This is a genomic window from Streptomyces sp. NPDC047981, assembly GCF_040653315.1.
Taxonomy (GTDB): Bacteria; Actinomycetota; Actinomycetes; order Streptomycetales; family Streptomycetaceae; genus Streptomyces.
In genome coordinates, this window is record NZ_JBEZNQ010000027.1 from 1 (window position 1) to 99,065 (window position 99,065).

Genomic DNA, 99,065 nt, shown 5'->3' on the forward strand with positions numbered 1-99,065 from the left:
CCCCGCGTCCCGCGCCCGCAGCCCCGCCGCGAGGAGCGAGCCCGCGAGGCCGGAGAGCACGTCGCCGCTCCCGGCCGTGGCCAGCCACGACGTGCCCGTCGGGTTCACCCGTACGGGCCCGGAGTCCTCCGCCACCAGCGTCGTCGAGCCCTTCAGGAGGACCGTCGCGCCGAAGCGCCCCGCCAACTCCCGTACCGCCGCGAGCCGCTCCGCCTCCACCTCCTCGCGTGCGACGCCCAGGAGCGCCGCCGCCTCGCCCGCGTGCGGGGTGAGCAGGGTCGGCGCCGTGCGCTCCCGTACCGCCGTCGCGTCGAGGCCCGCGAGCCCGTCCGCGTCCACCAGGACCGGTACGTCGGAGGCGAGGACCTCCGCGACCGCCGACCGCTCGTCGCCGAGGCCAGGGCCGACGACCCACGCCTGGACCCGGCCGGCCTTCCCGGGCGCCCCGGCGTGGACCAGGGTCTCCGGGTGGCGCGCGATCACCGCGTCCCCGGCGGGCCCCACGTACCGCACGGCGCCCGCACCGCCCCGCAGCGCGCCGGTCACCGCGAGCACCGCCGCGCCCGGGTAGCGCGCGGAGCCGGCCACGACCCCGACCACACCGCGCCGGTACTTGTCGCTCTCCACGCCCGGCACGGGCAACAGCCGTGCCACGTCCTCGTGCTGCAGCGCCTCGAAGTCCGGCACGGACGGCAGGGTCGCGCCGAGGCCGATGTCCACGAGCCGCAGCGCCCCCGCGTACTCGCGCGCCGGGTCGATGAGCAGCCCCGGCTTGTACGCGCCGAAGGTGACCGTCGCGTCCGCCCGCAACGCCTCCCCCGCGACCTGCCCCGTGTCGGCGTCCACGCCGCTCGGCAGGTCGACGGCGACCACGGCCGCGTCCGAGCCGCGCGCGGCCCGCGCGACCGGGACCGCGTCCGGCCGCAGGCCTCCCTGGCCGCCGATGCCGGTGATCCCGTCGACGACGAGATCGGCGACGGCGAGGGCCTCGAAGGGGTCCTCCGCCACCCGCCCCCCGGCGGCGAGCAGCGCGGCGAGCCCGCGCTCGTGGGCCCGCGCGCCGAGCAGGACGGCGGTGACGCCGGCCCCGCGGCGCGCGAGCCGGACGCCCGCGTAGAGGGCGTCGCCGCCGTTGTCCCCGCCGCCGACGAGCAGGACGACCCTCGCCCCGTACACATGGCCCCGGCCGAGCAGGGACAGGCACGCGGCGGCGAGCCCGGCCGCGGCCCGTTGCATCAGCGCGCCCTCGGGCAGCGCTGCCATCAGCTCGGCCTCGGCGGCCCGTACGGTCTCCACGCGGTAAGCGGTACGCATGCCCGCAGTCTGCCGCACGGGCCAAGCCCCGTCCCGGAGGCCGGGGTTGACGCTCCCTCAAAGTCAACTTAGGTTTGCCTTACCTAACCAGCACCGCACCTCGCTCAGGGAAGGCCTCCTCCGTCATGCGTACCGCCCTTCGCACCGCGCTCACCCTCGCCTCCGCCGCCGCGCTCACCGTCGGCCTCGCCTCCACCGCCTCCGCCGCGACCGCCGGCCGGACCGTCACCGACGGCTCCCGCACCTACGCCCTCTCCCTCACCGCGCCCTCCACGGCCCCGGCGGCCGGAGCCAACGTCACCGTCAGCGGCTCCGGATACAACCCGGACCAGGGCGTCTACGTGGGCCTGTGCGCGATACCCGCGGGGGTGAACGCGGCCGATCCCGCGACCTGGAACAGCAAGCCCACGCCCTGCCTCGGCGGCCAGGACCAGTCGGGCACGACCGGGGCGTCGCACTGGGTGAACAGCGACTGGTACTGGCTCTCGCCCTCCAACTCCTCCCCGTACACGGAGTCGGCCGGCCTGGGCTCGTTCTCCGTCCAGATCCACGTCAAGGCGAAGATCTCCGACACCGTCACCTGCGGCCAGTCCGGCGTGAACTGCGCGATCGTCACCCGCGCCGACCACTACGACAGCGCGGACCGGAAGTACGACGTCTACATCCCGGTGACCTTCCAGTGAGGAGGACCCTGACCGTGGCCGCCGTCGCCGTCGCCCTCACGGGCACGGCGGCGGCGCCCGCCCCGTCGGCCCCTTCGGCCACCGCCGACCCCACGCACGAGAACGTGCGCACGATCCGCCCGCCGCTCGGCGACGCCCTGGACGCCGAGGTCGACCCGGCCGCCGACCGCCTCTACGTGAGCAGCAGCGACGGCGCGGCCCACCGCCTCAGCACCTACGACACCACCACCGGCGCCCTCGTCGGCGAGCCCGTCGCCCTCCCGGCCCCCGCCACCGTGCTCGCCCTCGGCGGGACCGGCCGGCTGTACCTGGGCCTGTCCACCCGCGTCGCCTCGTACGACACGGCCGACCGCACGCTGGCGGACGGCGTCCTGCCGGTCACGGGCAGCGTCACGCTGCTCGCGGCGGACCCCGCACAGGGGCGGCTCTACGTCGGCGACCAGGCGGCCAAGTCGGTGACCGTCTACGACACCGCGACCGCCCGGGCGGTCGGCGACCCCGTGGTCCTGCCCTTCCACCCCGCGGGCCTGGCCGTCGACCCGGTCCACCACATGGGGTACGCGACCTACGTGGGCGGCGCGGTGGAGAACGGCGCCGTCGTCTACAGGAACGTGCTCAACGCCGTCGACGGGACGACCGGGCGCCTCACGGGCACGGTGAGCCTCGGCTCGACCGCTCTCGGCAGCATGGGCGTCGCGGTCGACCCGACGACCCGCACGGGGTACGTCGCCAACCTGGCGGCCGGTACGGTCTCGGCGGTCGACCTGGCGGCGCGGAAGGTGACCGGCACGATCCCGGTCGAGGGCCATCCCAAGGCCCTCGCGTACGACCCGGGCACCAAGACCCTGTACGCGGCACAGACCGGCGCCGCCACGGTCGCGGTCGTGGACCCGGAGCGGGCGACGGTGACGGAGACGATCACCACCGGCGAACGCCCCGCGGCCCTGGCCCTCGACACCGAGGCCCACACGCTCTACACGGTCGCGGCGGGCGCGGTGACCCAGACGCGACGCCGCACCCCGCCACCGGAACCGACCCCGACCCCGACCCCGACGGGGTCCACGCCCACCCCCACACCCACCTCGACGTCCACCACCGCACCGACCCCGGCCCCCACGGAGCCCACCGGGCCCACCGCCCCGGCGACGCCCGCGTCGCCCGTGCCGTCCGCACCACCACCGCCCGCCGCCGCAGGCACGGTGGGCGGCGGCGATGGCATCCACACCAGCACTCACACCGGCACCGACTCCACCGGCGGCCTCGCCGCGACCGGTGGCGGCGCCGTCCTCCCCGCGGCCCTCGCCGCCGGCTCTCTCGCCGTGCTCGGCGGAGCCACCGTCCTGCTCACCCGCCGCCGCGCCCGGCGCGGCACGCCCTAGAGCGGGCCACAGACGCGCGCGCCCACTCCCTTGGCCCCGGTCCGCGCGCGACACCGGGAGCCCGGCCCGGCACCGTCACGGCCGGGCCGGGCCCCCGGACCCGTCCACGTACCCCGCCTGAGGCCACCCGTCCACGTGCCCCTGCCCAGGCGGCTACCCCTCCGCGATCACCACCGCCGAGGCGACGCCCGCGTCATGGCTGAGCGAGACGTGCCAGTGCCGTACGCCCAGCTCCGCCGCGCGCGCCGCCACCGTGCCCCGGACGCGCAGCCGGGGCTGGCCGGTGGCCTCGACGTAGACCTCCGCGTCCGTCCAGTGCAGGCCCGCCGGCGCGCCGAGCGCCTTGGCCACCGCCTCCTTGGCGGCGAAGCGGACCGCGAGGGACGCGGTACCGCGCCGCTCGCCGCTCGGCAGCAACAGCTCGCGCTCGACGAAGAGACGGCGGAGCAGCCCCGGCGTCCGTTCGATCGACGCCGCGAAGCGGTCGATCTCCGCCACGTCGATCCCCACCCCGATGATCATTCGCTCACTCCACGGTCACAGATTTCGCCAGGTTCCGCGGCTGGTCCACCTCGTTGCCCCGCGCGGTCGCGAGTTCGCAGGCGAAGACCTGCAGCGGCACGGTGGAGACCAGCGGCTGAAGCAGCGTAGGCGTTGCCGGGATGCGGATCAGATGATCGGCGTACGGGACGACCGTCTCGTCGCCCTCCTCCGCGATCACGATGGTCCGCGCGCCCCGCGCCCTGATCTCCTGGATGTTGGAGACGATCTTGTCGTGCAGGACGGACCGCCCGCGCGGCGACGGCACGACGACCACCACCGGCAGGTCCTGCTCGATGAGCGCGATCGGCCCGTGCTTCAGCTCGCCCGCCGCGAACCCCTCGGCGTGCATGTACGCGAGTTCCTTCAGCTTCAGCGCGCCTTCGAGGGCCACGGGGTAGCCGACGTGCCGGCCGAGGAAGAGCACCGTGTCCTTGTGGGCGAGCGAGCGGGCGAGGGCCCGTACCGGCTCCATCGTCTCCAGGACCCGCTCGACCTCGTCGGCGATCCGGGCGAGTTCGCGGATGACGGCGTGGATCTCGTCGCCCCACTTGGTCCCGCGCACCTGCCCGAGGTACAGGGCGAGCAGATAGCAGGCGACCAGTTGGGTGAGGAAGGCCTTCGTGGACGCGACGGCGACCTCGGGCCCGGCGTGCGTGTAGAGCACGGCGTCGGACTCGCGCGGGATGGTCGAGCCGTTGGTGTTGCAGACGGCCAGCACCTTCGCGCCCTGCTCGCGCGCGTGCCGCAGCGCCATCAGGGTGTCCATGGTCTCGCCGGACTGCGAGATGGCGATGACCAGCGTGCGCTGGCCGAGGATCGGGTCGCGGTAGCGGAACTCGCTGGCCAGCTCCACCTCGCAGGGGATCCTGGTCCAGTGCTCGATGGCGTACTTCGCGATCATCCCCGCGTGGAACGCCGTACCGCACGCGATGATCACGATCTTGTCGGCCTCGCGCAGCACCGCGTCGGGGATGCGCACCTCGTCGAGCCGGAGCCGGCCCTCCGCGTCGATGCGGCCGAGCAGCGTGTCGGCGACGGCCTTGGGCTGCTCGGCGATCTCCTTGAGCATGAAGTAGTCGTAGCCGCCCTTCTCGGCGGCCGAGGCGTCCCAGTCCACGTGGTACGCCCGCACGTCCGCGGGGGCGCCGCCGAAGTCGGTGACCTCGACGCCCTCCCGGGACAGCTTCACGACCTGGTCCTGGCCCAGCTCGATGGCCGAACGGGTGTGCGCGATGAACGCGGCCACGTCCGAGGCGAGGAAGAACTCGCCCTCGCCGACCCCCACGACCAGGGGCGAGTTGCGGCGGGCCCCGACGACCACGTCCGGCTCGTCGGCGTGCACGGAGACCAGGGTGAACGCCCCGTCGAGCCGCCGGCACACCAGCCGCATGGCCTCCGCCAGGTCACCGCAGGAGGAGAACTCCTCGGCGAGCAGATGGGCCACGACCTCGGTGTCCGTCTCGGACGCCAGGTCGTGGCCGCGCTCCTCCAACTCCGCGCGCAGGGCGGCGAAGTTCTCGATGATGCCGTTGTGGACGACGGCCACGCGCCCCGCGTTGTCGAGATGCGGGTGCGCGTTGGTGTCGGTCGGCCCGCCGTGGGTGGCCCAGCGGGTGTGTCCGATGCCGGTGGAGCCGCTCGACAGCGGCCGGTCCACCAGCTCCTTCTCCAGGTTGACGAGCTTGCCCGCCTTCTTCGCCGCGGCGAGTCCTCCGTCGGAGAGCACCGCGACACCGGCCGAGTCGTAGCCCCGGTACTCGAGCCGCTTGAGGCCCGCGATCACCACATCAAGCGCCGACTGCCCGCCGACGTACCCCACGATTCCGCACATGACGGAAGCGTACGACCGAAACCGGGCGGAGGAACGGACTCAGCCGAGCTTGGCCGCCTGCGCGTCGATGACGGTCTTCGGCAGCGCGTCGACCTTGCCCACGAGGCTGTACACGAAGAAGGACGCCAGCGTGTTGCCCTGGCGGAAGGCCACGACCTTGCTGGTCCACGGGGCGCCCTCCATGTCGGTGGTGACGGTGAAGGCGATCGCCTCCTCACCGACGGACACGGTCTCCGGAGCGACCTTGGTGATCTTCGTCTTCTCGCTGCCCACGGTGGCCGTGAAGCCGCCCGCGCACTCCGTGCCGGCCGTCTTCAGCGAGGCCAGCGCCGTCTGCGCGCCGCCACCGTCGTGCGAACCGAGCGTGACGGCCGTGGCCGGCGCGCCGAGCGCGTCGAGGACTCCGTCGGGCGCGCCCGTCGCGCCCTTCTCCGTCTTCGGCGTCTCCACGGCGACGCGTCGCGCGCTCGCCGGCGCGTTCCCGATCGCGATGGACGACATGGCCTCGGCGAGCGGCAGGCAGGCGGCCTTGTCCGTCACGATGTCCCCCGGCTTCGCCAGGTCGGCGGCCTTGGCCTGCTCCACCTGGTAGCCCTTCAGGTCGGCCTGCCCGACGATCAGCTTCTCCAGCTCGGCCGCCGACAGCGCCTTCGCGTCGGGCGCGGCGGAGGTGGCGGAGGCGGAGGCCTTCGGGGCGTCCTTCCCCTTGTCCCCGCCCTTCTCGCCCCCGCCGCAGGCGGTGAGCAGCAGTCCCAGCGAGGCGGCCGTGACGGTGGCGGTGGCGATTCTGATGGACGTACGCATACGGATGTGACCCTCTTGTCCCTGTGTGCCGCCGACGGGCGGCGTCCCCCCGCGTGAAACCCACCCCACGCGGCCATGTGCATGATCACCATAGAGCGACGGTCCGACAACGGGATTTCCGCGTGACCGAGCCCACGGCCCACAATCCCCCCGCACGCACGACAATGGCGGGGTGATCACTTCGCCGCCACGAAGCCAGCGCCGGCCTCCCGAGGCCACGCCCTACGTCGACCTCACCCGGGACGAGTGGAGCGCGCTGCGGGACAAGACGCCGCTGCCGCTCTCCGCCGAGGAGGTCGAGCGGCTGCGCGGGCTCGGCGACGTCATCGACCTGGACGAGGTCCGGGACGTCTATCTGCCGCTGTCCCGGCTGCTCAATCTGTACGTCCAGGCCACCAGCGGGCTGCGCGGCGCGCTGAACACCTTCCTCGGGGAGCGGGCCGAGCAGCGCGGTACGCCCTTCGTCATAGGGGTCGCCGGCTCCGTCGCCGTCGGCAAGTCCACCGTCGCCCGGCTGCTCCAGGCGCTGCTCGCCCGCTGGCCGGAGCACCCGCGCGTGGAGCTGGTCACCACCGACGGCTTCCTCTACCCGATGGAGGAGCTGAAGGCGCGCGGCCTGATGTCCCGCAAGGGCTTCCCCGAGTCGTACGACCGGCGGGCCCTGACCCGGTTCGTCGCCGACATCAAGGCCGGCAAGGACGAGGTCACCGCCCCGGTCTACTCCCACCTCATCTACGACATCGTGCCGGGCGAGCGGCTCGTGGTCCGCCGTCCCGACATCCTCATCGTGGAGGGGCTCAACGTGCTCCAGCCGGCGCTGCCCGGCAAGGACGGCCGGACCCGGGTGGGGCTCGCCGACTACTTCGACTTCTCCGTCTATGTGGACGCCCGGCCCGAGGACATCGAGGCCTGGTACCTCAACAGGTTCCGGCGGCTGCGCGAGACCGCGTTCCAGAACCCGTTCTCGTACTTCCAGAAGTACACCCAGGTCTCCGAGGAGGAGGCCCTGGAGTACGCCCGCACGATGTGGCGGACCATCAACAAGGTCAATCTGCTGGAGAACGTGGCCCCGACGCGGGGCCGGGCGACCCTCGTCGTCCGCAAGGGGCCGGACCACAAGGTGCAGCGGCTGTCCCTGCGCAAACTCTGAGTCCCGTCACCGAACCCCGTTAAGGTGCGGCCATGCTGCACTTGCGGATCATCACCCCGGCCGTCCGCACGGACGCCGTGCTCGACCTGATCGACACCACCGTGGGCACGACGCATCTCGCGGTGCTCAAGGGCGTCGCCCGCGAGCCCGAGGGCGACATCGTCCTGGTCGACGTGGCCCGCGAGGCAGGCGACGAACTCCTGCAGGGACTGCGGCAGTTGGACATCGACAAGGTCGGTTCGATCGCCGTCGAGAACGTGGACCTGTCCCTCTCCGACCGCGCCGAGAAGGCGGAGGAGGAGGCGCCGGGCGAAGCGGCGGACGCGGTGATCTGGGAGCAGATCTCGGAGACCACGCAGGAGGAGTCCACCCTCACCATCGCCTACGCGGCCCTGATGATCGTGGCGACGATGATCGCGGCCTGCGGTGTCGTCCTGGACAACGCGATCCTCATCGTGGGCGCCATGGCGGTCGGCCCCGAGTTCGGCCCTCTCGCCGGGATCAGCACCAGCCTGGTGCGGCGCGACCGCAGGGGTGTCTTCCGCTCGTCGGTCGCGCTGGTGGTCGGCTTCGCCGCGGCCATCGTGGCGACGACCCTGTTCAGCCTGGTGATGGACGCCCTCGGCCAGTTCGAGCGGGGCATGCTCGAAGCGGACCGCCCGAACACCGGATTCATCTTCCAGCCCGACCCGTTCTCGTTCATCGTGGCGCTCCTCGCGGGCGTGGCCGGCGTGGTCTCGATGACGTCGTCGAAGGCGGGCGTGCTCGTCGGCGTGGCGATCTCGGTGACGACCGTCCCGGCCGCGGCGAACGCGGCCGTCGCCCTCAGCTACGGCGATCTCGGCCAGATGTGGGGCTCCGCCGAGCAGTTGCTGCTCAACCTGACCGGCATCATCGTCGCCGGCGTGCTGACCCTCGTCGCCTGGAAACTGCTGTGGCGCACCCAGCAGGGCCGGATGACCCGCCCGCCGGGTGCGCCACGCAAGTTCTGAACGCGCTTATCCCAGCGCGGACTTCACCACATCGGCGAGCCGCCCGGCCACGGACCGGGCCTGCTCGATGTCGGCGGCCTCGACCATGACCCGCACCAGCGGCTCGGTGCCCGAGGGGCGGAGCAGGACGCGGCCGGTGGAGCCCAGCTCGCGCTCGGCGTCCCCGACGGCGGTCGCCAGCTCGGCGGAGGTCTTCACCCGGGACTTGTCGACGTCCGGGACGTTGATGAGGACCTGCGGCAGCCGCTCCATCACACCGGCCAGCTCCGCGAGGGACTTGCCGGTGGCCGCGACCCGGGCCGCCAGCATCAGACCGGTCAGCGTGCCGTCGCCGGTGGTGGCGTGGTCGAGCACGATGACGTGGCCCGACTGCTCGCCGCCGAGCGCGTAGCCGTGCTCCTTCATGGACTCCAGGACGTACCGGTCGCCGACCGCCGTCTGCACCAGCTGCAGGCCCTCGCGCTCCATGGCCAGCTTGAAGCCGAGGTTGGACATCACGGTCGCGACGACGGTGTCGCCGCGCAGCGTGCCGGCCTCGCGCATGGCGAGCGCCAGGACCGCGAGGATCTGGTCGCCGTCGATCTCCTCGCCGGACGCGTCCACGGCGAGGCAGCGGTCGGCGTCGCCGTCGTGCGCGATGCCGAAGTGGGCGCCGTGCTCGACGACGGCGGCCTTCAGCAGCCCCAGGTGGGTGGAGCCGCAGCCGTCGTTGATGTTGAGGCCGTCGGGGGCCGCACCGATCGTGACGACCTCGGCACCGGCCCGGGAGAACGCCTCGGGCGACACGTGGGAGGCCGCGCCGTGCGCCTCGTCGAGGACGACCTTGAGCCCGTCGAGCCGGTTCGGCAGGACGGCGATGAGGTGGGCGACGTACTTGTCGAAGCCCTCGTCGTAGTCACGGACCCGGCCGACGCCGGAGCCGGTCGGCCGCTCCCACGGGGCGCCGGTGCGGTGCTCCTCGTAGACGGACTCGATCCGGTCCTCCAGCTCGTCGGCGAGCTTGTGGCCGCCGCGGGCGAAGAACTTGATGCCGTTGTCGGGCATCGCGTTGTGGCTGGCGGAGAGCATCACGCCGAGGTCGGCGCCGAGCGCTCCGGTGAGGTACGCCACCGCGGGGGTGGGCAGGACGCCGACACGCAGGACGTCGACGCCCGCGCTCGCGAGGCCCGCCACGACGGCGGCCTCCAGGAACTCTCCCGACGCACGGGGGTCACGCCCGACCACCGCGGTCGGCCGATGGCCCTCGAAGGTCCCCGCCTCGGCGAGCACGTGCGCCGCCGCGACCGACAGGCCGAGCGCCAGCTCCGCCGTCAGATCCGCGTTCGCCACACCGCGTACACCGTCCGTGCCGAAGAGTCGTCCCACAGCTGTCCTCCGAAACTGCTCCGAAAAGTGCGATCCCCTGAGCGCCTGATGCCCGTTTTCATGTCGGAACCGCCATCAAAGCTGTCCGAAAGAGCTCAGGGGGAGGAAAAGACGTACGCCCCGGCAGCACGGGCAGTGCCGCCGGGGCGTACGTGCAAAGCAGACCGAGCAGGCGATTAACGCTTGCTGTACTGCGGGGCCTTGCGGGCCTTCTTGAGACCGGCCTTCTTGCGCTCGACCGCACGGTCGTCGCGGGAGAGGAAGCCGGCCTTCTTCAGCGGACCGCGGTTGTTCTCCACGTCCGCCTCGTTCAGGGCGCGGGCCACGCCGAGGCGCAGGGCGCCGGCCTGACCGGAGACGCCGCCACCCGAGATGCGGGCGATGACGTCGTAGCGGTTGTCGAGCTCGAGCACCTTGAAGGGCTCGTTGACTTCCTGCTGGTGGACCTTGTTCGGGAAGTAGTCCTCGAGCGTACGCCCGTTGATCTTCCACTTGCCGGTGCCCGGGACGATCCGGACGCGGGCGATGGCGTTCTTGCGACGACCCAGGCCGGCGGCCGGCTGCGGGTCACCGAAGCGCGACGCCAGGGACTCCGAGGTGTACTCGCCCTCGACGGGGACCTCGGACTCGAAGGTGGTGACCTCGGCGTAGGTCTCCTCGCCCTCGATGGGGTTCTCAACAGTGGTCTCGGCCACGATGCTCCTCAGATTTCTTTCGTTCTTAGGGGGTGTGGCCGGAACTACTGCGCGACCTGGGTGATCTCGAACGGGACCGGCTGCTGGGCAGCGTGCGGGTGGTTCTCGCCCGCGTAGACCTTCAGCTTCGAGAGCATCTGACGGCCCAGGGAGTTCTTGGGGATCATGCCCTTGATGGCCTTCTCGACGGCCTTCTCGGGGTTCTTGTCGAGCAGCTCGTCGTAACGGACGGAGCGCAGACCACCCGGGAAACCGGAGTGGCGGTACGCCAGCTTCTGCTCGCGCTTGTTGCCGGACAGGTGGACCTTGTCGGCGTTGATGATGATGACGAAGTCGCCCATGTCCATGTGGGGGGCGTAGACCGGCTTGTGCTTACCCCGCAGGAGGTTCGCAGCCGTCGTCGCCAGACGACCGAGGACAACGTCCTGGGCGTCGATGATGTGCCACTGGCGAGTGACATCGCCGGGCTTGGGGCTGTACGTACGCACTTCGTAGCCTTCGCTTCTTCAGTGGATGGAGTCCAGACACACCTGAAGCGATCATGCAGCTGGGGCCTGCACTGCCGGGAACACCGCCCGTATGCGAGCCACTGGTAACTGCTCCAGGGAACTTGCGCACCGGCCCTTCGCGTGAAAACGACGAAGCCAATACGCATAACAAACCGCAACAGTACCCGCGCCGCCCCCGGCGGGTCAAAACGCCGAGGGCGCCAGGGTCTTTCGTTCGGATCAGGCCGGAGCCCGGCATGATCCGAACGACAGGCCCTACCGCGCCCGCTCGACCCGTCGCTCGTCCCACACCGGCTCGCTCGTCTCCCGTACGACCCCGTCCGAGCCGAAGACCAGGTACCGGTCGAAGGTCTTCGCGAACCACCGGTCGTGCGTGACCGCCAGCACCGTGCCCTCGTACGACTCCAGACCGTCCTGGAGGGCCTCCGCCGACTCCAGGTCCAGGTTGTCCGTCGGCTCGTCCAGGAGCAGCGCCGTGGTGCCCGAGAGCTCCAGGAGCAGGATCTGGAACCGCGCCTGCTGCCCGCCCGACAGCTTCTCGAAGGGCTGGTCCCCCTGCGCCTCCAGCTCGTACCGCCGCAGCACGGACATCGCCCCGCCCCGGTCCTTGGCATGCTCCGACCAGAGGATGTCCACCAGGGAACGCCCCTGCAGCTCCGGGTGCGCGTGGGTCTGCGCGAAGTGGCCGGCGACGACCCGGGCGCCCAGCTTCCACTCCCCGGTGTGCGCCACCGACGGGTCCCCTGCCAGCAGCCGCAGGAAGTGCGACTTGCCCGAGCCGTTCGACCCGAGGACGGCGACCCGCTCCCCGTAGAAGATCTCCAGCGAGAACGGCTTCATCAGACCGGTCAGCTCGAGGTTCTCGCAGGTCACGGCCCGTACACCGGTACGTCCGCCGCGCAGCCGCATCCGGATGTCCTGCTCGCGGGGCGGCTCCGGCGGCGGGCCCGCCTCCTCGAACTTCTTCAGCCGGGTCTGCGCCGCCGCGTACCGGGACGCCATCTCGTGGGAGACCGCGGCCGCCTGCCGCAGGTTGATCACCAGCTTCTTCAGCTGCGCGTGCTTCTCCTCCCAGCGCCGCTTCAGCTCCTCGAAGCGGGCGAACCGCTCCCGTCGCGCCTCGTGGAAGGTCTCGAAGCCACCGCCGTGCACCCAGACGTCCGATCCGGCCGGACCGGGCTCGACCGCGATGATCTTCTGCGCGGCCCGGGCGAGCAGCTCCCGGTCGTGGGAGATGAACAGCACGGTCTTACGGGTCTCCCGCAGCCGCTCCTCCAGCCACCGCTTGCCCGGGACGTCGAGGTAGTTGTCCGGCTCGTCCAGGAGCAGCACCTCGTCCGTGCCGCGCAGCAGCGACTCCAGGACCAGACGCTTCTGCTCGCCGCCGCTGAGCGTGCGCACCTCGCGGAACTGCGCCTTGTCGTACGGGACGCCGAGCGCGGCCATGGTGCACATGTCCCAGACGGTCTCGGCCTCGTACCCCTGCACCTCGGCCCAGTCGCTCAGCGCCTGCGCGTACGCCATCTGCGCGGCCTCGTCGTCGACGGTCATGATCAGGTGCTCGGCCGCGTCGACGGCCCTCGCGGCCTCCCTGATACGCGGCTGGGCGACCGAGACCAGCAGGTCACGGACCGTACGGTCGTCCCGCACCGAGCCCACGAACTGCGGCATCACACCGAGCCCGCCGCTGACGGTGACGGATCCGCCGTGCGGCTGGAGCTCACCGGCGATCATCCGCAGCAGCGTGGTCTTCCCGGCGCCGTTGGCCCCGACCAGGGCGACGACGGCGCCCTCCCCGACCCGGAAGGAGGCGTCCGCGAGCAGGACCCTCCCGTCGGGAAGGTAGTACTCCAGATGCGCGGCCTCGACGTGTCCCATGCGGGCCATTGTCACCGCACGCATGGCTCGGCCCCAACCGGTTTAGGATGCGCGGCATGAGCTTTGGGGGACCGCAGTGGCCGCAGGAGCCGCAGCAGCCGGGTCAGCAGCCGTACGGACAGCAGCCGGGACAGCAGCAGTACGGACAGCAGGGATACGGCCAGGGGTACGGGCAGCAGCCCGCACACCAGTACGGCGGGCAGGCCGACCCCTTCCCGGGCGCGACGCAGGACGGGACGCCCGACTGGGGAGCCCTCGCCGACGCCTCGGCGGCGGGCCGGCGACGTAAGCGCCTGCTCCTGATCGGCGGCGGCGCGCTTGCGGCCCTCGCCGTCGCGGCGATCGTCGCCACGGCGGTCGTGAAGAGCAACGACACGACCACCACCGGCAAGAACGGCACGGTCACCCCCACCGGCTCCGCCGCGCCCACCGACGCCCCCACGCCCGGCCCGTCGTTCTCCTCCGTCGCCCCGCCGCCCCCGCCGAACCCCAAGGACTTCATCTCGGACGAGAAGAAGGACAAGGCCCCGCTCAGCGCCGAGGGGCTCTTCCCGGGCAAGAAGCTGACGATGAACGGCCGCGCGTACCAGAAGGGCGCCACGTCCTCCACGACCGACTGCGCGAGCGTCGGTGAGGGCGGCCTCGGCGCGGTCCTGAAGAAGAACGGCTGCGACCGGGTGATCCGCGCCACGTACGTGCAGGACGGGGTCGTCCTCACCGTCGGCGTGGCCGTCTTCCCGAACGAGGCGGCGGCGCTGAAGGCGAAGGACCAGGCCACCGGCGGCATCGCCCCGCTGGCCGGGGCGGGCGTGAAGGAGTTCTGCCGCGCGACGGTGTGCCTGCGCCGGGCGAACTCGATCGGCCGCTACGCGTACTTCACCCAGGCCGGCTTCTCGAACGGCTCCAAGGTGACGACTTCCTCCAAGGCCGTCTTCCAGGCCAGCGACGACCTGGGCACCTTCGCCTTCAACCAGATCTACGCCCGCGGCAAGTCCCAGGCCGCCGCGGCGGCGGCAGGCGCCCCCGGCCAGTAGGCGGGGGCGCGCGGGCGCCGGATCAGCAGCAGCCGGCGCCCGGCAGCGTGCGCTTGTTCCTGGCCTCCAGGTTCCGGGCGGCCAGCAGCTCGTCGGCCGGGTAGCCGACCTCTTCGAGCGTCAGGCCGTGCGGCCGTACGACGTGCACGGCGGAGTCCCGCACCCCCGCGGCGAGCACCTTCCCCGGCCAGTCCACCGGCCGGTGCCCGTCGCCCACGAAGAGCAGCGCGCCGACGAGCGAGCGGACCATGTTGTGGCAGAAGGCGTCGGCCTTCACGGTCGCCTCGAGGATGCCCCCGGGCCGCCGCTCCCAGCGCAGCTCCTGGAGCGTACGGATGGTCGTGGCGCCCTCGCGCTTCTTGCAGTACGCGGCGAAGTCGTGCTCGCCGACGAGCCGCTCAGCGGCGGCGTTCATGGCGTCCATGTCGAGCGTCCAGTCGTGCCACAGGACGTGACCGCGCAGCAGCGGGTCGACCCCGCCGGGGTTGTCGGTGACGCGGTAGGCGTAGCGCCGCCAGATCGCCGAGAAACGCGCGTTGAAGCCGCTGGGGGCCTCGGTGAGCCGCCACACCCGCACATCGTGCGAGAGCCGCCCCGCGAGCCTGCGCAGCAGCTTGTCCTGGTGCTCGGCCCACAGCTCCACGGGCAGGTCGACGTGCGCGACCTGGCCGCGGGCGTGCACACCGGCGTCCGTGCGTCCCGCGACGGTCAGCTCGTACGTCTCCTTGGAGCGGGTGACCGTCTTCAGGGCGTCCTCGATGTCGCCCTGCACGGTCCGCTGCCCGCGGGCCTGCTTGGCCCAGCCGGAGAAGTCCTTGCCGTCGTAGGACAGGTCAAGCCGTACCCGTACGAACCCGGGCTGCACGTCGTCACTCACGCGAGAAATCCTTTCAGGCCTCTCAAGCCTCTCAAGACACGGGAACGGGCCCGCACCCTGAGGGTGCGGGCCCGCCCACGTGATCGTCGGAACGCTTACGCGTCCTTCGACTCCTCGGCCGGCGCCTCGGCGGCGTCCTCGACCTTGGTGTCCTCGACCTTGGCGGCCTCGTCGGCCTCCTTGACGGCGCGCTTGGTGGCGGCCTCGGCCTCGGCGACGGTCGCCTTCTTGGCGATCTCGCCCTCGACCAGCTCGATCACAGCCATCGGGGCGTTGTCGCCACGACGGTTGCCGATCTTGGTGATACGGGTGTAGCCACCCGGGCGCTCGGAGTAGCGCGGGGCGATCTCGGTGAAGAGCGTGTGGACGATGCCCTTGTCCGTGATCGTCTGCAGCACCAGGCGACGGTTGTGGATGTCGCCCTTCTTCGCCTTGGTGATCAGGCGCTCGGCGACCGGACGCAGGCGGCGGGCCTTGGCCTCGGTCGTGGTGATGCGGCCGTGCTCGAAGAGGGACTTCGCCAGGTTGGCGAGCAGCAGACGCTCGTGAGCGGCACTGCCACCGAGGCGGGCACCCTTGGCGGGACGCGGCATGGTGTTTCTCCTTGTGATCTGCACCGGCCGTATGAGGTACCGGTGTCAGTGTCCGAGCGGGCGGTCGCCCGTCGGAGATCCGAGGTCGCCCCCGGAAGGGGCGCGGGGAACTGCGCGATCAAGCACAGCGCACCCGCACCCGAGTACGGACCGGATCGGCCCGAGCTCTTAGTACTGCTCGGTCTCGACGAACCCGGCGTCCGCGTCGTCGTCGGCGCCGAAGGCGTCGGCGGCGGCGGTCGGGTCGAATCCGGGCGGGCTGTCCTTGAGGGCCAGGCCCATGCCGGCCAGCTTCGCCTTGACCTCGTCGATCGACTTCGCACCGAAGTTGCGGATGTCGAGCAGGTCGGCCTCGGAGCGCGCCACGAGCTCACCCACGGAGTGGATGCCCTCACGCTTGAGGCAGTTGTACGAACGAACGGTGAGCTCGAGCTCCTCGATCGGCAGCGCCAGGTCGGCGGCAAGGGCGGCGTCCGTGGGGGACGGGCCCATGTCGATGCCCTCGGCGTCGATGTTGAGCTCGCGCGCCAGACCGAACAGCTCGACCAGCGTCTTACCGGCGGACGCCATGGCGTCACGCGGCCGCATGGCCTGCTTGGTCTCGACGTCGACGATCAGCTTGTCGAAGTCGGTGCGCTGCTCGACACGGGTCGCCTCGACCTTGTACGTGACCTTGAGCACCGGCGAGTAGATGGAGTCGACCGGGATACGGCCGATCTCCTGGCCCACCTGCTTGTTCTGCACGGCGGAGACGTAGCCGCGACCGCGCTCGACGGTCAGCTCCATCTCCAGCTTGCCCTTGCCGTTGAGCGTGGCGAGCACCAGGTCGGGGTTGTGCACCTCGACGCCGGCCGGCGGGGCGATGTCAGCAGCGGTGACCAGGCCGGGACCCTGCTTGCGCAGGTACATCACGACCGGCTCGTCGTGCTCCGAGGAGACGACCAGCTGCTTGATGTTCAGGATGAGGTCGGTGACGTCCTCCTTGACGCCCGGCACGGTGGTGAACTCGTGCAGGACACCGTCGATCCGGATGGACGTCACAGCGGCGCCCGGGATCGAGGAGAGGAGCGTACGGCGGAGGCTGTTGCCGAGCGTGTAGCCGAAGCCCGGCTCCAGGGGCTCGATGACGAACCGCGAGCGGAACTCGTCGACGACCTCTTCGGTCAGCGAGGGACGCTGAGCGATCAGCATGGTGTGTGTTCCTTCAGTCGTGGACGCCCACTATTTGACGCCCGACGGGTACTGCGTACTGCAAGGGTACGGGCGGTACGGCCCCAGAAGGGGTCGTACCGCCCGGACACTCAGACCGTCACCGGTCGTGCGTCAGACGCGACGACGCTTCGGCGGACGGCAGCCGTTGTGCGGCGTGGGGGTGACGTCCTGGATCGAGCCGACCTCGAGGCCGGTGGCCTGGAGGGAGCGGATCGCGGTCTCACGGCCGGAGCCGGGACCCTTGACGAAGACGTCGACCTTGCGCATGCCGTGCTCCTGCGCGCGGCGAGCGGCCGACTCGGCGGCCATCTGCGCGGCGAACGGGGTGGACTTGCGCGAGCCCTTGAAGCCGACGTGGCCGGCGGAGGCCCAGGAGATCACGTTGCCCGAGGGGTCCGTGATCGAGACGATCGTGTTGTTGAACGTGCTCTTGATGTGCGCGTGGCCGTGAGCGACGTTCTTCTTTTCCTTGCGGCGCACCTTCTTGGCAGCGCCCTGACGACCCTTGGGGGGCATCTATAACTCCTACGGGAGGTGGTCGGTCCTACAGCGAAGACCGCTTGGTCAAGCGTCCGCTGAGGACTACTTCTTGCCCGGCTTCTTCTTACCGGCGATGGCGCGACGCGGGCCCTTGCGGGTACGGGCGTTCGTGCTGGTGCGCTGTCCGTGCACGGGCAGGCCACGACGGTGGCGGATGCCCTGGTAGCACTGGATCTCGATCTTGCGGCGGATGTCGCCCTGGATCTCGCGGCGGAGGTCACCCTCGGTCTGGAGGTTGGCGTCCACGTACTCGCGGATCTTGACCAGGTCCTCTTCGGCCAGGTCACGAACGCGGGTGTTCGGGTTCACGCCGGTCGAGGCGAGGATCTCCTTGGACCGGGTACGCCCGATACCGAAGACGTAGGTGAGTGCGATCTCCACACGCTTTTCGCGCGGGATGTCAACACCGGAAACGCGTGCCATTCAATGGCTCCTGTGTGTTCGGGGGTCTTCCGCAGAGCCGCTCCCGATTCGCCGTATGAGGTACGACCCGGGTCTCCGGCCCCCGCCGGAGGTGCCGCCGACCCTTGCGGGCTGGGCGGGCTCTGCGTATGTACGTATTGCTTGCGTCGCGCGAAGAACTGCGGGGTGCAGGTCGGTCGGCGTGCGTCAGCCCTGGCGCTGCTTGTGGCGCAGGTTGTCGCAGATGACCATGACCCGGCCGTGACGGCGGATCACCTTGCACTTGTCGCAGATCTTCTTGACGCTCGGCTTGACCTTCATGGGATGTGAGGTTCTCCGGGTCAGTGCCACCACCCTCGGCGGAGCCGGGGTGCGGGCAAGATCTACTTGTACCGGTAGACGATCCGGCCACGCGTCAGGTCGTAGGGAGAGAGCTCCACCACGACCCGGTCGTCCGGAAGGATTCGGATGTAGTGCATCCGCATCTTGCCGGAGATGTGCGCGAGGACCTTGTGACCGTTCTGGAGCTCCACCTTGAACATGGCGTTCGGCAGGGACTCGATCACGGTGCCCTCGATTTCGATGGCACCTTGCTTCTTGGCCACGCTTCGCCCTTCGAATCGGCTACCTTGATCGACTCTCGATCCGCGTGCGGACACACGGGTACACGAGAGCCGACGCATCAGTCTACGTCAGGCCCCTGGAAAAGACGAATCCGGAGAGTTTGCCCACCGGTGGAGATCCTTACGCAAGGAGCCACGCCGCAGTACGCGGCCCTTACGCCAGGGGATCCGGCGCCGCCACGACGCCCAGCTCGGCCAGCTTCGCCTTGCCGCCGTCGGGGGCGGTCAGGACCAGGGGGCCTTCCTCCGTGAGCGCGACCGAGTGCTCCCAGTGGGAGGACCAGGTGCCGTCCGTGGAGACGACCGTCCAGTCGTCCGCCAGGACCTCCGTGCGCGGGGTGCCGAGCGCCACCATCGGCTCGATCGCCAGGCAGAAGCCCGGGACCAGCTTCGGACCCTTGCCGCGCTTGCGGGCGACGTAGTTCAGCAGGTGCGGGTCCATGTGCATCTCGGTGCCGATGCCGTGGCCGCCGTAGTCCTCGACGATGCCGTACTTGCCGCCGCCCGGCTTGGGCTGGCGACGGATGTACGTCTCGATCGCCCGCGAGATGTCCACCAGCCGGTTGCCGGCCTTCATCGCCGCGATGCCGGCCCACATCGACTCCTCGGTCACCCGGGAGAGCTCGATCAGCTCCGGGGCGTGACCACTGCCGACGAAGGCCGTGTACGCGGCGTCGCCGTGCCAGCCGTCGACGATCGCGCCGGCGTCGACGGAGATGATGTCGCCGTCCTTGAGGACGGTCTTCTCGTCCGGGATGCCATGCACGACGACCTCGTTCACCGAGGTGCAGATCGTCGCGGGGAAGCCGCCGTACCCCAGGAAGTTCGACTTCGCCCCGTGGTCCGCGATGACCTTGCGGGCGACCTCGTCCAGATCTTTCGTCGTGGCGCCCGGCACGGCCGCCTCACGCGTGGCCGCGTGGATGGCGGCGACGACCAGCCCCGCCTCGCGCATCTTCGCGATCTGCTCGGGGGTCTTGATCTGCACCATCGTGGCGGGGCCTTTCCTTACGCGTACCAGGGACAGAACAACGATACGGCCGCGGCGCCCCCCAGGGGCACCGCGGCCGTGTCGAACGAACCAGGGTTACTTCTTGAGCGCGGCCATCGCCTTCGCGGTGACCTCGTCCACCTTGCCGAGCGCGGAGATCGTCACGACCAGGTTCTGCGCCCGGTAGTAGTCGATGATCGGCTCGGTCTGCGTGTGGTAGACCTCCAGGCGCCGGCGGACCGTCTCCTCGGAGTCGTCCGGACGCTGGAAGAGCTCGCCGCCGCAGACGTCGCAGACGCCCTCGGTCTTCGGAGCGTTGTACGTCAGGTGGAACACGTGCGCGCTGTCGTTGCGGCAGATGCGGCGACCCGCGATCCGCTTCACGACCTCGTCCTCGGGGACCTCCAGGTCCAGGACCGCGTCCAGCTGCATGTCCTCGGCCTTCAGGACCACGTCCAGCGCCTCGGCCTGAGCCACGTTGCGCGGGAAGCCGTCGAGCAGGAAGCCGTTGACGGCGTCGGCCTGCTCCATGCGGTCCTTGGCCATCCCGATGGTCACCTCGTCGGGCACCAGGTCGCCGGCGTCCATGAACGCCTTGGCCTTCACGCCCAGCTCCGTGCCCTGCGAGATGTTGGCACGGAACAGGTCACCGGTGGAGATGTGCGGAATGTCCAGGTTCTTGGCAAGGAACGCGGCCTGCGTACCCTTCCCGGCCCCGGGCGGTCCGACGAGGACGATTCGCATCAGCGGAGGAACCCTTCGTAATTGCGCTGCTGGAGCTGGCTCTCGATCTGCTTCACGGTCTCCAGCCCCACACCCACGATGATGAGGATGCTCGTCCCACCGAAGGGGAAGTTGGCATTGGCACCGCCGAAGCCCGCCAACGCCATCGTCGGCACAAGAGCGATCAGACCCAGATACAGCGAGCCCGGCCAAGTGATCCTGTTGAGCACGTAGCTCAGGTACTCGGCAGTAGGTCGACCAGCCCGGATACCCGGGATGAAGCCACCATACTTCTTCATGTTGTCCGCGACTTCCTCGGGGTTGAACGAGATCGCCACGTAGAAGAAGGCGAAGAACACGATCAGGAGGAAGTACGTAGCGATGTAGTAGGGGTGGTCACCCTTGACGAAGTGGGCTTCGATCCAGGTCTTCCACCCCGCGGTGGAACTCGAGAACTGAGCGATCAAGGCCGGGATGTAGAGCAGCGACGAGGCGAAGATGACAGGAATCACACCCGCCTGGTTCACCTTGAGAGGGATATAAGTGGACGTTCCGCCGTAGGACCTGCGGCCGATCATCCGCTTCGCGTACTGCACCGGGATGCGGCGCTGGGCCTGCTCGACGAAGACGACGAGGCCGACCATCGCGAAGCCGACGAGGATCACGGTGCCGAACTCGATCCAGCCGTCGGCCAGGTCACCCTCGACCTTGATCTTCCACAGCGCGCCCGGGAAGCCGGCGGCGATCGAGATGAACATCAGGATCGACATGCCGTTGCCGATGCCGCGGTCGGTGATGAGCTCACCGAGCCACATGACGACGGCCGTACCGGCGGTCATCGTGATGACCATGGTGGCGATGGTGAAGATCGACGGGTCCGGAACGACCTGGTTGGCCACCGTGCAGCCGCTGAACAGCGCACCGCTCTTGGCGGTGGCGACGAGGCCCGTGCCCTGGAGGACGGCGAGCGCGATCGTCAGATAACGCGTGTACTGCGTGATCTTGGCGGTGCCCGACTGCCCCTCCTTCTTGAGGGCCTCCAGGCGAGGGATCACCACGGTCAGCAGCTGCAGGATGATGCTCGCCGTGATGTACGGCATGATGCCGAGCGCGAAGATGGTGATCTGCAGCAGTGCCCCGCCGGAGAACATGTTCACCAGGCCGAACAGGGAGTTGTTGCCCTGGCTCGCCTGGTCCACACACTGCTGCACGGCCTGGTAGCTGACACCGGGTACGGGGATGTGCGCCCCGAGGCGGTACAGCACGATGATGCCGAGCGTGAAGAGCAGCTTCTTGCGCAGGTCGGGCGTCTTGAACGCCCGGGCGAACGCGGTGAGCACGGTGCCTCCTGCGACCCCCGCGTTACGCGCGTGAGGGTGACGGTTTGAATGTGAGCGGTTACAGAACACGGCAGCCGCACGCAACAAGCGCAGACTGCCGGGGAAGCTAACAGCCGCTACCATACCCGGCCGTACAGCCAGCGGGAAACGTCTCCTGGGCACGTCAACCCGGTATCGGCCACCGTTCGAGCCGTTCGTGCCCCCACGGCCCCGCACGGGAGTCCCCTACGCCCCCGTACGCCCACGTACGGGCCCGTACGAGCCCTCGACGCCCCTTCACGCGCTCTCAGGTGCCGGAGGGCCGTTCGGCCGGGGTCGTCACGACCGGCCGCACCCGGACGAGTGGCCTCGCGCGGCCCTTTCGCCCACCCGCAGGGCCCCCGACGCACAAAAAGCCCGGCCGGCTCCCCCGAGGGGGAACCGGCCGGGCTCAGTGCTGTCAGGCCGAGACTCAGACGAGCTCGGTGACGGTGCCACCGGCGGCGGCGATCTTCTCCTTGGCGGAGCCGGAGACGGCGTCAACCGAAACCTGCAGCGCCACGGTGATCTCGCCGGTGCCGAGCACCTTGACGAGCTGGTTCTTGCGAACCGCACCCTTGGCGACCAGATCGGCCACCGTGACCTCGCCACCCTGCGGGTAGAGCGCGGCCAGCTTGTCCAGGTTCACGACCTGGAACTCGGTGCGGAACGGGTTCTTGAAGCCCTTGAGCTTCGGGAGACGCATGTGGAGGGGCATCTGCCCACCCTCGAAGCGCTCCGGAACCTGGTAACGGGCCTTGGTGCCCTTCGTACCACGACCGGCCGTCTTACCCTTCGACGCCTCACCACGACCCACACGGGTCTTGGCGGTCTTGGCGCCCGGGGCGGGACGGAGGTTGTGGACCTTCAGCGGGTTGTTCTCCGCCATGTCAGTCGACCTCCTCGACCGTCACGAGGTGGCGGACGGTGTGCACCATTCCGCGGAACTCGGGGCGGTCCTCCTTGACGACCACGTCGTTCAGGCGCTTGAGCCCGAGCGAACGCAGGGTGTCGCGGTGGTTCTGCTTGCTGCCGATGTACGACTTCGTCTGCGTGATCTTGAGACGGGCCATTACGCACCCGCTCCCGCACGCGCACGAAGGAGAGCCGCGGGGGCGACGTCCTCGAGCGGCAGACCACGGCGAGCCGCGATCTCCTCGGGACGCTGCAGGCCCTTCAGGGCCTCCACGGTCGCGTGCACGATGTTGATCGCGTTGTCGGAGCCGAGCGACTTCGACAGGATGTCGTGAACGCCGGCGCACTCGAGCACGGCACGCACCGGGCCACCGGCGATAACACCGGTACCGGGGGAAGCCGGCTTGAGCAGGACGACGCCCGCGGCCTTCTCGCCCTGGATCGGGTGCGGGATGGTGCCCTGGATACGGGGGACCTTGAAGAAGTGCTTCTTGGCCTCCTCAACACCCTTGGCGATGGCGGCCGGCACCTCCTTGGCCTTGCCGTAACCGACACCCACGGTGCCGTCACCGTCGCCCACCACGACCAGCGCGGTGAAGCTGAAGCGACGACCACCCTTGACAACCTTGGCGACGCGGTTGATCGCGACTACGCGCTCGACGTACGCGGTCTTCTCGGCGGCAGCGGCGCCACCGTCGCGACCCTTCCGGTCCCGCCGCTCGCCGCCACCGGCACCGCTTCCGCGGCGCTGGGGTCCAGCCATTGGATTACCTCTCTCTGTTACGTCCGTTAGTCCCGGAACCGGGGCTTAGAACTTCAGCCCGGCTTCGCGGGCGGCGTCAGCCAGAGCGGCAATGCGCCCGGCGTACCTGTTGCCACCACGGTCGAACACGACAGCCTCGACACCGGCGGCCTTGGCGCGCTCAGCGACGAGAGCACCGACCTGCTTGGCCTGCGCGGACTTGTCACCCTCGCCGCCACGGATCGACGCGTCCAGGTTCGACGCGGACGCAAGGGTGTGGCCCTTGAGGTCGTCGATGACCTGAGCGGTGATACCGCGGTTGGAACGCGTCACGACGAGGCGCGGACGCTCCGCCGTACCCGACACGTTCTTGCGGATGCGGATGTGACGGCGGGCCTTGGCGGCACGCTTGTAAGCGTCGCCCTTGGCGATCTTCACACCGTATGCCATGGCTTACTTACCAGCCTTTCCGACCTTGCGGCGGATGACCTCGCCGGCGTACTTGACGCCCTTGGCCTTGTACGGGTCGGGCTTCCGCAGCTTGCGGATGTTCGCCGCGACCTCGCCGACCTTCTGCTTGTCGATGCCCTCGACCGAGAACTTGGTCGGCGACTCGACCTTGAACGAGATGCCCTCGGGCGCCTCGACCAGGATCGGGTGGCTGTAGCCGAGCTGGAACTCCAGGTTGGAGCCCTTCGCGGCGACGCGGTAACCGACACCGCTGATCTCGAGCGCCTTCACGTAACCCTGGGTCACACCGGTGATCATGTTGGCCACCAGCGTGCGGGACAGGCCGTGAAGGGCCTTGTTCTGACGCTCGTCGTTCGGACGGGTGACGTTGAGAACGCCGTCCTCGCCCTTAACGATCTCGATCGGAGCGGCGACGGTGTGGGTCAGGGTGCCCTTGGAACCCTTCACCGTGACCGAGCGGCCCTCGATGGTGACGTCCACGCCGGCGGGAACCTGGATAGGCAGCTTGCCAATACGCGACATTAGCTATTCCTCCGTTCCCGACTACCAGACGTAGGCGAGGACTTCCCCACCTACGCCCTTCTTGCCTGCCTGCTGGCCGGTCAGGAGACCGTGGGACGTGGAGATGATCGCCACGCCCAGGCCGCCGAGAACCTTCGGCAGGTTGGTGGACTTCGCGTAAACCCGGAGGCCGGGCTTCGAGATCCGCTTGATGCCCGCGATGGAGCGCTCACGGTTCGGACCGAACTTGAGCTCGAGAACGAGGTTCTTGCCGACCTCGGCGTCCTCGACCTTCCAGCCCGTGATGAAGCCCTCCTGCTGGAGGATTTCCGCGATGTGAGACTTGATCTTGCTGTGCGGCATCGTCACGGTGTCGTGGTACGCCGAGTTCGCGTTACGCAGACGCGTGAGCATGTCTGCGATCGGATCAGTCATGGTCATGAATTGGCCTTCGGCCTCTCTCGCCGGGGTTTCCTGTATGCGCCATCCCTCTCCCCACACAGGGGCGGGACGGGTGCGGCGCGGGGACCTACGGCGTAGTAAGTCGTACGGGCGGCGGACGCCCAACCCTCCTAGCCTAAGCCATGGAGGGGTGGGCCTCCGCCAACCCTTTGCTTACCGAGAGACTCCGGTTATCCCGTTATTACGGGGATTACCAGGAGCTCTTGGTCACGCCCGGCAGCTCGCCACGGTGAGCCATCTCACGAAGGCACACGCGGCACAGGCCGAACTTGCGGTACACGGAGTGGGGACGACCGCAGCGCTGGCAGCGGGTGTACGCACGCACGCCGAACTTGGGCTTGCGGGCAGCCTTCGCGATGAGAGCCTTCTTCGCCATCTCGCTTACGCCTCCTTGAACGGGAAGCCGAGGTGACGGAGAAGGGCGCGGCCCTCAGCGTCGTTGGTCGCCGTGGTGACCACGGTGATGTCCATACCCCGGACACGGTCGATCTTGTCCTGGTCGATCTCGTGGAACATGACCTGCTCCGTGAGACCGAAGGTGTAGTTGCCACGCCCGTCGAACTGCTTGGGGGACAGACCACGGAAGTCGCGGATGCGCGGAAGCGCGAGCGACAGGGTGCGGTCCAGGAACTCCCACATGCGGTCGCCACGGAGGGTGACGTGCGCACCGATCGGCTGACCCTCACGCAGCTTGAACTGCGCGATGGACTTGCGGGCCTTGGTGACGGCCGGCTTCTGACCGGTGATCGTGGTGAGGTCGCGGATGGCGCCCTCGATCAGCTTGGAGTCGCGGGCGGCGTCGCCCACACCCATGTTGACCACGATCTTGACGAGGCCGGGGATCTGCATGACGTTCTCGTAGGAGAACTCCTCACGCAGCTTGCCCGCGATCTCCTCGCGGTACTTCGTCTTGAGACGCGGAGTGGTGGTGGTAGCCATCAGATGTCCTCACCCGTCCGCTTGGCAACGCGGATCTTGTTGCCCTCGTCGTCGAAGCGGTAACCGACGCGCGTGACGACCTTCTTGCCGTCCTTCTCCACGACCAGCTGGACGTTGGAGACGTGGACCGGAGCCTCGGTCGTGACGATGCCACCAGCCTGCGAGGGGCCGGCCTTGGTGTGCTTCTTGACCCGGTTGACACCCTCGACCAGGACGCGGTTCTCGGCGGGGAAGGCCGTGATGACCTTGCCCTGCTTGCCCTTGTCCTTACCGGTGATGACCTGGACCAGGTCGCCCTTCTTGATCTTCATGCTTACAGCACCTCCGGCGCGAGCGAGATGATCTTCATGAACTTCTTCTCGCGCAGCTCACGGCCGACGGGGCCGAAGATACGGGTGCCGCGAGGGTCGCCGTCGTTCTTGAGAATGACAGCGGCGTTCTCGTCGAAGCGGATGTACGAGCCGTCCTGGCGGCGGCGCTCCTTGACGGTGCGAACGATGACCGCCTTGACGACGTCACCCTTCTTCACGTTGCCACCGGGGATCGCGTCCTTGACGGTGGCGACGATGACGTCACCGATGCCCGCGTAGCGGCGACCGGAACCACCGAGAACACGGATGCAAAGGATCTCCTTGGCACCAGTGTTGTCGGCGACACGCAGTCGCGACTCCTGCTGGATCACGTCTATCTCCTGATTGTCTGCCGGTTCCCGGCAGGGGCACCGGAATGCCCCTGCCGAGCCTGGCGGAACGAACTCGAAGGGTTACCCCTTCAAGTGCTTACTTGGCCTTCTCGAGGATCTCGACGACGCGCCAGTGCTTCGTGGCGGACAGCTTCCGGGTCTCCATCAGGAGGACGCGGTCGCCGATGCCGGCAGCGTTGGTCTCGTCGTGAGCCTTGAGCTTGTTCGTACGGCGGATGACCTTGCCGTACAGCGCGTGCTTGACGCGGTCCTCGACAGCGACGACGACGGTCTTGTCCATCTTGTCGCTGACGACGAGGCCCTCGCGGACCTTGCGGGCGTTGCGCTCGCTGTTCTCAGTCACGTTGCTCTCGCTCATCAGGCGTTCTCCACCGTCTCGATGCCCAGCTCGCGCTCACGCATCAGGGTGTAGATCCGGGCGATGTCCTTACGGACGGACTTGAGCCGACCGTGGTTCTCGAGCTGGCCCGTCGCCGCCTGGAAGCGGAGGTTGAACAGCTCTTCCTTGGCCTCGCGGAGCTTGGCGACAAGCTCCTCGTTGCCCAGCTCGCGCAGCTCGGACGCCTTGGTACCGGCGGTCATCACAGCTCACCTGCTTCGCGCTTAACGATCTTGCACTTCATCGGCAGCTTGTGGGCCGCACGGGTCAGGGCCTCGCGCGCGATCTTCTCGTTCGGGTAGGACAGCTCGAACATCACCCGACCGGGCTTGACGTTCGCGATCCACCACTCCGGCGAACCCTTACCGGAACCCATGCGGGTCTCGGCAGGCTTCTTGGTCAGCGGACGGTCCGGGTAGATGTTGATCCAGACCTTGCCGCCACGCTTGATGTGGCGGGTCATCGCGATACGAGCCGCCTCGATCTGGCGGTTGGTCACGTACGCCGGAGTGAGGGCCTGAATGCCGTACTCGCCGAACGCAACCTGCGTACCACCCTTGGACATACCGCTGCGCTTCGGGTGGTGCTGCTTGCGGTGCTTGACCCTACGGGGGATCAGCATTTCGGTCAGGCCTCCGTTCCGGTGCTCTCAGCCGGAGCAGCGGCAGCAGCCTCGGCCTTGGGGGCCTCGGCGGCGGGAGCCGACTGCTGCGGCTTGCGGCCGCGACCGCCACGCTCGCCACCACGGCCACCGCGGCCGGCCGGGCGGTCAGCGCCGCCACGAGCCGGACGGTTGCCGGCGCGGGCTGCGGCGTTCTCGGCGCGAACCTCGGCGATGTTCTTGACGTCGCCCTTGTAGATCCAGACCTTCACGCCGATGCGGCCGAAGGTGGTCTTGGCCTCGAAGAAGCCGTACTCGACGTTCGCACGGAGCGTGTGCAGCGGCACACGACCCTCGCGGTAGAACTCCGAGCGGGACATCTCGGCGCCGCCGAGACGGCCACCACACTGGATCTTGATGCCCTTGGCGCCGGCCTTCATGGCGGACTGCATGCTCTTGCGCATGGCCCGACGGAAGGAGACGCGGGAGGACAGCTGCTCGGCCACGGCCTGGGCCACGAGCTGAGCGTCGACCTCGGGGTTCTTGACCTCGAGGATGTTCAGCTGGACCTGCTTGCCCGTGAGCTTCTCGAGGTCGCCGCGGATGCGGTCGGCCTCGGCGCCACGGCGGCCGATGACGATGCCGGGACGCGCGGTGTGGATGTCCACCCGCACGCGGTCACGGGTGCGCTCGATCTCAACCTTCGAGATGCCGGCGCGCTCCATGCCGGACGTCATCATCCGACGGATGGCGACGTCTTCCTTGACGTAGTCCTTGTACAGCTTGTCGGCGTACCAGCGGGACTTGAAGTCCGTGGTGATGCCGAGCCGGAACCCATGCGGGTTAACCTTCTGGCCCATTACCGGGTTCCTTCCTTGCTGCTGACGACCACGGTGATGTGGCTGGTCCGCTTACGGATCCGGTAGGCACGGCCCTGGGCACGCGGACGGAACCGCTTCAGGGTCGGGCCCTCATCCACGAACGCCTCGCTGATGTACAGCGAAGAGGCGTCACTGTGGTCGTAGTTGTGCGCGGCGTTGGCGATGGCGCTGTCCAGCACCTTGCCGACCGGCACGCTCGCGGCCTGCGGGGCGAAACGCAGGACCGCCTGAGCCTCCGTGGCATCCATGCCACGGATAAGGTCCACCACGCGGCGGGCCTTCATGGGCGTAACGCGGATGTACCGCGCCTGGGCCCTGGCTTCCATGGTTGTCCTTCCAGTGTCTGTCATGGTCATTCCACCCCGCTACTAGCGGCGCTTCGACTTCCGGTCGTCCTTGACGTGACCCCGGAAGGTGCGCGTCGGCGAGAACTCGCCGAGCTTGTGGCCGACCATCGACTCGGTGACAAACACCGGAATGTGGGTCTTGCCGTTGTGCACCGCGATCGTGTGGCCGAGCATGGCCGGGATGATCATCGAGCGACGGGACCAGGTCTTGATGACGTTCTTGGTGCCGGCTTCGTTCTGGGCGTCCACCTTCTTTACGAGGTGGTCGTCGACGAAGGGCCCCTTCTTGAGACTGCGCGGCATCTAAACCCGCTCCTAGCGCTTCTTGTTCGTCTTGCGGCGGCGGACGATGTACTTGTTCGAAGCCTTCTTCGGCGAACGAGTACGACCCTCCTTCTGACCCCACGGGGAGACCGGGTGGCGACCACCGGAGGTCTTGCCCTCACCACCACCGTGCGGGTGGTCAACCGGGTTCATCGCGACACCGCGGACGGTCGGGCGAACGCCCTTCCACCGCATACGGCCGGCCTTGCCCCAGTTGATGTTCGACTGCTCGGCGTTGCCGACCTCACCGACGGTCGCGCGGCAGCGCGCGTCGACCAGACGGATCTCACCGGAGGGCATACGAAGGTGGGCCATCGTGCCCTCCTTCGCGAGCAGCTGCACCGAGGCACCCGCGGAACGGGCGAACTTGGCGCCACCGCCGGGACGGAGCTCGATCGCGTGGATCGTGGTACCGACCGGGATGTTGCGGAGCGCGAGGTTGTTGCCCGGCTTGATGTCGGCGCCAGGGCCGTTCTCGATCCGGTCGCCCTGCTGCAGACCGCGCGGCGCGATGATGTAGCGCTTCTCGCCGTCGGCGTAGTGCAGCAGCGCGATGCGCGCGGTGCGGTTGGGGTCGTACTCGATGTGCGCGACCTTGGCCGGCACGCCGTCCTTGTCGTGACGACGGAAGTCGATCACGCGGTAGGCGCGCTTGTGTCCGCCACCCTGGTGGCGAACGGTCACACGACCGGCGTTGTTACGGCCGCCCTTGCTGTGCAGGGGGCGGACCAGCGACTTCTCCGGCGTGGACCGCGTGATCTCGACGAAGTCGGCTACGGAGGAGCCACGACGGCCCGGCGTAGTCGGCTTGTACTTGCGGATTCCCATTTCTCAGTCCTCGTCCGATTCCGGACGACTCGACCGCCGTCAGGCGGTCGGGCCGCCGAAGATGTCGATACGGTTGCCCTCGGCAAGGGTCACGATGGCGCGCTTGGTGTTGGCGCGCTTGCCGAAACCGGTGCGGGTGCGCTTGCGCTTGCCCTGACGGTTGATCGTGTTGACCCCGGTGACCTTGACCGAGAAGACCGCCTCGACGGCCTGCTTGATCTGGGTCTTGTTGGCGCCGGGCGCAACGATGAACGTGTACTTGTTCTCGTCGAGCAGCGCGTAGCTCTTCTCGGAAACAACCGGCTTGACGAGGATGTCACGCGGGTCCGTGAAGGTCTTGCTGGTGATCGTGGCCTCGGACATCAGGCCTCGCTCCCTTCGTTGTCAGCGGCCTTGGGGCCAGACACGAAGGACTCGAGGGCGGCCTGGGTGAAGACCACGTCGTCGGATCGCATCACGTCGTACGTGTTCAGCTGGCCCGGCTCCAGGATGTGGACCTGGGGCAGGTTGCGGGCGGACAGCCACGCGGCCTCGTCGGAGCGCTCGACGACCAGGAGCAGGTTCTTGCGCTCCGAGATCTTGCCGAACAGCGTCTTGGCGGCCTTGGTGGAGATGCCACCCTCGACCACGCCGGAGACGACGTGGATGCGGGAGTGGGTCGCCCGGTCGGAGAGGGCACCGCGGAGGGCGGCGGCCTTCATCTTCTTGGGGGTGCGCTGCGAGTAGTCACGCGGCACGGGACCGTGCACGACGCCACCACCGGCGAACTGCGGGGCGCGGGTCGAACCCTGACGGGCGCGGCCGGTGCCCTTCTGGCGGTAAGGCTTCTTGCCACCACCGCGGACCTCGCCACGCGTCTTGACCTTGTGCGTGCCCTGGCGGGCGGCAGCAAGCTGCGCGACGACGACCTGGTGGATCAGCGGGATGCTGACCTTGGCCTCGAAGATCTCGGCCGGGAGCTCGACGGTCCCGGTCTTGTCGCCGGAGGGCGACAGAATGTCAATGGTGCTCATATCCTCAGGCCCCCTTGGCCGCGGTGCGGACCAGGACGAGGCCGCCGTTCGGACCAGGAACCGCACCCTTGATCAGGAGCAGGCCCTTCTCCGCGTCAACGGCGTGAACGGTCAGGTTCTGGGTGGTCACGCGCTCGTTGCCCATGCGGCCGGCCATGCGCATGCCCTTGAAGACACGGCCCGGGGTGGCGCAGCCACCGATCGAACCGGGCTTGCGGTGCACGCGGTGGGCACCGTGCGAAGCCTTGCCACCACGGAAGTTGTGGCGCTTCATGACACCGGCGAAGCCCTTGCCCTTGCTCTTACCGGTGACGTCGACCTTCACGCCGGCCTCGAAGACCTCGGCGGTGATCTCCTGGCCGAGCGTGTACTCGGAGGCGTCAGCGGTGCGGAGCTCCACCAGGTGGCGGCGCGGGGTGACGTCGGCCTTGGCGAAGTGACCCTTGAGGGGCTTGTTCACCTTGCGCGGGTCGATCTCGCCGAAGGCGATCTGGACCGACTCGTAGCCGTCGATGTCGTTCGTACGCACCTGGGTCACGACATTGGGGCCGGCCTTGACGACGGTCACCGGGACGACCCGGTTGTTCTCGTCCCAGACCTGCGTCATGCCGAGCTTCTCGCCCAGGATGCCCTTGATGTTCTTAGCCATCTCGCGCGTCACCTCAGAGCTTGATCTCGATGTCGACGCCCGCCGGCAGGTCGAGACGCATGAGCGAGTCAACCGTCTTCGGCGTGGGGTCGAGGATGTCGATGAGGCGCTTGTGCGTGCGCATCTCGAAGTGCTCGCGCGAGTCCTTGTACTTGTGCGGCGACTTGATGACGCAGTACACGTTCTTCTCAGTGGGCAGCGGCACCGGGCCCGCGACCGACGCACCAGTGCGGGTCACCGTCTCGACGATCTTCTTCGCCGAGGAGTCGATGACCTCGTGGTCGTAGGCCTTGAGCCGGATGCGGATCTTCTGTCCCGCCATGGCTACTCAGTAGTCCTTTGTCTAGTAACGCTCTGGTACTCGGGGGATCTCACGACTCCGCCTCCGACCCACGCGGTCGGGCGTGTCGCACTCCCTCTACGCAGAAATCCCTAGGGATCTCCCAACCAAGGGGGTGCGGTTCCCAGAACCGCGAAGCCGGGGGGCAGAACACCACCCGAGTGCCTGGCCGGCACCCCGCTGACGCTTCCCGGAAGATTCCCGTACGTCCGACCCGAGGGGTCGACGAGTACTGTGGGACTCGCTTCCGGTCCTCCCGACGGGAGGCGCGCAGCATCGGCACTCAACCGAGCAACCCCGACAGTCTGCCATACGGGACGCTGGGCTGGCCAATCGAGCCGGAGAGAATACCCCGGACGTGACGCAAGTCAAACGCCGACCCTCCGAGGGAGTCGGATCGGCGCTGATCGGGGGCCTGCGCGGGCCGTGGCCCCCTCCCGGACGGCTCACCCGGGCTCGGACGTACGCCGCGCGGGCACGGCCCAGGAGGCGGCTCCGAGCAGCAGCACCAGCAGGCACGGAACGGTCAGGACGGCGGCCGGCCGGACACCCTCGTGCAGCATCCAGGCGTCCAGCACCCCTCCCGCGAACATCGCTCCGATCGAGGCGAACCGCCGCCCCTCGTGGCGGGCGCCGGAACCGATGCGCGGGTCCGCGACATGCGGGAGACCGCCGAGGAACGCGGTCAGGGCCCGGGTGGAGAGCGTCGTCGGCACGTCGGGGACGCGGACCCGCAGGGTGGTGATGTTGCGGACCCCCATGGCGGCCGCGACGAAGGCGATCACCCCGAAGTGGTGCCCGCCCGCGGGCGCCGCCGGAGGCCCGTCGACCCCGGTACGCCAGGCGACGAGCGCCCCACCGCCCAGCAGCAGCCCCTCGGCGAGCAGCGCGGGAGCGAACCACCTGCGCTCACGGGCGTCCACACTCGACTCGAACAGCGACCCGAGCACCGCGCCGGCCACGAACCCGGCACAGGACACCCCGGCGGCGGCCGGCGAGAGCCCCGCGGCACCGGTGAGCGCGAACGCCAGCAGGAGCAGGTTCCCGGTCTGCATGGCGGTGAAGACCGGCCCGAGCGCGAGGAAGCTGACGGCCTCGATCATGCCGGTGGTCAGGGTGAGCACGACCATGATCGACGTGAGCGCCCGCCCGGGCCTGGGCTTCATACCCGGACCATAAGACGCGCCCGCTCACCCCGCCCGCCGACGGTCGCCTCCCCCTGTGCCAGGGTGGCGCCGGCCCGGGCAGGGCGCCGTCGCGGAGGAACTGAGGAAGGCGGACCACCGATGAATCCCGAGGGGGAACCGCTTCGCTTCGTCAAGCGGAGAACCGGCGGACACTTCCTGGACCACGGCCCCGTCGTCATGTCAGGGCCACCGGAGTACACACGTCGGACCCGCAAGCCCGTCCAGTACGTCACTGTGGCCGATGCCGACGGCACGGTGGTCGGCTACCTGTGGATCAACAACGAGGACGGTGCCGCGGGCTGGGTCCCCCGGTGGGGCGGCTCGTCCGACCGCCCGCAGTGGACGGCCGGTCTGCGCGAGGCCAAGGCTCTCGGCCTCACCCCGCTGGAGGCACTGACCCGGATGATCCAGGACCCACCCGGCTCCGGCAGCCAGGTGGTACCGGGTTCTCTCGCCGAGGCCCCGAACTCGGACTCGATCCGCCGCCTCGCCGGACATCCCCCCGCGGAACGCCCTCGGCGCGCGGCGACCGGGGCGATGCTCGGCCTGGCGCTCGGTGATGCCATGGGTCACCCCACCGAGTTCCTGACCATGGAGCGCATCACCTCCGCTTTCGGGCCCTGGCACACGATGGAGATGCCGCTGTCCGCGGGAGACGTCGTGCGGGTGACCGACGACACCCAGATGGCGCTGGCCGTCGGGGAAGCCCTGGCGGAAGTCACCACCAGCCCTCGCGAATCGGGCAGGGCCTGGGGAACACCGCAGACCGTCCCACCGGCTCAGGTCGAAGCGGCGCTACGAAGGCACTTCGTGACCTGGCTCCACGATCCCAACAACGACCGGGCCCCCGGCCAGACCTGCCTGGACGCCTGCGCCGCCCTCGAACGCGGCGTCCCGTGGCAGGACGCCACCGTCGTCCGGTCCAAGGGCTGCGGCGCGAACATGCGCGTGGCCCCCGTGGCCCTGGTACCCGGGCTGACGGCCGAACAGTGCTCGGGCATCGCCCAGCTGCAGGCGGCGATGACGCACGGCCACCCCACCGCGCTCGCCGCGAGCGACCTCACGGCCCATGCGATCCGGCTCCTCGCCCATGGCTGCGCCCTCGACGAGCTCCTCCCCCAACTGCGTCTCCACGCAGTGCAGTCGAGGCGGAAGTACCACGGCGACTGGCTCGGGGACCTGGCGAAGAAGGCAGGGGCACCCGACCCCGTCACGTTCATCGCGTTCGGCTGGGACGAATGCCTGCGCGCCCTCGACAAGGTGACCGACGCGCTGCGCGACCCGGACGTGGACAGGGACCCCTGCGAAGCCGTCGGCCCCGGCTGGATCGCCGAAGAGGCCCTCGCGACCGCTCTGTACTGCTTCCTTCTCGTCGGCGGCCACGCGCGTGAGGCGATCCGGCGCGGAGCGCACTCGTCCGGAGACTCCGATTCGATCGCGGCCCTCGCCGGCGCCTTCGCCGGAGCGAAGCACGGTCCCGGGCAGTGGCTGCCCGAATGGACCGAGGTGCTGGAGTACGACGACCGCATCCGCGCTCTCGGGCGGCTCTGGGACTGACGACCGACGTCCGAGTGAGCCGTCCGTACCGCGGGCACTCGCCCCACGTGCACACCAGCGACGAGATCTATCACCGGGTGCTGTGGGACGACCGCTTCGACCCCGACCGGTTCGTGATGGGGATCCACGAGCGGGGGACGGAGGTGCCGGCGCGGGTCGCGCTCGGTGACTTCGTGCCCGGTGGGGAGGTTCCCTGGCATCGGGTGGTGTTCTTCGAGGTCGACGGGCAGGTCGTCTGGGACCGGGCCACCGGGGTCGACCGGCTCGATGCCGTGCTGCCGCCCCGGGTCGAGGGGCCCGTTCCGCCCGGGGAGGTGCTCGCCGTGCCGCCGACCGGGCGGACCGCCGTCGCGTGGATACCGCCCCGCCCGCTGTGGCCCGCCATCCAGCACGTGCGGCGCGAGCACGACCGGCAGATCCACCGGTGGCCGCCGCACGTGAACGTGCTCTTCGGCTTCGTACCGGAGGCGGACTTCGAGCGGGCGGCACCGCTCGTCGCTGCGGCGGCGCGGGAGGTGCCGCCGTTCCGGGCGCGCCTGGAGGGCGTCCACTGGTTCGGGCACCGTGAGGACGCGACCGTATGGCTCGACCCGTGCGCGGACGGCGAGGAGCCGTGGGCGCGGCTGCGGGCCGGCCTGGAGGCCCGGTTCCCGTTGTGCGGGGACCGGGCCAGAGGGTTCACCCCGCACCTCTCCCTCGGCCGCAGCCGCGACCCGCACGCTCTCGCCACGACCGCCGAGGCTCTCATCGGCGGGGTGACGGCGCGGGTCAGGGACGTCGTACTGCTGTCCCGGAGGGAGGACGGGCCCATGCGGGTCCGGGTGACCGTCGCGCTCGGGAGCGGTCGGACCGTGGCCGGCGCGGATACGTAGCCGGGCTCGACCCGCTCAGCTGCGCGTGAGTCTTCCGCACTCCTGCGGGAGGTCGCCGAGGTCCTTGCTCCGGTCGTACGGGTCCGAGGCCGGGCCCGAGCCCGGGCCCGGCGACGCCTTGAGGTCCTCGCCGAACAGCGGGTGGAAGAACCCGTCCGTCGGACCCTCGCAGTCGCTGTTGCCGACGCTCGAACGCATGCTGCTCACCGACAACTTGCCCTTGGTCACCCGGTACACGGCCGGGTCGGGCAGGGCGAAGGTGATCTCGCGGCGGGCGATCGTACGCGCGACCTCGTCGGCGCCCGGCCGCGCCTTCACCACGGGGTAGACGAAGGTGTAGTCCGTCTGGATCAGGACGTGGTTCGCGTACGCGCCCTTGCCGACGGACAGGGTCATCCGGCCCCGGGTCTTCACGACGGACCCCACGAGCTTCGCCTCGGCCGGGCTGAACCGGCTGAACAGGTGGGTGGGGTCGTTCTTCTCGGTGGCCCTGGTCAGGCCCTTCTCCATGCCGGAGCGGACATCGGGCTGACGCGGGTCGAGCAGTGCCAGGGCCGCCGTCGGCCGGCCGCCGTCGACGACGGCCGGGTCGAGGTTGGCGGCGACGAGGAACTCCTTCGCCGTCCTGAGCGCGGCAGCGACCTCGTCCTTCGACATCCAGCCCATGGCCTCGGCGCGCGGCGTCTCGATCCCGGCGGCCCCGTCGGCCCACCGCAGCGCGGGGGACCCGCGGAACGGCTCGCGCAGGGTCGGCTCGTCAGGCAACGCCTCCTCGGACGGCGCCGCGGTCGGGCGCGCGCTCTCGGCCGCCAGCGGCGTGGTGTCCCCCGGGCCCCCGAGCCCCTCGGGCAGATGGTCGGTGACCAGCTCGGGGCGGAGGGCGACGAGGAGTACGGCAAGGGCGACGGCGAAGCCCGCGACCCCCTTCACCTGGCGCCCGCGGTGACGCCGCCCGTTCCTCTCCTGCCACGCCGGGCCGGTGCGCCAGCCCGCGGGCTCCCCGGCCGGCTCCCGTGCGGTCTCCCGCTCCTGCTCCCGCTCCCGTACGGGATCGGGGCGCGCGGGCCTGGCCTTTCGGCCGCGCGCCGTCCAGCGCGTGCCCCCGCCCGTGTCGATCCCGTCCTGCTTCGCCGCCTCGACGAACGCGGCCCACTCCTCGTCGGAGACCGGCCTGTCTTTCTCGCTCACGTTTCCCACCCCTGATCATGTGTGCGGACAGGAGCGTGCCACGACAGCCGGTGGGGCGTGTGCGCGGGACGAGGTCGGTGATCTTGCTGTGACCTGCCCGTTCAGCCTCGTTCACCCTTCACGCACAGGAGCGAATTCGCACGCAACCTCCCTCTTCGAAAACCCGTCTAGCCAGTCGCGGATGTGGGCCTCCACCAGGCCCCCCGTGAATTCCAGGGCACGTGCGGGCAGTACGGGGGAAAAGAACAGTGGACGGTTTCGAGCTGCTCAGGTCCGGGCTGCTCCGGCGGCGCCGGGTTCTCGCGGCCGGCGCCGCACTCGGTGCGGCGCTCGGTGGCACCGCGCTCGCCGGATGTTCCGTGCCCGAACCGCCCCGCAGGAAGCAGCCCGTCGCCGATCCCGCGCCGGGGGTGCCGATCATCAGCACCCGCCGCGAGCAGCTCATGCAGTTCGCCGCACACCCGGACGACGACCTGTACTTCATGAACCCGGACACCCAGCGCATGCTCGACTCCGGGGTTCCGCTGGTCTCCGTCTATGTCACGGCCGGCGAGCACACCGGCGTGAACCGGATCAAGGGCATGCCCCCGGCGAAGCCCGACCGGGCCGCCTACTCGTCCTCGCGTCATCAGGGGCTGCGCCAGGCGTACGCGACCCTCCTCGGGCTCGACAAGTTCACCCCCTGGCAGAAGGGCGTCACCACCCTCCACGGCGGGCGGCGCGCCGAGATCAACACGCTCATCAACGGCGGCCGCCGGGTCGAGCTGATCTTCCTCAACCTGCCCGAGCACGCGCCCCGGCGCTATATGGCCCTGGTCAACCTCTGGAAGGACCGCGCGCTCGAACTGCGCACGCACATGCCCGCCGGCTCCCCCGTCGACCGGCCCGACACCTACGACCACAACCAGCTGATCGACGTCCTGGTCGGCCTCCTCGACCGCTACCGGCCGACCGTCGTGCACACCCTCGACCCGGACCCCGACATACAGATCAGCAGCGAGGCCGCCCGCAAGAAGGACGCCGAGCAGCCCGGCTACTCCGACCACGGCGTCCACACCGCGGTCGCCGAGTTCTGCTGGACCGCGCTGATCCGCTGGGTCGCCGACGCCCAGCAGGGCTCGGGGCAGATACCGGCGTTCGTGGCGACCGCCTTCCGCGGCTACTACAACCGGCACTGGCCCAAGAACCTGCCCGCGCAGGTCCTCAACGAGAAGGCCGGCCATCTCTTCAACTACGGCGGCAACCCCGCCTGGGAGTGCGGCAACCCCTCCGGCTGCGGCGACTACGGCATCGGCGGCGGCAGCCCCCTGAGGCAGGCCAAGGGCTGGGTGCGCGCCACCCACTACCGCTGGCCCGGCGCGGGACCGGCCGTCGTCACCCGGCCCGACGGGCGGCTCGACGCGTACGGGGTGCTGGGGCTGCGCGCGGTCCGCTGGCGGGAGACGGAACGCGGCACCGGACTGTGGGGCGAGCCCACGGACCTGGGCGGCGGCCCGCTCGCACCCGCGCTCGGCTCGGCGACCCTGCCCGACGGCCGGGTCCTGCTCTTCGGGGTGCGGTTCGCCGCCTTCACCGGACGCGGCGGGCCGAACAAGCGAGAGGTCGTGCTGCTGGAGCAGCGTTCCCCCGACGGCCCGTTCCTCGCCTGGCGGGGCCTGGGCAACCCGGAGCGCAAGGACGACCGGGGCCGCCGGATAGGCGTGCCGGTCGCGGCCACCACCCCCGACGGCCGGGTCCACCTCTTCGTCCGCAACGCCGACAAGGGTGTGTCGACGCGCGTACGGTCCACCGACGGCACCTGGTCCCCGTGGCGGGTGCTGCCCGGCCGCGAGGAGATACAGGACGGGCTGGAGGTGGTGGTCGACGCCGAGGGGCGCGTCCACGTCCTGGCCACGAGCCGCAAGGCCGTCCAGCACTGGATCGACTCCGTCCCGGCCGCCCCGCTGCCGCTGGCCGGCGACCCGGTCGCCGCCGTGCCGGGCCAGGGCCGTACCGGCCTCGACGTGTACTACCGCAAGCCCGCCGCCAAGGAGCTGCTGTCGCAGCGGCGCGGCAACGCCTCCTTCGACGGGTACGGCCCGGTGACCGCGGCGGCCGACGCGGAGGGCACGGTCCTGCTCGGCCGGGACCTGCGCGGCCGCGTCCAGTTGCGCCGCGGCGGCCGGCTCTGGACCCGTACCCAGGGCGCGGCGGCCGTGCAGGAGCCGGCGCTGCGGCTGGTCCCGGGCGGCCCGGTCGCCGTCGGCCTGGGCGCGGACGCCCATCCGTGGGTGTGGCGCCCGGCACGGCGCTCCGGGGCGACCTCGCACTCGTGACCGAAGACGGTACGCACATCGAAGAGGGCCCCCGCTCCGCCGTTCACGGCGGGCCGGGGGCCCTCTTCGATGTTCTGTGGCGGCTGTCCTGTCAGGCCGCGGGCAGCCCGCCGAGGTTCCGGGCCGCACGACCGTGCAGCGCGATACCGGCGGAGACCGAGACGTTGAGCGACTCGGCGGCGGGGTTCATGGGGATGGAGACCGATTCGGCGGCGCCGCCCGCGAACTCGTCCGAGGGCCCCGTCTTCTCGCTGCCGAACATGAGCACGATGCGCTCGTCGATGCCGCCGAGGTCCCCGACCGTGAGGCGGCCGTCGGCCTCGAAGACCATGGTCCGCATCCCGCTGTCGCGGACGTGCTGGAGTGCCTCGTCCCGCGTGGCGAGGACGATGGGCAGGGAGAAGACGTAACCCCTGCTGGCCCGGATCAGACGGCGATCCGCGATGGTGGGGAGATCGCTGTCCACGAGGACGATGCCGGAGGCGCCCAGGGCGAAGGCGGTCCGCACGATGGCGCCGATGTTGCCGACGATCTTCACGCCGTCCAGGACGACGATGTCGCCCTTCAGATCGGCCAGGTCCGCGAAGCGGCCGGGCCGCGGCACCTTGGCGATACCGAAAGCCTTGGGCTTCTTCTCGGTCTTGAACACCTGATTGGCGATCGCGGACGCGAGCAGCCGGACCGGAATTCCCCGCTTCTCGCAGGCGGCCGTCAGCTCGCCCGGCAGGGGTGTGGTCTCGATGCCGTAGACCTCGATGAACTCCACTCCTGCGTGAATGCTCTGCAGAAGGGGTTCGATGTCCTCGATGAGCACGGTCCGGACGACCGACCTCGAATGCTTGGTGACATCGATGATGCGCTGCACCGCAGGGTCGGAACGTTCGATAATCACATCAGGATTGTCCACCGTGCAGACGCTAGCACAATCCGGGCGGGCTACGGCGCCCCGCCCTCCAGGGCGACACCCAGGCCGGCCAGCGTCTCGTGCACGCTCTTCCCTTCGGCGATCGCCTCGATCCCGAATCCCCCGACCGACGTGGGGGGATAGCCGATGAGGTCGATCACCTTGCTGACCTTGTAGAGGGCGGGCATCTGATCAGCCCTGTCCCAGAGGTAGACCGCTCCCCACAACTGCCGTTCGGTGTCCGAGAACCACGCCTTGAGGCGCATCCCCTCCAGGGTGGAGTAGGCGTCCACCGCGTAGTCCCGCAGATATTCCCGGAGGCTCTCCACCGTCGCTTCCGACTTCTTCAGGTCCCACATGACGATCGACAGGTACATAGCTTCGAACTCCTTGTTGGCAAACATGATTGACGGGATCGGAATTCATGACTCCGGATCAGGTGGGCCGACACCGTAACCGGCGGTGGCGAAATCGCCGTGAGATGTGCCTCATTGGGCCGATCACGTTCGAACGGAGCGCCTCATCCGCTTGGATGGAACAGTTGAGCGCAGTTAGGCGCAGTAAGGCGATTTCCTTTGTTACATCTTCGGAGAGAACCATGACCGAGCATCACGACACCTCCTTTCCCTACCCCCGCGGCTGCCCCCTCCATCCGCCTCGGGAGTACGCCTCCCTCCGCGCCGAAGAGCCCATCAGCAAGGTCACCCTCGCTTCGGGACGGACCGCCTGGCTGCTCACCCGGCACGAACACATACGGCAGTTGCTCGCCAGCCCCGATGTGAGCTCGAACCTCGCCCACCCGGGCTACCCGCTGCACTTCGACGTGCCGGCGGAGATCATGGAGCAGATGCGGCCGGTGCTTCTCGCCATGGACCCCCCGGTGCACACCGCGCAGCGGAAGATGTTGATCAGCGAGTTCACGGCCAAGCGCGTGCTTCAACTGCGGCCTCGCGTCCAGGAGATCGTGGACGAGTGCGTCTCGGCCCTGCTCGCCGGCGAGGGGCCGGTCGATCTGGTCGCGGCACTGGCGCTTCCCGTCCCCTCCCTGGTGATCTGTGAACTCCTCGGAGTCCCCTACACGGACCGGGCGTTCTTCCAGGACCGGACCGAGAAGCTGGTGTCGGTCGACGCCGATCCGCAGGAGCGGAACGACGCGCACCAGGAACTCCACGCCTACTTCGACCAGTTGGTGACCGCCCAGGAGAAGGCTCCCGGCGACGACCTCCTCGGCAGGCTCGTCGTGAAGAATCGCGAGACCGGCACGTTCTCCCACACGGAGCTCGTCGGAATGGCCAACGTCCTGCTGGTCGGCGGCCACGAGACGACGGCCAACATGATCTCCCTCGGAGTCCTGGCACTGCTCGAGAATCCCGACCAGCGGGCCAAGCTCCAGGCCGACCCGTCCCTCGCGCCCCAGGCCGTCGACGAGCTGCTGCGCTATTTCAGCATCGCCGACCAGGTCACCTCGCGCGTGGTCACCGCGGACATCGAGATCGGGGGCGTACACATCCGTGCCGGTGAGGGCGTGATCGGTCTCAGCGCCTCGGGCAATCACGACGAGGCGGTGTTCCCGCACCCGGAGCGGCTGGACTTCGAACGCGGCGGAAAGCACCATCTGGCTTTCGGTCACGGGATCCACCAGTGCATCGGGCAGAACCTCGCGAAGCTCGAACTGGAGGTCGTGTTCAACACCCTCGTCGCCAGGGTCCCCGGCCTGAAGCTGGCCGCCCCGGTGTCGGAGCTGCATTTCAAGGACAGCATGGGCGTGTACGGCCTCCACAAGCTCCCGGTCCTCTGCTGACGGTCGTCGCGTGCTTCGGCCCGGGTGCGGCCCCCGAAAGGGAGCCGCACCCGGGCCGAAGGTCTCACCTGCCGTCGGCCCCGTCCCGGGCCGGCCGGCGCGGCAGATCGTCCAGGGCTCGTCGCACGAGGTACGCGACAAGACCCTCGGCCGCGGGGACAAGACCGAGGCGGTTGTTGGTCGTGTGCACGTAGTTCGAGAGACAGCCCGCGTAGGGAGTGCCGTCCAGACGCAGCTCGCGGGCGTCCTGCCCGTCGGGCGCACCGGTCACGGACCGGGCGCGGGCGGTGGCCTCCGCGCTGATCTCGTGGAACACGTCGTCCGTGGCGCCGTCGTGCCAGATCGAGGAGCACAGGCTCGTGAGCTGGGCCGACGTGCTGTCGTAGAGCCGGGGCCAGGCTCGACGCATCTCCTCGGGGGCGTACGTGCTCCACCATTCCTCGTACTCCCGCAGGAAGAGCGAGGCAGCCTCCGGGTCGTAGCCGGCCCCGTGGAGGAACATGGCCATGATCCGCGCCGCCTCCCCGATCGGGGCCCGGCGCTCCTCGACCCACGCGCGCGGTTGCCGTCCCAGCAGGTCGAGGACGGCCAGGGAGGACCTCCGGAAGACCCTCTCGGCGATCTCCACGCCCTCCTGGCCGCCGTACTTGCGGTACTCCGGTTCGTAGGGCGCCCGTTCGAGCGTCCCGACCGGCCGGCCCGCCCGGGGATCCTCCCCCTCCAGCCGCGCCAGTTCCTCCTGCATCGTCAGTCCGAGCGCGTACTCGTCCCGCGCCTGGGTCCCGAACTCGGGCATGGCCCGCTCCAGACCCTCGACGACGCGTTCGGCCGCCTCCGCGGATCCCGCGCCGGGACCGCACAGCATCCTCAGACGCAGATGGGGCCCGCCCTGCCAGTAGCGGAGGAAGAAGAAGTGGTCCCGCAGGCCCTCGGCGCGCAGCAGCGGTTCGACCACGTCGCACAGGAAGGGGGTGTGGAGCGAGTGGGGGACGTGGACGTGCACCACCCGCCACTCGTCCGTCCCCGTCCGACCGCTACTTGTCCGTGCATAGTTCAACGAAGAACTCCTCTGTCGCGGTCCAGCCAGTGTCCGGACCGTAGTCGTCCACCGAGGGAAGGCACTCGCGCATCGACACGAGCACGTCGCCGCGCGACAGCGCGGACTTCGCGAAGCTCCGGACCAGGTAGGGGTTCCGGAAGTCGACGTACATCGGCTTGTGGACGCTGGCGCGCCGCAGGTGCGCGTAGTCCGCCCACTGTCGCGTCACCTTGCGGCTGCGGCCGGCCATGACGTCACGTTCCTCGGCCGTCTGGCACAGCACGAAGGCGTGGCGGGGCAGGCCGCGCGACCGGCGCCACGCGTCGAAGGCGACGAGCGCGTCGAAGGAGTCCCGGCTCAGGTCCTGCAGCATGGGGATGTCGGCGGCTGCGACGTTCCAGGACCTTCGCTCCGCTACGACGTCGCCGACCACCAGGCGGGGCGCGGTGTCGCCGTAGACCACGGGTCCCCCGGCGTCCTGAATGTCCTCGAGCGGCTTCCACAGGTAGCGGTTGGAGGGGGACAGCGCCTCCAGCAGCCGGTAGAGCAGCGGCACGCCGACCGGGGTCATGAAGTTCATGGGAACGAGGTCGACGAACTCCTCCGTGTCCGGGTGCCAGAGCCGCAGGGCCGCGGTGCCCGGCTCCACACGGACTTCCAGGCTGTCGATCGTGTACACCGTGCGGTCCGCCCCGAGCGAGACGGCGCCGGGGTAGTTCACGACCCGGCTCGTCACCGGGGGATGCAGATTGAAGTTGAACCCGAGGACGGAGTTGAGGTCGGCCGTGCCCGGGAACCGTCGGTCGAGGTGGGCGCGTTGCGCGTCCGGCAGGGACCAGTCGCCCTGGCCGCGGACGAACGATCCGAAGCGCGAGAAGTAGACGCCGTAGCCGGTCAGCAGACCGTTCACGACCAGGGTCCGGTCCCTGTCCGGCAGGACGTTCCGGGCGAACTGCGCGCGGAACGTCACCGACTCGGTGTGCCGGAGGCCCTCCACGCCCGCACAGGCCCGCTCGATCACCGAGGGGTCCAGGTGCACAGCGCCGTTCGCGGGGATCAGGTGGTCCCGGATCGTGCTCAGGGCCTCGGTCCGCTGCGCCACGTACCGGTCGACCGCCTCGACGTCCCGTCCCATGAACACGTCGGCCTGCTCGCGGTCGCTCAGCGAGGAGAAGGCCTGGAAGAAGTCGATGAACGGCATGCCGGCGCGGTCCCCGAGGAGCCGGGTCGCGAAGGCGTGCAGCCCCAGTCGCTTGATCTGGCCGTTGTCCAGCATCGAGGCCAGGCGCCAGAGGCCCGTGAGGGCGGGGATGCTCCGCTCCACCGTCGGGAGGCTCCACGCCTGGGGTGCGGCGGAGGCCGGTGTGTCCTCGAAGACCGGTGACTTGAGGACGTCCTCCGGGGGCGGCGACACCTTGCAGAGTTCGGCGATGCCGTTGATCGCCGCGTAGGCCGCGTCGAGCATCTTCTGGCGGTCCGCGGCGGGCGCGGCGGCGAAGTCCGTCTCCAGTCGGCGCAGTTCGGCGAAGTGGTCGCGCAGCGCTGCCGTCTCCGCGGTGGCGCCGGCGGCGAGCGCCTCCTCCAGCTTCGCCGCGTAGTCGGGGTCGTGGTCGTCGACGTCCGGCCGGAAGAACAGGGCGCCGGCGCGGATCAGGCCGTGGACGACCTCGCGGCTCACGGCGTCCCGGCCGGTGACCTCGGTGAGTCGGCGCAGCACCTCGGCGGTCGGCGCCTGCCCTCCGGGCATGGCCGCCAGCAGGGCGTTGAAGAGTGCCTCACGGCGGACGCGCAGGACGGTCTCGGAGGCGATCTTCCCCTCTTCCCGGGAGCCGGGGGCGACGGCGACGAACTCGATGGCGTCGGCGCCCGCGCGCAGGGTCGAGTTCAGCACCAGGTGGCCCGCCTCCAGCCCACCGGGCAGGCGTGGCATCGCGGCGAGGACCCAGTTCACGAGCAGGCGGTTCAGCCGCGTGACGGACGGGGCCGGACCCTCCTCCGGTGTCCGGCCGCCGGGATCCGCCGGAGCTGCCGGGGCGTCCGGAGCCGATGGGGTTGCCGGAGCTGCCGCCGGAGCCGCCGGGGCGTCCGGCGGGAACGCGCCGATCTCCGTGAACCGGCCGAACGGTGACGGCTTCAGGCTCGCCCTGTAGGCGAAGTTGACGAGCGACGACTCCCGCAGTCGGGCCTTGCTCGGCTTGAGGGCCGGTCCGGTGCCCGTGACGAAGTCGCGCAGACCGTGGTAGAGGCGGTCTCCGGAGAGCTGGATGCTGCGGGCCATCGCGTCGTGCTCGAAGAGCGCGGGGAACCCGTCCGCGGCCAGGGACTTCTCGCGCTCGAGTGCGCTCTCGCCCTCGCGCTCACATTCCGTGGCACGCAGACCGAGTCCGCACCAGGTCTCGACCTCGGCGAACAGCTGCGCGTCGAGGTGCGGGCGAAGCTCCTCGAGTCGTCCGGCCACGCGGTCGTGCCGCAGATTGTGGACATCGCGCCGCACCTTGATCAACGTGGCCCGGACCTCGTCGGCCAGCGTGGGTACGGCTTCGCCGAGACGGTCGGCCAGGCCGCCCGCGCGGGCGCGGATGTCTTCCCGCAGGGCATGCAGTTCGTCGATGCGCGACCAGGCGGCGGTGAACGACATCCCGCCGAGCTCGCCCAGCGGAAGCCGACTCCGCCTGTAGACGACATACGGACTGATGTTCACATCCATGGGACTCCCCCAACTTCGTCACGCGGGTCGGCGCGCCACGGCGTGCGGTCGTCAGGGACGCGCCTCGACGAAGGGTCCCCGCCGCAGCGAGCCCGCCGGCCCTGTCTTCGAAAGCAGCTTCGCGCACGCAACCAGCCACGTGCTCCCATGCCGGCCACTGCCGGCGGCGCGGGCCGGACCGTCGCTCCGGAGCGAGGTGCCCCTGTTTCGGCACACCTCCGGACAGGACCCGATGGTTCGAAACTCGAATAAATGCGCTGGAACGAAAGAAGGCCACCGCCGAGGTGCACCTCGACGGTGGCTCAACTAATTCCTAGTCCTGCGATCAGGACGAGGACGACGAAGAACTCGTCGAAACGCTCGTGGTCGTGCACGAGGCGGCCATCACCTGCGCGAGGTCGTCATTCTCACCAGCGCCAGCGATAAGGTCCGAGATCTCGAGAACGTCGAGCTCGATCTGCTGCTCCATTGCGTTCACCCCCTTTCGTCGAAGTGATTCGAACCTAACCCGGCCAATCGATCTTCGGCAACTAAGGCCTACGTGACTTAGATCACAGGGGTTGACGAGCCCTTGTGCTTGACCATTCGGGCTACGGTCGGACCAAGATCACGCGGGCGCCCGCATGGCGCGCACTCACCACTGGGGGCTTCTTCTTGCATGTTTTCGCCAGCATCCCGCAGCCCGATGGCGCAAAATACACCGACACTTTTGCGCCACTCCTACGCGCGCTGTTCTCGCCAGAACTGGTAGGGCGCCACGGCCCCTACTACTTCGTCCGTACCCAGGACGGGCGGGGCGGCGGAGACGTCCTCCAGGTCAGCTTCGACGGGGTGTCGAACCCCGACGAGATCCGGTCTGACGTGCAGAGACTCGCCCGGCACCACGGCTGCGACGCCGGCGTCGACGAGGTGCCGCGCGACGCGGTCCCGTCCCCCCTGTGGAACGCGGGATTCAGCGGAACCGGATTCTCCGATTCCTCACAGAGGCTCTTCCAGAAGGCCGCACCGACGCTTCTCGGCTTCCTGAACCAGGCAGCGGAGGACGAGAACCAGCTGTCGAGAGCACTCGGCGCGCTCCGACTCATGGTCGCCCATATGCGTGCCACTCTTATTCATTCTCCGCAGCGATTCACGGCAGATCTAGAATTCAAAGAGCTGCTTTCTGTCCGCATGCTGAGCTACCGATCGCATTTCGAAGCGGTATTTCTTCGCACCAAGAATCCGGATTCATTCGAATCGGCTTGCGCACGGTTCTACGAACAGGTCGGGCCTGCTGTACGGGCATTTATCGAGGCCTGCGGCGACCCGGACGTCGAACCGGCGGACGATGCACAGGTCCGCGGCTGGACGGAGCTCATCACGGCCGACTCCGGCCACCTGTCCCAGGCCTTCCTCGACGGCTCGCTCGTCAACGCCGGCCACAGTCTCGAAGACCTCGTCCGCGAGCGGGGCGCCCCGGTGGAGCCCACCCGGTTCCACACGCCGCCCAGCCCCGAACTGGACCGGCTGATGCACCGCGACGCCGACTTCCTCGCCTTCCGGCTGCAGACGAGCCTGCTCTACAGCTCGCTCTACACCCTCGGTTTCAGCCTCGCGGAGCGGTACGTCTTCTGCTACGTCGTCGCACGTGCCAACGAGGAGGTCTGCGGCAAATCGATGCTGGAACTCCAGGACGACCTCGACGGGCTCGCGAAAACCATGGCCGCCCTCCCCTCGCCGGCCGTCGCGTGACAGAGCACGGGAGCGGACACACGACCGCAGGAAGAAGATCCACATGTATGTGAACAGGCACACGGAACCCATTCCGGACGAGCTGCGCCGGCTGGAGGAACTCGTCTCCCCGTACGGACTGGTGTCCCGCACCGCACCGCTGCCGGTGCGCGAGGGCGAGCCGCCCTTCGCGGTCCAGCTCTCGTACCTCGGGGTGCCGTCCCGCGCGCTCTCCAACCTGCGGACGTGGGCGGCCGACGAGGACACCGGAAACTCCGACGGCGCGGGTACGGGGCTCACACCCGACCGGGCCCGACTGCTGTCCGTCGCCGAGGCGCTCGAGCGGTACTCCACGTGCGCGTGGGACGACGACGCCATGGTGGTCGCCGCGGAGAACGACCTCACCGAGGACTTCGTCTCGCCCTCACGGTGGCCCAGGTGCTCGGCCACGGAACTGGCGCACGACGACTGCCGACTGACGGAGTACGACCCCTCCGTCCCCATCCGGTGGGTGCGGGCGTGGTCGCTCACCCGCCAGGTGCCCGTGCTGGTCCCCGCCATCTCGGTGTACCTGCACATGCCCTACTCCTCGGAGTCCGAGAAGTTCACCCGCGGCATCACGACAGGGGCGGCGGTGCATTCCGACGTCCGGGCCGCCGTGCTCGGAGGGCTGCTGGAGGTGGTCGAGCGGGATTCCATCGCGCTGGTCTGGCTCCAGCGGCTGCGCCTGCCCGAACTGCACGTCGACCCCGACCTCCTCGACGCGGACACCCGGGAGCTCCACCGGGTCGGCACCTCCACCGACCTCCAGGTCCGGCTGTTCGACGCGACGACGGACTTCGGTGTCCCGGTGATCTACGGCGTCCAGCTCTCCGAGTCCGATCCGACGCTCGCCCAGATCGTCGCCGCGACCTGTGACGTCCGCCCCGAGAAGGCACTGGGCAAGATCTACCGCGAGCTGGCGTCCCTGCGGGTCGCCCTGCGCGGCTACGTCTCCACGTACGCCGGCCGCGAAGTCGACCCCTCCCAGGTGAGCGTGGTCGGCGGGGCCGTCCGGAACGCGCCCCCCGAGCGTCGCCACATCTTCGACTTCCTGCTGGACGGCGAACGCCCCGCATACGGTCTCGACGCCATGCCCGGCCTGCCCGCCGGGGCGGATCCCCTCGACGACGTGGTCTCCCGGCTCGCCGCCCGCGGGGCGGAGGCACTCGTGGTCGACATCACCACGGACGAGGCACGCCAGGTGGGGATGCGGGCGGTGAAGGTGCTCGTCCCGGAGGCGATGCCCGTGTCCTTCGTCCACGCCGAGCGCTTTCTCGGCACCCCACGCCTGTACGAGGCGCCCCGGGCCATGGGCCTCACCAGCCACCCCGAGGACGCGTTGAACCCCGAGCCGCAGGCGTTCGCATGAGCGGGAAGAAGGAGCAGAGCACCATGGCGCAGGATCTTCGTCCGCGATGCCTGTATCTCGTGCGCGACGGTTTCGGGCGACAGCTCGCCGACCATCGCCGCGTGCCGGGGGAACTCCGGGTGTCCTTCGAGGAGTTCCTCGACGGTTCGGCCCCGCACGCGGACGTCGTCGTCCCCGTCCATTCCGGCGGGGCACCCGAACTCCGCGACGAGGTCGACCGGGTCTGCGCGGAGCGTGGCACCCCGTCCGTCGGGCTCCAGCTGCTGCCGACCAAGCTCCTGTGCGGGCCGGCCGTGGCCCCGGGCAGAACGGCCTGCTACGCCTGCTACCGGAAGCGCACCGCGCAACACGCGGGCACGGCCCGCCCGTACGACATGGACGCGGCCCTCGTCGGTCTGCCCGAGGGGTTCGGCCCCCTGCACCTGGCCGTCGCATCCGGCCTGCTGGACCTCGCGCTCGCCGACATCACCGCGGAACCGGCCGCGACGGGAGGCACCGTGCGCAGCTTCAGCCTCGTCTCGGGCGCCGTCTCCGCGGCGTCCACGGTGTCGGTCGACCGCTGCCCGCGCTGCGGGGACCGGTTCGCGCGGGAGCGCCCGGACGACGCGATGCCGTTCCCGGAACTGTTGCGGTAAGGAGGAGGTTGATCATGGTTGCCGAAATGAAGGCCGAACAGATCGGGCAGGCTGCCCGGACGGACATGCAGTTGATGGTCCCCGTCAGGCCCGTCCTGCGGCGCGGTGTACGCATGCGCCGCTCGGGGGACGCCGTCGTGCTCGACGGGGCGGATCGGTCCCAGGTGTTCTCCGGGGCCTTCGCCCGTGAGGGGTTGATCCCCCTCACCGAGGCGTGCGACGGCACCCGCGGCCACGCGGAGCTGGCGGAGAAGGTCGGGTTCGCCGAGGCCACGGTCTACAAGTGCCTGGCCCTGCTCTGGACGGCCGGGGCTGTCGAGGAGGCCCCGGCGGGCGACGAACCGGACGTGGCTCCCGAGTGGGCCGTCTTCCTGTCCAGGCTGGGCAACTCCACGGGCGCGAACCTGTCCTGGGCGGATGCCGTCACCCGCCTGGCCGACCGTTCGGTGCGGCTGGAAGGCGACCCCGCGCTCGTGGCCGCGGCCCGTCGGTCGTTGGCGGACGTGCCCCTCTCCCCGGCGTCCTCCGGCCCGTCCGGCACGCCGGGAGAGCTCACCGTCTTCTTCGAGACGGTCGACTCGACGGCTCTCCTGGCCGCCACCGAGGAACGGTGCAGGCAGGACGGCCAGCCCCTGCTGCGGGTACGCGCCGACGCCCGGGCGTTCACGGTCGGCCCGTACGCGGACGCCTCCCTCACTCCCTGCCTGGAGTGCGGCAGCCACGGCGAGGCGGAGCTGTCCGGCGAGCTGCCCGCGCCCCTCGCCGACCTCGTGGCCGGGGTCACCGCGCACCACGTCGTCGCCCTGCTCGCCCGAGCCGCCATCTCGCATCTCCCGACCGACTCCAGCGTGACGGACACCTCGACCCTGACCACGGTGTACCGGCCGGCGACCGTCCGGCCGGGATGCTCGCGGTGCTCCTGGACCGCGGGTCCGCTCGCGCCGCGGGCGCCGGCCGGATCCGTCTACGAGGCGTCGGTGGCCATGCCACCGCGGTCGTTCCTCTCCCCCAAGGACCACCAGGCGCACTACTACGCGTCCAACCTCCGGCTGCAGGCGCAGTTCAAGGACTGGCCGAGCCGTCGGCACACTGCCCTTCCCGAGGCCGATCTCGCCTCCCTCGCCGGGGCCCGGCGGCCCGATCCGTCCGGCGGCGGTGTCCCGCTCACCCTGGAGTCCCTGAGCACGGTGCTGAAGATCGCTTTCGGCGTCAAGGACGAGGAGAGCACCCCGGAACGCGTCAAGCGGTGGACCGCGGCCTCCGGCAACATCGGCTGCACCACCGCCTACGTGGTGCTGCGCGACGATCGCGTCCTGCCCGCGGGGACCTACGTGTACGCCCAGGGCAGTCATTCGCTCGCGGCTGTTTCCAGCCAGGTGCCCGACGGCTCTGCGCCCTGCGAGATCGTCGTCACCGGCGATCTGAAGAAGGTCATGACCAAGTACGGCACGTTCGGCTTCCGGCTCGTCTTCCTGGACGCCGGATGCAATCTGGCCGCGGCCCGCGAGGTCGCCGAGCACCTGGGGCTCGCCTTCGCGCCGCGTCAGGACTGGGACGACGACGCGCTGGCCCGGGTGCTCGGCACGACGCCGTCCGACGAGCCCGTCGCCGCGGTGGCAACCCTGGGAGGTACGGCATGAGAAGCGATCTGACGTCCATGACCGCCGTGCTGGAGGGCTTCGGCTCCCGGTCGAGCACGTCGGACGGCCGCGCGGCGGAGCGACGGCCGGTGGAGTTCCCGCACGCCGTGCCCGTCGAGCCGGCCGTGGCGGCCGACGAGCTCCGACCGGTGCACGACCTGCGGGAGACGCTGGACCGGCGGCGGTCCTCTTTGCACTACGCGCCGCGGCCGGTACGCACGGAGGCCGTCCTGTCCCTGCTGGGCGAGGTGATCCGCAGGGACCGTACCGACTGGGGACTCGATGCCGAGGCCGGCCCTCTGGAGGGCTTCGTCTTCGCGCTCCGCAGCGAGGGCGTCCCGCCGGGCCTGTACCGCGTGACGGCCGAGGGGAGCTGGCACCTCGCGGGCCTCGATGCCATCGGGCCGCTCGAGAACCTCGGCGTGCAGCGCGAGTTCGCGACGGCCGCGGGGATCGTGGCGATGTACGCCGACCTGGACCAGGCCGACACCTGGGCCGGGGCGCACGGCTACCGCGTCAGTGCCAACCGCGTGGCGATGGCGACCTACGACCTGAACTTCCGTTTCCAGGCCCTGGGGCTCGTCGGCACCCTGTTCGGCGGGTTCATCCCCTCGTCCGTGCATCGCCTGGTCCAGAGCGACGGGTCTTCCCGCCATTCGCTGCTGGCCACCACGTACGCACATCCCCCGCAGGACTGAGCGGGGCGCCGTCCCCGCGAGACGGCTCATGACCGTGGCCCGCCCCACCCGAGTGGTGGTGCGGGCCACGGTCGTCCGTGCGCGGCCCCACGGCGGGCACGCGACCGGCACGGGACGGCGAAGGGCCCGCACGGCGATGCCGTGCGGGCCCTTGCTTGGTGCTGTGTGCTCAGTTCAGAGCAACCGGGTCACCCCGATCGACCAAGTGGATTACTTGGTGATCTTGACGACCTGGCCGGCGCCGACGGTCCGGCCACCCTCACGGATGGCGAACTTGAGGCCCTCCTCCATGGCGACGGGCTGGATCAGCTCGACGGACATGGCGGTGTTGTCGCCCGGCATGACCATCTCGGTGCCCTCGGGGAGGGTCACGACGCCGGTCACGTCCGTGGTACGGAAGTAGAACTGCGGGCGGTAGTTGTTGAAGAACGGGGTGTGACGGCCACCCTCGTCCTTCGACAGGATGTAGGCCTGGGCCTCGAACTCGGTGTGCGGCGTGACCGAACCGGGCTTGATGATGACCTGGCCGCGCTCGACGTCCTCGCGCTTGATGCCACGGAGGAGCAGACCGACGTTCTCACCGGCCTGGCCCTCGTCGAGCAGCTTGCGGAACATCTCGATGCCGGTGACCGTGGTGGTGGTCTTCTCGGTCTTGATACCGACGATGTCGACGGTCTCGTTGACCTTGAGGACACCACGCTCGATACGACCGGTGACGACGGTGCCACGACCGGTGATCGTGAAGACGTCCTCGATCGGCATCAGGAACGGCTTGTCGACGTCACGCTCGGGCTGCGGGATCGCCTCGTCGACGGCGGCCATCAGGTTCAGGACCGACTGGCCCCACTCCTTGTCGCCCTCGAGCGCCTTGAGCGCCGAGACCTTGACGACCGGCAGGTCGTCGCCCGGGAACTCGTACTCGGAGAGGAGCTCACGGACCTCGAGCTCGACGAGCTCCAGGATCTCCTCGTCGTCCACCATGTCGGCCTTGTTCAGGGCGACGACGATGTACGGAACGCCGACCTGGCGGGCCAGGAGCACGTGCTCCTTGGTCTGCGGCATCGGGCCGTCGGTGGCGGCGACCACGAGGATGGCGCCGTCCATCTGCGCCGCACCCGTGATCATGTTCTTGATGTAGTCAGCGTGACCGGGGCAGTCGACGTGCGCGTAGTGACGCGACTCGGTCTGGTACTCGACGTGCGCGATGGAGATGGTGATACCGCGCTGGCGCTCCTCAGGAGCCTTGTCGATCTGGTCGAAGGCCGAGGCCTCGTTCAGGTCCGGGTACGCGTCGTGCAGCACCTTGGTAATGGCGGCCGTGAGGGTCGTCTTACCGTGGTCGATGTGACCGATGGTGCCGATGTTGACGTGCGGCTTAGTCCGCTCGAACTTCGCCTTCGCCACGGGGGTCCTCCTGGAGAGTGGTTCTGTACGCCTTACTCATCGGCGCCAGGTGATCTTTGCTGGGATGCCGTCCGCCGGGGGCTCCTCTTCGGGTTCGAAGTCCGAGCCCCGGCGTACGGTGTCAAGCCTAAAGCGTGCACTCGGGTGAGTTACTCGCCCTTGGCCTTCGCGATGATCTCCTCGGCGACGTTCCGGGGAACCTCGGCGTAGGAGTCGAACTGCATCGAGTAGCTTGCGCGACCCGAGGTCTTGCTGCGGAGGTCTCCGACGTAGCCGAACATCTCCGAAAGCGGCACGAGGCCCTTCACGACGCGAGCGCCGCTGCGCTCCTCCATGGCCTGGATCTGGCCACGGCGGGAGTTGATGTCGCCGACGACCTCACCCATGTAGTCCTCGGGCGTGACGACCTCAACGGCCATCATCGGCTCAAGGATGACGGGAGAAGCCTTGCGCGCGGCCTCCTTGAAGGCCTGCGAACCGGCGATCTTGAACGCGAGTTCGGAGGAGTCGACCTCGTGGTACGCACCGTCGAGAAGGATGACGCGGACGCCAGTCATCTCGTAGCCGGCCAGGATGCCGAACTGCATGGCCTCCTGCGCGCCGGCGTCGACCGAAGGGATGTACTCCTTCGGGATGCGGCCACCGGTGACCTTGTTCACGAACTCGTACGAGGCGTCGCCGCCCTCGATGGGCTCGATCGCGATCTGCACCTTGGCGAACTGACCGGTACCACCGGTCTGCTTCTTGTGGGTGAAGTCCACGCGCTCGACGGCCTTGCGGATCGTCTCGCGGTACGCGACCTGCGGCTTGCCGACGTTGGCCTCGACCTTGAACTCGCGACGCATGCGGTCGACGAGGATGTCGAGGTGAAGCTCGCCCATACCACCGATGATGGTCTGGCCGGTCTCCTCGTCCGAGTGGACCTGGAAGGAGGGGTCCTCCTCCGCGAGACGCTGGATGGCGACACCCAGCTTCTCCTGGTCACCCTTGGACTTGGGCTCGATCGCGACCTGGATGACCGGCGCCGGGAAGTCCATGGACTCCAGGATCACCGGGTTCTTGTCGTCGCACAGCGTCTCACCGGTGGTGGTCTGCTTCAGGCCCATGACGGCGACGATGTCGCCGGCGCCCACCGAGTCGATCTCCTCACGCTTGTTCGCGTGCATGCGGTAGATCTTGCCGATGCGCTCCTTCTTGCCCTTGACGGAGTTCAGCACCGCGGTGCCGGCCTCCAGGCGACCGGAGTAGATCCGGACGAAGGTGAGCTTGCCGAGGTGCGGGTCGCTCGCGATCTTGAACGCGAGGGCCGACAGCGGCTCCTCCTCGGACGGCTTGCGCTTGACGACGACCTCGGGGTCCTTGACGTCGTGGCCCTCGATGGCCTCGACGTCCAGGGGGGAGGGAAGGTAGCGCACGACCGCGTCGAGCAGGGGCTGAACGCCCTTGTTCTTGAACGCGGTGCCACAGAAGACGGGCGTGACCGTCGGGGTGCCGCCACCCTTGCCGGAGGCAATGGTGATGCGACGGATCGCGGCGTACAGCTGCTCCTCGGTGGGCTCAGTGCCCTCGAGGAAGAGCTCCATCATCGCGTCGTCGTTCTCGGCGACGGTCTCGACCAGCTTGCCGCGCCACTCTTCAGCGGCCTCGGCGTGGGAGGCCGGGATGTCGACGACGTCGTACATCTCGCCCTTGGTCGCCTCGGCGGACCAGACCAGGGCCTTCATGCGGACGAGGTCCACGACACCCTGGAAGTCCATCTCGGAACCGATGGGGAGCTGCATGACGATCGGGACGGCGCCGAGGCGGTCCACGATCATGTCGACGCAGCGGTGGAACTCGGCACCCGTGCGGTCGAGCTTGTTGACGAAGCAGATACGCGGAACGCCGTAACGGTCCGCCTGACGCCAGACAGTCTCGGACTGGGGCTCGACACCGGCGACGCCGTCGAACACCGTCACCGCACCGTCGAGCACGCGGAGCGAACGCTCCACCTCGACGGTGAAGTCGACGTGGCCCGGGGTGTCGATGATGTTGATGGTGTGGTCGACGTCCTCGAGCGGCCAGTGGCAGGTCGTCGCGGCGGACGTGATCGTGATGCCGCGCTCCTGCTCCTGCTCCATCCAGTCCATCGTGGCAGCGCCGTCGTGGACTTCACCGATCTTGTACGAGACGCCGGTGTAGAACAGGATCCGCTCGGTGGTGGTCGTCTTGCCCGCGTCGATGTGAGCCATGATGCCGATGTTGCGCACCTTGGCAAGGTCAAGCGAAGTGGTAGCCATATCGGCTCAGTCTTCTCTCGGTCTCGATGTGGGTTGCGACTACCAGCGGTAGTGCGCGAAGGCCTTGTTGGACTCGGCCATCTTGTGCGTGTCCTCGCGCTTCTTGACCGAAGCACCGAGGCCGTTGGAGGCGTCGAGGAGCTCGTTCATGAGGCGCTCGGTCATGGTCTTCTCGCGACGGGCGCGGGAGTAGCCCACGAGCCAGCGGAGCGCGAGGGTGGAGGCGCGACCGGGCTTGACCTCGATCGGCACCTGGTAGGTGGCGCCACCGACACGGCGGGACTTGACCTCAAGAGCCGGCTTGACGTTCTCCAGGGCGCGCTTCAGCGTGATGACCGGGTCGTTGCCGGTCTTCTCGCGAAGGCCTTCCATGGCGCCGTAGACGATGCGCTCGGCGGTGGAGCGCTTGCCGTCCAGCAGGATCTTGTTGATCAGCGAGGTGACAAGAGGAGAGCTGTAGACCGGGTCGATGATGACCGGGCGCTTCGGGGCGGGGCCCTTACGAGGCATTCTTACTTCTCCTTCTTGGCGCCGTAGCGGCTGCGAGCCTGCTTACGGTTCTTGACGCCCTGCGTGTCGAGGGAACCGCGGATGATCTTGTAGCGAACACCCGGCAGGTCCTTCACACGGCCACCACGCACGAGCACGATGGAGTGCTCCTGCAGGTTGTGGCCCTCACCCGGGATGTAGGCCGTGACCTCGATACCCGAGGTCAGACGCACACGCGCGACCTTACGGAGGGCCGAGTTCGGCTTCTTCGGGGTGGTGGTGAACACACGCGTGCAGACGCCGCGACGCTGAGGGGAACCCTCGAGTGCGGGCGTCTTGTTCTTCTCGACCTTGTCCTGCCGGCCCTTCCGGACCAGCTGCTGGATCGTAGGCACTACTTCTCCGGTTTCTGTGTGCCGTCGTCAAACTAACCTGGAACACGCCACCGACCCACGCGGTCGGGTGTGTCGAATACTGCGGACCTCCGCCGAAGGCGGAAAGGGGCGCAGATTGCGGTGGCCGTAGTTGAACTCGCCATGCGGTTGAGGACACGCACACGAGCCCAGGCACACCCCAGGCACAAGGTCTGAGCGTACCTATCGCATGGACTCCGGTCAAAACAAATGCCCACGCGCACGGGGGCCGACCGGCCCGGGAGAACGAATCCGGGGACGTCCGGGGCGCCGTCCGCCGCAGCGAGCCCGCGAGCGGAGGTGACGGGGCCACCGAGCGGCGGCTCGGGGGCCGCCGGGGAGGGCGGGGCCCGACCGGCGCCAGGGAGGGCCCGCGGACCCCCTCCAGGGGCCGAGACGCAGGCACGACCTCTCCTCCGGGGGCCGGGGGGCGCGCCCGAGGTCACACCCCCGGCCGAGCTCTATCCAGGGGGCCGGGGCGGGGGCGCGCCACCGGCCACACCCCCGGCCGAGCCTTCCCCAGGGGGCCGGGGCGGGGGCGCGCCACCGGCCGCACCCGCAGCCGAGCCGGCGCCCTGGTCAGTCGCGGGTGGCGCGGCGGGGCTCGCCGGGGGCGCGTGGCTCGCCCTCCTCGTCGCCGGGCTCCAGGAACTGGTTGACGACCTTGACGAAGACACCCATCCGCTCGTCCGGCACGCCGAGCCAGCGGGCGAAGTCCTCCATGGTGGGCTGCCAGTCGCCGGGCGGCAGCAGGTCCGCGGCAAGGGGCAGCTCGTCGGGGGTGACCCGGCCGGATCGGATCAGCATGTCGCGTACGGAGACCCCGAGAAGGGGGGCGATCCTGCGCATGGTCTCCAGGTCGGGCATGCTCTGCCGCTGCAGCAGCCGGGTCACGGCGGCGCGGTGCACGCCGGCCTCGTCCGCGATCCGGGACTTTCCTCCGCCGCGCGGGCTGTCGATGTCGTAGCCGCGCGCTCTCATCAGGCCTTCCACCCAGCCTGCGAACTCGTCGAGCCCTTGAGTGCTCATGTAACGCTCCCTCTAACTCCCCCACCTCCGGGCGCCTCACTCTAGCGTGCTTGCGCGCAAAGAATTACGTGCTTTTGGGCACGCAATCGTGTCGAATCGGTGAAGGTGACTCCACAAACTTGTTGCGCGCCCGCACGCAACATGTCACTCTCTCATTCGCCGTCGCACTCGTCGGCCTCATGAGTCCCAGGAGTCGCACCGGCCCCAGGGCTCGGTGGCCCGGACCGTGGAGAAGAACCTTGCTCCTGACCGAACCCTCTTCCTCCTGGCAGGCCGCCGCCGCGTGCGTCGGCCTCTCCCCGTCCGTCGTCTTCGCCCGCCGCCCCCAGCAGGCCGCTCCGGCGCTGCGCGCGTGCGTCGCCTGTCCGGTCCGCCGCCAGTGCGAGGCCGCCGTGGCCCCCGCGGAGAGCTATTTCGACGGCGTGTGCGCGGGCCGCCTCTGGCGCAACGGCCGCCCCGTCGCCGCCCGCCGCACCCGCGGTACCGCCGGGACCACCCGTGGCTGAGCCCGCCGCCGAACGGACACCAGCCGCGCCGACCGCCGAACGGCTCCCGGCCGAGGCAACCGCCGAACGGATCCTCACCGAACCGGCAACCGACCGGATCCTCACCGACATCGCCCTGTGGACCGCCTCCCTCGCCCGCCAGTTCCCCGAGCTCGCCGAGGAGCTCGCGCCCGGCCGCCGCTCGCCGACCGGTGCCGCGCCCGCCGCCCCGCACCCCGGCCGGGACGAGCTGATCCGCGAGGAGCGCCGCGAGGCCCTGCTGCTCCAGCAGCGGCACGGCCTCGTGGTCCCCGGCCACGGCGCCGCGCCGATCCGGCTCCACGTCTCCGACGCGATCCGCGACATCACGGACGGCGTGGTGGAGCTGGAGGAGGCGGTACGCGCCCGGCTCGGCCTCCCCCGCCCCGGCCGCGCCCCGGTCGTGGAGCGGCTGCGGCGCACCATGGCCCTGCTCGACGAGATCGCGGCCCACCCGGACCTCGCCCGGCACGTGCGCGACGAGCTGCGCCGGATGGCACGGCGGTGCGCGCGGACGCTCGGCGACACGGAGACGGTCGTCCGCGTCTCGGGCCGCTGCCCGTGGTGCGACTCGGTGTCGCTGCGGGCGTTCCCCGACCGCCGTGCGGTGCTGTGCGTGAACCCGGCCTGCACGTGCACGGTGGACGACTGCGGCTGCCAGGACGACCCGGCGTACCGGCACCTGTGGCCGGAGACGGAGTGGGCCGAGCTGGCGAACGCGTCGGGCACCCGTGCGGAGGAGATCGAAACAGCGATGAACACGACGGACGCGACGACCGCCACGGACAACGAGGAGCGCACGTGCTGAAGACCCCGGGCCTGTCGGCCATGCCCGCCCTGATCCCCGGCCCCCTGGCCGCCGAGGAGGCGGGCGTCGCCCCGGCGACGATCCGCAAGTGGGTCCAGCTGGGCCACCTGCGGGCGGCCGGCAAGGCGGGCCGGGCTCAACTGTTCCGACTGGAGGACGTGTTCGCCGCGGAACGAACGGCCCGCCGCCGTCCTCGTACCGCTTAGCTCGCACGTACCGCACGACGAAGCGCCCCGCGTCTCCTGAAGAGACGCGGGGCGCTTCGCCGTTCGCCTACAGTCCGGTTCAGCGTCGGACAACTCAGGGGGTCGGGTCATGAGCTGGTACGTGCTGGTGGAGGCGAACGAGTACCACAGCGGCGACAACGTCTGGCGCCTGGTGGACAAGGTCCCCGTCGACGGTGGGCGGGAAGCCGCCATCGCCCGGGCGGAGGAGACCAGCCGCACGTGGGTGAGGGGCACGCCGCCCGAGGGGGAGGGCCGTCTCGTGTTCCGTACGTCTGAAACGAGTTGGCTCGTGGAGAGGTCCTCCTACAAGCAGTACGAGGGGACCTCGGACCCGATCAAGCAGACCCGGCACCTGCGCGTCAGCGTCGCCGAGCTGGTGATGGCACGCGAGCCGGCCCGCCTCGATCCCCCCAAGAAGGGCTGGCTGCGGCGGTAGCCACTCGTTTCCGATCGGGCCCTTCGGGCCTGGCGTTCCGAGTGGGCGCCGAACCGCCAGACGAATTAGTTGCGTGCGCGCACGCTCTCTGTCACAGTTGGTGCAGCGGCGGAGCTGTGCCCGAACAACGGGCGACGGCTTCGCCGTTCGCCGTCCGGGAGCGCTCCGCGCCCCTCCCCCCTTCCCCGCGTCGAGCGCCCCGGACGGCCCCCGCACCACAAGCGACACCCGCACCACAACCGTCCCGCCTCCCCTTCCCCTCTTGAGGAGAACCGTCATGACCACTCCCCCGAGTGCGTTCCCGGACGTCGAGAAGCTGGTCGTCGACGTCCTCAAGGCCGACCCGGCCCTGGCCGGCGCCACGATCGCCGTCCAGGCGCCCGCCGGCTTCGACGGCACGCAGAGCGCCGTCCTGGTGAACCGCCGCGGCGGCGCCTGGATCGGCGACCTGCACGTCGACAAGCCGCTGATCGAGTTCGAGGTGTACGGGCCGACCAAGCAGGCGGCCCACGTGCTCGCCAACGGCGCCCGGCGCGCGCTGCTCGCCACGATGGGCAAGCAGATCGGCGTCAACTTCGTCAGCGACGTCGAGGAGCAGGACGGCCCGCGCTGGCTGCCCGACTACGTCTACCGCGGCGCCAACCGCTACCTCTGCGTGATCCAGCTCTCCCTCAGCGTCTTCTGAGACGACCAGCGAGGCGACTCCCGAGCCGTCTTCATACACGCGATCCGAGGGTCCCCCGAGCCCGTACGGCTCCCTGACGGACGCTCACCCCACAGACCAGGCCTCGCCGTCCGGCGGGGCCTTTGCCGTACCCGGGCCCGACGCCCGGTGCGGCGCCCCACCCCTCCCTCATCCCAAGGAGAAACCCACCATGGCTGGAAACAACTCCGCCGAGATCCGCGTCGCAGGCGTCGGCAAGCTCTACGTGGCCAACGCCGGCACCGACATCCCGGCCTTCGGCGCCGACTCCGCCACCGACTGGGCGTCCTGGACGGACCTCGGCTTCACCACCGGCGACGGCGTCACCTTCTCGAAGAAGGACAAGCTGGAGGCCATCGACTCGTGGCAGTCGGTCTCCCCGGTGCACTACATCTACTCGGCCCGTGACCTCTCGCTGAAGTTCTCCATGCTCCAGTTCAACGAGTCCACGCTGCCGTTCTTCATGGGCGGCGGAAAGGTCGAGGCGGTGGGCGCCCCGGCGACCGACACCTACAAGTACGAGATCGCCGAGCGTCCGTTCGCGGACGTGCGCGCCCTCGGCCTGGAGTTCACCGACGTCAAGGCCGGTGGCACGACCGCGGTCACGTACCGCTTCATCATCCCGCGCGGCCAGGTCACCGCGTCGGACGACATCAAGCTGGCCCGCAAGGCGGCGTCGCAGCTGGGCATCACCTTCACGGCCATGTCGAACGGCAACGGCAAGCCGCTGGCGTCCTTCCTCATGAAGGACAGCCAGTACTCCGCGACCGTCTGACCTTCTCCACCCGGGGCGGGACGGCCGACCGCCGTCCCGCCCCACCCCTTCTCCTCTTCACCCACTCGAACAAGGAGTACGCATCACCATGGCCCGTTTCGACGTCAACGCCGCCCGCGCCCAGCGCCTGGAGGCCCACGGTCGCACCTGGTCCTTCGAGCTGGACGGCGAGTCCTACACGCTCCCCACCGAGTTGTCCCGCGCGACCGCGAAGGCCCTGCGCAGGCTCGACGACAACGACGTGGACGGCCTGCTCGCGCTCCTGATGGGTGAGGAACAGTTCGCCCGCTTCGAGGAGCACGACCTCACCATGCAGGACGTCGCCGCCATCCTGGAGGCCTACGGCAAGGAGACCGGGCTCGGCCTGGGGGAAGACTGAGCCTCGTCGAGTTCGTCGACGAACACGCCGAGGCACTTGAGGCGGACCTGCTCCGCTACTACCGCGTCGATCTTCTCGATTGGCACCGGGGTGAGCTCTCCAGCCGGCGGCTCATGGCCCTGATCAGGCATCTGCCACGGGACGGCGCCGTCCAGCGGGAGCTGCACGGCGAGAGCGCGGAGTGGTCGATCACCGACCACCTGCTCGCGGCGGCGGTCGACCATCTGGCCGTCGCCAACTGGATGTTCCAGGCCGTCAACACGGGTGAGGACGACGAGCAGCCCGAGTACCCCTCGCCCGTCCCGCGTCCGGATGCCGCGGACGAGGACGACGAGGAGCCGGACGAGAACTCTGCGGAGGCGAGGAGCAGCGAAGGCGTTTCCCCTGCGGCCCTCGCCCGGTTCTTCGGCTGATTCCGCATCCGCCTACCTCGCCCACTGATGCCGCATCCCCCATGGCCCCCGGAGCCCGTTCCCGTCAGGGATCTGGCTCCGGGGGCGCTTCCTGTGCTCGCTCCCCGGTCAGTTCCTCTTCCAAGGCCCTGGCACGCTCCGAAAGCCTGCGCGCCTTGCGGGCGCGCTCGTCGGGCTCCGCCGGTGCAGGGGTGGAGCGGTCGCTGCCGGACCCGGCCTGCCCGGGGACCCCGGCGAGCGGTGGCACGATCGGGCGGCCGCCCTTGCCTCGCACGACCTTCCGTACAGGCTGCGTCGGCCTGCGCGTGCGGCTCTCCTGGGCGGTCGGCGGGATGTCGGTTTCGGTAGCGGGTTCTTCGGTGCGCGGACGGGAGGCCTCGTCCTGCTGCGGCCCGCCGGCGTTCGCGTGCTCGGGCTCGTCCTGCGGAAGATCCTGTTCTGGTCCACGGTCGAGGAGTTCGCGCTCCGTACGCATCCGAGCCTCGGTCTGGACAACAACGGCGGGCGGTTCGAGGAGCCGAGCGAAGGGCAGCGGGATGACACGGGCACCGTCGCCGGCGTCAGCGCGCCGCTGGGGACGGCGGATTCCACGCGCGTCACCCTGACCTTGCGCGTAGGCGTCTCCCACGCGCTTCTCGTACTCGCGCCGTATACGCGGGAGTTCCTCCGACATGGCCTCGGCCCACCCTGCCGTGAACGCGGCCGCCTCTCGCCTGTCGATCACGGCCCGCGGCATGACGACGAGGTCTTCCGGTGCGTACCCGTGGACGTGGACCAGTTCGGAGAGCCGTGCGAAGAGGTGAGGCAGATCCGCGTGGGACTCGAGCCAGTCAGTGACTCGCTCCCGCCGGTTAGCGCCCGGCTCCGTGTCCATGCGTCCGCACTGCCTTCCAACCCCCCGGGGTCCCCACGCGCCCCTCGCGCCCCTTCGCCCCCCGCGACTGTGTCGGGCCCGGGGAACGCGCCTTCAAGAGTACCCCTGTCGAACACAGGCTCCCGATCGAGGACCAATCCCTGCGGGGGCACCGTCAGAAGACACGCCGTCAGACGTTTCAGGCTCGACAAGCTCGAACCTCTGTTCGACAATGCTTCGTACGTACGTTCGATAGCCGAAAGGCAGGGCACCATGACGTCTCAGACCGGGGGAAACCGCACCGGGGCCACGCTCCACGATCGCCTCAACGCGTTGCTCCAGGGCCCCGGTCCCCTCGACAAGCGCGCACTGCTCGCCACCCTCGACGCAGAGGTCGCGGCTCGCGAGATCCGCGCGTACAAGGCGGGGTGGAACGACGCCCTCGCCGAACGACGCCGCTGACACCCCGTACCGCACGTCACGCCTCGCCGCGCGGGAGAACCCCCACGGCCACGCACACAAGCCGTCTGCACCTCCCCAGGGCAGGCGGCTTCGGCGTCTCCGGGTGCGCTGCGGCACGACATCTCCGAATCGAGGACAGCAATGGCAACTCCCCCGCCGCCCCCGCCGAACCCCAAAACGCCGCCATCCGGATCGCTTTGGTACGCCCCCTGGATCAACGAGGCCGACTACCAGGCCACCAAGGAAATGGCCTTCGGCTGGACAAGTACGGTCACCGCCGTAAAGGGCGACATCACCCTGATGAAGGTCGAGATGGCCGGCCTCTTCGCCCTCTCCCTCGGCCTCGCCAAGATCGACTACACCTGGCTCAAGCTCGACGACAAGGGCCTCACGATCAACGGCCGTCAGAGGTTGGGTTGGCCGTGGGCGGACAAGGCCAAGCACTTCCAGCTGCGCGTCGAGAACCACCAGAGGGCGCTGTTCGACGAGCAGAAAGGCCTGAAGAAGAAGCTGGAGAGGCTGACCACGCGCCAAGGCGAACTGGACCAGGCTCAGAGGCGACTGCGTGGAGCCGAGGCGCAGGAACGCGACGCCCAGCGCCGGCTGGACGAAGGACGCGGCACTCAGCGGCAGCTCGACCGGGCGAGAGCGCTGTCGGCCATGGCCAGGGACGAGGTCGACCGGCTGCAGAAGAGGGTCGACCGCGCAAAGGGATCCGCCGAGAAACTCGCCAAGAGCGTCTCCAAAACCTTCACGAAGCTCGACAACCTCCTGGGCAAGGAGAAAGACGCGAAAGAGCAGTGGAAGACGAACGCAGCCACGGCGACCTCCGATCTCAACGCGCTGCGGACCGCTCTCGGGCAGACCACGCTCGCCCTGACCGATCGCGCCGGCTGACGAACACCGTCACCACGATCGGCCCAGCCCCCTCCCGTGAAATCAGGTGACCATGTCTCTCACCAAGGCACTCTCCACGACCTCCTCGGCGCTCAGGAACTTCAAGTCCAACGCCCAGCAGGGAGCGCAGGCCGCTTCCCGCATCGGCAGCGGCGCGAACTCCGCCTCGAACGGGGTCAAGCAACTCAAGTCCTCCGCCCAGTCCACCACCTCTCAGCTCAAGAACCTGAAGACCGCCACCGACCAGGCCGAGCGCTCCATGACGAAGGCCGGCCAGACCGGTCAGTCCGCCGGAACCAAGCTCGGCAAGTACGAGTCCGGCGCCGGCAAGGCCGCCAAGGGTCAGGACAAGCTCAACAAGTCCATGAAGGGCAACTTCCTCGCCCGCCTGATCGAGCTGTTCATGCCGCTCATCGAGAAGGTCGTCGAGATGGCGACGCGCTCGAAGACGATGCAGACGATCATGAAGAAGGCCTTCGCCGCCATCAAGACCGTGATCAGCTCGGTCATGAAGGCCATCGGTCCGATCATGAAGAAGGCCGGCCAGCTGATCAAGACGGTCTGGAACGGCATCAAGTCGGCCATCTCCACGGTCGTCAAGGCCGTCGCCACCGTCATCAAGACCTACGTGAAGATCTGGAAGACGGTCATCACCACGGTGATGAAGGCGATCAAGACCGTCATCAGCACCGTCTGGAACGGCATCAAGGCCGTCATCACCCCGGTGGTCAATTGGATCAAGACCGCGATCCCGAACGCCTTCAAGGCGGTCAAGGACAAGATGTCGTCCATCTGGAACGGCCTCAAGGACATCGCGTCCCGGGCGTTCAACGGCATCAAGAGCGGTGTGTCCGGCCCCATCAACTCCGTCATCGGGCTGATCAACCGGATGATCGGCAGCCTCAACCGGGTCAAGGTCAGCGTCCCCGGCTGGGTCCCGCTCGTCGGCGGCAAGACCTTCGGCGTCAACATCCCGACCATCCCGATGCTCGCCACCGGTGGTGTCGTCATGCCCCGCAACGGCGGTGTCCCGGCGATCCTCGCCGAGGCCGGCGAGGCCGAGGCCGTCCTCCCGCTCTCCAAGCTGGACCGGCTGCTCGCCCTGACGGCCCGCCGCGCCCAGATGACGGCCCGTACCGGGCTGGCCGGCGCCGCGGGTGCCGGGCTGCACATCGAGCACTACCACGCGGCCCGGGGCAGCGACCCGCACTCGACGGCGGCGGCCCTGATGTACCTGGTGAAGGCGCGCGGATGAGTGCAATCGCCCTGACTCCGGTGTACAGCGGACGCCTGCTCACGGGGGCGCCCACCGCCTTCCGCAACCTGAGCAGCGCCGTCCGGCCGGCCGACGCGGCACTCCGGGAACTGACCCGCGCTCTGCGCGACGCCGCAGGCAAGGTCGGCCGCCTTGCCGGCGAGGCCCGCGGCGCGGCCACCACCGTCGGTCGGTTCCGTAGCGACGCCACCTCCGCCGGCGGTGCCGTCACCAAGCTGAGCCGCTCGTCGGCCCACCGCGGCGTCAAGTCGTTCGGCGACAGAGCCGGAAAGGCGAGGACATCGCTCGGCAGGCTCGGCCAGGGCCTCGGCGGCATCGTCGCCATCCTCCTGCCGCTCCTTCCGATCACCGACGTCATCACCAAGCTGATGGAGACCTTCGGCACCCTCACGACCGTCGCCTCCGTCGCCATGGTGGCCATCAACGTCGCCATGCGCGCCAACCCGATCGGCTTCCTCGTCGGCATCCTCGTGCCTGTCGCCGCTCTGCTCATCGAGTACGCGATGAACAGCGAGACCGGGCAGCGGATCATGAACCAGGTCTTCCAACAGGTCCTGAAGGGCTTTCAGTCGGTCTGGAGTTTCCTCCAGCCGATCATGAAGGTGCTCGGCCAGGCCGTCGGTACGTACTTCAAGGCGTATCTGACCCTGTTCACCACCGCCCTGAAGATCGTCGGCTCCGGTATCAGCGGGCTCTCCAAGGTCCGCGCCTCCGTCACCTCGGCCTCCAACGCCCTGCGCGGGATCGCCTCCCGCACCATCGGCGGGATCAAGAACGCCGTCAAGCCGATCCTGACCTTCGTCACCGACAAGATCCCCGGCTTCTTCCGCACCGCCAAGGACACCGTCAGCGGAGCCATGCGCGGCATCGGCGACCTGATCAAGGGCGCGCTCAGCAGCGTCATCGGCGTCGTCAAGGGACCGATCAACGGTCTCATCGCCTTCGCCAACTGGATCATCGACGGCCTCAACAAGCTGAGCTTCAACTTCCTCGGCAAGAAGTTCGGCGTCGACCTCGACAAGATCCCGATGCTCGCCGACGGCGGTGTCGTCTTTCCCGGCGCCACCGACGCGCCCCGCATCGACTCGCTCACCGTGCTGGAGAACCGCCGCGTCCCGGCCCTCACCGAAGCGCCCCCGCGGCCGCACCGCGTCCGGGACTTCCACGAGAAGCCCGGCGCCGGCCCCCGGTCGACCGCAGAGGACCTGCTCTTCCTCGCGACCTCGCACCGATGACCGCGCACCGCCGATCGCGCACCCGCGCACCCGCGCACCCGCGCACCGATGACCGCCCACCACTGACGCCCCATCAGAAGTGAGGTGACGGCCCCATGGCCGAGACCACGACCGCATACGCCACCGGAACCGAATTCACCGCCGACCTCGCGCCCGGCTCGCTGATCACCCAGGACGGGCAGATCCAGTGGGCCGGGCTTCTCATCGGCCCCGGCACCCCCTTCGCCGTCGACCGCTCCGGTCTCACCGGCTGGGAGGACCTGCCCGAGTACGACTCGTCCGACGCCGAGCGGCCCACCTCGCACGGCGCATGGCCCGGCTCCCGTTACGCCAAGCCGCGCAAGGTCGGCGGAACGGTCGTGCTCGTACCGGAGTACAGCGCCGCCACCGCAGCCGTCCGAGCCCTGCGGCAGGCCCTCGCCCTCCTCGACGAGGAACGCTGGCTCACCGTCCGGCTGCACGGCGAACTGCTCACCGTGCGCGCCCGGATCGCGCAGCGGGTCATCCCCGCCGACCAGGGCTTCGCCACCCAGGGCAGCTCCAAGATGTCCGTCCAGTGGCTGGCCACCGACCCACGCCGCTACGCCGTCAACGAGCAGACCGTCACCACCGTCGCCCCGCAGCCGGAGTCCGGCCTGACCTGGCCGCTGACCTGGCCCCTCGACTGGGGCCAGGCCACGTCCACCGGCGACGTCGTCGCCGAGAACACCGGCTCGGCCGCCACCCACCCGGTGATCGCCTTCCACGGTCCCTGCTCCATGCCGACCGTCACCGAGCGGACCAGCCGGCGCCGGTTGCGGTACGCCATCGACCTGGCCGCCGGCGACGTGCTGGTCGTCGACACCGCCGAGGGCACGGTCACGCTCAACAACACCGCCTCCCGCCGCCACACCGCGATGGCCGACTCCAGCCCCGAGGAGCTCTTCCTCCTGGAGCCGGGCCGCACCGAGCTGGCGTTCCGACCGGACGGAGCCGGTCAGGAGTCCCTGATGACGGTCCGCTGGCGCAGCGCCGAATGGTGAGCCGACCGGTCACCGTCCCTCCGCCCACCCCCGAACAGAGAGGCGCACCATGACCGTCACCGCCGCCTGGCTCACCGCCACCGGCCAGACCCGCGAGGACACCCGCCTCGCCCTCGCGGCCCTGCTGACACCCAGCGGCCAGAGCCCCGAGGAGACCCCGCTGCGCTCCCGCCCCGGCGTCCTGCCGGGCGGCTTCGTCCTGACCGGAACCGCGCCGATGGAGTGCGTGATCGGCACGGGCCGCGCGATCGTGCAGGGCAAGGTCACCGACCAGGGCGCCTACCTGGTCGCGGCCGTCTCGCCACAGACCCTCACCCTCGAGGACGGCGATCCGCAGTACGACCGGATCGACCTGATCGAGCTGGCCGTCGTCGACGACACGTACGACAAGACCGGCACCACGGAAGCGGTCGTACGCCTGGTCAAGGGCGAGGCACGGGCCGTTCCGGTCGCCCCGGCCCCCGGCGTCGGCTCCACCCTCCCGCTCTACACGGTCACCGTCCGGGCCGGGACCTCGGCCGGTACCGGCGGCGTCGCGTGGACCACCGGCGGGGTCACCACCCAGCACTGGCCCGTGGTCGCGCTCGGCGGCATCACGCCCACCAGCGGCTTCAAGGGCGCCTACATCGGCCAGTACCGCGACGCCGGCTCCACTCTCCAGCGCTGGGACGGCACGACCTGGGTCTCCTACCCCCGGGCCCTCGGCGGCATCGCCCCGAGCGGCACGGCGGCGGCCGGCACGTACGCGGGGCAGTACCGCGACGACTCCGGGGTCCTGCAGCGCTGGGACGGCCAGGCCTGGCAGTACGCGCAGGGCCGGGCGAGCATCCTGTTCTGCGCCTCGCAGACGCTGTCGGGCCAGGTGCAGAGCATCGCGTCGAACACGTGGACGGCGCTCAACCTGCCGACGGTCGACGTCGACGAAGCCACCGGCTGGAACGGATCCCACACCTACACGGTGCCGCGCACCGGCTGGTGGCGCGTCTCGGGGCACGCCGTCTTCGCCAACGACGCCCAGACCGGCATGCGCGGCGCCCGTCTCGTGGTCAACGGCTCCGGCGTGCAGCGCGCCACCTGGCTCACCCCCGCGGGCAACGGCGCGATCGCCGTGGGCGGCAGCGCCCTGCTCAAGCTCAACGCCGGCAACACGCTGCAACTGGCCGCGTACCAGAGCCACACCGCTGCGGTGAAGACGCTCGGCGGTTCCGGCTACGCCTGCACCCTCACCGCCGAGTGGGTCAAGTCCTGACGTCCGCCGCCCACCCCGCACCTTCCTGATTGGAGAACCCCATGAACCTGCGCAGCAGCTGGGTCAACGAGATCGGCCAGACCCGTGAGGACACCCGCCTCACCCAGATCGGCGCGACCACGGCGGTCAACCCCGTCCAGGTCCGCTCCGGCATCCTGCCGGGCTCCTACAACGGTCAGCACCGGCTCTCCGGCTTCTGGATGACCGGCGCCTCCGCCATGACGGCGACCGTCTCCGAGGGCCGTGCCGTCATCCAGGGCGACATCTCCCAGGGTGTCTACCCGGTCACCCTGCCGGCCTCCGAGCCGCTGACCTTCGCGGCCGGCAACGAGTTCAACCGCATCGACCTCGTCGTCCTCAAGGTCTACGACCCGCTGTACGACGGCCCGGGGCGCAACGAGGCCCTGGTGGAGATCATCGTGGGCAAGGCCGAACCGACGCCGAAGGCCCCGGCCGCCCCGCCGCGCAGCCTCCCGCTGTACGAGGTGACCGTGCCCGCCGGCGCCAGCGCGGGCAACGGCGGCATCAACTGGAACACCGCTCTGAAGGACCTGCGCGTCCCGGTCGTCTCCCTCGGCGGCATCCTCCCCGTCGAGGGCCCGGTCGTTCCGGGCGCCTACCCGGGACAGTTCCAGGACTCCGGCGGCGCGCTCCAGCGCTGGGACGGCGGCGCGTGGGTGTCGTACCCGTCCTCGCTCGGCGGCATCATCCCGAACAGCGCGGGGAACATGACGGCCAGCTACACGGGCCAGTACCGGGACTCGGCGGGCGGCGTACTCCAGCGCTGGAACGGTTCGGTGTGGAGGCCGGCCGTCCCGGGGCCGTACTTCACGGGGACCAACGACGCGGGATGGACGACGTCGACCACGTACACCCCGACGCTCTCGGAGACCACCGACACCCCCCTCCAGGTCAACTTCGTCGCGCCGGCGTCGGGTGCCGTCGTGGTCAACTACGGCGCTCGCATCAGCTCGGCAGCGACCACGCCGGCATGGATGGCTCTCCGGATCACGCAGGGAACCACGGCCTGGTACACGGAGAACGACGAGATCGCCGTCGTCCACACCAGCGCCACCGCCTCGTCGGTCGCGTCCGTGACGCGCTTCTACGGCATGACGCCCGGGCTCACCTACACGATGACCGGCATGTTCAAGGTCGGGACGAACACGACATCGGTCAAGGGCAACTTCGACAACCTCTTCATCATGGTCACCCCCCAGAACTGACCCGGCCTCAGACCGTCCGACAGGAGTACCCCCATGCCCGTACGCTCCGGCTGGCTCCTGCCCACAGGGCAGACCCGCCAGAACACCCGTATCACCTCGCTGGGCGCCACGACACCCGCCAACCCGCTCGCCTCCCGCTCCGGCGTCCTGCCCGGCACGTACGACGGCAAGTTCCGGGTCGGCGGACTGTGGCTGAGCGGCAACGGCCCGATGACGGCCACCGTCTACCACGGCAGGGCCGTCATCCAGGGCGCCACCACCGACGGCGCCTACCCCGTCGCCCTGGACGAGGACATCACCCTCACCTTCGGCGACGGCGACCCCCTCAACCCCCGTATCGACCTCGTCGTCCTCCGCGTCCAGGACCACGACGCCGACGCGGGCGGCAAGTACGAGGCGACCGTCGAGATCGTCCGGGGCGAGGCCGCCGCCACACCGGTGGCGCCCACCCCGCCCCCGCTCTCGCTCACGCTGTTCTCCATCCGGGTCAAGGCCGGAGCCTCGGCCGGCACCGGCGGCGTCGGCTGGGCCGACAGCGGCGTCGTCACCGACCTGCGCACCACGGTCGTGAGCGCCGGCGGCATCCTGCCCGTGTACAACAACGCCGGCACGGCCGGCGCGTACCCGGGCCAGTACCAGGACAACGACAACTCCCACTACCTCCAGCGCTGGGACGGCAACGCCTGGGTCGCCTACCCGAAGGAGATCGGCGGCATCGCCACCAACGGGACGCTGTCGACGGGCAGTTACCCCGGGCAGTTCCGCGAGAACAACGGCGTGCTGCAGCGGTGGAGCGGTACGGCATGGGTCAACTACCACGCGCCGTACGACATCGAGCCCGTCTTCACCGGCGCGACGGCGCTGACCGGCTGGAGTCTCGGCTCGTTCTCCGGCCGCCGCACCCGCGCAGGTGTCGTCATGGTGCGGGTCTCGGTCACCCGTACCGGCGCGAACATCACCGCACCCGCCAACGGCAGCATCGCGGAGCAGCCGCTGTGCACCCTGCCGGCCGGCTGGTCCCCCGCCATGACCTTCGACACGACGGCCACGGACACCCAGGGGTGCGGTGTCGGCACGATCTACGCCACCACCGCCCAGGTCACGCTCCGTTCCTGGACACCCACCGCGGTCATCCCCACCGGCCGGACCGTGTACGTCTCCGCCACCTACGTCCTGTAAGGAGGCCCGCGATGGCACTCGACACGCCCTACCGGGCGATCTTCTGCGACCTGTTCACCGACCAGACCATCGACATCCTGCCGCTGCGGGACGTCCAGTTCGAGGACTACATCGGCCGGGCCGGCTCCCTGTCCGGCACCATCCCCGTACCCAACGAAGAGATGGCCGACCGGGTTCGCAAGGTTCTGGCCGGACGTACCACCGTCTACCTGGAACGCGGTGGGGACCTGTGGTGGGGCGGCATCGTCTGGACCACCACGCTGCAGTCCAGCGGGCGCGGTGTGCTGACCCTGGGCATCCAGGCGGCCACCTTCGACTCGTACGCCACCCGCCGCCGCATCCGCACCGACATCACCTACACCACGCCGACCGACCAGCTGGTCATCGCCCGCCGACTGTGGACGGAGGTCCAGGCAGGACTTGGCCGGAGCGGTATCGCCGTCGGCACGGAGACCTCGCCGGTCAAGCGGACGGCGGCCTGGCGGCTCGGCGACGAGACCGTCTACCAGGAGGCGCTCGACCAGCTCGCCGCCCAGGAGAACGGTTTCGAGCAGCAGATCCTCGTCTACCGCGACCCGGTCACCGGCGAGCGCATCCGCCAACTCCGGCTCGGCCACCCGAAGATCCGTACCGGCGCGACCGACATGCTCTTCGACCGGCCCGGCGCCATCCTGTCGTACTCCTTCCCGGACGACGCGACCCGCGGCGGCACCACCGCCCTCGCCCGAGGTGCGTCGGCGAACACCAACGCCGCCGCCGAGTCCCGGCCGACCGTGTCGGCGGAGAAGGTCGACACGACACTCCTGAACGCCGGTTGGCCGCGGGTCGACCTGTCCTCGGACCACAACGAGGTCAGCGACGTCCCGACGCTGAACTCGCTGGCCGCCGCCAGCCTGGCCCAGGCCGCCGGATCCGTGCTCATCCCCCAGATCAGCATCAGGCTCGGCGGGATCGTCCCGCCGGCGCTCCTCGGCCGGACCGCCCGGATCCGGATCACCGACGAGTGGCACCCCGGAGGCCTCGACCGTCGCTACCGCGTCATCGGCGTCAAGGTCAGTCCCCCGGAGCGCGGCCGCCCCGACACCGCCGAGCTCTACATCGAGGAGGCATGATGACTCAGCTCCCCGAGGACATCATCGACCGGCTGATCCAGATGGAGCGCCGGATCCAGGCCCTGTCCACCGCCGTGAACACGCGCCCCGCCCTCAACGACGTCGTCAACGGCTCACTCACGGTGAAGCGGCAGACGGACCCGCAGGACCCGAGCACGGCCACCACCCTCGTCCAGATCAGCGGCAGCGGTCCGGGCGCGACCAAGCCGGTGCTGCGGGTCAACGACTCCTTCGGCCACGAGGTCCTCTCGGACGACATCCTCACCGGCGGCCTCGCCCGACCGTGGCTGCCGATGCTCCCGCCGCAGAGCATGGCCAGCGCGCACTGGCCGGCCACCAACGCCACCGTCTGGACCACCATCGCCCAGTCCCAGAACCCGATCTGGCAGCCCAAGATGCGGCTGCGGATGTACACCCGGATCTCCGGCACCGCCGTCGGCCAGATCCGGGTGATGGTGGACGGCGTCCAGTTCGGCCCGACCGTCGCCGCAGGCAGCACCTTCGACCACACCGGCCCGGTCGTCGCCGACATGCAGGGCGGCTTCGGGGCGACCATCACCTTCGAGATCCACGGCATCGTCACGAGCGGCTCCGGCAACGTGTACGCCCAGCCGGTCCTCCTGCACGGCCGCCAGACCTGACCCGCCCCGCCCACTGGAAAGGAGCCACCCATGATCCCCGACCCCGACCAGCCCTGGGGCCTGGCCATCGACTACGCCGGCCGCGGCACCGTCACCGAGAGCGGCCACACCATCAGCGTCCGCCTGTACGACAACACCCTCGGCGGCCCGCTCGAACCCGACCAGCTGACCGGCGCGTACCCGGCGGTCTACGTCACCGCCCAGGTCACCGCCGTCGGAGAAGCGGGCACCGCCCTGCGCGGCTACGCCACGGTCGTCGTCAACCCGCTGGACGCGGACCCGGTCCTCCCCGACCCCACCGCCGTCCAGCAGGCCGTCGCGGCCGCGCTCACCGACTTCGAGCACCGCCGCGCCGCCTACGCCGCGCTCTGCGCGACCTGGGCCCCGCCCGCCGAACCGGCCCCGGAGCCCGAGCCGGCCCCCCAGCCCGCTCCGTAGCCGAGGGGCCACCCGGCCCCACACCACATCCGTACGCCCGCCACCGCGCGGGCTTTTTTCATGCCCGCACCCCCGCCATAGCCCCCAAGCCCGGAGGTCACCCATGGCCACTCCCCTCACCGCGGACCGGCTCGTCGCCGCGCTCCGTGCCGAAGGCGTCAAGGTCGTCGAGCACGACGGCTGGCGCACCCATCACCGCAACCACACCGGCGCCTGGGGCCCCGTCGTCGGCGTGATGATCCACCACACCGTCTCCAGCGGCACCGCCTCCTCCGTCGAGCTCTGCTACAACGGCTACTCCGGGCTCCCGGGCCCGCTCTGCCACGGCGTGATCGCCAAGGACGGCACGGTCCACCTGGTCGCGGGCGGCCGCGCCAATCACGCCGGCGGCGGAGACCCCTCGGTCCTCCAGGCCGTGATCACCGAGGCGTACGGGGTCCGGCCGCCCGCCCCGCGCATGCACCAGGGCAGCGCCGGGGCCGTCGACGGCAACTCCCGCTTCTACGGCTTCGAGTGCATCAACCTCGGCAACGGCACCGACCCCTGGCCTGCCGCCCAGCTCGACGCCATCGAACGGACCTCCGCCGCCCTCTGCCGCGCCCACGGCTGGGGCGCCAAGTCCGTCATCGGCCACCTGGAGTGGTCGGACTGGAAGAGCGACCCGCGCGGCTTCGCGATGCCGGGCATGCGCGAGCGCGTCCAGAAGCGGCTCGGCCAGGCACCGTCGAAGCAGCCCCCGACCACCCCGCAGAAGCCCGCCCCGCCGCGCTACCAGGCGTTCCCCGGCACCGCGTTCTTCAAGACCACCCCGAGTTCCCCGATCATCACGGCGATGGGCCGCCGGCTGATGGCCGAGGGCTGCGGCCGCTACCAGGTCGGCCCGAGCCCCCGCTGGTCCGAGGCCGACCGCCAGTCGTACGCCGCCTGGCAGCGCAAGCTCGGCTTCCGCGGAGCCGACGCCGACGGCTGGCCCGGAGCCACCTCCTGGAACGCGCTCAAGGTCCCGCACACCACCTGAGGAGTCCCCATGGCCCTGTCCGAGCCCACCAAGCGGACCGCCCGCACCGTCCTGCAGACCGCGGTCGCCCTCGCCGTCGTCCTCCCCGCGATCGTCGACGCCTCCGGCCTCCCCGCGACCCTCCCCTGGGTCGCCGGGGCGCTCGCCGCCGCCGGCGCGCTGACCCGGGTGATGGCCGTACCGGCCGTCCAGAACCTGCTGCCCTCCTGGCTGCGCACCACCCCGGGGGCGGCGGATGACCGAGGCTGACCCGAACGACCCGGTGGCGGTGGCGCTGGAGCTGGAGCGCCTCCGCGGCACGCTGGAGGCCGGCTTCGCCCGCGTCGACGGCTCGCTCGCCCTCCTGGTCCAGCGCAGCGACCAGACCGACAAGCAGCTCGCCGACCACGAGGCCCGCCTCGACGAGCTGGAACGTGCCCGCTGGCCGCTGGCCTCGATCGCCGCCCTCACGGCCACCGCGGGCCTCGGCTTCGCGATGTGGGAGATCGTGAGCCGGTAGCCCTCCTGTTGCACAGACGCCGAAGGGCGGCCACCCCGTACGCAACGGGGTGACCGCCCTTCGGTCGATCAAGCGACTCGCTTACTGGTTGTACGGACCGTAGTCGTAGTCCTCCAGCGGAACGGCCTGGCCGGAGCCGGTGCCGAACGGCGAGTAGTCGATGTCGTCGTAGCCGACGGCCGAGTACATCGCGGCCTTGGCCTCCTCGGTCGGCTCGACCCGGATGTTGCGGTAGCGGGACAGACCCGTACCGGCCGGGATGAGCTTACCGATGATGACGTTCTCCTTGAGGCCGATGAGGCTGTCGGACTTGGCGTTGATCGCCGCATCCGTCAGGACTCGGGTCGTCTCCTGGAAGGAGGCGGCCGACAGCCAGGACTCCGTCGCCAGCGAGGCCTTGGTGATACCCATCAGCTGCGGACGTCCGGAGGCCGGGTGGCCACCCTCCGTCACGACCCGACGGTTCTCGGTCTCGAACTTCGAGCGCTCGACGAGCTCGCCCGGCAGCAGCTCCGCGTCGCCGGACTCGATGATCGTCACGCGGCGCAGCATCTGCCGGATGATGATCTCGATGTGCTTGTCGTGGATCGACACACCCTGCGAGTTGTAGACCTTCTGGACCTCGCCGACCAGGTGGACCTGGACCGCGCGCTGACCGAGGATCCGCAGCACGTCGTGCGGGTTGGTGGCACCCACGGTGAGCTTCTGGCCCACCTCGACGTGGTCGCCCTCGCCCACGAGCAGACGGGCACGCTTCGAGATCGGGAACGCCGTCTCGTCGCTGCCGTCGTCCGGGGTGACGACGATCTTCTTGGTCTTCTCGGTCTCCTCGATACGGACGCGGCCGGCCGCCTCCGAGATCGGGGCGACACCCTTGGGCTGACGAGCCTCGAAGAGCTCGACGACACGGGGCAGACCCTGGGTGATGTCGTCACCGGCCACACCACCGGTGTGGAAGGTACGCATCGTCAGCTGGGTACCGGGCTCACCGATGGACTGGGCGGCGATGATGCCGACCGCCTCACCGATGTCGACCAGCTTGCCGGTGGCCAGCGAACGGCCGTAGCAGAAGGCACAGGTGCCGACGGCGGACTCACAGGTCAGGACCGAGCGGGTCTTGACCTCCTCCACGCCGGCGCCCACGAGGGCGTCGATGAGCACGTCACCCAGGTCGACGTTGGCCGGCGCGATGACCTTGCCGTCCACGACGACGTCCTCGGCGAGCATCCGCGCGTACACGGAGGTCTCGACGTCGTCCGTCTTCCGCAGGATGCCGTCGGCACCCTTCTCGGCGATCCGCAGCTTCAGACCGCGCTCGGTGCCGCAGTCCTCCTCGCGGATGATCACGTCCTGCGAGACGTCCACCAGACGACGGGTCAGGTAACCCGAGTCGGCGGTACGCAGGGCGGTGTCGGCCAGACCCTTACGGGCACCGTGCGTCGAGATGAAGTACTCGAGGACGGAGAGACCCTCACGGAAGGACGCCTTGATGGGACGCGGGATCGTCTCGTTCTTGGCGTTCGACACCAGACCACGCATACCGGCGATCTGCCGCATCTGCATCATGTTTCCTCGGGCACCCGAGTCAACCATCATGAAGATGGGGTTCGTCTTGGGGAAGTTCTCGTTCATGGCCTCGGCAACCTCGTTGGTCGCCTTGGTCCAGATCGCGATGAGTTCCTGAGTGCGCTCTTCCTTGGTGATGAGACCGCGCTCGTACTGCTTCTGGACCTTCTCGTCCTGCGCCTCGTAGCCCTTGACGATCTCCTTCTTCGCCTCGGGAACGACGACGTCGGAGATGGCCACGGTGACGCCGGAACGGGTCGCCCAGTAGAAGCCCGCCGCCTTCAGGTTGTCGAGCGTCGCCGCCACGATGACCTTGGGGTAGCGCTCGGCGAGGTCGTTGACGATCTCGGAGAGCTGCTTCTTGCCGACCGAGTAGTCGACGAAGGGGTAGTCCTCGGGCAGCAGCTCGTTGAAGAGCGCGCGGCCCAGGGACGTCCGCAGACGGAACGAGTCACCCTGCTGCCACTCCGGCTCGCCCTCCTCGGCGACCGGGGGAACCCAGCCGCGCGGCGGAACGGTGCCGATCGGGAAGCGGATGTCGATCTGCGACTGCAGCGCCAGCTCGCCGGCGTCGAACGCCATGATCGCCTCGGCCGTGGAGCCGAACGCGCGGCCCTCGCCCTTGGTGTCACGGAGCTCACCGTCGGTGGTCAGGAAGAACAGACCGAGGACCATGTCCTGGGTCGGCATCGTGACCGGACGGCCGTCGGCCGGCTTGAGGATGTTGTTCGAGGACAGCATCAGGATGCGGGCCTCGGCCTGCGCCTCCGCGGAGAGCGGCAGGTGGACGGCCATCTGGTCACCGTCGAAGTCCGCGTTGAACGCGGTGCAGACGAGCGGGTGGATCTGGATGGCCTTGCCCTCGACCAGCTGCGGCTCGAAGGCCTGGATGCCGAGGCGGTGCAGCGTGGGCGCACGGTTCAGCAGAACCGGGTGCTCGGCGATGACCTCTTCGAGGACGTCGTACACGACCGTGCGGCCGCGCTCGACCATCCGCTTGGCGGACTTGATGTTCTGCGCGTGGTTCAGGTCGACCAGGCGCTTCATCACGAACGGCTTGAAGAGCTCCAGCGCCATGGCCTTCGGCAGACCGCACTGGTGCAGCTTGAGCTGCGGGCCGACGACGATGACGGAACGCGCGGAGTAGTCCACACGCTTACCGAGCAGGTTCTGACGGAATCGACCCTGCTTACCCTTCAGCATGTCGCTGAGGGACTTCAGCGGACGGTTGCCGGGGCCCGTGACCGGGCGACCACGACGGCCGTTGTCGAAGAGGGCGTCGACCGCCTCCTGGAGCATCCGCTTCTCGTTGTTCACGATGATCTCGGGGGCACCGAGGTCGAGCAGACGCTTCAGACGGTTGTTGCGGTTGATCACACGGCGGTACAGGTCGTTCAGGTCGGAGGTCGCGAAGCGGCCACCGTCCAGCTGCACCATCGGACGCAGGTCCGGCGGGATCACCGGCACGCAGTCGAGAACCATGCCCTTGGGGCTGTTCGCGGTCTGCAGGAACGCGGAGACGACCTTGAGGCGCTTGAGCGCACGGGTCTTCTTCTGGCCCTTGCCGGTACGGATGATCTCGCGGAGGCGCTCGGCCTCCTCGTCCAGGTCGAAGGACTCCAGGCGCTTCTGCAGCGCCGCGGCACCCATCGAACCGTCGAAGTACGTGCCGAAGCGGTCACGCAGCTCGCGGTAGAGGAGCTCGTCGCCCTCCAGGTCCTGGACCTTGAGGTTCTTGAAGCGGTTCCAGACCTCGTCGAGACGGTCGATCTCGCGCTGCGCGCGGTCGCGCAGCTGCTTCATCTCACGCTCGGCGCCCTCGCGCACCTTGCGGCGCACGTCGGCCTTGGCGCCCTCGGCCTCCAGCTCGGCCAGGTCGGTCTCGAGCTTCTTGGCGCGGGCCTCGAGGTCGGCGTCGCGGCGGTTCTCGATCTGCTGGCGCTCGACGGAGACGTGCGCCTCCAGCGAGGGCAGGTCACGCGTACGACGCTCGTCGTCGACGAACGTGATCATGTACGCGGCGAAGTAGATGACCTTCTCGAGGTCCTTCGGCGCGAGGTCCAGCAGGTATCCGAGGCGCGACGGAACGCCCTTGAAGTACCAGATGTGGGTGACGGGGGCGGCGAGCTCGATGTGGCCCATCCGCTCACGGCGCACCTTGGCGCGGGTGACCTCGACGCCACACCGCTCACAGATGATGCCCTTGAAGCGGACACGCTTGTACTTGCCGCAGTAGCACTCCCAGTCCCGGGTCGGACCGAAGATCTTCTCGCAGAAGAGTCCGTCCTTTTCGGGCTTGAGCGTGCGGTAGTTGATGGTCTCGGGCTTCTTGACCTCGCCGTGGCTCCACTGACGGATGTCGTCAGCGGTGGCCAGACCGATCCGGAGCTCATCGAAGAAGTTGACGTCGAGCACTATGCGTCAATCCCTCTCAGGGTTGTAAGTCTTGGGGTCTGAAACGGGGGTCCTGGGGCCGGCCGGGGACTCAGTGGGTTTCACCGAGTCCCCGTCCGGACTCCCGTCAGACCTCTTCGACGCTGCTCGGCTCGCGCCGGGACAGGTCGATACCGAGCTCCTCCGCTGCGCGGAAGACGTCCTCGTCGGTGTCGCGCATCTCGATGGACATGCCGTCCGAGGACAGCACCTCCACGTTGAGGCACAGGGACTGCATCTCCTTGATGAGCACCTTGAAGGACTCGGGGATGCCGGGCTCAGGGATGTTCTCGCCCTTGACGATGGCCTCGTAGACCTTCACGCGGCCGGTCACGTCGTCGGACTTGATCGTCAGCAGCTCCTGGAGGGCGTACGCGGCGCCGTATGCCTCCAGCGCCCACACCTCCATCTCACCGAAGCGCTGGCCACCGAACTGGGCCTTACCACCCAGCGGCTGCTGGGTGATCATCGAGTACGGACCGGTCGACCGAGCGTGCAGCTTGTCGTCGACCAGGTGGTGGAGCTTCAGGATGTACATGTACCCGACCGAGATCGGGTCCGGGAACGGCTCGCCGGAGCGGCCGTCGAACAGACGCGCCTTGCCGGAGGGGAGCACCATGCGCTCGCCGTCGCGGTTCGGGATCGTGTGCTGGAGCAGACCCGCGAGCTCGTCCTCACGCGCACCGTCGAAGACGGGGGTGGCGACGTTGGTGCCCGGGGCGACCTGGTCGGCGCCGATGGCCTGCAGGCGCTGCGCCCAGTCGTCCGCGAGACCGGAGACGTCCCAGCCGCGGCTGGCGAGCCAGCCGAGATGGATCTCCAGGACCTGTCCCGGGTTCATTCGGGACGGGACACCCAGCGGGTTCAGGATGATGTCGACCGGGGTGCCGTCCTCGAGGAAGGGCATGTCCTCGATCGGAAGGATCTTGGAGATGACACCCTTGTTGCCGTGACGGCCGGCGAGCTTGTCACCATCGGTGATCTTGCGCTTCTGGGCGACGTAGACGCGGACCAGCTGGTTCACGCCCGGGGGAAGCTCGTCACCCTCCTCGCGGTCGAAGACGCGGACGCCGATGACCTTGCCGGTCTCGCCGTGCGGCACCTTCAGCGAGGTGTCACGGACCTCACGGGCCTTCTCACCGAAGATCGCGCGGAGCAGGCGCTCCTCCGGGGTCAGCTCGGTCTCACCCTTGGGCGTGACCTTGCCGACGAGGATGTCGCCGGCGACGACCTCGGCACCGATCCGGATGATGCCGCGCTCGTCGAGGTCGGCGAGGACCTCCTCGGAGACGTTCGGGATGTCCCGGGTGATCTCCTCCGGGCCGAGCTTGGTGTCACGGGCGTCGACCTCGTGCTCCTCGATGTGGATCGAGGAGAGGACGTCGTCCTGCACGAGGCGCTGCGACAGGATGATCGCGTCCTCGTAGTTGTGACCCTCCCACGGCATGAACGCCACGAGCAGGTTCTTGCCGAGCGCCATCTCACCGTTCTCGGTGGCCGGACCGTCGGCGAGGACCTGGCCCTCGATGACCCGGTCGCCCTCGGAGACGACGACCTTCTGGTTGACCGAGGTGCCCTGGTTCGAGCGGGAGAACTTGGCCATCCGGTACGTGGTGTACGTGCCGTCGTCGTTGGCGACGGTGATGTAGTCGGCCGAGACCTCCTGGACGACACCGTCCTTGTCGGCCTTCGGCACGTCACCGGCGTCGGTGGCGCAGCGGTACTCCATGCCGGTGCCGACGAGCGGGGCCTCGGACTTAATCAGCGGCACCGCCTGACGCATCATGTTCGCGCCCATGAGGGCACGGTTGGCGTCGTCGTGCTCGAGGAAGGGGATCATGGCCGTCGCGACCGACACCATCTGGCGCGGCGAGACGTCCATGTAGTCGACCTCGGTCGGCGGGACGTAGTCGACCTCGCCACCACGGCGGCGGACCAGGACGCGAGGCTCGGTGAAGCGGAGCTCGTCGTTCAGGGTCGCGTTCGCCTGGGCGATGACGAAGCGGTCCTCCTCGTCGGCGGTGATGTAGTCGACCTCGTCGGTGACCTGGCCGTCGACGACCTTGCGGTACGGCGTCTCGATGAAGCCGAACGCGTTGACGCGGCCGTACGAGGCGAGCGAACCGATCAGACCGATGTTCGGGCCTTCGGGGGTCTCGATCGGGCACATGCGTCCGTAGTGGGACGGGTGCACGTCTCGGACCTCGAAGCCGGCCCGCTCACGGGACAGACCACCGGGACCCAGCGCCGAGAGACGACGCTTGTGCGTCAGACCCGACAGCGGGTTGTTCTGGTCCATGAACTGCGACAGCTGGCTGGTGCCGAAGAACTCCTTGATGGAGGCGACGACCGGCCGGATGTTGATCAGGGTCTGCGGCGTGATCGCCTCGACGTCCTGGGTGGTCATGCGCTCGCGCACGACGCGCTCCATACGAGCCAGACCCGTACGGACCTGGTTCTGGATGAGCTCGCCGACGTTGCGCAGACGACGGTTGCCGAAGTGGTCGATGTCGTCGGTCTCGACGACGATCTCCCGGCCGGACTCGCCGATCGTCTCGGTCTCGCCCGCGTGGAGCTTCACCAGGTACTTGATCGTGGCGATGACGTCGTCGGTGGTCAGGACACCGGCGTCCAGCGGCTCGTCGGCGCCGAGCTTCTTGTTCACCTTGTAGCGGCCGACCTTCGCGAGGTCGTAGCGCTTCGGGTTGAAGTAGAGGTTCTCGAGCAGCGTCTGAGCGGCCTCGCGGGTCGGCGGCTCGCCCGGACGGAGCTTGCGGTAGATGTCGAGCAGCGCGTCGTCCTGGCCCTGGGTGTGGTCCTTCTCCAGGGTGGCGCGCATGGACTCGTACTCGCCGAACTCCTGCAGGATCTGCTCGGTGGTCCAGCCGAGAGCCTTGAGGAGGACGGTGACGGACTGCTTGCGCTTGCGGTCGATACGGACACCGACCATGTCGCGCTTGTCGATCTCCATCTCCAGCCAGGCACCCCGGGACGGGATGATCTTGGCGGAGAAGATGTCCTTGTCGGACGTCTTGTCGATGGAGGAGTCGAAGTAGACACCCGGCGAACGGACCAGCTGCGAGACGACGACACGCTCGGTGCCGTTGATGACGAAGGTGCCCTTGTTCGTCATGAGCGGGAAGTCGCCCATGAAGACCGTCTGGGACTTGATCTCGCCGGTCTCGTTGTTGGTGAACTCGGCCGTGACGAAGAGCGGGGCGCCGTACGTGAAGTCACGGTCCTTGCACTCGTCGATCGAGTTCTTCGGGGGCTCGAAGCGGTGGTCGCGGAAGGTCAGCGACATCGACCCGGAGAAGTCCTCGATCGGGGAGATCTCCTCGAAGATCTCCTCCAGACCCGACTTCCTGGGGACGTCCTGTCCCGACTCGAGAGCTGCCTCGACGCGAGCCTTCCAGGCGGCATTGCCGAGCAGCCAGTCAAAGCTCTCGGTCTGCAGCGCGAGGAGGTTCGGAACCTCGAGGGGCTCCTTGATCTTTGCAAAGGAGATGCGCAGCGGGGCGGTGCTGGCGCCGTTGTTCGTATGGGTCGAGGCGTTGCGCGAGGCGGCCAAGAGGGGGTCCTTCCGAGGGCTCGGACTCACTACGCGCGTACCGGTCCCCAGCGACGCAGAGGGACAGACATTTCCCGATGTGGCCAAAAGCCCAGGTCAGGTCAGGTCTGCCGACAATGCTCTCGCGAGGGTATGCCCCAGGTGACGGGCAGGGGGCAGCTAACAGGCAGCGCAAAGGGTCAGTGTAGCCACTTGGCCCACTGATGTCCAGGGCGAGTTTTTCGCGACCCTCGTTGTTCTCAACTCCGCGGTACCTCGCGCCGTGCGGCGCACCTCGATACTGCCCGTTCCGCCGTCGATCCATGCCTCGGATACGGATCGTTGTGACGACGCGTCCTGAGAATTGCGCGCTGCGTCCGGTTCGTCAAGGCCCCCCGGTCAGCGGGGGCGCACGGCGAAGATCACCATACTCCGCTCGCGGCACCTCCCACGACCCCCGCCACGCCCGTCCCGGAGTACGCCGAAGGGCGACCACCCGGATGGGTGATCGCCCTTGGCGAGGCGCCTGAGAGGCGCCAGAACGAGTCAGGAGACTCGCAGGGTCTTACTTGACCGTGACGGAGGCGCCGGCGGCCTTGAGGGACTCGGCAGCCTTCTCCGCGGCCTCCTTGGCGACCTTCTCGAGGACCGGCTTCGGGGTGCCGTCGACGAGGTCCTTGGCCTCCTTCAGGCCCAGGGAGGTGAGCTCACGCACGACCTTGATGACCTGGATCTTCTTGTCGCCCGCACCCTCGAGGATGACGTCGAACTCGTCCTGCTCCTCGGCAACCTCGGCGGCCGGGCCACCGACGGCGGGGCCGGCAACGGCGACGGCCGCGGCGGCGGTGACGTCGAACTTCTCCTCGAAGGCCTTCACGAACTCGGAGAGCTCGATGAGGGTCATCTCCTCGAACTGCGCGAGCAGGTCATCCTGGGACAGCTTCGCCATGATGGCGTCCTTCCACTAATTCGGCAGGTGCCGGATGTACATGTAGGCGGGCGTACGTTCGGCCCGCTGCGACCGTCGCCCTAGCGGGCGGCGATCATTGCGCGAGCCGAATTACTCGGCACCGCCCTGCTCGGCGAGCTTGACGCGAAGCGCCTCCGCGGTGCGGACGAACTTCGACGGCAGCGCCTGGAGGAGCGAAGCAGTCTGGGACTGCTTGCCCTTGAAGGCACCGGCCAGCTTGCTGAGCAGAACCTCGCGGGACTCGAGGTCCGCAAGCTTCTTGATCTCATCGGCGGAGAGCGCCTTACCATCAAGGACACCGCCCTTGATGATGAGATTCGGGTTGTCCTTGGCGAAGTCACGAAGACCCTTCGCCGACTCCACCGGGTCACCGGTGATGAAGGCGGCGCCCGTCGGACCGTTGAACTGGTCGTCGAGCGAGGTGATCCCGGCCTCGTTGGCCGCAATCTTGGTCAGCGTGTTCTTCACCACGGCGTACTGGGCGTTCTCACCGAGCGAACGGCGCAGCGTCTTGAGCTGGGCCACGGTGAGACCCCGGTACTCGGTCACCACGACGGCGCTCGAGCTCAGGAACATGTCCTTGAGCTCGGCTACCGCGGCAGCCTTGTCGGGCCTTGCCATAGAGCGTCGGCCTCCTTCCGGGTGATGAGGACCGCTCAGAAGGGGCTGAACAATGAAAAACGCCCCGGCGCAGGCGCACGGGGCACAGCTCGACCGGATCGAAAACGAACCGGGAACTCTTCCACGATCACCTGCGCGGGCCGTTCGCATCCCAGCGAACCTTCGGCCACCGGACCCTCTGCGAGAGCACGGCAACGACCAGCGGTCTTTGGCTTCTGTGGAAGAGTACGCGACGCATACGGCGGGGAGCAAATCCGCCCGTACGGCTCAGCCGGCTCAGGCCTGGCCGGCGCCCTCGCCGCCCGCCTCGCCGATCTCCTTGAGCATCTTGAAGAGGTCGACGGTGTCCTTGGCCGGCGGGGCCTGGACGGCCGCCTTGGCGCCGTAGTCGGAGTAGTGGGCCTCGATCGAGACCGCCCCCTGGGGCGTCTTCATGCCGATGTCCATCTTCACCGGGTAGCCGTCGCCGTTCACCCACAGCTCGGTGTCGTACCCCGTGACGCCGGACTTCTTGATGTTCGCGATCAGGTCCTTGCGCTCCTGCTCGGAGAGCACGTCGAGGGACTTGTTGGTGGAGACCATCTGCTCCAGGGTCAGCGAGCCCTTGTAGTGCTGGGTCTCCACGCCGTCGACCTTCTCGGGGCCCACGTGCTTCAGGTTCGGCGAGTCCAGCATCAGGGCGATCTGCTTGGCCGGGTCCTGGTTCATGTTCTCCAGGCCGCCGGTCATCGACTTCTGGAGGTTCTTGTCCCCGGACAGCTCGGCGGCGGCCTTGAGGTCGAGCTTCATCCAGCGCTTGCCGTCCATCTCGGCGGCCATCTTGGTGCCGAGGTCCATGTACATCGCGCCGTCGAGCATGATCATGCGGATCTGCTCGGGGGCGTCGGGGTCCCCCGCGCCCATCATCGAGCCCTTGACGGTCATGTCCATGAGCGCCGGGTCCCAGCCCTGGACGCCGGTCATCTCCATCGTGCCGCCGCCCTCCAGGCCGGCCGGCATCGTCATGGTCATCCTGACCTTGGCCGACTTGGCGGCCGAGGTCTTCTCGAAGGCGGCCTGGATGACCTTGGTGACCGCGGCCTGCGTCTGCAGCTGCGGCTTCGCAGGCGCCTCCGCGGCCTTCTTCCTGCCCTCGTCGCCGTCCTGACAGCCCGCGGCGCCGACCACGACGGCCACGGCGACCAGCGAGACACCGGCGCGCTTCCACGAGGCCTTGCCCATGAGTCCCCACCCCAAAAAAATCTTCACTTAACAGGTCATCTGTACGGTAGCCCACCGCTCGGACAGGCCCCCAACGAGAAAAGCCGGCCCCCGGCCCCTCCGGAGAGGGGCTGGGGGCCGGCTTGACCACTCAGTGAGCCGGAAGGGCTCAGACCGCGGCCGGGTCCTCCTCGACGAGGAGGTTGCGGGTGCGGTTGGAGTCCAGCGGGATGCCGGGGCCCATCGTCGTCGTCAGGGTCGCCTTCTTGATGTAGCGGCCCTTGGCGGCGGACGGCTTCAGACGGAGGATCTCCTCCAGAGCCGCGGCGTAGTTCTCGACCAGCTTCGTCTCGTCGAAGGAGACCTTGCCGATGATGAAGTGCAGGTTCGAGTGCTTGTCGACGCGGAACTCGATCTTGCCGCCCTTGATGTCGTTGACAGCCTTCGCGACATCGGGGGTGACGGTGCCGGTCTTCGGGTTCGGCATGAGACCACGCGGGCCGAGGACGCGGCCGAGGCGGCCGACCTTGCCCATGAGGTCCGGGGTGGCGACGACGGCGTCGAACTCGTTCAGGCGGTTGCCCTTGGAGATCTCGTCGATGAGCTCGTCGGAACCGACGATGTCGGCGCCAGCGGCGATCGCGGCCTCGGCACGGTCACCGGTCGCGAAGACCAGGACCCGGGCGGTCTTACCGGTGCCGTGCGGGAGGTTCACGGTGCCACGGACCATCTGGTCGGCCTTGCGCGGGTCGACACCCAGACGGAAGGCGACCTCGACGGTGCCGTCGAACTTGGTGGTGGCGGTGTCCTTGGCGAGACGGACGGCCTCGAGGGGGGCGTAGTTCCGCTCCCGGTCGATCTTGGCGTCCGCGCCGCGGAGAGCCTTGCTGCGCTTCACTTCTGCTCCTGTTGGTTCAGGTATGGAGTCGTGGTGCGGGCCGCGCCGGCCCTACCACTGGAGGTCACGAGGGGGGTGATCAGCCCTCGACCGTGATGCCCATGGAACGGGCGGTGCCGGCGACGATCTTCGACGCGGCGTCAAGGTCGGTGGTGTTCAGGTCGGGCAGCTTGACCGTGGCGATCTCGCGGACCTGGGCGGCCGTCAGCTTGGCAACCTTGGTCTTGTGCGGCTCGGCGGAGCCCTTGGCCACACCCGCGGCCTTGAGGATCAGCTTGGCGGCCGGCGGAGTCTTGGTGATGAAGGTGAAGGTGCGGTCCTCGTAGACCGTGATCTCCACCGGCACGACCATGCCACGCTGCGACTCGGTCGCGGCGTTGTAGGCCTTGCAGAACTCCATGATGTTGACGCCGTGCTGACCGAGCGCGGGGCCGACCGGCGGGGCCGGGTTGGCCGCACCAGCGTTGATCTGGAGCTTGATAAGCCCCGTGACCTTCTTCTTCTTGGGAGGCATTGCTCTCTCCGGGTCCTAGTGAGAGTGTTCAGCCCGCCATCCGGTCATCCGGATGGAGGCATACCGCACCACGATAACGGGTATAGCGGTGCGGCCAAAAACCGAGCAGGTCAGAGCGGCTCTGAGAGCCACTCTGACCTGCTCGGAAAACCGTGGTGAACCGATGTCCCCGTGAGGGTCAGTTCTTCTGGATCTGGTCGAAGCTGAGCTCGACCGGGGTCTCGCGACCGAAGATCTCGACGAGGCCCTTGACCTTCTTCGAGTCGGCGTTGATCTCGTTGATCGTGGCCTGCAGGGTGGCGAAGGGGCCGTCGGTGACGGTGACCGAGTCGCCGACCTCGAAGTCCAGGACCTCGACGGTGACCTTGCGGGCCGGAGCCGGCTTGCCCTCGGCCTCTGCCGCCTCGCGGGCGGCCTTCTCCTCGGCCTCGGGGGCGAGCATCTTGACGATCTCGTCCAGGGTCAGCGGGTACGGGTCGTAGGCGTTGCCCACGAAGCCGGTGACGCCGGGGGTGTTGCGGACGACGCCCCAGGACTCGTTCGTCAGATCCATGCGGACGAGCACGTAGCCGGGCAGCTTGTTCTGCCGGACGTTCTTGCGCTCGCCGTTCTTGATCTGGACGATCTCTTCCTCGGGCACCTCGGCCTGGTAGATGAACTCCTCGACGTTCAGCGAGACGGCGCGCTGCTCCAGGTTGGCCTTCACGCGCTTCTCGTAGCCCGCGTAGGTGTGGATCACGTACCACTCGCCGGGCAGGCCGCGGAGTTCGTCACGCAGCGCCTGGATCGGGTCGACGGGAGCGGCGGGCTCCTCCTCGACCTCGGCGACCTCTTCGTCGGTCTCGTCCTCGGCCTCGACGTCGGAGTCCTCGTCCTCGTCGGAGTCCTCGTCGTCGGAGTCCTCGACGTCGTCGGACGCGTCCTCGTCGGAGTCCTCGTCCTCGATGTCGGACTCGTCCTCGATGTGGAGAGCGGCCTCTTCGGCAGCCTCGCCCGCAGCGGCGTCAGCAGCCTCGGCCTGGTCCTCGTCGGCCGCCTCGAGGATGTCGAGCTCGTCCTCGGACACAGACTCGTTCAGGTTCGGGTCAGACACGTGGCTGCTTCTTCCTGGTTACAGATGGGGTGGAACAAGAAGTCAGCCGAAGACGTACTTGACTGCTTCCTGGAAGCCATAGTCAATCACGGTGACAAGGCCGATCATGATGACAACGAAGACAATCACTACCGTGGTGTACGTCGTCAGCTGGCTGCGAGTGGGCCAGACGACCTTGCGAAGCTCCGCGACGATCTGGCGGTAGAAGAGCGCGAGACGGCCCAGAGGGCCCTTCTTGCCGCGCTTGCCGCCCTTGCGGGCCTTCTTCTTCGAGTCCGGCGCCTCGTCCTCGGCATCAGGCATGTCGATGGAGCCCACGGCGTCCGTCACGCTTCTCACCTGATCCCGGGTCATGGCAGTGCCGTGCCGGGTGGATCCGCACGGCGGTGCATTGAAGTACGTACATGCGCACACATCCTGGCGGTGTGTGTAGCAGGGCCGGAGGGACTTGAACCCCCAACCGCCGGTTTTGGAGACCGGTGCTCTACCAATTGAGCTACGACCCTTTGTGGCTTCCCCAACCTACCGCATCGTGAGATGTGGTCGGTGAGGCCCAACGAGCAGTGAGTGTACGTGTTCATGAGCCCCGCGTCGAACAGAAAGCAGCCGGAGCTCCCCGCCGACCCGCCTACGACCAGGAATGACCGTTCCTGTCCGCTCCCTGAAACCTGTGTGCCGGGCGGGAAGCGGGTCTGGGAGCATGGGCCGTATGAGCGCTGCTACCCCTCCGACCGAGCGCCGGGTCTCCGCCCGCATCGGTGCGATCTCCGAGTCCGCGACCCTCGCCGTCGACGCCAAGGCCAAGGCCCTCAAGGCCGCCGGGCGCCCGGTGATCGGTTTCGGCGCGGGTGAGCCCGACTTCCCGACCCCGGACTACATCGTCGAAGCCGCCGTCGAGGCGTGCAAGAACCCGAAGTTCCACCGCTACACGCCGGCCGGCGGTCTGCCGGAGCTGAAGGCCGCGATCGTCGCGAAGACGCTGCGCGACTCCGGCTACGAGGTCGACGCCTCCCAGGTCCTGGTGACCAACGGTGGCAAGCAGGCGATCTACGAGGCCTTCGCCGCGATCCTCGACCCGGGCGACGAGGTCATCGTCCCGGCCCCGTACTGGACGACGTACCCCGAGTCGATCCGGCTCGCGGGCGGTGTCCCGGTCGAGGTCGTCGCCGACGAGACCACCGGCTACCGCGTCTCCGTGGAGCAGCTGGAGGCGGCGCGCACGGAGCGGACCAAGGTCGTCCTGTTCGTCTCCCCGTCGAACCCGACCGGCGCCGTGTACAGCGAGGCCGAGACCGAGGCGATCGGCCGCTGGGCCGTCGAGCACGGTCTGTGGGTGCTGACGGACGAGATCTACGAGCACCTGGTCTACGGCGGCGCCTCCGCCGTCTCCCTGCCGGCGGTCATGCCGGAGCTGCGCGACAAGTGCATCGTGGTCAACGGTGTCGCCAAGACGTACGCGATGACCGGCTGGCGCGTGGGGTGGATCATCGGCCCGAAGGACGTCGTGAAGGCCGCGACGAACCTGCAGTCGCACGCCACGTCGAACGTGAGCAACGTCGCGCAGGCCGCCGCCCTCGCCGCCGTCTCGGGCGACCTGGAGGCCGTCGCGGAGATGGGCCGCGCCTTCGACCGGCGCCGGCAGACCATCGTGCGGATGCTCAACGAGATCGACGGCGTCCTGTGCCCGACGCCCGAGGGCGCGTTCTACGTGTACCCGTCGGTGAAGGCGCTGCTCGGCAAGGAGATCCGCGGCAAGCGCCCGCAGAGCTCCGTCGAGCTGGCCGCGCTGATCCTGGACGAGGCCGAGGTCGCGGTCGTCCCGGGCGAGGCCTTCGGCACCCCCGGCTACCTCCGGCTGTCGTACGCCCTCGGTGACGAGGACCTGGTGGAGGGCGTGTCCCGGATCCAGAAGCTGCTCGCGGAGGCCCGCGACTAGTCGCGGCTCCGCCCCTCGGGCCCCTGGTTCTCCGGAACCGGGGGCCCGTTTTTACGTTCTAGCAAGGTCCCGATCGGGGAAAGGGGCTGTGTTCGTCCATTCGGGTGCGGCAAGATCCTTCAATGGAGCACGTTTCCGAGCACGTTTCCCGCGACATCACCCTGCTGCCCAAGGCCCATCTGCATCTGCACTTCACGGGTTCGATGCGGTCCACGACGCTCATCGAGCTGGCGGACAAGTACGGCGTCCATCTCCCGGAGGCGCTCAAGAGCGGTACGCCGCCGAAGCTGCGGGCCACCGACGAGCGCGGCTGGTTCCGCTTCCAGCGGCTGTACGACATCGCCCGGTCCTGCCTGCGGGAGCCGGAGGACATCCGACGCCTCGTGCGCGAGGCGGCCCAGGAGGACGTACGGGACGGCTCGGGGTGGCTGGAGATCCAGGTCGACCCGACGTCGTACGCCCCGCTGCTCGGCGGTCTGATCCCGGCCATGGAGATCATCCTGGACGCGGTCGACTCGGCCGCGCGGGAGACCGGTCTGGGGATGCGGGTCCTGGTGGCGGCGAACCGGATGAAGCACCCGCTGGAGGCCCGTACGCTCGCCCGGCTCGCCGTGCGCTACGCGGACCGGGGCGTGGTCGGCTTCGGGCTCTCCAACGACGAGCGCCGGGGCATGGCCCGCGACTTCGACCGGGCCTTCGCGATCGCCCGCGAGGGCGGCCTGCTGGCGGCCCCGCACGGCGGCGAGCTGACGGGCCCCTCGTCCGTACGGGACTGCCTGGACGACCTCCGGGCGGCGCGGATCGGGCACGGGGTGCGGGCGGCGGAGGACCCCCGGGTGCTGCGCAAGCTCGCCGAGAAGGGCGTGACCTGCGAGGTGTGCCCTGCGTCGAACGTGGCCCTCGGGGTGTACGAGAAGCACGAGGACGTCCCACTGCGGGCGCTCTTCGAGGCCGGTGTCCCAATGGCCCTGGGCGCGGACGACCCGCTGCTCTTCGGGTCGCGGCTGGCCGCTCAGTACGAGATCGCCCGTCGCCACCACGCCTTCACGGACCCGGAGCTGGCCGAGCTTGCCCGCCAGTCGATCCGGGCCTCGGCGGCTCCGGAGGACGTCCGGCACAAGCTCCTGTCGGGCGTCGACGACTGGCTGGCGGCCCCGGCCGCTAGCTGATCCCCGCCATGAGGGTGCGGGCGAGCGAGCCGGCGAAGGTGTCGAGGTCCTGCGGGGGCCGGCCGTCGCCGGTCATCTCCCAGGCGAAGGCGCGCTGGACGCAGGCGCCCAGGAGCAGGGAGGCGGCGGCCAGCGGGTCCGCGTCGGGCCCGATGCGGCCGTGCTGCTGCTCGGAGCGGAGGTAGGCGGCGAGGCCCTCGATCGGGAGGTGGGGGCCGACTCCGAGCTCGCGCATGACGGCGTCGTGGCGGCGCTTGAGGCGCGGCTCGGCGTAGAGCGAGGCGGCGATCGGGAAGGTCTGCTCGTAGAAGAGTGCGGCCTGGCGGGCGATCTCGGTGAGGTTCTCCTCCACGCTCCGGCCACCGGGGTCGGTGACGAGGGTGCCGAGGAGTCCGCCGAGCTGGGGCAGCCGCTCGTTGAGGACCGTCACGAACAGGTCTTCCTTGCTCGGGAAGTACTTGTAGAGCGCCGCCTCCGAGCAGCCCGCGGCCTTGGCGATCTCCTTCGTCGTGGTGCGGGCCAGGCCTGCGGTGCGCATGAGGTCGTGGGCCGCGTCGACGATCCGGACGCGGGTCGGCTTCTGGTCCTGGTCCATGCGGGCTCCAACCACACTTGACGGGTGAGTGAGTACTCACCCACCCTAGTGGTGAGTGAACACTTACCCACCCTATGCAGTGCGAGGTGCGTCATGAAGCTCACCGTCTTCGGAGCGACCGGCGGAATCGGCCGGGAGATCGTCCGCCAGGCGCTCGACGCGGGCCACGACGTGACGGCCGTCGTCCGCGACCCGGCGCGGCTCCCCGTCACCGGCGAGCGTCTGGAGGTGTTCCGCGCCGACCTCACGGACCCCGGCGCGCTGCGCGGAGCGGTCGCGGGCAAGGACGCCGTGCTCTCGGGCCTCGGCGCCCGAGGCCGCGCGGACGCCGGCATCGCCGCGAAGCTCACGCGCTCGGTCCTCGCGGCGATGGACGCCGAGGGCGTCCGTCGCCTGCTCGTGGTCAGCGCAGCCCCGCTGGGACCCGCCCCGGACGGCCAGTCCTTCGTCGACAAGGCCGCGCTCGCGATCGTCAACGCGGTCCTGAAGGACGTCTACGCCGACCTGCGCGTGATGGAGGCCGAGGTGGCGGCGAGCGCCACCCGGTGGACCTCCGTCCGCCCGCCGAAGCTGACCGACAAGCCCGTCACCGGCCGCTACCGCTCGGTCGTCGGCGGCACCCCGCCTCGCGGCCGCTCCCTCGCCCGCGCCGACGTCGCCCACGCCATGCTGGCGATGATCGACGACCCGGCGACGATCGGGAAGCCGGTGGGCGTGGCGTACTGACGGCCGGTGCCCGGGGGAAGCCCGTTCTCAGGGGCAGTCGTCGCCCCGCGCCTCCACCGGGCGGTACGTCGTCGTGCGCGGGGTGTCCAGCGGCCCGGACGGCCACTCGAGGACCGCCTTCCGATCCGACACCAGGGTCATGAAGGCCGCCAGGGGGAGGTCGTTCACCCAGTCGATGATCGTCTGGGACCGCCCGTCGCTCTCGGCCCGCCACAGGCGCCCCGCGAAGACCGCGTACCGCATGTCGCACTCCTTGGTCATGTCGTACGGGTAGCGCACGCCCCGCTCGGGCCGCTCCGGGCCGATCGTGGCGGCCGGGGCCTCCTCGTGGCGCCGAGCGGGCTCCTGGCCGAGGCACTCCGGCGCGGGCCCGGCCAGCGGGCGGAAGCGGAGGCCGGTCAGACCGGGCGTGTCGGTCTCGAAGACCGCGGTGTCCCGCTCCACACGGTCCCGGAGGCCGTCCGTCCAGCTCATGTACCCCCGCAGCCGGTCGTCCGCCCACCGCACCGCGACGGCGGAACCCCCGTCCTCCCGCTCCCAGACCCGCCCGCCGAAGACGGCGAACCGCAGGTCGCAGGCGGCGGAGAGGTCGTACCGGTAGCGCGTGTTCTCGACCGGCGCGCGGGGCCCGGTGTCCAGCGGGTCGCCGGGGCCCGAGGGAGGCTGGGGCCGGTACTTGCCCGCGTACGGGTACGAGGGTGTGGCGGGCTCCGAGGGCGGGGGCGTGGGCGTGGCGGCGGGGGCCGGGTCCGTCCAGCGGACGCCCAGGACCGAGCCGCCCGCGATCGCGAGGGTCGCCGCGCCGGCGGCGAGGGAGCGCCGCAGGTGCCGGATACGCCGCCCACGCCCGATGACGGTGTTGACCGTGTTGACGGTCTTGGCCCTGTCGAGGGCGTCGACGGGCACGGTGGTCGGGTCCGTGCCCGCGCCCGCGCCCGTGCCCGTGCCCGCGCCCGTGCCCGTGTCCGCGGCCAGGTCGCGCAGTCCGCGCCGCAGGGAGTCCTCGGAGTCGTCCATCACGCGCCCCTTCCCGTTCCCACGTATCCGGCGAGCGCGCCGGTGGCGCGCAGCCGTTCCAGGGCCCTGTTGGTCCGGCTCTTGACCGTCCCGGGCGAGCAGCCGAGCAGCGCGGCCGTCTGTTCCACGGACAGGTCCTCGTAGAAGCGGAGCACCACCACGGCGCGCTGCGCGCGGGGCAGGGTGGCGAGCGCACGTGCCAGTTCGAGGCGCGCGTCGGCCCCGTCGGCCATGTCGTGCGTGCCGGGCACGGACGCGCCCTCGTCGCCGGGGCGCACGACCTCGGTGTGCCAGCGGCGGCGACGCCAGGTCGCGTAGAGGTTGACGACGACCTTGCGGGCGTAGGCCTGGGGCGAGTCCCAGCGGCCCGCGCCGCCCCAGCGCAGATAGACCTTGACCAGCGCGGCCTGGACGAGGTCCTCGGCGGCGTGCGGATCCCCGGTCAGGAGCCGGGCGGTGCGCAGGAGTGAGGCGTACGCCGACTCCGCGAAGTCGGCGAACTCCGGTGGGCCGGTCCCCTCCACGGCTCCCCCTCGACGAGCGTGCGGCCCCGCTTCCCGGGAGCCTGTCACTCACTCGACAACGTGGGGAGCCCGAAGGGTTCCACGGATTTCTGGATCCATGGCACTGGATCCAGAAGATCGGATCCAATAGATCGGATCCGGTTCATCGGATCCGGTTCATCGGATCCGGTTCATCGGATCCGGACGGAGGCGCTCAGACGCTGACGCCGACCGTCACCGGCTCGTTGACGAGCGTGACCCCGAAGGCGTCCCGCACACCGGCGACGACCTCGCGGGCGAGCGCGAGGAGGTCCTCGGTCGTGGCCTCGCCGCGGTTGGTGAGCGCGAGGGTGTGCTTGGTGGAGATACGGGCGGGGCCGGTGCCGTACCCCTTGGTGAAGCCGGCCTTGTCGATGAGCCAGGCGGCCGAGGTCTTGACCTGCCCGTCCTCGCCCGCCGGGTAGGCCGGCGGCGTGACGTCCGGGCCGAGCCGCCCGGCGACGCGCGTGAGGAAGGTCTCGTACTCCGCCGCCGTCAGGATGGGGTTGGTGAAGAAGGAGCCCGCGGACCAGGTGTCGTGGTCGGCCGGGTCCAGGACCATGCCCTTCCCGGCGCGCAGGGCGAGGACCGTCTCCCGGGCCCGCGCCAGCGGGACGCGGTCACCGGCCTCGACGCCGAGGGCACGGGCGGTCTCGGCGTACTTGATCGGCGCGGACAGCCCCTCCGCGTCCTCGAGCTCGAAGCGGACGCGCAGCACGACGTAGCGCTCCGGGTCGTCCTTGAAGCGGCTGTGGCGGTACGAGAAGGCGCACTCGGCGTTGGTGAGTGTGACGGTCTCCTCGGCCCGGCGGTCGTAGGCGACGACCTCGGTGATCGTCGCGGAGACGTCCTGCCCGTACGCGCCCACGTTCTGGATCGGGGTCGCTCCCGCGGAGCCGGGGATCCCGGCCAGGCACTCGATGCCGGCGAGCCCGGCCTCGACGGTGCGCGCGACGGCGTCCGTCCAGACCTCGCCCGCCGCGAGCTCCAGCTTCGTACCGTCGAGCGCGAAGCCGGTGGTGGCGATGCGCAGGGCGGTTCCGTCGAAGCCCTTGTCGCCGATGACCAGGTTGGATCCGCCGCCGATGACCAGCAGCGGGGTGCCCGCGCGGTCGGCCTCGCGGACGGCGGCGATCACCTCGTCGTCGGTGACGGCCGTGACGAGCCGCGCGGCGGGGCCGCCGAGCCGGAAGGTGGTCAGGGGGGCGAGGGGGGCGTCGTGGAGTTCCTGCACGCGCTCAAGAGTACGGGCCCTCATCCGCCACGCGGACATGCGTGAGGCCCCGCCGATGCCGTCGGCAGGGCCTCACGCGCACGGCTCCGTCACGCGGCGACCAGATCCCCCTTCTCCTCCTCCGCTTCCCTCGCCTCCCGCTCCTGTCGGCGCCGGGACGGCGCGAAGAGGACGGCGACCGCGCCGAGGGCCACGGCTCCCGAGCCGACCCAGAGCGCGGGCTGCAGGCCGTCGACGAACTGCTGCGCGGATCCGTATCCGCCCTGCGCCGCGAAGATCGAGGCCACCACCGCGACGCCGAGCGCGCCGCCGACCTCGCGCAGGGCGTTGTTCGCGCCGGACGCGATGCCCTGTTCGGACGGGCGGACGCTGGACATGACCAGGTTGGCCGCCGGGGCGAAGTAGAGCGCCATGCCGACGCCGCTGATGATCAGAGCGGGGAGCTGGGCGGCGTACGAGACGTCGGCGGTGACGACGAGCGCGAACCAGGCGAGACCCAGGGCCTGGAGGACGAGACCGGCGGCGACGACCGGGCGGCCGCCGATCCGGTCGGACAGGGCGCCCGCGATCGGCGCGACGATCATGGGCATGCCGGTCCAGGGCAGCATCCGCAGTCCCGCCTCGGTGGGCGAGTAGCCGAGGACGCCCTGCATGTACTGGCTGAGCAGGAAGATCGAGCCGAACATGCCGAGGAACATCAGCAGGCTGGCCGCGTTGATCCCGGCGAAGGCGCGGCTCCGGAACAGCCGCATGGGCAGCATCGGGGCCTTGCCGCGTATGCCGTGGCGGACGAAGCCGGCGAGGAGCGCGGCGCCCACGACGAGCCCGGTGAGCACGGTCGCGGAGGTCCAGCCGTCGATCGGGCCGCGGATCAGCGCGTACACGATGCCGAAGAGGCCGCCGCTGGCGAGGAGGGTGCCGACGACGTCGAGGCGGGCACCGGTGCCGTAGGACTCGGCCAGGCGCAGCCGGGCGAGCGGCAGCAGGGCGAGGCCGAGCGGAACGTTCAGCCAGAAGATCCACTGCCAGGAGATGTGCTCGGTGAGGCTGCCGCCGATGAGGGGTCCGGAAGCGACGGCGAGTCCGTTGACGGCGCCCCAGATGCCGAAGGCCATGCCGCGCTTGGCGGCCGGGACGGCCGCGGTGAGCAGGGTCAGCGTGAGCGGCATCATGATCGCGGCGCCGACGCCCTGCACGGCGCGGGCGGCGATCAGCGCGTCGATGCCGGGGGCGAGGGCGGCACCGGCGGAGGCGAGCGTGAAGACGGTGATGCCCACGACGAAGAGCCGGCGGCGGCCGAAGCGGTCGCCGAGCGCGGCGCCGAACATGAGCAGGACGGCGAACGTGAGCGTGTACGCGCTCACGGTCCATTCGAGGTCGTGGAGCGCGCCCCCGAGGTCCTCGCGGATCGAGGGCAGGGCGGTGGTGACGACGAGGTTGTCGAGGGCCGCCATGAATCCGGCGACGCTGGTGATGACGAGGGCCCAGACGGCGGAACCGCGGCGGGCTGCGGGCTGGTTCATGGCTCTGCCTCTCGTACCGTTGATTAGTTATCGCTGACTAACTTTCATGGTCATGAAGAAGCACCGAACCGTGGAAACGGTGTCGGACTACTCCGCCGGTCGGCCGTCGCGCGGGGAGGAGGGGTAGAAGCCCTCCCAGACCCGGTGCTCGGGCGGGAAACCCATGGCGACGAGGGTGTTGATGAGCATCCCGTACGCCAGGAATTTCGTGGTCTCGTTCACATCTGCGCCGAGCGCCGTGCGCACGCTCTCCCAGAGCCGCATCCAGCCGGCCCGTACGGTCTCGCCGAACTCGTGGTCACCGGCCCTCTCGGCGGCGGCGACCGCCACGTACACCTGCATCTGCATCAGGAGCCGGTCCGGGTCCTCCGCGATGATCCTCATGTACGCGTCGGCCATGGAATGCAGGGCCTCCTCCCCCGACAGCCCTTCCGAGGCGTCCTCGAAGACCTTGATGGTCTCGGAGATGCAGCGCTCGGAGGCGGCGAGGAAGATCGCCTTCTTCCCGGGGAAGAGACGGAAGAGGTACGGCTGTGAGACGCCGACGCGCTTGGCGATCGCCTCGGTGGACGTGCCGTAGTACCCGCCGCGACTGAACTCGCTCATCGCGGCACGGATCACGCTCTCGCGTCGCTCCTCCGCACTCATCCTGGCCATATTTCGAAGTTAGTACTCAATCACTAACAATGCAAACACGGAGAAAGGGGCGGCCACGCGAGGCGGCCACCCCTTCCTTCTGGCGTGCTGCGGCTACGCGAGCCGGACCACGGCCCGGGACATGCCCAGGACCTTCTGGCCGGCCGACATCGCGGTCAGGTCGACCCGGACCAGACCGTCGTCCAGCTTCGCCGCGACCTTGGCGCTGACCTCGATCAGGGCGCCCTCGTCGTCGTTCGGCACGACCACGGGCTTGGTGAAGCGCACGCCGTACTCGACGACGGAGGCCGGGTCGCCGACCCAGTCGGTGACGACGCGGACGGCCTCGGCCATGGTGAACATGCCGTGGGCGATGACGTCCGGCAGGCCGACCTCGCGGGCGAACTTCTCGTTCCAGTGGATCGGGTTGAAGTCCCCGGAGGCACCGGCGTACTGCACGAGCGTGGCGCGCGTCACGGGGAAGGTGGCCGCCGGGAGTTCGGTGCCGACCTCGACGTCGTCGTAAGCGATCTTCGCGGTCATGGCTCAGGCCTCCTCGGGCGCGCGGGACACGAGCTTGGTCCAGGCGGTCACGACGTGCTCGCCGGTCGCGTCGTGCACCTCACCGCGGATGTCCAGGATGTCGTTGCCCGCGAGCGACTTGATCGCCTCGATGGTCGTGGTCACCGAGAGCCGGTCGCCCGCGCGTACGGGCCGGGTGTAGACGAACTTCTGGTCGCCGTGCACCACACGGCTGTAGTCCAGGCCCAGCTGCGGGTCCTCGACGACCTGCCCGGCCGCCTTGAACGTGATCGCGAACACAAAGGTCGGCGGAGCGATCACGTCGGGGTGGCCGAGGGCCTTCGCCGCTTCCTGGTCGACGTAGGCGGGATTCGCGTCGGCGATCGCCTCGGCGAACTCGCGGATCTTCTCCCGGCCGACCTCGTAGGGCGCGGTGGGCGGATAGGTCCGGCCCACGAAGGACTGGTCGAGCGCCATGGACTCGATACCTCCTGGATTTGTTGCCGACAAACGACACGAGGCCGCCCCCTGGTGGGGACGGCCTCGTGAACGAGCCTGATTAGCGCGTCTCGCGGTGCGCAGTGTGCGAGTTGCAGCGAGGGCAGTGCTTCTTCATCTCAAGACGGTCCGGGTTGTTACGCCGGTTCTTCTTGGTGATGTAGTTCCGCTCCTTGCACTCCACGCAGGCCAGCGTGATCTTCGGGCGGACGTCGGTGGCAGCCACGTGAGTGCTCCTTGACGGACGGATGGACGGATGAACGCATAAAAGAGTAGCCGATCGAAGGACCGACCCCACAATCGGCTACCGTGTGTAGCGGTGACCGGACTTGAACCGGTGACACAGCGATTATGAGCCGCTTGCTCTACCGACTGAGCTACACCGCTTTGATGATCCGGTTCCCACCCGAGGGTGGGTTCCTTCTCACCAGAGCCCCAATACGGAATCGAACCGTAGACCTTCTCCTTACCATGGAGACGCTCTACCGACTGAGCTATTGGGGCGAGCGATGAAGACATTACACGGTCCTCCACCGATCGCCCAAATCCGTTTCGGCGCCCCCACCGACGGGCACGCGCGCGCGCCGTCCGGCACCCCTCACGGGCTCCGATCCCGCGCACCCCGCAGGCCACATCCACCCCACAGGTACGCCACACGTGGCCTCATCAGTACGACTATTGCCCACCTCCTCGAAGGGCGGCCGCACCGCCCCTAGGCTCGGCCCCACGCTGCGTGATCTTGATCTTGAGCTGAACCTGACCGTGAGCTCGAGGAGCCTTGAGGAGGCCGATGTCAGCCGACAGCAAGCAGCCCCAGCCGCCCGACGACCGGTCCGCCGCCACCACCGAGACCACCTCGCTCCTGCTCTCCAACGCGCGGCTCACGGACGGCCGGACGGTCGACGTACGGCTGGTCGGCGGCCGGATCGAGGCCGTGGGCACGGCGGGCAGCCTGACCGCCGTCGGCGCCCGCGTCGACCTGGCCGGCTATCTGCTGCTCCCGGCCCCCGCCGAACCGCACGCCCACGCCGACACGGCGCTGAGCGCCGACGCCCCGGGCCCCTCCCCCGGCCCCGTCTCGTACGCCCCCGACGAGGTGCAGCGGCGGGCCACCGAGGCCGCGCTGCTCCAGCTCGGCCACGGCGCGACCGCGCAGCGCGCCCACGTGCGGATCGGCGACGTCCACGGGCTCGGCCCGCTGGAGGCCGTCCTGCAGGCGCGGCGCTCACTGCGCGGACTGGTGGACCTGACCACGGTCGCGGTGCCCCGGCTGCTGACCGGCACGGCGGGCGCGGACGGGCTCGCGATGCTGCGGGACGCCGTGAAGATGGGCGCGAGCGTGGTGGGCGGCTGCCCGGACCTCGATCCGGACCCGGCCGGCTACGTGGAGGCGGTCCTGGAGGTGGCGGCCGAGCAGGGCTGCCCGGTCGACCTGCACACGGACGCCGACGACCCGGCGCGGCTCGCCCGGTTCGCGGCCATGGCGGGGGGCCTGCGGCCCGGCGTGACGATCGGCCCGTGCGCGGGGCTCTCCCGGCTGCCCCCGGACGCGGCGCGGCGGGCGGCGGACCAGCTGGCGGC

At 69.5% G+C, this 99,065-nt stretch carries 108 protein-coding genes, 3 tRNA genes and 2 pseudogenes; 40 read left to right on the forward strand and 73 right to left on the reverse strand.

Annotated elements, in window-relative coordinates; all coding sequences use genetic code 11:
• Positions 1–1,314, reverse strand: a 1,314-nt coding sequence (locus AB0E14_RS17770) for an NAD(P)H-hydrate dehydratase (RefSeq protein ID WP_362418206.1), incomplete at its 3' end; no start/stop codon positions are given.
• A gap of 125 nt (positions 1,315–1,439) precedes the next feature.
• On the opposite strand from AB0E14_RS17770, the gene AB0E14_RS17775 reads away from it, so the two are divergent.
• On the forward strand, positions 1,440–1,997 hold the full coding sequence (locus AB0E14_RS17775) for a hypothetical protein (RefSeq protein WP_362418209.1): 558 nt from the start codon (positions 1,440–1,442) through the stop codon (positions 1,995–1,997).
• Positions 1,998–2,011: 14 nt separating this feature from the next.
• Entirely contained in the window at positions 2,012–3,376 is a 1,365-nt protein-coding gene (locus tag AB0E14_RS17780) for a YncE family protein (RefSeq protein WP_362418212.1), read from the forward strand.
• Positions 3,377–3,529: 153 nt separating this feature from the next.
• On the opposite strand, the gene AB0E14_RS17785 is transcribed toward AB0E14_RS17780, so the two are convergent.
• Genes AB0E14_RS17785 through AB0E14_RS17795 form a run of 3 tightly spaced genes read right to left on the reverse strand, consistent with a single transcriptional unit; the run spans position 3,530 to position 6,554 of the window.
• Positions 3,530–3,898: a holo-ACP synthase gene (locus AB0E14_RS17785; protein WP_362418215.1), complete on the reverse strand. Its 369-nt coding sequence runs from the start codon at positions 3,896–3,898 to the stop codon at positions 3,530–3,532.
• Positions 3,899–3,902: 4 nt separating this feature from the next.
• Positions 3,903–5,750 (reverse strand): glutamine--fructose-6-phosphate transaminase (isomerizing), encoded by a 1,848-nt coding sequence (glmS, locus tag AB0E14_RS17790; protein ID WP_362418218.1) that lies wholly within the window; start codon positions 5,748–5,750, stop codon positions 3,903–3,905.
• 39 nt (positions 5,751–5,789) lie between these two features.
• Positions 5,790–6,554: a hypothetical protein gene (locus AB0E14_RS17795; protein WP_362418221.1), complete on the reverse strand. Its 765-nt coding sequence runs from the start codon at positions 6,552–6,554 to the stop codon at positions 5,790–5,792.
• A 172-nt stretch (positions 6,555–6,726) separates the two neighbouring features.
• Here AB0E14_RS17795 and coaA point away from each other — a divergent pair, with 172 nt between their 5' ends.
• Positions 6,727–7,704 (forward strand): type I pantothenate kinase, encoded by a 978-nt coding sequence (coaA, locus tag AB0E14_RS17800; protein WP_362418224.1) that lies wholly within the window; start codon positions 6,727–6,729, stop codon positions 7,702–7,704.
• Positions 7,705–7,736: 32 nt separating this feature from the next.
• Positions 7,737–8,696: a DUF389 domain-containing protein gene (locus AB0E14_RS17805; protein ID WP_362418227.1), complete on the forward strand. Its 960-nt coding sequence runs from the start codon at positions 7,737–7,739 to the stop codon at positions 8,694–8,696.
• 6 nt (positions 8,697–8,702) lie between these two features.
• On the opposite strand, the gene glmM is transcribed toward AB0E14_RS17805, so the two are convergent.
• The 4 genes from glmM to AB0E14_RS17825 all read right to left on the reverse strand — a co-directional run bounded on the left by glmM (position 8,703) and on the right by AB0E14_RS17825 (position 13,143).
• Positions 8,703–10,061 (reverse strand): phosphoglucosamine mutase, encoded by a 1,359-nt coding sequence (glmM, locus tag AB0E14_RS17810; protein ID WP_362418230.1) that lies wholly within the window; start codon positions 10,059–10,061, stop codon positions 8,703–8,705.
• A 176-nt stretch (positions 10,062–10,237) separates the two neighbouring features.
• Complete coding sequence (gene rpsI / locus AB0E14_RS17815; protein WP_352188402.1) at positions 10,238–10,756, reverse strand: 30S ribosomal protein S9; 519 nt, start codon at positions 10,754–10,756, stop codon at positions 10,238–10,240.
• Between the two features lie 44 nt (positions 10,757–10,800).
• The gene (gene rplM, locus AB0E14_RS17820) at positions 10,801–11,244 is read right to left on the reverse strand and encodes a 50S ribosomal protein L13 (RefSeq protein ID WP_362418233.1); all 444 of its coding nucleotides are present in this window, start codon (positions 11,242–11,244) and stop codon (positions 10,801–10,803) included.
• 276 nt (positions 11,245–11,520) lie between these two features.
• The gene (locus AB0E14_RS17825) at positions 11,521–13,143 is read right to left on the reverse strand and encodes an ATP-binding cassette domain-containing protein (protein ID WP_362418236.1); all 1,623 of its coding nucleotides are present in this window, start codon (positions 13,141–13,143) and stop codon (positions 11,521–11,523) included.
• 56 nt (positions 13,144–13,199) lie between these two features.
• On the opposite strand from AB0E14_RS17825, the gene AB0E14_RS17830 reads away from it, so the two are divergent.
• Positions 13,200–14,177 (forward strand): hypothetical protein, encoded by a 978-nt coding sequence (locus AB0E14_RS17830; protein WP_362418239.1) that lies wholly within the window; start codon positions 13,200–13,202, stop codon positions 14,175–14,177.
• A 22-nt stretch (positions 14,178–14,199) separates the two neighbouring features.
• Here the strand turns inward: AB0E14_RS17830 and truA are convergent, their stop codons facing one another.
• From truA to AB0E14_RS17990, 32 genes are all read right to left on the reverse strand, one after another.
• On the reverse strand, positions 14,200–15,054 hold the full coding sequence (gene truA / locus AB0E14_RS17835) for a tRNA pseudouridine(38-40) synthase TruA (RefSeq protein WP_362418242.1): 855 nt from the start codon (positions 15,052–15,054) through the stop codon (positions 14,200–14,202).
• A 95-nt stretch (positions 15,055–15,149) separates the two neighbouring features.
• Complete coding sequence (gene rplQ, locus AB0E14_RS17840; protein ID WP_362418245.1) at positions 15,150–15,647, reverse strand: 50S ribosomal protein L17; 498 nt, start codon at positions 15,645–15,647, stop codon at positions 15,150–15,152.
• 168 nt (positions 15,648–15,815) lie between these two features.
• Complete coding sequence (locus AB0E14_RS17845) at positions 15,816–16,838, reverse strand: DNA-directed RNA polymerase subunit alpha (RefSeq protein ID WP_003966937.1); 1,023 nt, start codon at positions 16,836–16,838, stop codon at positions 15,816–15,818.
• 132 nt (positions 16,839–16,970) lie between these two features.
• Positions 16,971–17,375 carry a 30S ribosomal protein S11 gene (rpsK, locus tag AB0E14_RS17850; RefSeq protein WP_003956432.1) on the reverse strand — a complete coding sequence of 135 codons (405 nt, stop codon included), beginning with the start codon at positions 17,373–17,375 and terminating at the stop codon, positions 16,971–16,973.
• A gap of 66 nt (positions 17,376–17,441) precedes the next feature.
• Complete coding sequence (gene rpsM / locus AB0E14_RS17855) at positions 17,442–17,822, reverse strand: 30S ribosomal protein S13 (RefSeq protein WP_005313488.1); 381 nt, start codon at positions 17,820–17,822, stop codon at positions 17,442–17,444.
• 186 nt (positions 17,823–18,008) lie between these two features.
• Positions 18,009–18,122 carry a 50S ribosomal protein L36 gene (rpmJ, locus tag AB0E14_RS17860; RefSeq protein ID WP_003956441.1) on the reverse strand — a complete coding sequence of 38 codons (114 nt, stop codon included), beginning with the start codon at positions 18,120–18,122 and terminating at the stop codon, positions 18,009–18,011.
• 62 nt (positions 18,123–18,184) lie between these two features.
• Positions 18,185–18,406, reverse strand: a complete 222-nt coding sequence (infA, locus tag AB0E14_RS17865) for a translation initiation factor IF-1 (RefSeq protein WP_003956442.1) — start codon at positions 18,404–18,406, stop codon at positions 18,185–18,187.
• 172 nt (positions 18,407–18,578) lie between these two features.
• On the reverse strand, positions 18,579–19,415 hold the full coding sequence (gene map / locus AB0E14_RS17870; protein ID WP_362418248.1) for a type I methionyl aminopeptidase: 837 nt from the start codon (positions 19,413–19,415) through the stop codon (positions 18,579–18,581).
• 96 nt (positions 19,416–19,511) lie between these two features.
• Positions 19,512–20,159 (reverse strand): adenylate kinase, encoded by a 648-nt coding sequence (locus tag AB0E14_RS17875; RefSeq protein WP_362418251.1) that lies wholly within the window; start codon positions 20,157–20,159, stop codon positions 19,512–19,514.
• Positions 20,159–21,478, reverse strand: coding sequence for a preprotein translocase subunit SecY (gene secY, locus AB0E14_RS17880; RefSeq protein ID WP_260229390.1), 1,320 nt, complete (start codon positions 21,476–21,478; stop codon positions 20,159–20,161). Before secY ends, AB0E14_RS17875 begins: the two co-directional genes overlap by 1 nt.
• 451 nt (positions 21,479–21,929) lie before the next feature.
• A complete protein-coding gene (gene rplO, locus AB0E14_RS17885; protein ID WP_362418255.1) occupies positions 21,930–22,385 on the reverse strand; it encodes a 50S ribosomal protein L15 in 456 nt (151 codons plus the stop codon).
• 1 nt (position 22,386) lies between these two features.
• Positions 22,387–22,569 carry a 50S ribosomal protein L30 gene (rpmD, locus tag AB0E14_RS17890; protein WP_005313525.1) on the reverse strand — a complete coding sequence of 61 codons (183 nt, stop codon included), beginning with the start codon at positions 22,567–22,569 and terminating at the stop codon, positions 22,387–22,389.
• Positions 22,569–23,174 (reverse strand): 30S ribosomal protein S5, encoded by a 606-nt coding sequence (rpsE, locus tag AB0E14_RS17895; RefSeq protein ID WP_030201551.1) that lies wholly within the window; start codon positions 23,172–23,174, stop codon positions 22,569–22,571. The genes rpmD and rpsE overlap by 1 nt, the downstream gene beginning before the upstream one ends.
• 45 nt (positions 23,175–23,219) lie before the next feature.
• On the reverse strand, positions 23,220–23,603 hold the full coding sequence (gene rplR, locus AB0E14_RS17900; protein WP_015035587.1) for a 50S ribosomal protein L18: 384 nt from the start codon (positions 23,601–23,603) through the stop codon (positions 23,220–23,222).
• Positions 23,604–23,606: 3 nt separating this feature from the next.
• Complete coding sequence (rplF, locus tag AB0E14_RS17905) at positions 23,607–24,146, reverse strand: 50S ribosomal protein L6 (protein WP_361667570.1); 540 nt, start codon at positions 24,144–24,146, stop codon at positions 23,607–23,609.
• Between the two features lie 21 nt (positions 24,147–24,167).
• Positions 24,168–24,566 carry a 30S ribosomal protein S8 gene (rpsH, locus tag AB0E14_RS17910; protein WP_030209003.1) on the reverse strand — a complete coding sequence of 133 codons (399 nt, stop codon included), beginning with the start codon at positions 24,564–24,566 and terminating at the stop codon, positions 24,168–24,170.
• 211 nt (positions 24,567–24,777) lie between these two features.
• Positions 24,778–24,963, reverse strand: coding sequence for a type Z 30S ribosomal protein S14 (locus AB0E14_RS17915; RefSeq protein WP_003956452.1), 186 nt, complete (start codon positions 24,961–24,963; stop codon positions 24,778–24,780).
• 5 nt (positions 24,964–24,968) lie between these two features.
• Positions 24,969–25,526, reverse strand: a complete 558-nt coding sequence (gene rplE / locus AB0E14_RS17920; protein WP_030788262.1) for a 50S ribosomal protein L5 — start codon at positions 25,524–25,526, stop codon at positions 24,969–24,971.
• Positions 25,526–25,837, reverse strand: coding sequence for a 50S ribosomal protein L24 (gene rplX / locus AB0E14_RS17925; protein WP_041130777.1), 312 nt, complete (start codon positions 25,835–25,837; stop codon positions 25,526–25,528). Before rplX ends, rplE begins: the two co-directional genes overlap by 1 nt.
• Positions 25,838–25,839: 2 nt before the next feature.
• Positions 25,840–26,208: a 50S ribosomal protein L14 gene (gene rplN / locus AB0E14_RS17930; protein ID WP_003956455.1), complete on the reverse strand. Its 369-nt coding sequence runs from the start codon at positions 26,206–26,208 to the stop codon at positions 25,840–25,842.
• A gap of 97 nt (positions 26,209–26,305) precedes the next feature.
• Complete coding sequence (gene rpsQ / locus AB0E14_RS17935) at positions 26,306–26,587, reverse strand: 30S ribosomal protein S17 (protein WP_362013647.1); 282 nt, start codon at positions 26,585–26,587, stop codon at positions 26,306–26,308.
• Entirely contained in the window at positions 26,587–26,811 is a 225-nt protein-coding gene (gene rpmC / locus AB0E14_RS17940; protein ID WP_361445390.1) for a 50S ribosomal protein L29, read from the reverse strand. The genes rpsQ and rpmC overlap by 1 nt, the downstream gene beginning before the upstream one ends.
• A complete protein-coding gene (rplP, locus tag AB0E14_RS17945) occupies positions 26,811–27,230 on the reverse strand; it encodes a 50S ribosomal protein L16 (RefSeq protein ID WP_015035580.1) in 420 nt (139 codons plus the stop codon). The genes rpmC and rplP overlap by 1 nt, the downstream gene beginning before the upstream one ends.
• Before the next feature lie 5 nt (positions 27,231–27,235).
• A complete protein-coding gene (gene rpsC / locus AB0E14_RS17950; RefSeq protein ID WP_137993934.1) occupies positions 27,236–28,069 on the reverse strand; it encodes a 30S ribosomal protein S3 in 834 nt (277 codons plus the stop codon).
• Positions 28,069–28,416, reverse strand: coding sequence for a 50S ribosomal protein L22 (gene rplV / locus AB0E14_RS17955; protein WP_041662774.1), 348 nt, complete (start codon positions 28,414–28,416; stop codon positions 28,069–28,071). The genes rpsC and rplV overlap by 1 nt, the downstream gene beginning before the upstream one ends.
• A gap of 42 nt (positions 28,417–28,458) precedes the next feature.
• Positions 28,459–28,740, reverse strand: a complete 282-nt coding sequence (gene rpsS, locus AB0E14_RS17960; RefSeq protein ID WP_019888752.1) for a 30S ribosomal protein S19 — start codon at positions 28,738–28,740, stop codon at positions 28,459–28,461.
• A gap of 12 nt (positions 28,741–28,752) precedes the next feature.
• A complete protein-coding gene (rplB, locus tag AB0E14_RS17965) occupies positions 28,753–29,589 on the reverse strand; it encodes a 50S ribosomal protein L2 (protein WP_362418262.1) in 837 nt (278 codons plus the stop codon).
• Between the two features lie 39 nt (positions 29,590–29,628).
• A complete protein-coding gene (gene rplW, locus AB0E14_RS17970; protein ID WP_352188385.1) occupies positions 29,629–29,952 on the reverse strand; it encodes a 50S ribosomal protein L23 in 324 nt (107 codons plus the stop codon).
• Positions 29,952–30,602 carry a 50S ribosomal protein L4 gene (gene rplD, locus AB0E14_RS17975; protein ID WP_352188384.1) on the reverse strand — a complete coding sequence of 217 codons (651 nt, stop codon included), beginning with the start codon at positions 30,600–30,602 and terminating at the stop codon, positions 29,952–29,954. Before rplD ends, rplW begins: the two co-directional genes overlap by 1 nt.
• A 4-nt stretch (positions 30,603–30,606) precedes the next feature.
• Positions 30,607–31,251, reverse strand: coding sequence for a 50S ribosomal protein L3 (gene rplC, locus AB0E14_RS17980; RefSeq protein ID WP_361965481.1), 645 nt, complete (start codon positions 31,249–31,251; stop codon positions 30,607–30,609).
• A gap of 13 nt (positions 31,252–31,264) precedes the next feature.
• On the reverse strand, positions 31,265–31,573 hold the full coding sequence (gene rpsJ / locus AB0E14_RS17985; protein ID WP_003948644.1) for a 30S ribosomal protein S10: 309 nt from the start codon (positions 31,571–31,573) through the stop codon (positions 31,265–31,267).
• A 464-nt stretch (positions 31,574–32,037) separates the two neighbouring features.
• On the reverse strand, positions 32,038–32,757 hold the full coding sequence (locus tag AB0E14_RS17990) for a YoaK family protein (protein WP_362418265.1): 720 nt from the start codon (positions 32,755–32,757) through the stop codon (positions 32,038–32,040).
• Positions 32,758–33,315: 558 nt separating this feature from the next.
• Between AB0E14_RS17990 and AB0E14_RS17995 the strand changes: the two genes are divergently transcribed.
• Together AB0E14_RS17995 and AB0E14_RS18000 are read left to right on the forward strand one after the other, a co-directional pair.
• The gene (locus tag AB0E14_RS17995; protein ID WP_362418423.1) at positions 33,316–34,335 is read left to right on the forward strand and encodes an ADP-ribosylglycohydrolase family protein; all 1,020 of its coding nucleotides are present in this window, start codon (positions 33,316–33,318) and stop codon (positions 34,333–34,335) included.
• A gap of 47 nt (positions 34,336–34,382) precedes the next feature.
• A pseudogene (locus AB0E14_RS18000) lies at positions 34,383–35,180 on the forward strand (RNA repair domain-containing protein); the annotation flags it as partial.
• A 42-nt stretch (positions 35,181–35,222) separates the two neighbouring features.
• Here AB0E14_RS18000 and AB0E14_RS18005 read toward each other — a convergent pair.
• Positions 35,223–36,395 (reverse strand): hypothetical protein, encoded by a 1,173-nt coding sequence (locus AB0E14_RS18005; RefSeq protein WP_362418268.1) that lies wholly within the window; start codon positions 36,393–36,395, stop codon positions 35,223–35,225.
• Between the two features lie 248 nt (positions 36,396–36,643).
• Here AB0E14_RS18005 and AB0E14_RS18010 point away from each other — a divergent pair, with 248 nt between their 5' ends.
• Positions 36,644–38,710 carry a PIG-L family deacetylase gene (locus AB0E14_RS18010; protein ID WP_362418271.1) on the forward strand — a complete coding sequence of 689 codons (2,067 nt, stop codon included), beginning with the start codon at positions 36,644–36,646 and terminating at the stop codon, positions 38,708–38,710.
• 91 nt (positions 38,711–38,801) lie between these two features.
• Here AB0E14_RS18010 and nshR read toward each other — a convergent pair whose 3' ends face one another.
• Both nshR and AB0E14_RS18020 read right to left on the reverse strand, forming a co-directional pair.
• Positions 38,802–39,602, reverse strand: coding sequence for an NshR/TsnR family 23S rRNA methyltransferase (gene nshR / locus AB0E14_RS18015; protein ID WP_362418274.1), 801 nt, complete (start codon positions 39,600–39,602; stop codon positions 38,802–38,804).
• A 44-nt stretch (positions 39,603–39,646) separates the two neighbouring features.
• The gene (locus tag AB0E14_RS18020; RefSeq protein ID WP_362418276.1) at positions 39,647–39,991 is read right to left on the reverse strand and encodes a hypothetical protein; all 345 of its coding nucleotides are present in this window, start codon (positions 39,989–39,991) and stop codon (positions 39,647–39,649) included.
• Between the two features lie 221 nt (positions 39,992–40,212).
• On the opposite strand from AB0E14_RS18020, the gene AB0E14_RS18025 reads away from it, so the two are divergent.
• Positions 40,213–41,415, forward strand: a complete 1,203-nt coding sequence (locus tag AB0E14_RS18025; protein WP_362418278.1) for a cytochrome P450 — start codon at positions 40,213–40,215, stop codon at positions 41,413–41,415.
• A gap of 64 nt (positions 41,416–41,479) precedes the next feature.
• Here AB0E14_RS18025 and AB0E14_RS18030 read toward each other — a convergent pair whose 3' ends face one another.
• The 3 genes from AB0E14_RS18030 to AB0E14_RS18040 form a co-directional block, all read right to left on the reverse strand.
• Positions 41,480–42,472 (reverse strand): thiopeptide-type bacteriocin biosynthesis protein, encoded by a 993-nt coding sequence (locus AB0E14_RS18030; RefSeq protein ID WP_362418282.1) that lies wholly within the window; start codon positions 42,470–42,472, stop codon positions 41,480–41,482.
• Positions 42,450–45,161, reverse strand: coding sequence for a lantibiotic dehydratase (locus AB0E14_RS18035; protein WP_362418285.1), 2,712 nt, complete (start codon positions 45,159–45,161; stop codon positions 42,450–42,452). The genes AB0E14_RS18030 and AB0E14_RS18035 overlap by 23 nt, the downstream gene beginning before the upstream one ends.
• Before the next feature lie 325 nt (positions 45,162–45,486).
• Positions 45,487–45,630 (reverse strand): thiocillin/thiostrepton family thiazolyl peptide, encoded by a 144-nt coding sequence (locus tag AB0E14_RS18040; RefSeq protein ID WP_078597647.1) that lies wholly within the window; start codon positions 45,628–45,630, stop codon positions 45,487–45,489.
• A gap of 104 nt (positions 45,631–45,734) precedes the next feature.
• Between AB0E14_RS18040 and AB0E14_RS18045 the strand changes: the two genes are divergently transcribed.
• The 5 genes from AB0E14_RS18045 to AB0E14_RS18065 are packed head-to-tail and all read left to right on the forward strand — an operon-like array spanning position 45,735 to position 51,255.
• Entirely contained in the window at positions 45,735–46,892 is a 1,158-nt protein-coding gene (locus AB0E14_RS18045; RefSeq protein WP_362418288.1) for a hypothetical protein, read from the forward strand.
• A 43-nt stretch (positions 46,893–46,935) separates the two neighbouring features.
• On the forward strand, positions 46,936–48,282 hold the full coding sequence (locus AB0E14_RS18050; protein WP_362418291.1) for a YcaO-like family protein: 1,347 nt from the start codon (positions 46,936–46,938) through the stop codon (positions 48,280–48,282).
• Between the two features lie 23 nt (positions 48,283–48,305).
• Positions 48,306–48,917 (forward strand): TOMM precursor leader peptide-binding protein, encoded by a 612-nt coding sequence (locus tag AB0E14_RS18055; protein WP_362418294.1) that lies wholly within the window; start codon positions 48,306–48,308, stop codon positions 48,915–48,917.
• 14 nt (positions 48,918–48,931) lie between these two features.
• A complete protein-coding gene (locus AB0E14_RS18060) occupies positions 48,932–50,557 on the forward strand; it encodes a tpaE (RefSeq protein ID WP_362418297.1) in 1,626 nt (541 codons plus the stop codon).
• Positions 50,554–51,255, forward strand: coding sequence for a tpaF (locus AB0E14_RS18065; RefSeq protein ID WP_362418300.1), 702 nt, complete (start codon positions 50,554–50,556; stop codon positions 51,253–51,255). Before AB0E14_RS18060 ends, AB0E14_RS18065 begins: the two co-directional genes overlap by 4 nt.
• A 210-nt stretch (positions 51,256–51,465) precedes the next feature.
• On the opposite strand, the gene tuf is transcribed toward AB0E14_RS18065, so the two are convergent.
• The 5 genes from tuf to AB0E14_RS18090 all read right to left on the reverse strand — a co-directional run bounded on the left by tuf (position 51,466) and on the right by AB0E14_RS18090 (position 56,869).
• Positions 51,466–52,659, reverse strand: a complete 1,194-nt coding sequence (tuf, locus tag AB0E14_RS18070) for an elongation factor Tu (RefSeq protein ID WP_362418303.1) — start codon at positions 52,657–52,659, stop codon at positions 51,466–51,468.
• A 149-nt stretch (positions 52,660–52,808) separates the two neighbouring features.
• Complete coding sequence (gene fusA / locus AB0E14_RS18075; protein ID WP_362418306.1) at positions 52,809–54,938, reverse strand: elongation factor G; 2,130 nt, start codon at positions 54,936–54,938, stop codon at positions 52,809–52,811.
• Positions 54,939–54,977: 39 nt separating this feature from the next.
• Positions 54,978–55,448, reverse strand: a complete 471-nt coding sequence (gene rpsG / locus AB0E14_RS18080) for a 30S ribosomal protein S7 (protein WP_362418309.1) — start codon at positions 55,446–55,448, stop codon at positions 54,978–54,980.
• 2 nt (positions 55,449–55,450) lie between these two features.
• Complete coding sequence (gene rpsL / locus AB0E14_RS18085; RefSeq protein ID WP_003948652.1) at positions 55,451–55,822, reverse strand: 30S ribosomal protein S12; 372 nt, start codon at positions 55,820–55,822, stop codon at positions 55,451–55,453.
• Positions 55,823–56,419: 597 nt separating this feature from the next.
• A complete protein-coding gene (locus AB0E14_RS18090; protein WP_362418312.1) occupies positions 56,420–56,869 on the reverse strand; it encodes a helix-turn-helix transcriptional regulator in 450 nt (149 codons plus the stop codon).
• Between the two features lie 239 nt (positions 56,870–57,108).
• Here AB0E14_RS18090 and AB0E14_RS18095 point away from each other — a divergent pair, with 239 nt between their 5' ends.
• The 8 genes from AB0E14_RS18095 (at position 57,109) to AB0E14_RS18130 (ending at position 61,134) form a co-directional block, all read left to right on the forward strand.
• Positions 57,109–57,375 carry a WhiB family transcriptional regulator gene (locus tag AB0E14_RS18095; RefSeq protein ID WP_362418315.1) on the forward strand — a complete coding sequence of 89 codons (267 nt, stop codon included), beginning with the start codon at positions 57,109–57,111 and terminating at the stop codon, positions 57,373–57,375.
• 70 nt (positions 57,376–57,445) lie between these two features.
• Positions 57,446–58,201 (forward strand): hypothetical protein, encoded by a 756-nt coding sequence (locus AB0E14_RS18100; protein WP_362418426.1) that lies wholly within the window; start codon positions 57,446–57,448, stop codon positions 58,199–58,201.
• A gap of 20 nt (positions 58,202–58,221) precedes the next feature.
• Positions 58,222–58,407, forward strand: a complete 186-nt coding sequence (locus AB0E14_RS18105) for a hypothetical protein (RefSeq protein WP_362418429.1) — start codon at positions 58,222–58,224, stop codon at positions 58,405–58,407.
• Between the two features lie 109 nt (positions 58,408–58,516).
• On the forward strand, positions 58,517–58,864 hold the full coding sequence (locus tag AB0E14_RS18110) for a hypothetical protein (protein ID WP_362418318.1): 348 nt from the start codon (positions 58,517–58,519) through the stop codon (positions 58,862–58,864).
• A 277-nt stretch (positions 58,865–59,141) separates the two neighbouring features.
• Complete coding sequence (locus tag AB0E14_RS18115; RefSeq protein ID WP_362418320.1) at positions 59,142–59,549, forward strand: hypothetical protein; 408 nt, start codon at positions 59,142–59,144, stop codon at positions 59,547–59,549.
• A gap of 190 nt (positions 59,550–59,739) precedes the next feature.
• The gene (locus tag AB0E14_RS18120; RefSeq protein ID WP_362418323.1) at positions 59,740–60,342 is read left to right on the forward strand and encodes a phage tail protein; all 603 of its coding nucleotides are present in this window, start codon (positions 59,740–59,742) and stop codon (positions 60,340–60,342) included.
• 88 nt (positions 60,343–60,430) lie between these two features.
• A complete protein-coding gene (locus tag AB0E14_RS18125) occupies positions 60,431–60,721 on the forward strand; it encodes a hypothetical protein (protein WP_362418325.1) in 291 nt (96 codons plus the stop codon).
• A gap of 113 nt (positions 60,722–60,834) precedes the next feature.
• Entirely contained in the window at positions 60,835–61,134 is a 300-nt protein-coding gene (locus AB0E14_RS18130) for a hypothetical protein (RefSeq protein WP_362418327.1), read from the forward strand.
• 64 nt (positions 61,135–61,198) lie between these two features.
• Here AB0E14_RS18130 and AB0E14_RS18135 read toward each other — a convergent pair whose 3' ends face one another.
• Positions 61,199–62,008, reverse strand: a complete 810-nt coding sequence (locus AB0E14_RS18135; protein WP_362418329.1) for a hypothetical protein — start codon at positions 62,006–62,008, stop codon at positions 61,199–61,201.
• A 252-nt stretch (positions 62,009–62,260) separates the two neighbouring features.
• Here AB0E14_RS18135 and AB0E14_RS18140 point away from each other — a divergent pair, with 252 nt between their 5' ends.
• The 14 genes from AB0E14_RS18140 to AB0E14_RS18205 all read left to right on the forward strand — a co-directional run bounded on the left by AB0E14_RS18140 (position 62,261) and on the right by AB0E14_RS18205 (position 74,241).
• Positions 62,261–62,449, forward strand: a complete 189-nt coding sequence (locus AB0E14_RS18140; RefSeq protein ID WP_362418330.1) for a hypothetical protein — start codon at positions 62,261–62,263, stop codon at positions 62,447–62,449.
• Between the two features lie 141 nt (positions 62,450–62,590).
• Positions 62,591–63,346, forward strand: a complete 756-nt coding sequence (locus AB0E14_RS18145; protein ID WP_362418333.1) for a hypothetical protein — start codon at positions 62,591–62,593, stop codon at positions 63,344–63,346.
• A gap of 52 nt (positions 63,347–63,398) precedes the next feature.
• On the forward strand, positions 63,399–64,601 hold the full coding sequence (locus AB0E14_RS18150; RefSeq protein ID WP_362418336.1) for a phage tail protein: 1,203 nt from the start codon (positions 63,399–63,401) through the stop codon (positions 64,599–64,601).
• Positions 64,598–65,857: a tape-measure protein gene (locus AB0E14_RS18155; RefSeq protein WP_362418339.1), complete on the forward strand. Its 1,260-nt coding sequence runs from the start codon at positions 64,598–64,600 to the stop codon at positions 65,855–65,857. Before AB0E14_RS18150 ends, AB0E14_RS18155 begins: the two co-directional genes overlap by 4 nt.
• 95 nt (positions 65,858–65,952) lie before the next feature.
• A complete protein-coding gene (locus AB0E14_RS18160) occupies positions 65,953–66,879 on the forward strand; it encodes a phage tail protein (RefSeq protein WP_362418342.1) in 927 nt (308 codons plus the stop codon).
• 49 nt (positions 66,880–66,928) lie between these two features.
• Entirely contained in the window at positions 66,929–68,128 is a 1,200-nt protein-coding gene (locus AB0E14_RS18165; RefSeq protein WP_362418345.1) for a hypothetical protein, read from the forward strand.
• A gap of 41 nt (positions 68,129–68,169) precedes the next feature.
• A complete protein-coding gene (locus AB0E14_RS18170) occupies positions 68,170–69,354 on the forward strand; it encodes a hypothetical protein (protein WP_362418348.1) in 1,185 nt (394 codons plus the stop codon).
• A 33-nt stretch (positions 69,355–69,387) separates the two neighbouring features.
• Positions 69,388–70,533, forward strand: coding sequence for a hypothetical protein (locus AB0E14_RS18175; RefSeq protein ID WP_362418351.1), 1,146 nt, complete (start codon positions 69,388–69,390; stop codon positions 70,531–70,533).
• Between the two features lie 11 nt (positions 70,534–70,544).
• On the forward strand, positions 70,545–71,645 hold the full coding sequence (locus AB0E14_RS18180; RefSeq protein WP_362418354.1) for a hypothetical protein: 1,101 nt from the start codon (positions 70,545–70,547) through the stop codon (positions 71,643–71,645).
• On the forward strand, positions 71,642–72,286 hold the full coding sequence (locus AB0E14_RS18185) for a hypothetical protein (protein WP_362418357.1): 645 nt from the start codon (positions 71,642–71,644) through the stop codon (positions 72,284–72,286). Before AB0E14_RS18180 ends, AB0E14_RS18185 begins: the two co-directional genes overlap by 4 nt.
• Before the next feature lie 30 nt (positions 72,287–72,316).
• Positions 72,317–72,724 carry an ATP-binding protein gene (locus tag AB0E14_RS18190; RefSeq protein ID WP_362418360.1) on the forward strand — a complete coding sequence of 136 codons (408 nt, stop codon included), beginning with the start codon at positions 72,317–72,319 and terminating at the stop codon, positions 72,722–72,724.
• Between the two features lie 103 nt (positions 72,725–72,827).
• On the forward strand, positions 72,828–73,742 hold the full coding sequence (locus AB0E14_RS18195; RefSeq protein ID WP_362418363.1) for a peptidoglycan-binding protein: 915 nt from the start codon (positions 72,828–72,830) through the stop codon (positions 73,740–73,742).
• Between the two features lie 15 nt (positions 73,743–73,757).
• Positions 73,758–73,991: a hypothetical protein gene (locus AB0E14_RS18200; RefSeq protein WP_362418432.1), complete on the forward strand. Its 234-nt coding sequence runs from the start codon at positions 73,758–73,760 to the stop codon at positions 73,989–73,991.
• The gene (locus AB0E14_RS18205; RefSeq protein WP_362418366.1) at positions 73,978–74,241 is read left to right on the forward strand and encodes a hypothetical protein; all 264 of its coding nucleotides are present in this window, start codon (positions 73,978–73,980) and stop codon (positions 74,239–74,241) included. The genes AB0E14_RS18200 and AB0E14_RS18205 overlap by 14 nt, the downstream gene beginning before the upstream one ends.
• 81 nt (positions 74,242–74,322) lie before the next feature.
• On the opposite strand, the gene AB0E14_RS18210 is transcribed toward AB0E14_RS18205, so the two are convergent.
• From AB0E14_RS18210 to AB0E14_RS18255, 10 genes are all read right to left on the reverse strand, one after another.
• Positions 74,323–78,222, reverse strand: a complete 3,900-nt coding sequence (locus tag AB0E14_RS18210; protein ID WP_362418369.1) for a DNA-directed RNA polymerase subunit beta' — start codon at positions 78,220–78,222, stop codon at positions 74,323–74,325.
• Between the two features lie 106 nt (positions 78,223–78,328).
• On the reverse strand, positions 78,329–81,811 hold the full coding sequence (rpoB, locus tag AB0E14_RS18215) for a DNA-directed RNA polymerase subunit beta (RefSeq protein ID WP_362418371.1): 3,483 nt from the start codon (positions 81,809–81,811) through the stop codon (positions 78,329–78,331).
• A 544-nt stretch (positions 81,812–82,355) separates the two neighbouring features.
• Entirely contained in the window at positions 82,356–82,739 is a 384-nt protein-coding gene (gene rplL / locus AB0E14_RS18220; protein WP_362418374.1) for a 50S ribosomal protein L7/L12, read from the reverse strand.
• A 111-nt stretch (positions 82,740–82,850) separates the two neighbouring features.
• Complete coding sequence (gene rplJ / locus AB0E14_RS18225) at positions 82,851–83,381, reverse strand: 50S ribosomal protein L10 (RefSeq protein ID WP_362418377.1); 531 nt, start codon at positions 83,379–83,381, stop codon at positions 82,851–82,853.
• A gap of 276 nt (positions 83,382–83,657) precedes the next feature.
• On the reverse strand, positions 83,658–84,602 hold the full coding sequence (locus tag AB0E14_RS18230; RefSeq protein WP_362418380.1) for a hypothetical protein: 945 nt from the start codon (positions 84,600–84,602) through the stop codon (positions 83,658–83,660).
• A gap of 148 nt (positions 84,603–84,750) precedes the next feature.
• Positions 84,751–85,479, reverse strand: a complete 729-nt coding sequence (rplA, locus tag AB0E14_RS18235) for a 50S ribosomal protein L1 (RefSeq protein ID WP_361860966.1) — start codon at positions 85,477–85,479, stop codon at positions 84,751–84,753.
• A gap of 79 nt (positions 85,480–85,558) precedes the next feature.
• On the reverse strand, positions 85,559–85,993 hold the full coding sequence (rplK, locus tag AB0E14_RS18240) for a 50S ribosomal protein L11 (protein WP_362418384.1): 435 nt from the start codon (positions 85,991–85,993) through the stop codon (positions 85,559–85,561).
• A 178-nt stretch (positions 85,994–86,171) separates the two neighbouring features.
• On the reverse strand, positions 86,172–87,086 hold the full coding sequence (nusG, locus tag AB0E14_RS18245) for a transcription termination/antitermination protein NusG (protein ID WP_362418387.1): 915 nt from the start codon (positions 87,084–87,086) through the stop codon (positions 86,172–86,174).
• A 42-nt stretch (positions 87,087–87,128) separates the two neighbouring features.
• On the reverse strand, positions 87,129–87,416 hold the full coding sequence (secE, locus tag AB0E14_RS18250; protein WP_137993978.1) for a preprotein translocase subunit SecE: 288 nt from the start codon (positions 87,414–87,416) through the stop codon (positions 87,129–87,131).
• A gap of 103 nt (positions 87,417–87,519) precedes the next feature.
• Positions 87,520–87,592, reverse strand: a tRNA-Trp gene (locus AB0E14_RS18255).
• 203 nt (positions 87,593–87,795) lie between these two features.
• On the opposite strand from AB0E14_RS18255, the gene AB0E14_RS18260 reads away from it, so the two are divergent.
• A complete protein-coding gene (locus tag AB0E14_RS18260; protein ID WP_362418390.1) occupies positions 87,796–89,022 on the forward strand; it encodes a pyridoxal phosphate-dependent aminotransferase in 1,227 nt (408 codons plus the stop codon).
• Positions 89,023–89,144: 122 nt separating this feature from the next.
• Positions 89,145–90,191, forward strand: coding sequence for an adenosine deaminase (locus tag AB0E14_RS18265; RefSeq protein ID WP_362418393.1), 1,047 nt, complete (start codon positions 89,145–89,147; stop codon positions 90,189–90,191).
• Here the strand turns inward: AB0E14_RS18265 and AB0E14_RS18270 are convergent.
• Positions 90,184–90,786, reverse strand: coding sequence for a TetR/AcrR family transcriptional regulator (locus AB0E14_RS18270; RefSeq protein ID WP_362418396.1), 603 nt, complete (start codon positions 90,784–90,786; stop codon positions 90,184–90,186). The two genes, AB0E14_RS18265 and AB0E14_RS18270, sit on opposite strands and share 8 nt — an antisense overlap.
• Before the next feature lie 93 nt (positions 90,787–90,879).
• Between AB0E14_RS18270 and AB0E14_RS18275 the strand changes: the two genes are divergently transcribed.
• Positions 90,880–91,512, forward strand: a complete 633-nt coding sequence (locus AB0E14_RS18275) for an NAD(P)H-binding protein (RefSeq protein WP_362418399.1) — start codon at positions 90,880–90,882, stop codon at positions 91,510–91,512.
• Between the two features lie 27 nt (positions 91,513–91,539).
• Here AB0E14_RS18275 and AB0E14_RS18280 read toward each other — a convergent pair whose 3' ends face one another.
• The 10 genes from AB0E14_RS18280 to AB0E14_RS18325 all read right to left on the reverse strand — a co-directional run bounded on the left by AB0E14_RS18280 (position 91,540) and on the right by AB0E14_RS18325 (position 97,988).
• On the reverse strand, positions 91,540–92,529 hold the full coding sequence (locus tag AB0E14_RS18280; protein WP_362418402.1) for a hypothetical protein: 990 nt from the start codon (positions 92,527–92,529) through the stop codon (positions 91,540–91,542).
• Positions 92,529–93,053 carry a SigE family RNA polymerase sigma factor gene (locus AB0E14_RS18285; protein ID WP_362418405.1) on the reverse strand — a complete coding sequence of 175 codons (525 nt, stop codon included), beginning with the start codon at positions 93,051–93,053 and terminating at the stop codon, positions 92,529–92,531. Before AB0E14_RS18285 ends, AB0E14_RS18280 begins: the two co-directional genes overlap by 1 nt.
• A gap of 193 nt (positions 93,054–93,246) precedes the next feature.
• On the reverse strand, positions 93,247–94,344 hold the full coding sequence (locus AB0E14_RS18290) for a UDP-N-acetylmuramate dehydrogenase (protein ID WP_362418408.1): 1,098 nt from the start codon (positions 94,342–94,344) through the stop codon (positions 93,247–93,249).
• A gap of 50 nt (positions 94,345–94,394) precedes the next feature.
• Entirely contained in the window at positions 94,395–95,828 is a 1,434-nt protein-coding gene (locus AB0E14_RS18295) for a DHA2 family efflux MFS transporter permease subunit (RefSeq protein ID WP_362418411.1), read from the reverse strand.
• Between the two features lie 87 nt (positions 95,829–95,915).
• Entirely contained in the window at positions 95,916–96,485 is a 570-nt protein-coding gene (locus AB0E14_RS18300) for a TetR/AcrR family transcriptional regulator (protein ID WP_362418414.1), read from the reverse strand.
• A 93-nt stretch (positions 96,486–96,578) separates the two neighbouring features.
• The gene (locus AB0E14_RS18305; protein WP_362418417.1) at positions 96,579–97,007 is read right to left on the reverse strand and encodes a MaoC family dehydratase; all 429 of its coding nucleotides are present in this window, start codon (positions 97,005–97,007) and stop codon (positions 96,579–96,581) included.
• Between the two features lie 3 nt (positions 97,008–97,010).
• Positions 97,011–97,463 carry a MaoC family dehydratase N-terminal domain-containing protein gene (locus AB0E14_RS18310; RefSeq protein ID WP_362418420.1) on the reverse strand — a complete coding sequence of 151 codons (453 nt, stop codon included), beginning with the start codon at positions 97,461–97,463 and terminating at the stop codon, positions 97,011–97,013.
• A gap of 82 nt (positions 97,464–97,545) precedes the next feature.
• Positions 97,546–97,710, reverse strand: a complete 165-nt coding sequence (gene rpmG / locus AB0E14_RS18315) for a 50S ribosomal protein L33 (protein WP_003956487.1) — start codon at positions 97,708–97,710, stop codon at positions 97,546–97,548.
• Between the two features lie 88 nt (positions 97,711–97,798).
• A tRNA-Met gene (locus tag AB0E14_RS18320) sits at positions 97,799–97,871 on the reverse strand.
• Between the two features lie 44 nt (positions 97,872–97,915).
• Positions 97,916–97,988, reverse strand: a tRNA-Thr gene (locus AB0E14_RS18325).
• A gap of 286 nt (positions 97,989–98,274) precedes the next feature.
• Here AB0E14_RS18325 and AB0E14_RS18330 point away from each other — a divergent pair.
• A pseudogene (locus AB0E14_RS18330) lies at positions 98,275–99,065 on the forward strand (hydrolase); the annotation flags it as partial.

What these genes read in the sequence shown, in the direction of transcription:
- AB0E14_RS17785 (WP_362418215.1), bottom strand. Translation starts at nt 3,898, where the DNA reads ATGATCATCGGGGTGGGGATCGACGTGGCGGAGATCGACCGCTTCGCG.
- AB0E14_RS18135 (WP_362418329.1), bottom strand. Translation starts at nt 62,008, where the DNA reads ATGGACACGGAGCCGGGCGCTAACCGGCGGGAGCGAGTCACTGACTGG.
- rplP (WP_015035580.1), bottom strand. Translation starts at nt 27,230, where the DNA reads ATGCTGATCCCCCGTAGGGTCAAGCACCGCAAGCAGCACCACCCGAAG.
- rpsM (WP_005313488.1), bottom strand. Translation starts at nt 17,822, where the DNA reads ATGGCACGCGTTTCCGGTGTTGACATCCCGCGCGAAAAGCGTGTGGAG.
- rplF (WP_361667570.1), bottom strand. Translation starts at nt 24,146, where the DNA reads ATGTCGCGTATTGGCAAGCTGCCTATCCAGGTTCCCGCCGGCGTGGAC.
- AB0E14_RS17845 (WP_003966937.1), bottom strand. Translation starts at nt 16,838, where the DNA reads ATGCTGATCGCTCAGCGTCCCTCGCTGACCGAAGAGGTCGTCGACGAG.
- AB0E14_RS18090 (WP_362418312.1), bottom strand. Translation starts at nt 56,869, where the DNA reads ATGAGCACTCAAGGGCTCGACGAGTTCGCAGGCTGGGTGGAAGGCCTG.
- AB0E14_RS17995 (WP_362418423.1), top strand. Translation starts at nt 33,316, where the DNA reads ATGCTCGGCCTGGCGCTCGGTGATGCCATGGGTCACCCCACCGAGTTC.
- AB0E14_RS17875 (WP_362418251.1), bottom strand. Translation starts at nt 20,159, where the DNA reads ATGCGAATCGTCCTCGTCGGACCGCCCGGGGCCGGGAAGGGTACGCAG.
- rplV (WP_041662774.1), bottom strand. Translation starts at nt 28,416, where the DNA reads ATGGAAGCCAGGGCCCAGGCGCGGTACATCCGCGTTACGCCCATGAAG.
- AB0E14_RS18170 (WP_362418348.1), top strand. Translation starts at nt 68,170, where the DNA reads ATGAACCTGCGCAGCAGCTGGGTCAACGAGATCGGCCAGACCCGTGAG.
- AB0E14_RS18305 (WP_362418417.1), bottom strand. Translation starts at nt 97,007, where the DNA reads ATGACCGCGAAGATCGCTTACGACGACGTCGAGGTCGGCACCGAACTC.
- rplK (WP_362418384.1), bottom strand. Translation starts at nt 85,993, where the DNA reads ATGCCTCCCAAGAAGAAGAAGGTCACGGGGCTTATCAAGCTCCAGATC.
- AB0E14_RS18290 (WP_362418408.1), bottom strand. Translation starts at nt 94,344, where the DNA reads ATGTCCGCGTGGCGGATGAGGGCCCGTACTCTTGAGCGCGTGCAGGAA.
- rplD (WP_352188384.1), bottom strand. Translation starts at nt 30,602, where the DNA reads ATGAGCACCATTGACATTCTGTCGCCCTCCGGCGACAAGACCGGGACC.
- map (WP_362418248.1), bottom strand. Translation starts at nt 19,415, where the DNA reads ATGGTGCAGATCAAGACCCCCGAGCAGATCGCGAAGATGCGCGAGGCG.
- AB0E14_RS18280 (WP_362418402.1), bottom strand. Translation starts at nt 92,529, where the DNA reads ATGGACGACTCCGAGGACTCCCTGCGGCGCGGACTGCGCGACCTGGCC.
- AB0E14_RS18035 (WP_362418285.1), bottom strand. Translation starts at nt 45,161, where the DNA reads ATGGATGTGAACATCAGTCCGTATGTCGTCTACAGGCGGAGTCGGCTT.
- rpsJ (WP_003948644.1), bottom strand. Translation starts at nt 31,573, where the DNA reads ATGGCGGGACAGAAGATCCGCATCCGGCTCAAGGCCTACGACCACGAG.
- AB0E14_RS18125 (WP_362418325.1), top strand. Translation starts at nt 60,431, where the DNA reads ATGGCCCGTTTCGACGTCAACGCCGCCCGCGCCCAGCGCCTGGAGGCC.
- AB0E14_RS18175 (WP_362418351.1), top strand. Translation starts at nt 69,388, where the DNA reads ATGCCCGTACGCTCCGGCTGGCTCCTGCCCACAGGGCAGACCCGCCAG.
- rplB (WP_362418262.1), bottom strand. Translation starts at nt 29,589, where the DNA reads ATGGGAATCCGCAAGTACAAGCCGACTACGCCGGGCCGTCGTGGCTCC.
- AB0E14_RS17990 (WP_362418265.1), bottom strand. Translation starts at nt 32,757, where the DNA reads ATGAAGCCCAGGCCCGGGCGGGCGCTCACGTCGATCATGGTCGTGCTC.
- rplO (WP_362418255.1), bottom strand. Translation starts at nt 22,385, where the DNA reads ATGGCGGAGAACAACCCGCTGAAGGTCCACAACCTCCGTCCCGCCCCG.
- AB0E14_RS18040 (WP_078597647.1), bottom strand. Translation starts at nt 45,630, where the DNA reads ATGGAGCAGCAGATCGAGCTCGACGTTCTCGAGATCTCGGACCTTATC.
- AB0E14_RS18185 (WP_362418357.1), top strand. Translation starts at nt 71,642, where the DNA reads ATGATGACTCAGCTCCCCGAGGACATCATCGACCGGCTGATCCAGATG.
- AB0E14_RS18020 (WP_362418276.1), bottom strand. Translation starts at nt 39,991, where the DNA reads ATGTACCTGTCGATCGTCATGTGGGACCTGAAGAAGTCGGAAGCGACG.
- AB0E14_RS17775 (WP_362418209.1), top strand. Translation starts at nt 1,440, where the DNA reads ATGCGTACCGCCCTTCGCACCGCGCTCACCCTCGCCTCCGCCGCCGCG.
- AB0E14_RS18065 (WP_362418300.1), top strand. Translation starts at nt 50,554, where the DNA reads ATGAGAAGCGATCTGACGTCCATGACCGCCGTGCTGGAGGGCTTCGGC.
- AB0E14_RS18105 (WP_362418429.1), top strand. Translation starts at nt 58,222, where the DNA reads ATGCCCGCCCTGATCCCCGGCCCCCTGGCCGCCGAGGAGGCGGGCGTC.
- rplL (WP_362418374.1), bottom strand. Translation starts at nt 82,739, where the DNA reads ATGGCGAAGCTGTCCCAGGATGACCTGCTCGCGCAGTTCGAGGAGATG.
- AB0E14_RS17915 (WP_003956452.1), bottom strand. Translation starts at nt 24,963, where the DNA reads ATGGCGAAGAAGGCTCTCATCGCGAAGGCTGCCCGCAAGCCCAAGTTC.
- rplC (WP_361965481.1), bottom strand. Translation starts at nt 31,251, where the DNA reads ATGGCTAAGAACATCAAGGGCATCCTGGGCGAGAAGCTCGGCATGACG.
- AB0E14_RS18025 (WP_362418278.1), top strand. Translation starts at nt 40,213, where the DNA reads ATGACCGAGCATCACGACACCTCCTTTCCCTACCCCCGCGGCTGCCCC.
- rpsC (WP_137993934.1), bottom strand. Translation starts at nt 28,069, where the DNA reads ATGGGCCAGAAGGTTAACCCGCATGGGTTCCGGCTCGGCATCACCACG.
- AB0E14_RS18230 (WP_362418380.1), bottom strand. Translation starts at nt 84,602, where the DNA reads ATGGGCAAGGCCTCGTGGAAGCGCGCCGGTGTCTCGCTGGTCGCCGTG.
- rplX (WP_041130777.1), bottom strand. Translation starts at nt 25,837, where the DNA reads ATGAAGATCAAGAAGGGCGACCTGGTCCAGGTCATCACCGGTAAGGAC.
- AB0E14_RS18275 (WP_362418399.1), top strand. Translation starts at nt 90,880, where the DNA reads ATGAAGCTCACCGTCTTCGGAGCGACCGGCGGAATCGGCCGGGAGATC.
- AB0E14_RS18205 (WP_362418366.1), top strand. Translation starts at nt 73,978, where the DNA reads ATGACCGAGGCTGACCCGAACGACCCGGTGGCGGTGGCGCTGGAGCTG.
- AB0E14_RS18270 (WP_362418396.1), bottom strand. Translation starts at nt 90,786, where the DNA reads ATGGACCAGGACCAGAAGCCGACCCGCGTCCGGATCGTCGACGCGGCC.
- rplQ (WP_362418245.1), bottom strand. Translation starts at nt 15,647, where the DNA reads ATGCCGCGTCCCGCCAAGGGTGCCCGCCTCGGTGGCAGTGCCGCTCAC.
- AB0E14_RS18190 (WP_362418360.1), top strand. Translation starts at nt 72,317, where the DNA reads ATGATCCCCGACCCCGACCAGCCCTGGGGCCTGGCCATCGACTACGCC.
- AB0E14_RS18130 (WP_362418327.1), top strand. Translation starts at nt 60,835, where the DNA reads ATGGCCCTGATCAGGCATCTGCCACGGGACGGCGCCGTCCAGCGGGAG.
- rplJ (WP_362418377.1), bottom strand. Translation starts at nt 83,381, where the DNA reads ATGGCAAGGCCCGACAAGGCTGCCGCGGTAGCCGAGCTCAAGGACATG.
- AB0E14_RS18260 (WP_362418390.1), top strand. Translation starts at nt 87,796, where the DNA reads ATGAGCGCTGCTACCCCTCCGACCGAGCGCCGGGTCTCCGCCCGCATC.
- AB0E14_RS18110 (WP_362418318.1), top strand. Translation starts at nt 58,517, where the DNA reads ATGAGCTGGTACGTGCTGGTGGAGGCGAACGAGTACCACAGCGGCGAC.
- AB0E14_RS18115 (WP_362418320.1), top strand. Translation starts at nt 59,142, where the DNA reads ATGACCACTCCCCCGAGTGCGTTCCCGGACGTCGAGAAGCTGGTCGTC.
- rplR (WP_015035587.1), bottom strand. Translation starts at nt 23,603, where the DNA reads ATGGCATACGGTGTGAAGATCGCCAAGGGCGACGCTTACAAGCGTGCC.
- AB0E14_RS18155 (WP_362418339.1), top strand. Translation starts at nt 64,598, where the DNA reads ATGAGTGCAATCGCCCTGACTCCGGTGTACAGCGGACGCCTGCTCACG.
- AB0E14_RS18295 (WP_362418411.1), bottom strand. Translation starts at nt 95,828, where the DNA reads ATGAACCAGCCCGCAGCCCGCCGCGGTTCCGCCGTCTGGGCCCTCGTC.
- rpsH (WP_030209003.1), bottom strand. Translation starts at nt 24,566, where the DNA reads ATGACCATGACTGATCCGATCGCAGACATGCTCACGCGTCTGCGTAAC.
- AB0E14_RS18180 (WP_362418354.1), top strand. Translation starts at nt 70,545, where the DNA reads ATGGCACTCGACACGCCCTACCGGGCGATCTTCTGCGACCTGTTCACC.
- AB0E14_RS18160 (WP_362418342.1), top strand. Translation starts at nt 65,953, where the DNA reads ATGGCCGAGACCACGACCGCATACGCCACCGGAACCGAATTCACCGCC.
- AB0E14_RS17830 (WP_362418239.1), top strand. Translation starts at nt 13,200, where the DNA reads ATGAGCTTTGGGGGACCGCAGTGGCCGCAGGAGCCGCAGCAGCCGGGT.
- AB0E14_RS18310 (WP_362418420.1), bottom strand. Translation starts at nt 97,463, where the DNA reads ATGGCGCTCGACCAGTCCTTCGTGGGCCGGACCTATCCGCCCACCGCG.
- rplW (WP_352188385.1), bottom strand. Translation starts at nt 29,952, where the DNA reads ATGTCCGAGGCCACGATCACCAGCAAGACCTTCACGGACCCGCGTGAC.
- fusA (WP_362418306.1), bottom strand. Translation starts at nt 54,938, where the DNA reads ATGGCTACCACTTCGCTTGACCTTGCCAAGGTGCGCAACATCGGCATC.
- AB0E14_RS17805 (WP_362418227.1), top strand. Translation starts at nt 7,737, where the DNA reads ATGCTGCACTTGCGGATCATCACCCCGGCCGTCCGCACGGACGCCGTG.
- rpmD (WP_005313525.1), bottom strand. Translation starts at nt 22,569, where the DNA reads ATGGCCCGTCTCAAGATCACGCAGACGAAGTCGTACATCGGCAGCAAG.
- rpsK (WP_003956432.1), bottom strand. Translation starts at nt 17,375, where the DNA reads ATGCCCCCCAAGGGTCGTCAGGGCGCTGCCAAGAAGGTGCGCCGCAAG.
- AB0E14_RS18150 (WP_362418336.1), top strand. Translation starts at nt 63,399, where the DNA reads ATGTCTCTCACCAAGGCACTCTCCACGACCTCCTCGGCGCTCAGGAAC.
- AB0E14_RS18060 (WP_362418297.1), top strand. Translation starts at nt 48,932, where the DNA reads ATGGTTGCCGAAATGAAGGCCGAACAGATCGGGCAGGCTGCCCGGACG.
- rpsG (WP_362418309.1), bottom strand. Translation starts at nt 55,448, where the DNA reads ATGCCTCGTAAGGGCCCCGCCCCGAAGCGCCCGGTCATCATCGACCCG.
- AB0E14_RS18195 (WP_362418363.1), top strand. Translation starts at nt 72,828, where the DNA reads ATGGCCACTCCCCTCACCGCGGACCGGCTCGTCGCCGCGCTCCGTGCC.
- rplE (WP_030788262.1), bottom strand. Translation starts at nt 25,526, where the DNA reads ATGGCTACCACCACCACTCCGCGTCTCAAGACGAAGTACCGCGAGGAG.
- rpsE (WP_030201551.1), bottom strand. Translation starts at nt 23,174, where the DNA reads ATGGCTGGACCCCAGCGCCGCGGAAGCGGTGCCGGTGGCGGCGAGCGG.
- AB0E14_RS18120 (WP_362418323.1), top strand. Translation starts at nt 59,740, where the DNA reads ATGGCTGGAAACAACTCCGCCGAGATCCGCGTCGCAGGCGTCGGCAAG.
- AB0E14_RS18140 (WP_362418330.1), top strand. Translation starts at nt 62,261, where the DNA reads ATGACGTCTCAGACCGGGGGAAACCGCACCGGGGCCACGCTCCACGAT.
- AB0E14_RS17825 (WP_362418236.1), bottom strand. Translation starts at nt 13,143, where the DNA reads ATGGGACACGTCGAGGCCGCGCATCTGGAGTACTACCTTCCCGACGGG.
- glmS (WP_362418218.1), bottom strand. Translation starts at nt 5,750, where the DNA reads ATGTGCGGAATCGTGGGGTACGTCGGCGGGCAGTCGGCGCTTGATGTG.
- AB0E14_RS18165 (WP_362418345.1), top strand. Translation starts at nt 66,929, where the DNA reads ATGACCGTCACCGCCGCCTGGCTCACCGCCACCGGCCAGACCCGCGAG.
- AB0E14_RS18145 (WP_362418333.1), top strand. Translation starts at nt 62,591, where the DNA reads ATGGCAACTCCCCCGCCGCCCCCGCCGAACCCCAAAACGCCGCCATCC.
- AB0E14_RS18050 (WP_362418291.1), top strand. Translation starts at nt 46,936, where the DNA reads ATGTATGTGAACAGGCACACGGAACCCATTCCGGACGAGCTGCGCCGG.
- AB0E14_RS17795 (WP_362418221.1), bottom strand. Translation starts at nt 6,554, where the DNA reads ATGCGTACGTCCATCAGAATCGCCACCGCCACCGTCACGGCCGCCTCG.
- AB0E14_RS18300 (WP_362418414.1), bottom strand. Translation starts at nt 96,485, where the DNA reads ATGGCCAGGATGAGTGCGGAGGAGCGACGCGAGAGCGTGATCCGTGCC.
- AB0E14_RS18265 (WP_362418393.1), top strand. Translation starts at nt 89,145, where the DNA reads ATGGAGCACGTTTCCGAGCACGTTTCCCGCGACATCACCCTGCTGCCC.
- rpsS (WP_019888752.1), bottom strand. Translation starts at nt 28,740, where the DNA reads ATGCCGCGCAGTCTCAAGAAGGGGCCCTTCGTCGACGACCACCTCGTA.
- rpsQ (WP_362013647.1), bottom strand. Translation starts at nt 26,587, where the DNA reads ATGAGCGAGAGCAACGTGACTGAGAACAGCGAGCGCAACGCCCGCAAG.
- AB0E14_RS18055 (WP_362418294.1), top strand. Translation starts at nt 48,306, where the DNA reads ATGGCGCAGGATCTTCGTCCGCGATGCCTGTATCTCGTGCGCGACGGT.
- rpmC (WP_361445390.1), bottom strand. Translation starts at nt 26,811, where the DNA reads ATGACCGCCGGTACCAAGGCGTCCGAGCTGCGCGAGCTGGGCAACGAG.
- rpmJ (WP_003956441.1), bottom strand. Translation starts at nt 18,122, where the DNA reads ATGAAGGTCAAGCCGAGCGTCAAGAAGATCTGCGACAAGTGCAAGGTG.